The organism is Mesorhizobium montanum (assembly GCF_033977145.1).
Lineage (GTDB): Bacteria > Pseudomonadota > Alphaproteobacteria > Rhizobiales > Rhizobiaceae > Mesorhizobium > Mesorhizobium montanum.
Genome location: NZ_JAVIJF010000019.1, coordinates 1 through 112,050, shown reverse-complemented (window position 1 = coordinate 112,050; position 112,050 = coordinate 1). Strand labels below are relative to the sequence as shown.

Here is a 112,050-nt window from a genome sequence, read left to right as displayed (position 1 = left end):
CAGGAGATGAGGAAGAGCCATGGCAGCACGATCGCGAGCACGATGACGACGCCGCGCACCAGCTTCATCTTGAGCAGCCAGCGCCAGTCGCGATCGAAGGCAACCAGCGCCGTCGCCGTAAGCAGCGACAGCAGCGGCGAGACCGGCCCCTTGATGAGGATGCCCAGGCCCTGCGCGATCCAGAAGATCCAGGGCAGATGCCCGGGAACCGGTTCGTTGCGTTTTGCCGCCATATAGACCTGCGCCAGCGCGCCTTGCGCCGCCACGCAGCACGCCAGAAGCATGGCATCGGTCTTGGCGTCGCGCCCCTCGAAGGCGGTTGCGAAGATCGCCGCCATCATCAGGCCGGCGGCCAGCCCGGCATTGGCGCCGAAGAGTTTCGCGCCGGTCCAGCCGATGCCGACGACGGCGATCGCGATGCCCAGCATGGAGACCAGGCGATAGACCCAGATCGGCGCCGCGGCCCCCTCGCCGCTCAGCGCCACGGCCGCGGACTGCAGCCAATAGATGCCGATCGGCTTCTTGTAACGCGTGACATCCTGCAGGCGGATGTCGACATAGTCGCCCGTCTCGACCATCTGCTTGGTCGCCTGGACGAAGCGGGCTTCGTCGCGATCGACCGGCGGCAGGCTGGCCAGCCCGCTGACGGTCATGACGATGCTGAACAGAAAGAGGAAAAAATAGTTCCTGTTCATCGCGGGAGCTCGTCCGATCTGAAACTGCGGGATGGCCCCGTCGCGGCGCATGGACGCCTGTCTTTGCGCGGCGCCTCATTACGCCAGCAAAAAGGGCGAAGCAAGGACGCGTGGGTTTCGAGTGACCGGTCGCAAACCGGAAGCGTGATCGAACGCAAAACCGGATTCCACTTTTGCTGATCGCCGGTCTTCACCTTGCCGGGCGATCGAACGCAAAACCGGATTCCACTTTTGCTGATCGCCCGCTGATGCTAAACGCGCGCCTTCACGTCACGCTCGGCTGACAGCCCGGCGATCTCCAGGAAGAAAAAATGTCCGCCTACAAATCCGATTTCCTGCGCATCATGAGCGAGCGCGGCTTCATCCACCAGATTTCCGATGAATCGGCCCTCGACCAGCTTTTCGCCAAGGAAACGGTAAGCGCGTATATCGGCTTCGACGCCACCGCCAAAAGCCTGCATGCCGGATCGCTGATCCAGATCATGATGCTGCACTGGCTGCAGCAGACCGGCCACCGGCCGATCGCGCTGATGGGCGGCGGCACCTCGATGATCGGCGACCCTTCCTTCAAGGACGAGGCGCGCAAGCTGCTGACCCCGCAGGACATCGAGGCCAACCTCGTCGGCATCCGCCGCAATTTCACGCCTTACCTGAAGTTCGGCAACGGCCTGGGCGACGCGCTCATGATCAACAACGCCGACTGGCTGATGGGCATCAATTACGTCAATTTCCTGCGCGATGTCGGCCGGCATTTCTCGGTCAACCGCATGCTTGCCTTCGATTCCGTGAAACTCAGGCTCGACCGCGAGCAGTCGCTGTCGTTCCTCGAATTCAACTACATGATCCTGCAAGCCTACGACTTCGTCGAGCTCTACAAGCGCGTCGGCTGCCGGCTGCAGATGGGCGGCTCGGACCAGTGGGGCAACATCGTCAACGGCATCGACCTCGGCCACCGCATGGAGGGCGTGCAGCTCTTCGCCATGACCACGCCGCTGCTCACCACCTCGTCCGGCGCCAAGATGGGCAAGTCGGCTTCGGGCGCGGTCTGGCTCGATGGCGAAATGCTCTCACCTTACGAGTTCTGGCAATACTGGCGCAACACCGAGGACGCCGATGTCGGCCGCTTCCTGAAGCTTTACACGACCCTGCCCTTGGACGAAGTCGCGCGCCTCCAAAAGCTCGGCGGCGCGGAGATCAATGAAGCCAAGAAGATCCTCGCTACCGAGATCACCGCCATGCTGCACGGCCGCGAAGCCGCAGAGACGGCAAGCGAAACGGCACGCAAGACCTTCGAGGAAGGCGCGATCGCCGACACGCTGCCGAGCGTCGAGGTGGCCCGGTCCGACCTGGAGGCCGGCATCGGCATCCTGGCGCTGTTCGTGAGCGCCGGGCTGGCCGGCTCGAACGGCGAAGCGCGCCGCCACATCCAGGGCGGCGCCGTGCGCATCAACGACCAGCCCCTAACCGACGACCGGCGCGTCGTCACGCTTCAGGACCTCGGTCCGGAAGGTGTCGTGAAGCTCTCGCTTGGCAAGAAGAAACACGTGCTGGTGCGGGCGAACTGATCGGGATCTTCCCGAAAACCGGAAGCCGCTTTTCGGGATCGCGGTCACCTGTACTCGAAGATCGAGCGGAATATCCCGGGCGCCACGACGGACAACGGATTGATGTTGAGTGTCGGCTTGTTGGCATTGCCCTTGAGCCGGTAGGTGACGCCGATCAGGCCGCGGTCGCGGCCGTTGCCGAGCAGCGGCCCGAACAGCGGCAGTTCGCCGAAGATGCGGTTGAGACCATAGACCGGCATGAAGGTGCCGGTCATGTCCATGTTGTTGTTCGGGTCGTAGAGCATGCCCTGGAACGTCGTGCCGATGCGCGGGCCACGCAGCAGGCCGTTCGCCAGTTTCAGATAGCCGGACCCCTTGTCGATCTCGGCGAAGCCGCGCTCGAACTGCACCCTGGACGTATCGATCTTGCCTTTGACGGCCTCGTTCAGGCTGCGTGTGTCGCCGGCCGGCGTCGTCGACACGATCGAGGCCAGCTTGGGCTCATTGACCACGTAGAAGTTTCTGGCATCCACTTGTCCCTTCATCGGCCCGTCGGCGGCGCCGGAGAGCGACAGCGTGATCGCACCGCCTTCCATATGCTCGTAAACGTTGAGGAAACGCAGGATGGCGCCGGCATCGGCCGACTTCACGCTGAGCACGCGGCCGCCTTCGCCGGTGGTGTTGTTGATCGCAATCGCTGCACCCGAGCTCGCCGCGGCGGTGACGTTGAGCCCGTTCACACGCGACCCGGCAGCGCTGTACTCGAGCTTGAGATTGGAAAGCACCTCGTCATGGAAACCGGTCAACGATGCCACATCGGCGCTCACCGAGATCGCATCGCTGCCGGCGCCCTTCGTTGCGGTGTCGACATCGGAGGTGAACTGCTTGATCAGCGAGCGGGCGTCGAGCGATGCGCCGCTGACGTCGACAGCATAGCTCTTGCCGGAGCGTTTGACCGAAACGGCGACGTCGTCGCCTCTATTCAGCGCGACTTTGCTGAAGCGTGCCGTGGACAATGCGCCGTTGACCAGCGTCACGCTGCCGTCGATCGAAAAGCTTTTTCCGCTGAGATCGAAATCCGTCAAAGTGGTGGTGCTGCCGGACTTGACCATGTCGAAAGTGACCTTGGCCGGAATGCCGGCGCCCTTGCTCCATCCTGCCCACGGAATGTCGAGCTTGGCGTTGGTCAGGTCCGCCGAGACCTGCTGGGCGCTCTCGCCGCTTTTGTCGATCGCCACCTTGATGGTTCCCGAAAGCAGGTCCGACAGGCCGGGCATGCTGGCGTTGCGCGTCTTGTCGTCGAGAACCAGCTCGACCTTGCGGCTGCGCGCCGGGCCGTCGTCGGCGAGCGGCTCGACCAGATCGAGCTCGGCCGGAATGCCGTTGAGCTTGGCTGCGGCGGAAATCACCGCCTGCTTTGGCCCGATCGCGATCGAGCCATTGGCCTCGGTCACCGTCTGGTCCTCGAATGGCTTGGCCAGCGACAGGTCCTGATAGTCGAGCGAGACCAGCCAATCGAGCGTCGAGGTGTCGACACCCCGCGTCAGCGGAATGTCCGCCTTGACGTGGCCGATGACCGTGCCGGACAGATCCTCCGGCGCCAGCCCGACATGGCGCATGGCATTGATCGGCTCGTAGGAGGCGAGCTCTGCGATAGCCGGCGCCTCGCCGGCGACATCGATATCGAGCCCGCCGATCACCGGTGAGCGGTTCGCGTTCTTCACCGTCAGCGTGCCGCCGCTCGCCGCCACGGTGCGGCCACTCGGCATGTAGACGCTGCCCGAGGAAAGGCTGATGTCGACATCGTTGCCGTGGAAGGCAACGACGCCGACGGCGTCGCGGATCGGCGGGATGCGCCCGGCGGTATCGAAGCGCGATCCTTCGATCTGGAAACGGCCGAACACTTCGTCGCCGGAAAGCGGCACGCCGTTGCCGAGGCGCCCCGGCGCGACCTGGAACTGCAGATTGGCATCGGTCACCGTGCCGCCAAACAGATTGCGCAGCACCCAAAGCCGCGCATTGCGGGCCGCGAACCATGGCCACAATTGCTTGACATGCGAGGCCGGCATGTCGTGGACGTTGAGCGACAGCGATATGCCTGGGGGTCCGTTGTCGATGAAGGCGACCGTGGCCGCGCCCAGCACCTCGCCCGACCCGCCTGACCGCACGCCGATCTGCTCGGCGACAAGCTTGCGGCTCTTCGGCTGGTAGACCCCGGCGAGACGGGCCAGGAACTGAAGCGCCGGTTCCGGCGATTCCGAAGGTGCCAGCGTCGAGCCGTCGCTGGTGAGGTCATAGCGATAGGCAGGCTCCTCCCCCGCGGTTGTCGGCTTCGGCCCGATCGATCCGGCAAAGTCGAAGCTGGAGCGGTCGCACTTGATCAACAGCCGGTCGACCGAGATCTTGTTTGAGCCGGCCACCAGCGTGGCGTCGGCATCGATATCGGCCGGCAGGAGGCCGCGTTCGTCCAGGTCCAGCACCGAACCGGCCAGTGACAGCGAGGCCGCCAGGCGCGACGGGTTATCCCCGGACGCTTCCGAGCCCGAAAGCTTCAGCGCTATCGAACCCAGCTTCGCGCCCTCGGCCGCCGGGGCTGCCTCGGTCGAACGGCCCTCGCCGGAACCAGCAGCGCCGGCTATCTCGAGGTTGGCATCCAGCGACGCGATCCGCCTTGCCGTCGCATCGCGGGTCGCGGAGGCGGTCAAAGTGGCGTGCCGGCCGTCGACGTCGGCATCGTAGGAGAACTGCATGCTTCCGGTGCCGGTCTGCGCGACGGTTGCCGAGGCGACCGTCACCCGCTTGACCAGCCCGGTGTCCGGCAGTTCGAACTCGACGTTGCGCAGATCGATCTGGCGCATTGAGTCCTCGCGCACGGCATCCAGCGCGTCGTTGACGCCAGAGAACACCGCCGCCGACACTTTCTCCGGGTCGACAAGACCGTCTTCATTGCGCAGCGCCGCCGTCCAGTCGCCTCCGCCGGAGGGCATGGCAGCCACCACGATGTGGGCGTCGGAAAATCTGGCGCTGGTCAGCCGGACATCGCCTGAAAGCAGCGGCAGCAGGCGCATGCCGAAACGGACGCGCCCGATATCGGCCATCGGCTTTCCGTCGGCCGTCTTCAGGCTGACATCGCTGACCTGCAGGGCGATGAAGCTCGATCCGTCGAGCGTCAGCCGCGCCGCGCCGACCGCGACGTCGACATCGATGCCGGCCAGCTTCTCGATGGCCGTTTCTGCCTCGGCCCGGAGCCGTTCCGTGCCGATGCCCGAGGCGCCAAGGACATAGACGCCCGCCGCCGCCAGAAATACCAGCGCGCAAAGCCCGGCAAACACGCGACCGAGGAAGCGGAAGCGGCGGCGCACCGCTGCCCGGCCGAGCGGCGGCACGCCGCACGCGGACGGAAGCCTCGCCAGGTCGGTGATCTCGTCACGCCTGAACCTGATCTTCTCGTGCTGCGGTTCTTCCTGATCCAAGCAATATTCCGTTGTGACGAACTCGTCGTGGACGAATCCCCGCTTCACGTTATATCGATGATTTCCCGCGCGTAACTGCGAACAAGGGCATCGATATGGCTGATCTCGACGTGGGCGACATTGCGCCGCAATTCGATCTTCCGCGTGACGGCGGCGGCTCTCTCAGCCTCGCCGCGTTCCGGGGCAAGCCGGTTGTACTCTACTTCTACCCGCAGGACGACACCACAAGTTGCACCAACGAGGCGATCGGCTTCTCGCAGTTGAAGCCGGAGTTCGAGAAGGCCGGCGCCGTGGTGGTCGGGCTTTCGCCCGATAGCGTGAATAAACACGACAAATTCAAGGCAAAGTACGATCTCACCGTCGATCTCGTCGCCGACGAGGAGCGCCAAGTGATCGAGGCGTATCATTTGTGGGTCGAGAAGACGATGTACGGGCGCAAATATATGGGTGTCGAGCGCGCCACCTTCCTGATCGGCAAGGACGGCCGCATCGCCCGCGCCTGGCGCCAGGTTCGCGTCAAAGGCCATGCCGAAGAGGTGCTTGAGGCGGTGCGCGCGCTCTGAGGCGGCAAACGCTTGGCCGTTCGCGCCGCCAGCTTTTGCCGGCCCGCATTTGTTGCAACTCGCCACCCGCGACGCGCGAATTGGTTATGCGACATTGCGGCCAGCAAAACTTTGTTAACCCTAATAATGTGTAATTCCGAGCTGTCGTTGGTCTCGTAACGAAAGCTCGGTCCCGTGAAATCAACCGGTCAGTCAGCGGTCTTCGGCAGGCGCAAGGAGCCCCACACGGTCATTATCGCCCGGGGCAATGAAATAAGGCACTTCACGATCCGACCCTGGCTTGCCGCCTTTATCGGATCCGCTTTGGCAGCGATCGCCATCGGTTACCTGCTCGCCACCTCTTACCTTGTGCTGCGCGACGACCTGATCGGCGCCACCACGGCCAGGCAGGCGCGCATGCAGCAGGCCTATGAGGACCGCATCTCGGCCCTTCGTGCCCAGGTCGACCGCATCACCAGCCGTCAGCTTCTCGACCAGCAATTGATGGAGACCAAGGTCAGCGAGCTGCTGGCGAGGCAAACCCAGCTCAGCGAGCGGCACGGGCGGCTCGGCCCGATCCTCGAGCGCGCCGAGAACGAGGTCGGCGACGCACCCACGACAAGCGCGGCGACGCCAAAGCCCGACGAACACGCCGAGGTCACCGGCAGTCTTTCGAAGGCGCCCACCTATTCCGTCGCCAGCCTGAGCGCCGGCGACACCAGGCCCTTCTCGCTCTGGTCGACAAGGTCCGATCCGCTTGACGGCGAAACGGCCGCCGATCGCGCCGACAAGCTGTTCGTCTCCATCAACGCATCGCTGAAGGCCATCGAGAACCAGCAGCTTTCGCGCATCACCACACTTGCCGACAGCGCCTACAAGAATGCCGATGCCATCGCGCAGGCGCTGGAAGCGGCAGGCCTGCCGGTCGACAGCGAACTCAACAAGAGCGATGTCGGCGGCCCGCTGGTTCCGCTTGATCCCTCGCTGGCCTTCGACGGCAAGGTCAAGGAGTTGGACGAAGCGCTCGACGCGCTCGACGGGGTCAAGAAAGAGGCGCGCAAGCTGCCGCTCACCAATCCCGCCCCCGGCCATACGGTGACCAGCCCGTTCGGTGTGCGCACCGACCCGATCCTTGGCACCGCCGCCTTGCATACGGGAATGGATTTCAGAGCGCCGATCGGCATGCCGGCCAAGGTCACGGCCGCCGGTGTCGTCACCCGGGCCGGCTGGGCCGGCGGCTACGGCCGCATGGTCGAGGTCGACCATGGCAACGGCTTTGCGACACGCTACGGGCATTTGAGCGAGATCGACGTGGCCGTCGGCCAGAAGCTTGCCGCCGGCGACGTCATCGGCAAGACCGGCAGCAGCGGCCGCTCGACAGGTCCGCACCTTCACTATGAGGTCCGCCACGACGGCGAGGCGGTCGACCCGCTGCGCTTCCTGACCGTCGGCAAGAAGGTCGCGCAGTATCTTTAGCCACTCGCCGATCCAGAGTTTTCACTCACAACGTTTGTGAAGCGACTTTCCGGCGATTCACTGTGCACCGGAATTTTCCCATTGCCCCGCCAGGAACATCGTTGCCGCCGAAACCAAAGTAAGCGCGCCATTTTTGAGGGCAGCCTCGTCGACGCGAAACCTGGCGTGGTGAAGCGGATAGACCGACCCAACCTCTTCATTGCGAATGCCGAGCCGGAAATAGACCGACGGACGTCTCTCGCTGTAATAGCCGGTTTCGATGTCGGGCGCTGCGTCATTTGCCGAGGAGGGCCGGTCAGGATTTGACATGGATATCCCGCGGGAACTTCGTCAGCGTCTCGTTGCCGGCGTGGGTCACCAAAATGGTTTCGCTGATCTCGATACCCCAACCGTCCATCCACATGCCCAGAATGGAATGAACGACATTGCCGGGTTGAAGCACCGTCTTGTCGCCGGGTCTCAGGCTGATCGTGTGCTCGCCCCAATCGGGCGGATAGGCAACGCCGATGGAATAGCCGATGCGCGATTCCTTTTTCAGACCGTGGCGCGCGATGACCTTGCGCCAGGCGGCTTCGACCGCTTCGGCGGTCGTGCCGGGCTTCACCGCATCGAGCACCGCATCCATGCCCTCGACCACGGCCTTTGCCGTATCCGAGACGCGGGTCGGCGTCTTGCCGAGTTGCATGGTCCTGGCGAGCCCGGCGGCGTAGCGGCGGCAGACGCCGGCAAGCTCGAGAGCGATCGTTTCGTCCTTTCCGAACCGCCTGTCGCTCCACATGATGTGTGGCGCCGAGGCATTTTCGCCGCCTAGGATCGTCGGCGGCAACGCCGTGATGTCGCCGGCGAAATCGGGACTGCCGGCGATCTGCGCCGCCTGGATGGCAGCAATCGCATCGCATTCGCGCACGCCCGGCGCGATAACTTCGAACGCCCGCGCGACCGCTGCCTCGGCCAGCCTCGATGCCTTGCGCAAATAGGCGATTTCGGGCGCCGACTTGACCGCGCGGATCCAGTTCACAAGGAGATCGGCATCGTGCCATTTCGCATTGGGCAATCCGGCGACGAGATGCGCATGCGCCTTCGGCGAAAAATAATAGGCTTCGAGCTCGATACCGATCTGGCGGCGGCCCCAGCCCTTGGCGACGATCCAGGCCGCGATCCAGTCCATGGGATGCCGATCCGCGCGCTGAACATGGTCCTCCGGGAAGCCGACCACATTTTCCGGCTTCATCCAGGCTGTGAGAAGACCGCCGGCCGCATCCATGGCGCGGCCGATCCAGACCGGCTCGGTATCCTCGATTGGAACAAGCACCACCTGAGGCGTGTAGAACGACCAGCCGTCATAACCGGTGATATAGTGCTGATTGGCGACGTCGTTGACGATCAGGAGCTCTAAACCGCGCTTGGCCATCTCGGCTCGGATTTTTCCGAGCCGCTGCTGATACTCTTCGCGGGCAAAAGGCAGTTCGACCATTTCTGCTCCGTTCTTGTTGGATCGACGATTGACGCCGCCATGATTCGCCGCGGTTTCGGCGACGGCACTTCCTTCGACGGCGCTTACTTCGCAAGGTGGGCCAGCGACGGTCGCGATTGCAACAACTGGCTCATTCATCGCCTATTCAACCGGGCTGCTGTAGGATGCGGCCTGAATCGCATGGAGGACAAATCGTGTCAAAAACCCCAACTGCCTTGATCCGAATGGCGTTTGCAGTCATTTGCCTCGTTGGCTTGGCTGCGACCGCCACCACCCTTTTCCCCGCCACCGCATCGGCGCAGCAGCTGCGCCGATGCGCGAATGAAGGCGGTATCTGTCGCTTGCCCTACCCTGCGGAAGTGGCCTACGGCGCCCGGGGCCGAATGACCTCCCGGTTCTTCGACCGTCGGGCCGTGCCTTGCTCAAATCGCGTTTTTGGCGACCCCGCGCCCGGCCGCGATAAGGCTTGCTATTTCGTGGCGCGCGGTCGCGGCGACTATGGCGGTGACGACAACTACGGCGACGACGATTCCGGCTCGCGCCCGGACCGCGGCGAATGGGTCGCCTGCGCCAGGGAGGGTGAGTTCTGCGATTTCCGAGGCCGCGCGATGGTCAGATACGGCGCACGTGGCCAATACGCACAGGATGTTTTCAGGAACGGTGTGAGATGCGGCAACGACGCTTTCGGCGATGATCCCGCTCCGGGCGCTCACAAACGCTGCTACGTCAGGCAGTAGCAGCCTGGACCGGCGCCTCGACAAGGTGGTGGCCCGGCAAGGGCCGCTGCCTCATTTCGTGTCAGCTTGTCTGGCAGGCTGGTGGGCGATGACGGGCTCGAACCGCCGACATCTTCGGTGTAAACGAAGCGCTCTACCAACTGAGCTAATCGCCCGCTTGAGCGCGGACCTTTAAGCAGTTAGAGCCGCGTTCGCAAGGCCAAATGAACAGACGGCGCGCCCATCGCCGGGAGGATTTCCCCAGCCTCGGCGCCGCTGTCAAAAAACCTTCTCCTGTTTGCTGTTATGCTTGAATGCCGCGCTTGACACCCGCAGGCGAACCCCTTATCCACCGCCCCAACGACGAACACGCCTGACACGTGCTCGTCAAGTGCGCGGGTGTAGCTCAGTCGGTTAGAGTGCCGGCCTGTCACGCCGGAGGTCGCGGGTTCGAGCCCCGTCACTCGCGCCATTTAAGTTCCTGAAGTCCCTACCAAATTGATTCCCTGCCCTAACGGCGGGGGAGAATGGTTTTGGGCTGCGTAAGCACCATGTAAGCAAAGATCCGGAAGCCGAACCCACCGGGACACAAATGAAACGCAGGGCCATGTCGGGACGACAATAGTGAACGCGTTGACGCTCGGTTGACGTTGCGTTAACTTCTTATTAGCTGACGCTAAAGAAGGTGACCCTAATGAAAATGGTTATCGTTTGCGTGGCTTTTGTCCTAGCCGCGTCCAGTACCGCTGTGGCTCACGAAAAGAAGAAAACGGTCGCTGCCAACGCATGTGCCGGTCTGTCGATAAAGGCGGCCGTGGCAGCAAAATTGGACTGCAATGCAGCCGGTACCGCCGTATCGCCACAAGCTGACGCAAAGCCGCGCCTTGGATACGATACGAGCCCATGGTTTATTTCCTCGTTTGGGCTTTGACGTACTGCTGCATTTCTCCTGCTAAAGAAAAGCCCGGCCACCTGAGCAGCCGGGATAAACCTGCAAATTTGCAAGTTTGATCAGACGCGCCAGAGTGCGGAGCGCTCGGCCTCAAGGACCTCGCAGGCCGCGACATGCACCGCGAAGCAACGATCGCATTCGGTCTTCTTGAGTGGCTTAACCCGCAAGCTCGCGCTGTACGCATTGGCTGCCGCGAGGGATGCTAGGTAAGCTTCCTGCCACGCCTTCGTCCTGTCGACCACTCCAGTCGGATCTGCCTGGGGCATGTCGACGACGGCAGGCAGAGCTGCCGTTGCCAGGAAGTCCAGCGGGAACGTGCGCAGAAGCTTTCGTCTGGAGAGCGCGCTCATGGATGATCCACTTCTCGCTCGTGGTCGCCGCGCGCACCGTCGGCCCAATGGGCTTGTGAAACAACAATGCTCCGGCGCTCCCAGAGATGGCTCCTCGGTGCCGTTGTCCTCGTCGTCGCTGTTGCTCCCGATCATCATTGGTGCCTGACCATCCCGCCAGACGAGCTCGCCTTCCAGGAATTGCCGCGGGTTGGCGAAAGCGTGTCGATACCGGTCGAAGGATCGAGCAAAGACCTTCGCGTTTTGCGCGTCGTGCATATACCGGGCAGCGAGCAAGGCGCAACGACGATGCTGGAGCTGACCAGCAAGATCCTTTAGCGGCAGCCCCTCTTTTTGGTTCACTCGCCCAATATGACGCCCGAGGCGACAATCTGGGCGGTTCGCTCGGTGAGCTTCTGGCGCTTCACAAGCGTGGGCTTTTCATAAGGCTTTTTCATCTCACCGTTCCGGAATCGGCACAGCACAGTGAACGCGTTCGCTCCGGTTTGCGTTCCGAATGGTGAGTTACGGCCGGTTGCGCAGCCTTGCGTGCGCGAAAATCTACAATCTCGGAGGCTGAGACTTCCTGATGCCTGGAAGCAGCGGGTGCTGCCGGAGCTTTCCCAGGTCCCCTGGAATCGGTGGGGCATTTGCGGATGCCAAGCCTGTCCCGGCGCCTTTCGATCCCTGTCGGTAGATCAAGCAGACGATCAAACCGGCGTATCCAGCCTGAAGAATGATCAGTGCCAGAATGGCCCAGCCAAGCGCTAGCCAGCCAGAACCAGTCTGAAAATCAGCCCAGATCGCCATGATGAATGAGGTCGCGAACATGCCAACCAAATACTGCGGAAAATACATGGCTCTATCCAGCGTCGAACGCTTTGGCGGTTGGGCGGCTTTCCGATCAGTCGTTAAAGACCCGCCGCTCCATTTGCGGAGCGGCGGAGCCCCCGAATTTGCCCCCCGACGGCCGGGCAAATGCTTGACCCCGGCATCGCAGACAATGCAATTGCAGTGCCACATACGGTGACCCATTACGGGACATCTCTGCCCATAGCGCAAGACCGGATAAGTGAATAAGATTATGCGTTGCTAATATACAACGCTGGGTCGGAAGCGCAGAGAAGTGTCTCTCAAGCCCTCGCCAACAGCGCCTCGACCTCCTGCGATGTAGGCATCGATGGCGCGGTGCCGGGGCGGGTCACCGAAATGCCGGCGACCGCGCAGGCAAAGCGCACGGCCTCCAGCGGCTCGACGTCTTTTGCGAGGGCCGCGGCGAGACCGCCATTGAACGCATCGCCCGCCCCCGTCGTCTCGACCACCGAGCCCGCATTGACCGCGCCGATATGGTCGGAGCGATCCTTCGTATGCAGCAGCGCTCCTTTTTCACCGAGCGTCACGATGACGGCGCCGACGCCCTTGGCCAGCAGGCTGTCTGCGGCATGCCGGGCGTCGTCGATCGACGATACCTTGATGCCGGTGAGCCCTTCGGCTTCGGTCTCGTTGGGCGTGACATAGTCGCAAAGCGTGTAGATGCGGTCGGGCAGGCTTGCCGCCGGCGCCGGGTTCAGGATGGTCGTCACCCCTGCCCCGCGCGCGATCTCAAGCGCCTTCAATGCCGCGTCGATCGGCTGCTCGAGCTGGGTGACGAAGACGCCGGCAGACCGGATCAGGCCGGCATGCGCCTCGATATCTTCGGGCGAGATCAGCATCGCGGCACCCGGACTGACGATAATGGCGTTGTTGCCGCTGCCTTCCTCGATGAAGATGTAGGCAGCACCCGTATAGCTGTCCGGCGTGTCGATCACCGCACATTTCACGCCTGCGTCCTTCCAGGTCTGCTTTGCCATGTCGGCGAAGGCATCGACGCCGAGCCTGGTCAGGAAAGTGATGTCGGCGCCGAGCTTGCCGGCGGCCACGGACTGGTTCGAGCCCTTGCCGCCCGGGCCGAGCTTGAAGGAATTGCCGAGGATCGTCTCGCCCATGCGCGGCTGGCGATCGGCGCGGTAGGCGGTGTCGGCGACAAACACGCCCAAAATCACAACAGGCTTGCCGGTGGCCATTGTCTCACTCCGCATCCGGCGGCACGACGCCCTTGCGGAAAGCAAAGCAGCCATAGAACCGGCGCTCGCCGGTCTGGATCACGCAATAGGCTTTCCTGGAGCGCTCGTAGAAGGCGTAGCGCTCGATCGAGATCATTGGCCAGGGCTTGCCCTCGGCCGCGTTGACCTCCTTCTGAACCTCTTTCTGCACCGGAGGGATTTCGTTCGGCTTGCCGACGATCTCCATGCGGGCGGCCGCGTCGTTGACGAAAGTATCCAGCGGATAGAGCGACAACACCGCCTTCACCACGTCCGCCGCCGTCGCATCGATGCGTAAAAGCTTGCCGAGAACGGTCTGCCGCGCCACGGAATCGGACGGGAAATTGGTATCGGCGATGATCAGGTCGTCGCCATGGCCCATCGCCCGCAGCGCCTGGAGCACATCGGCATTGAGCAGCGGATTGATCCCTTTGAGCATGGTTTCCTCTTGAAGACTTGTGTGCGGTCAGAGACGCTTGCCGGTGCCGGCGTCGAAGAGGTGGACCTGGTCGAGACGCGGCTTGAGCTTCAGCGTGTCGCCCGGCTTGAAGTCGTGGCGTTCGCGAAACAGCGCCACCATCTCGCCCTCGCCGAAGCGCACGAACACCAGGGTCTCGGAGCCTGTCGGCTCGACCACCGAGACCTTGGATTCGACACCGTCCGGATGGATCTCCAGGTGTTCCGGCCGCACGCCATAGACAACGGCCTGGCCATTCTCGACAGCGGCCCCCGACGGCAGCGGGAACGCCGTGCCGGCGATCTCCACGACCGCCTTCTCAGCCTTGTTCACTGTGCCCTTCAGAAGGTTCATCGAAGGCGAGCCGATGAAACCGGCGACGAAAAGGTTCGCCGGCCGGTCGAACAATTCCAGCGGCGCGCCGACCTGCTCGATGCGGCCGTCGCGCATCACGACGATCTTGTCGGCCATGGTCATGGCCTCGATCTGGTCGTGGGTAACGTAGATGGTGGTGGTCTTCAGCCGCTGGTGCAATTCCTTGATCTCTGTGCGCATCTGCACGCGCAGCTTGGCATCGAGGTTGGAAAGCGGCTCGTCGAACAGGAACACTTGCGGATTGCGCACGATGGCGCGGCCCATGGCGACGCGCTGACGCTGGCCGCCGGAAAGCTGGCGCGGGTAGCGCTTGAGATAGGGAGCGAGGTCGAGGATGTCGGCGGCGCGCTTGACCCGCTCGGCGACGATGGCCGGATCGGTGCCGCGCAGCTTCAGCGCGAAAGCCATGTTCTGCTCCACCGTCTTGTGCGGGTAGAGCGCGTAGTTCTGGAACACCATGGCGATGTCGCGCTTCGCCGGTGGCAGATTGTTGACGACGCGCTCGCCGATCGAGATCGTGCCGCCGGAAACCGTCTCCAGCCCGGCCACCATCCTCAAAAGCGTGGACTTGCCGCACCCCGACGGGCCGACCAGCACGACGAACTGGCCGTCGGCAATATCGACGCTGACCTCGTGCAGGACCTTGACGGTTCCGAACGCCTTGGCCACACTGCTGATCGCGACTTGAGCCATCGTCTCCCCTTTATCGTTTGCGGTGAAGCTAGCCATTGCCAACGCCAACGGCAAGTCGGCATCTTATAGTTAAAAAGCCAATGTTGTTGACAAGGTAATCGATTACGCGAATAGTGGCGAGTGCCAATCCGACAGCTGGTATTATACTGGGATATCGGACTCCGGCGACGCAGGGTGGGGTCCCACGTCCCCGTATGATCGAGGAGAACCGTGAGACGTTTCGACGTCCGAGAGATTGGCACTTCAATTCAATCGCTGTTGTTCTGGGAGGAACCTGTAGATGAGAGTCGACCTGTATGAGAAACTGATGCGCGCCGGCGCGAGCCGTCGCGATCTGTTGAAAGGCGCGGCCAGCATGGCCGCAATCGCCGCCGCGTCCGGCGCCGGGCTCGGCGCGCTGACGAGGCCTGCCATGGCCGATGACAGCCTGCGGGCGAAAATCCTGCAGATCCCCGGCGTCGGCAAGGGCCAGCCGACCGATGCCGACTTCCAGAAAGTCGGCGAGCTCTGCCTCGACGCGACCAAGGCCAATGTCAAGGAAGGCGAGTTCGCCGGCGTCGAGCTCACCTTCATGGGTCTAAACAACCAGAATCTGCACAACGTGCTGTTCCGTGGCTTCCTGAAGCCGTGGGAGGCCTATACCGGCGCCAAGATCAACTGGATTGACCTTGCGCAGGCCGATTACAACCCACGCCTGCAACAGGCGATCGCCACCAATACGATCGACTTTGATATCGTCGAGATGGGCGCGCCCTTCGAGGGCGATGTCTGCGGCAAGGGGTTGACCTCCGAAATGCCAGACTGGGTCAGGAAGCAGATCGATATGGACGACTTGGTGGCCTATCTGAAGCCTCCGGTCGGCACATGGAACGGCAAGCAGTATCGCGTGACCATCGACGGCGACACGCACAACTTCAACTACCGCACCGACGTGTTCGCCGATGCCGACCTCGCCAAGCAATGGAAGGACAGCGGCGCGACCACCGAATGGGGCGTGCCGAAGACCTGGCAGGAAGTGCAGGCCGTCACCAAGTTCCTCAAGGGCAAGAAATTCAAGGGCCAGGACGTCTATGGCTATCTAGACGCGCCCAAGCCCTGGGGCGGTTTCGGCTTTTACTTCCTCGGCAGCCGCGCCTCCGCCTATGCCAAGCATCCCGATGACAAGGCCTGGCTGTTCGATGCCGACACGATGAAGCCGCGCATCAACAATCCGGCCTGGGTGCGCGCCATCCAGGACGTGATCGATGCGCTGCCTTCCGAGCCGAAAGATCAAATCAACGCCGATCCGAACACGACTGCCTTCCAGCAGTTCCTGGCAGGCACCGGCTCGATGATCCCCTGGTGGGGCGACGTCGGCTCGAACGTCAAGACCAATGACTCCTCGGTCATCGGCGACGTCACCGGATTCTCGATCCTGCCGGGCTCCGACGACGTCTACAATTCAAAGACCGGCAAGTGGGAAAAGCTCGCCAGCGGCCCGAACTATGCGCCGAACTGCGCCTATCTCGGCTGGGGCGTCTATGTCATGGCCCGCGTCGATAAGGACGAAAAAAAGAAGAAGGCGGCATGGTCCGCCGCCGCCCATCTCGGCGGCAAGGACCTGTCGATCTGGACGGCGATGTATCCGTCGGGCTTCCAGCCTTACCGGAACTCCCATTTCAACATTCCGGAATGGGTGGCGGCCGGCTATGACGAGGCCTTCATCACCTCCTACCTCAAGTCGGAAGGCGATAGCTACAACCATCCGAACGCGGCGATCGAGCCGCGCATCCCCGGCATCTTCCAGTACTATTCCGCCGCCGAGGACATCCTGGCCAACACCTTCGCCGGCAAGATGAAGGCACAGGAAGGCGCCGACGCCATCGCCGCCGCCTGGGAAAAGCTGACCGACCAGATCGGCCGCGACAAGCAGGTCAAGCTCTACAAAGCCTCGCTCGGCATGTAAGCTGTCTTAAGGAAGTCGCGGCCCGGCGACGCCAGTCGCCGGGCCGCATCTTTGACCGGCGGTAGCCGGTCGTTGCTCAAAGAGGCGAGAAGCGTGGCTGAACAGACTTCGACCGCGAATGCCTGGCCGGCAAATACCGCCGACCTGATCCCGGCCGGCCGCAAACGCCTCGGCTGGGGCCTTCTGGCCGTCGCAACGCTTGCGCTGTTGGCGATCATCGTCGTGCAGATCCTCTACAAGACCGAGATGTCCACGGTCGGCTTCGACACCTGGCGCCCGGTCGTCTATGCCTATGTCCTGTGGGGTATTGCGCTCGGCGCCTGGCAGGTGTTGACGCGTGGCGAGGACGGGCAGCGCGCGCTGTTCCTCTTGCCGGCGCTGCTCTTCACCATCGCCATGGTGATCTTCCCGACGCTGTTCGGCTTCTACATCGCGCTGACCGACTGGAACCTCAGCTCCTTCGCCGGGCGCAGGTTCAACGGCCTCGACAATTTCTGGCAGATGCTGGCCGATCCATACTACCGCAACGCGCTGTTCAACATGGTGTTCTATGTGCTTGCGGTGCTGGTCGAATATGTCATCGCCTTCGGCCTGGCGCTGCTGCTCAACGCGCAGATCCAGGCCCGCAAATTCTTCCGCGTCGTCTTCCTGCTGCCGCTGATGCTGTCACCGGTCGCCGTATCCTGGATGGTCGGCAAATCGCTGATGGAGTACCGGTTCGGACCGGCGGCAACGTTGGCGCGTCACCTCGGCTGGGACAACCCTGCCTTCTTCTCCGATCCGATCACCGCACGCATCTCGATCATGATGCTCGACGCCTGGACCTTTATCCCGTTCATGATGATCATGCTGCTTGCCGGCCTGCAGGCGATGTCGCGCGAGGTGCTGGAAGCCGCCCGCGTCGATGGCGCGACCGCATGGCAGACATTCTGGCAGGTGACCTTTCCGCTGATGCTGCCGGTGTCGGTGACGGCGGTCATCCTGCGCATCATCTTCAAGCTGAAGCTTGCCGACATCATCATCACCTTGACCTCCGGCGGCCCCGGCGGCGCCACCGATTCCGTGTCGAGCTTCATCTATCGCGAATATCGCGACCGCTCGAATGTCGGCTACGGCACCATGCTGGCAATGGCCTATCTGGTCATCATCGTCGTGTTCGTGACCTGGCTCTTGAAGTTCGCCAGTCGCTTCGTGCGCAACGTCAACTGAGCGGCCATCATGAGCGTCCAAACCACCGACTACACCGTTTCCGAAATCCGCTCCCCGGCGGCGTTCATCGCCAGCCGCGTCTTCATCTATGGCGCGCTGGTGTTCTGGGCCTTCGTCTGCCTGTTCCCGATCTACTGGACGATCACCACCTCGTTCAAATCGGCGGTCGACGTCACGCAAGGCCATCTCATTCCCTTCGTCGACTTCCAGCCGGACTGGAAGGGCTGGCGCTCGCTTGGCTTGTCGCCGGATTCGATCTTCCAGACATCGACCGTGCGCGACGAGTTCCTCAAGCGCTTCATGAACTCGGTCATCACCTCGGTCAGCGCATCGGGCCTCGCCATCATCATCGGCAGCCTCGCCGCCTACGGCCTCGTTCGCTATCGCTATAAATTCGCCTGGTTCAAGAACGAGGACATCTCCTTCTTTTTCCTGTCGCAGCTGATCCTGCCGCCGGTCGTGCTGGCGCTTCCCTTCCTGGTGCTCTACCGGGAAGTCGCACTTCTCGACACCCGTATCGGGCTCGTGCTCCTCTACACGCTGATGGTTCTGCCGATCGTCATCTGGATCATGCGCGACCAGTTCAATTCGATCCCGGTCGAGCTCGAGGAGGCGGCCCTTGTCGACGGGCTCTCGATTTGGGGCGCCTTTTTCCGCATCGTCATGCCGATCGCGCTGCCCGGCATGGTCGCTGCTTTCATCCTGGCGATGGTGCTGTGCTGGAACGAGTACTTCTTCGCCGCCCTTCTGACATCGACGGATGCCAAGACCATCCCCGTGATGGTGGCGAGCCAGACCGGCTCGCAAGGCATCAACTGGTGGTCGATGGCGGCCCTTGCCACCGCCGCCATCGCGCCGCTGGCGATCATCGGCATCGCGCTCGAGCGCTATCTGATCATGGGCATGACGGCCGGCTCGGTGAAATAGCGGTGGCACTTCTTCTTCTCCCCATGTGGAGAAGAAGAACCGCGCCCTATCGCACCAATATCGCCCTGAGATGGTCGAGGATCATGGCGACGCCGATCTTGCCGAGACCCGCCGACGCTTCCGCGGCGGTTTTCGTGTACCAGCCGGTGTTGTCGGCGAAACGCTTCTCGTCGACAGCCTCGGGGCATAGCGCCAGCATCAGCGAGGTTTCGCCGATGCCGGCATGGTCGAACGGATATTTGCCGTTCATCGTCGCCGGCATCAGCGGATGCACCTGCACCCAGTTGAAGACGTTTTCGCCCTGGGCATGGCCGGCATAGTAATCGGCCATTGCGTTCGATCCCCACCAACCCTCGCCGCGCTCCTTTTCGAGGAAGCGGAAGATCGCCTGCCGCCCAGCGGTCTTGAAGGCGAGATCGGTCGGCATGCCCGCCGCGAAATTCTCGGTCTGGTGATGGATGATGGCGTGGATATTGCGGAAGCCGATGCGCAGCAGGCCGTGGAACAGCTCCTCCGCGAAAGGCGAAAGCACCGGGCCGCCGACCTGCACCGAGCCGCTGCCTTCGGGCGCCGCCACCGCATAGCTTGCCGCGCCGTAGTAGAAGGGCGGCAGGATGACGAGGTCCCTCTCCTTCTCGATCAGCTCCACCGTCTTGATGACGGCCAGCGTGTCCATGCCGACCGCCATGTGCTCGCCATGGTATTCGAGCACGCCGAGCGGCAGCACGACCGGCCAGTTCTCCTCGATCGCCTTGCGTATCTGGTGCGGCAGCATGAGCTCGTAGCGCATCCCCTACTCCATATTGGTGTGCCTGGCGCGCATCGCTTCCGGCGCGGCGTTGGTCAGGCGTTTAAGCTTCAGCACCATGATTTCGAACAAAAGGAACAGCGCGCCCTCGAACAGCGAGCCCATCGGCAGCATCGAGGTTCGGGCGGCGCCCTGGTCGCTGGCCATGGTCTGCGCCGGAATGAGCAGCGTGAAGTCGGCGAGCTTCGCGGCGCTGCTTGCCGCTTCGGCCGTCAAAAGCAGCACCTTGGCGCCGGCCTCGCGGGCAACCCGCATCAAGGTAAGCACCGTGGTGGTTTCGCCTGGCCCTGAACTCACCAGGAAGACATCACCCTGTCCGAGCGGCGGCGTGGTCATGTCGCCGACGACGGCGACCGGAAGGCCGAGATGGTAGAGCCGCATGGCGAAGCCATTGACCTGCAGCGCCTCGCGGCCGCAGCCATAGACGGCGATCTGGCCCGCGCCGGCAAGCATTTCGGCGGCGGCTTCGATCCGGGCTTGATCCACACGCGCCAGGACCGCGCCGAGTTCGTCCAGCGCGGTCGCGAACATCCCGGATCCGGCTTTGGTCATGACGGCTCACCCTGTCTGCCGAGGTGTCGCTAGGCGCTACGAATCCGCGGTTCGCCCCCGGCGAAAGGCTCGTTTTTGTTCATGCTATCATCGCGAAAATCGCTGTCCAACGAGCCTCGGCACTTTTGCTGGGCCACGAGCGTGATAGTGTCATGTCAGACAAATCACTCCGGGACATCGTCAGACATGAAGACACGGCATTTCGACCGCATCGGCAATGGCGGCATCACCTTCAGCGAGCTCGGCTTCGGCACCGCGCCGCTCGGCAATCTGTACCGCGCCATCTCCGACGAGGACGCCAATGCCACCCTGGAGGCGGCGTGGAAGGCGGGCTGCCGCTACTATGACACGGCGCCGCTTTATGGCCTCGGCCTGTCGGAAACCCGCCTCAATCCTTTCCTGCGCGGCAGGAAGCGCGACGACTATGTGCTGTCGAGCAAGGTCGGCCGCATCATGCGCGTCGTCCCGCCGGACCAGCGCACCGGCATCGGCAAGTTCTTCGAGACGCCCTCGCGCCGGGAAGTCTACGACTACAGCTATGATGGCGTCATGCGCTCCTTCGAGGCCTCGCTGGAGCGCCTCGGCGTCGACCGCATCGACATCCTCTTCGTCCACGACGTCGACATCTTCACCCATGGCAGCAAGGAAGCCTCGGATGCCCGCATCGAGGAGTTCATGTCGTCCGGCTATTACGGGCTGCTGGCGCTGCGCGACCAGGGCGTGATCAAGGCCTTCGGCGGCGGCATCAACGAGTGGCAGGTCGCCCAGACGCTCGCCGAGCGCGGCGACTTCGACCTGTTCCTGCTCGCCGGACGCTACACGCTGCTCGAGCAGGAAGCGCTCCAATCGTTCCTGCCGCTTTGCCAGAAGCGCGGCATCGGCATCGTGCTGGGCGGCCCCTACAATTCCGGCGTGCTTGCGACCGGGCCGAAGCCAGGCGCCTTCTACAACTACAGCGAGGCGCCGAAGGAGATCCTGGATCGCGTGGCCCGTATCGAGGCCGTCTGCAAGCGCCACAACGTGCGGCTGATCGAGGCGGCGCTGCAGTTCCCGCTGCAGCATCCTTCGGTGATGTCGGTGATCCCCGGCGGCCAGCGGCCGGCCGAAGTCGAAAGCAACCGGGCGCTGCTCGACACCACGATACCGGCGCCGCTGTGGGCGGATTTGAAACAGGAAGGCCTGATGCGCGCCGACGCGCCGACCGCCTGAGCTGCGGGAGCAATTCCAGGAAAAGTGTGAGCGGTTTTCCGCCCGGAATTGCGTCAAACAAACAGATAGAGCGGTTCGCCGTTTCCGTGAAACGGTGAACCGGTCTAGCGATTAGCCGAAAAAAGAAAAGCCGGGCAAGCCCGGCTTTTCTGCTCTTAAGGAAAAAGGTCTCAGTTGACCGCGTCCTTGAGGCCCTTGCCGGCTGAGAACTTCGGCACGGTGCGGGCCGGAATCTTCACTTCCGCGCCGGTCTGCGGATTGCGGCCGGTCGAAGCAGCGCGTTTTGACACGGTGAAATTTCCGAAGCCGACAAGCCGGACATCGCCGCCCTTCTTCAGTTCGCCGGATATCACGGAGAACACCGCATCGACGGCGGACTGCGCATCAGCCTTCGAAAGGCTTGCGGAGTCGGCGACAGCGGAGACCAGTTCGTTCTTGTTCATAAAAATTCCCTTCCATGAGAAAACCGGAACCTACGACTCATCCGGCAGGAAACGGACTTTAGAAAGAAGCGTTGCGGAACCCAAGCCGAAAACCGCGGAATTCCGGGCTTTCTTGCACTTTTTTGTGGCTTTTTCACACGAAAAAGCCGGGCTTGAGGCCCGGCTCTCTCTTTGTGCACTGCATCTTTAACATTTGTTAGTGCGCGAGCGACTTTCCGGCATCGTCGCCACTGTCCACTGGGGCCGGCGCGTTGACCGGCTCGACCCACTCGATCGGCTCCGGCATCCTGGTGAGCGCGTGCGCGAGCACCTCGCCGACCCGCGAGACCGGGACGATCTCCATGCCGTTCTTCACATTGTCCGGAATTTCCGCCAGATCCTTGACGTTCTCTTCCGGGATCAGCACCTTCTTGATGCCGCCGCGAAGGGCCGCGAGCAGCTTCTCCTTCAGGCCGCCGATCGGCAAGATGCGGCCGCGAAGCGTTATCTCGCCGGTCATCGCCACATCGGCCCGGACCGGAATACCCGTCAGCACCGACACGATGGCAGTGGCCATGGCCGCACCCGCGGACGGGCCGTCCTTCGGGGTCGCGCCTTCCGGCAAGTGGACGTGGATATCACGCTTGTCGAACAGCGGCGGCTCGATGCCGAAATCGATCGCCCGCGAGCGGACATAGGAGGCCGCCGCCGAGATCGATTCCTTCATCACGTCGCGCAAATTGCCGGTCACCGTCATGCGGCCCTTGCCGGGCATCATGACGCCTTCGACCGTCAGCAACTCGCCGCCGACTTCCGTCCAGGCAAGACCCGTGACCACGCCGACCTGATCGTCGGCCTCGACCTGGCCGAAGCGGAAGCGCGGGACACCAAGATAGTCGGCGAGGTTGTCCGCCGTGATGTCGACCGCCTTCTTCTTCGTCTTCAGGATCTCGGTCACCGCCTTACGGCCGAGCTTCATCAGCTCGCGCTCCAGGCTGCGCACGCCGGCTTCCCTCGTATAGGTCTGGATGATACCGCGGATCGCGTCCTCGCCGACGGAGAACTCCTTCGGCTGCAGTGCGTGATCGCGGATGACCTTGGGCATCAGGTGACGCTTGGCGATCTCGATCTTCTCGTCCTCGGTGTAGCCGGCGATACGGATGATCTCCATGCGGTCCATCAGGGGCGCGGGAATGTTCAGCGTGTTCGCCGTCGTCACGAACATCACGCTCGACAGGTCGTATTCGACCTCGAGATAATGGTCCATGAACGTCGAGTTCTGCTCCGGATCGAGCACCTCGAGCAGGGCCGATGACGGATCGCCGCGGAAGTCCTGGCCCATCTTGTCGATCTCGTCGAGCAGGAACAGCGGGTTGGACTTCTTGGCCTTCTTCATCGACTGGATGACCTTGCCGGGCATCGAGCCGATATAGGTCCGCCGGTGACCGCGAATCTCGGCCTCGTCACGCACGCCGCCGAGCGCCATGCGGATGAACTCGCGGCCGGTCGCCTTGGCGATCGACTTGCCGAGCGAGGTCTTGCCGACGCCGGGCGGGCCGACGAGGCACAGGATCGGTCCCTTGAGCTTCTTCTGGCGGCTTTGCACGGCGAGATACTCGACGATGCGCTCCTTGACCTTGTCGAGGCCGAAGTGATCGGCATCGAGCACGTCCTGCGCAAAGGCGAGGTCCTGCTTGACCTTGGAGTTCTTGCCCCACGGGATCGACAGCAGCCAGTCGAGATAGTTGCGCACGACCGTCGATTCAGCCGACATCGGCGACATCGAGCGCAGCTTCTTCAATTCGGCTTCCGCCTTCTCGCGGGCTTCCTTGGAAAGCTTGGTCTTCTTGATGCGCGCCTCGATTTCGGCGGCCTCGTCGCGGCCGTCCTCGCCCTCGCCGAGCTCCTTCTGGATCGCCTTCATCTGCTCGTTAAGGTAGTACTCGCGCTGCGTCTTCTCCATCTGGCGCTTGACGCGCGAACGGATGCGCTTTTCCACCTGGAGCACGGAGATTTCGGCTTCCATGAAGCCCATCGCCTTCTCCAGACGCTCCTTGACGGAAAGCGTGGCGAGCATCTCCTGCTTCTCGGGGATCTTGATGGCGAGATGCGAGGCAACCGTATCGGCGAGCTTGGAATAGTCGTCGATCTGGCTGGCGGCACCTACCACTTCGGGCGAGATCTTCTTGTTCAGCTTGACGTAATTCTCGAAGTCGGTGACGACCGAACGGGCAAGCGCCTCGATCTCGACCTCTTCCTCTTCCGGCTCGGCCAGCGCGGTGGCGCGGGCCTCATGGAAATCGGCGCGGTCCGTGAACGAGACGATCTTGGCGCGCGAGGCGCCCTCGACCAGCACTTTCACGGTGCCGTCGGGAAGCTTCAAAAGCTGCAGCACATTGGCGAGCGTGCCGATGTCGAAAATCGCATCGGGCTCAGGATCGTCGTCGGCTGCATTCATCTGGGTGGCTAGCAGGATTTGCTTTTCCTGACCCATCACCTCTTCCAGCGCCTTGATCGACTTTTCACGGCCCACGAAGAGCGGAACGATCATATGCGGGAACACGACGATATCGCGCAGTGGGAGGACTGCGAAAACGCCGTCGCCGGAAGCCTTGGATATCTTGGCCATTGTCCAACCTTTCATGTCGCGGCTGCTTATTTAGCCAACCGCGAATCTCATATTAACGACCGAGTGTCGTTCCGCCTACCACCGTTTGTGACGGGAGTTTTACAGCACAGAATTCGGCGCCTCGGCCTTCTGTTGTTAGGTGGATGTAGCCGAGGCAAAGATCAAGGGTTAACACGGTTGCTCGATCCCTTCCATTGCGCGACCTTACCCCTCTCACAGCAAAACGGCGCCACGCGGGCGCCGTTCCATGAAAATTGCAAGGTCCCAGATGCCATTTCAGGCGCTGACGTTGCCCTTCTTTTCCTTCTGTTCGGAATAGATGTAGAGCGGCCGGGCGCTGCCGGTCACCACCTCTTCCGAAATCACCACTTCGCGCACGCCTTCCAGCGCCGGAAGCTCGAACATGGTGTCGAGCAGGATCGCTTCCATGATGGAGCGCAGGCCGCGCGCGCCGGTCTTGCGCTCGATGGCGCGCTTGGCGATCGCCGACAGCGCGTTTTCGTGGAAGGTCAGGTCGACATTTTCCATCTCGAACAGCCGCTGATACTGCTTGACCAGCGCGTTCTTCGGCTCGGTCAGGATCTGGATCAGCGCCGGTTCGTCGAGGTCTTCCAGCGTCGCCAGAACCGGCAGACGGCCGACGAATTCCGGGATCAGGCCGAATTTCAAGAGATCCTCGGGCTCGACCTGGCGGAACAGATCGCCGGTGCGCCGATCCTCGGGCGAAGCCACGGTCGCGCCGAAGCCGATCGAGGTCTTGCGGCCGCGATCCGAGATGATCTTGTCGAGACCCGCGAAGGCGCCGCCGCAGATGAACAGGATGTTGGCGGTGTCGACCTGCAGGAATTCCTGCTGCGGATGCTTGCGCCCGCCCTGCGGCGGCACGGAAGCGACCGTGCCTTCCATGATCTTGAGCAGCGCCTGCTGCACACCCTCGCCAGACACGTCGCGGGTAATCGAGGGATTGTCCGACTTGCGCGAGATCTTGTCGATTTCGTCGATATAGACGATGCCGCGCTGGGCGCGCTCGACATTGTAGTCGGCCGACTGCAGCAGCTTCAGGATGATGTTCTCGACGTCCTCGCCGACGTAACCGGCCTCGGTCAACGTCGTGGCGTCGGCCATGGTGAAGGGCACGTCGATGATGCGGGCGAGGGTCTGCGCCAGCAGCGTCTTGCCGCAGCCGGTCGGGCCGATCAAAAGGATGTTCGACTTGGCCAGCTCGACGTCGTTATTCTTGCCGGCATGCGCCAGGCGCTTGTAGTGGTTGTGGACCGCCACCGACAGCACGCGCTTGGCGTAGGGTTGGCCGATGACATAGTCGTCGAGGACCTTGAGGATCTCCTGCGGGGTCGGCACGCCCTCGCGCGACTTCACCATCGAGGTCTTGTTCTCCTCGCGGATGATGTCCATGCAGAGTTCGACGCATTCGTCGCAGATGAAGACGGTCGGGCCGGCGATCAGCTTGCGGACTTCGTGCTGGCTCTTGCCGCAAAACGAGCAGTAAAGCGTGTTCTTTGAATCCCCGCTATTATTGCCGACCTTGCTCATTTTTCTGTCCTTTCACCAACGCCGGCCGGTGGTCTGGCTCGAGTGACGTCTCACCAATCTATCGCGGGAATCCGCCACCGCCAGTGTCCCGGCTCACACAGCGCATTCCGTACGAAACACGAAATCAGAAAACGCGGCAATGATTCGCAGCAACCCCATGCAAAGCTAAGCCGTCGAAAATCAACATAGCCTTAACGTAGGCAATCCCAACGCCTGAGGGAACAGCCAAATGTGGCCGAAATGCCGCAAGAGGCGCCAAAAGCGCGTTATGCTGCCATTTGGCTGCTGATAGCCAGGCTCAGGCGGTGGCTGCCTCGACGGGCTCGCGGCTTGAGATGACCTTGTCGATCAGACCGAAATCCTTGGCCTCGTCCGCGGTCATGAAATGGTCGCGGTCGAGCGTCTTCTCGATCTCGTCATAGCTCTTGCCGGTGTGCTTGACATAGACCTCGTTCAGGCGGCGCTTCAGCTTGATGATGTCCTGCGCATGACGTTCGATGTCCGAAGCCTGGCCCTGGAAGCCGCCGGAGGGCTGATGGACCATGATGCGGGCGTTCGGCGTGGCAAAACGCATGTCCTTGTGGCCGGCGGTCAAAAGCAGCGAGCCCATCGAGGCGGCCTGGCCGATGCAGAGCGTCGACACGGCCGGCTTGATGAACTGCATGGTATCGTAGATCGCCATGCCCGAGGTGACGACGCCGCCCGGCGAATTGATATAGAGGTTGATTTCCTTCTTGGGGTTCTCCGCCTCGAGGAACAAAAGCTGTGCACAAACCAGCGTCGCCATCCCGTCCTCGACCGGACCGGTGATGAAGATGATGCGTTCCTTCAAGAGGCGCGAGAAAATGTCATAGGCACGCTCGCCGCGATTGGTCTGTTCGACCACCATCGGGACGAGGTTCATGTAGGTTTCAACGGGGTTTTTCATGGACTACCCTTGTTGGAGATGAATTCCGGCACCGTGATATATCAGCAATCGCGCGGAATCGTTCTGGATCGGTTACGATCTAAATAGGATGCCGGCTCACCCTAGCGCAAGGCCGCCTCTCCTAGCCATCTGGTTAAGTCGAATCAAGCGTTGCTGTCCGCCGAGCCGGGAACGATTTAATCCTGCGGGACGGACCCGGTACCGGTTGGCCCACCCGAAGCCACCGGCAAGGTAGCAATTCCTTAACCGCGCCGCTTAACGAAAAGCCTTGAAATCGCTGCCCACCCTTGGACCTTCCGCTACAGTCCTGCGTTGTGAAGGCGTCCTTTTTCAACGGGGGAATATCATGATCCGCAAAAGCTCCGCATCGCTGGCAGCAGTCGCGATGCTTGCCACTGTCTCCGAAACCGCCGCCGGGAGCCGCGCGCTCGAATGTTATGAGCCGATCCACCGACCGGCGCTTTACGACACCGTCTATGAGGACGTGATGGTCAGCCCCGGCGGACAGGTGGTCGATTACGACGCGCCGATTTACGGCACCTACCAGGGCGTGGAGCAGATCGCGCCGCCGCGCGTCACCTATGAAACCGTCCCGGCGGTCACACGCACGGTCTACCACACCGTCAAGGTCGACGAAGGCGGCTATGCCTGGGAATGGCGCATCATCCATGGCCGCAAGGTGCTGTGCAAGGTGTGGCGCAAGGCCCGCTATGCGCGCCTCGCCGAAACCCTCGTGGTGCAACCGGAGCGCGTCCGGCGGATGGTTCTGCCGGCGGAATACGAAGGCGTTGCCCATGAGGTGCTGGTGCGGCCGGAGCAGGTACGCATCCGGGACATCCCGCCCTCATACGGGACAGTGGCGCGTCGGGTTGTGGTGCGGGAAGGTTCGACAAGCTGGCGGCGGGTGCATATCCCGCGGCATTGCCAGAACTAGGTCGCAATCGGCCGGGAGGCGGTGCCGCACGCCCCGGCCGAAGCTGGCTTAGGCCAGATCGATGTCGAGAATGGCCATCGAGAAATTATAGTCGCCGTCGTCCTCGTCCTTGAAGACGATGCCGAGGAACTCGTCGCCGACATAGACCTCGGCCGAATCTTCCTTGCGCGGACGCGCCTTGACCTGCAGCTTGGGATTCTGGAACGCGCGTTTGAAATAAGCGTCCAGCTTTCTGATTTCGTCAGGCTTCAAAAGTCTTCTCCGAAATGTCGGCCTTGTTCGTTGGAACGCGCTTCTGACACGCCAACAATGGCCATGTAAAGGCAAGACGGCACAATTGCATAGGACAAGCGGGTCGGAACCGGGCGGCCGGATTTCAGCAGTCCCGACGGCGGCTTACGTCAGATGTCGAAGCTGACCACGTGGTCCATGCTCTGCGACGGCAGGAGCTGATCCATCTGCCGCGAGGGCTGGTCGCAGCCGGTTTCGCCCACGACGCGCGCCGGCACGCCGGCGACAGTCTTGTTGTGCGGCACAGGCGACAGCACCACCGAGCCGGCGGCGATCTTCGAGCAGTGACCGACCTCGATATTGCCGAGGATCTTGGCGCCGGCGCCGATCAGCACGCCGCGACGGATCTTCGGGTGACGGTCGCCATTGGCCTTGCCGGTGCCGCCCAGCGTCACGCCGTGCAGGATCGACACGTCATCCTCGATGACCGCCGTCTCGCCGACGACCAGGCCGGTGGCGTGATCGATGAAGATGCCCTTGCCGATGCGCGCGGCCGGGTTGATGTCGGTCTGGAACACCGACGACGACCGGCTTTGCAGGTAGAGCGCGAAGTCCCGGCGGCCCTGCTTCCACAGCCAGTGCGCCAGGCGGTGCGTCTGGATGGCGTGAAAACCCTTGAAGTAGAGCACGGGCATGATGAAGCGATCGCAGGCCGGATCGCGGTCGTAATAGGCTTGGATGTCGACGCGAACCGTGCTGCTCCACTCCGGATCGTCGGCCAGCATGGCCTTGAAGGTCTGGCGGATGAGGTCGGAGCCGATGTCCTGATGATCGAGGCGCTCGGCCAGCCGGTGAATGACCGTCTCCTCCAGGCTCTCCTGGTTGAGGACGGTCGAATAGAGGAAGGCCGCCAGCAGCGGATCGCGGTTGACTGCTTCCATCGCCTCGTCGCGGATCGACCGCCAGATCGGATCGACCGGCTGCACCATGCTGGGGCGGGCAATCGTAACGCTGTTCATCGACGCTCTCCGGGCCTTGCTCATTCTCCGGCGGCACATATAAGCCAGATCATAGCACGGTTGAACTCAATTTTCCTTAGTGCTTTGTCAAATGGATGTGGTTCACGCAAATTCAAGCGACGATGGAAAACGAACCCTTGATCGACGACGCGCTGAAAAGCGAGCTGGCCGCGCTCTATCAGGCCGAAGATCGCCACTATCACGGCCTGGCTCACATCGAGGCCATGCTGGCGCAGGCGACCGAATACCGGCACCTTTTGCATGACCCCGAGGCCATCGAAGCGGCGATCTGGTTCCACGACGCCGTCTATGACAGCCGCGCCAAGGACAATGAGGCAAAGAGCGCGGCGTTGGCCGAAAGCAAACTCGCCGGCCGCACCCGCCCTGAGCGCCTTGCCCGAATCCTGGCCATGATCAACGCCACGGCCACGCACCAGTTGCCACCGTTCGAGGACAAGAATGCCGCCAGCGACGCGGCCCTTTTCCTAGACATGGACCTGTCGATCCTCGGCGCCGGGCCGGATATCTTCGACGCTTACGAGAAGGCGGTCCGGCTGGAATATGGCTGGGTGGAGGAGCCGATGTGGCGCGCCGGCCGCGCGGCGGTCCTGAAAAGCTTCCTCGCCCGCCCGCATATCTTCCACACATCCGAGTTCCGGCAGCGTTTCGAGACCAGGGCAAGGACGAACCTTGAGCGCTCGCGCGCGGCGCTGGAGGGCTGAAAAGCCTAATCCGGAAAGGTCTCCATCCGTTGCGCATAGGGCTTGAATCCCGCGCGTCTGTAGACTGACTGCGCCGCCGGATGATCATGGGTGTCGGTGTGAAGCCAAAGCCTTTCCGGCTGATGCGACCACGCCGCGCGCAACGCCCGGTCGAGCAGGAACGGCCCCAGTCGCTTCCCCTGGAAAGCCGGAACCAGTCCGAAATGAACGAGCTCGACAGCCGCCTGCCCGATATCGTTGAACTCGCAGAAGCCCGCGGCCTCGCCGTCGACGCGCAGCACATGGATATGCGTCGAGGTGGTGGCAAGCACCGTTCCGAGTTCCGCCTCCGGCATGCGCAGGCGCTGATCCCATTGCACCGGTCCGCCGACCGCGCGGTAGAGATCGAGATAGCTGGAAGGGTCAAGTCTTTCGCGGGCCACGATGGCGCCGGGCAAAGGTGAGGCGCGCGCCGCGCCCCGCGGCGCCGCCAGCATCTCCATATAAGTGACGAGAAGATCGACCATGGTCGGCCCCCGAGAAGCGCCACGCGCTCAGAGCGGGTTTTCGGCGTAGAACTCGAGCACGCGCTGTTTGAAGCTCTTATCGCCAACGGCGAGCATGTGGTCGCGACCCTCGATGTGGAAAGCCCTGGCGTTGGGCATCAGGGCGGCGAGCTCCTCCGGCGAGCCGCCGATGTCGTCCGTAGTGCCGACGGCAATCAGCGTCGGCTGGGCAATGCGCGCCATATCGTCCTCGCTGAGCAGCTCGCGCGAGGTTGCAATGCAGGCCGCGAGCGCGCGCCGGTCGCTCCGTGTCTGGTCGGCGAAGGCGCGGAAGGAGCGGCCCCGCGGATGCGTGGTTTGAGAGGGATCGTCCACCAGAAGTGCGGCCGCGATCGGATCCCAGTCGCCGACGCCGTCGACCATGCCGATGCCTAACCCGCCGAATACCAGTGTCGCGACCTTTTCCGGATCCGAGAGCGCCAGGAAAGCCGAGACGCGCGCGCCCATCGAATAGCCCATGACGTGCGCACGCTCGATGCTCAGATGATCGAGCAGCGCGGCCGCATCGGAAGCCATCTTGGCCGGCGTGTAATCGGCCTCGTCATAGCTCTTCGACGACGAGCCATGGCCGCGATGGTCGAAGGCGATCGCCCGGTAGCCGGCGTCGTTCAGTGTCTTGAACCAGCCCGGCGAGACCCAGTTGACATAGTGACTGGAGGCAAAGCCGTGGATCATCAGCACGGGATCGCCATGCCCCGACGCCGGCTGGCGATCGAGATAGGCGAGTTCGAAACCGTCATGCGACAAAAATTGCATCGGCAGAAATGGCTTTTCAGTTGGAACCAGCGCCGATGGCCGGATGACGCAAGAGATCGCCTTCCTTGATGCCATCTTTGGCGGCCGTGCCTGCCTTCAGTTCAAGCACGAAGCGCACGGGCTGTCCTGGTGAGATGATGGCTTCGGATTCCGGCTCGCCACGTTTGATGGCTTTGATCCTGCCGTCCTGGCCGATGAAGATGAGGTCGAGCGCCATCGGTGTGTTCTTCATCCAGAAATCCACCTCGCCCAGCCTTTCGAAGACGAACAACATGCCGTGATCGTCGGCCATGGTCCGCCGAAACATCAGTCCCGCCTCGCGTTCGGCGGAGGTATCGGCGATCTCGATAAAGAAAGAGCGCTCGCCCGAACCGGTCGACACCACAAGCGGTGTCCGATCGATGGGCAGCATCATCGCATCCGCCATGCCTGGCTTCAGGCCGGTGAAATAGGCAGCGAAAACGATCGCGGCGCAGAGCGCGCCTGCAGTCAGCCAATTGCGATGAGCCATATGGGGTACCTCGTCCGGGCCTGTCCTAAAGCGCGTCGCGATGAAACGGATTCAGGCGACGCGCTTTAAGTCTTTGTTTTGATGCATGTCGTTGTCCCAAAACCGCTGCGCACTTTTGGGCGACATGCATTAAACCATGATCCGGACAAGTGGAACCGGTTTTCGGACAAGACGGTCCTGCCGCAGCAAAGGGACAGCTCGACTGCGTCGAGAGGTCCTTAATGCGAGACCGACAAGGTGCCCATATCGGGGTGGATTTCGGCGGCCATAAGGCCTTTGTCGCCGCGTCCGAAGCGGACGAGCACAACCTGGCCGGGCCTAAGCTCTGTTATGCCGTAGCGCCGCAGGGTCTCCATGTGGACGAAGATATCTTCGGTCCCCTCGCCCCGCGTCAGGAAGCCAAAACCCTTGGTGCGGTTGAACCACTTGACCAGCGCCCGCTCGAGGCCGCTCTCCGGGGTTACGGTAACGTGGGTGCGCTGTTCCTGCTCAGCCGGGTGGACTGCCGTCGAGGCATCCATCGAAAGGACCCGGAAAGCCTGCAGCCCGCGCTCGCCCTGTTTCACCAGGCAAACGACCCGCGCGCCTTCGAGCGCCGTCTGGAAGCCGTCCTTTCGAAGACAAGTCACATGGAGGAGGATATCACCCGAGACGCCGTCGTCCGGAAGAATGAAGCCGTAGCCTTTTGCCACGTCGAACCATTTGATAGCGCCGGCGATTTCGACAAGCTCGGCGGAGTCGCCGCCATCGTCTCGCTGCAAGGCGTCGTCAAGGCTTCCGTCCCGCCTCGTGAAAGAGGCTTTTTCCCCCATAAGAATGCCCCCTTTTTTCAACTGAACCGCAACTGATTCTTGGCAAGAGATTAACACTGCGGCTTCCGGGGTGTGCAAGGGCTGACGTGCCTTTTTTCACCGTTGAGCACCGGAAAGGCTCAAATGTTGTTTGCCGGCGCTTCCGGAAGCCGAAATGGCAAGGCCCGAAATCGATCCCGCCGCCTCAATTGTCGGACGATTGCCCTTTCGCCGGGGGGCTCCTATGGTGCCCGCAACCCCAACACTGCGAGGAAGCCGCCATGCGCTATCTGCACACAATGATCCGCGTCGCCGATATCGACCAGTCGCTCGATTTCTACTGCAACAAGCTCGGCCTGAAGGAGGTGCGCCGTTACGAAAACGAGCAGGGCCGCTACACGCTGATCTTCCTCGCCGCGCCGGAAGACGAGCAGAGCGGCATCGATGAAAAGGCGCCGCTGGTCGAGCTGACCTACAATTGGGACCCGGAAGATTATAAGGGCGGCCGCAATTTCGGCCACCTCGCCTATGAGGTCGACGACATCTACGCCACCTGCCGGAAGCTGATGGACAGTGGCGTGACCATCAATCGTCCGCCGCGCGACGGCAACATGGCCTTTATCCGCTCGCCCGACGGCATTTCGATCGAGCTCCTGCAGAAGGGTCCCGCCAAGGCGAAGGCCGAACCATGGGCCTCGATGCCCAACACGGGTGTTTGGTAAGGCCGGCGATCCCACGCCGATTTGACCGGCGGCCGCTGGCGTTTCGCCAAGTCTTGCCTATCTATCTGCATTGGCGCCAGCCTCGTCCAGGCTGGCGTTTTCTTCATCCGCCAGGAGAATTTCATGCTGACCAGCCGCGCCGATGTCGCCACCGAACATGCCAGCCGCTATCTGCAGCAGCTCTGCAAGCATTGGTCACACAAGTTTCCGGTCGAGTTCGATCCGCGGCACGGCGCCATCCAGCTCTCGATCGGCCGCACCGTGATGGACGCCGACGACACGGCGCTGCACATCGCTTTAGCCGCCGACGATCAAGCTTCGCTGGAGCGGTTGGAGGCAGTGGTCGCAGACCATGTCAAGCGCTTCGCTTTCCGCGAGGAATTGAGCTTCGACTGGCAAAAGGCCGCTTAAGTCCCGAAGCAATTCCAGGAAAAGTGCCTGGCGGCTAGGCTCGGCGTCTTCGCCGGAATTGCGTACAATGATGATCAGTCAGCCGCCTGCCTTGCCGGCCATTTCGAGCAAGGCGAGCACGCTACGCCAGTTGCGCGCGGTGCCCGGCACCTTCAACGTGCGTGGGATGAGATTGGCGAACACCGATTTGCCGAGCCCGTCCGGCGCGTGCAGGTAAAGCACGTCGCCCTTGATCTCGAACCGCTCCGGACCGGTGCATTTGTCCGCGAGCCGCTTCGTCTCCCCGGCGGTCGGCTCGCGCTCCAGCGCGTAGGCGTGCAGCTTGGTCGGTTCGCCGGCAACCTCCGGATAGGGATTGTCCTTCACCAACCGCTCGAACCAGCCGGCATCGCGCACCATGATGCGCGAGTTGAAACCCCACTTCTTCTCGAAGGCTGCCTCGAGTTCCTCGGTCAGCGCCGCTGCGTCCCCCTTCTTCGCCCTGAATACGACATTGCCGCTCTGCACATAGGTCGCGACGTCGGTGAAGCCGAGGCTCTCGAAAAAGGCTTTGAGCTCGGCCATTTTGACGACGCGGTTGCCGCCGACATTGATGCCGGAAAACAGCGCCACGAAGATCGTCCCTTTCGCGCTCATATGATGAACCCCGCCAGCGTCTCGTTGTCGGTAATGTCCTGATATTGCACGCCCTCGGCGTCGAAATTGGCCTTCAGCAGGTCGAAATTGCGCCGGTCCTTGGTCTCGATGCCGATCAGCACCGAGCCGAAATTACGCGCCGACTTTTTCAGATACTCGAAGCGGGCGATGTCGTCGTCGGGACCGAGCATGTCGAGGAAATCGCGCAACGCGCCCGGCCGCTGCGGGAAGCGGATGATGAAATATTTTTTCAGCCCCTCGAAACGCAGCGCCCGCTCCTTCACGTCCGGCAGCCGCTCGAAGTCGAAATTGCCGCCGGAGACGACCGCGACGATGGTCTTGCCCCTGATCTCCTTGCGCGAAAAATCCTTGAGCGCGTCGATCGCCAGCGCGCCGGCCGGTTCCAAGACGACGCCCTCGACATTGAGCATCTCGATCATTGTGGCGCAGAGCCGGTTCTCCGGAACCAGCCGGACCGCATCGGCGGTGAAGTCCTTGAGATGGCGCAGCGGTTCGCGGCCGATCTCGGCCACCGCGGCGCCGTCGACGAAATTGTCGACCTTGGCGAGCTTGACCCGCTTGCCGCCGGCAAGGCTCTCGCGAAGGCTCGGCGCGCCTGCCGGCTCGCAGAACACGAAGCGCGTATCGCGATGCTGGTCGGCGAAATAGTGGGTCACACCGGCCGCAAGGCCTCCGCCTCCCACGGGCAGCATGACGATGTCCGGCACGCGCCCGCCCGGCATCTGGGCAGCGATCTCATAAGCAACCGTCGCCTGACCCTCGATAATGTCCTTGTGGTCGAAGGGCGGCACCATATGCGCGCCGGCGCTCTCGGTGAACTCGAAGGCGGCGCGGTAGCAATCGTCGAAGAAGTCGCCGACCAGCCTGATCTCGACGAAATCGCCGCCGAACAGCCGCGTCTTGTCGATCTTCTGCTGCGGCGTCGTCACCGGCATGAAGACGACGCCCTTCTTGCTGAAATGGCGGCAGACGAACGCGAAGCCCTGCGCGTGATTGCCGGCCGAGGCGCACACAAAAAGCTCGGCATTGTTGCCGGCGGCGAGCGCCTTGCGGAAGAAATTGAAGGCGCCCCTGATCTTGTAGGAGCGCACCGGCGTCAGGTCTTCGCGCTTCAGCAACACACGGGCGCCGGTCTTCTTCGACAGATAGTCGTTCTCCTGAAGCGGCGTTTCCGGGAATATCCCCTGGATCGCCTCGGCGGCTACGGCAACGCGGGCGGAAAAGCTGTTCACGACAAGTCCCTCATTTCGTTTTTGCCAACCCGCAATGGCACGTGCCGGAAAGGCTCATCATACGCCGCTGCCTCAGCGACTAACTTCCTGCCGCCGTTTTGGATTTTGCGCAACACTGCGATGGCCGCCGCCGGAGGGTGAGCGAATTTCCGCTGGACACGACTTACTTCCGCCTCACTTCCCCTGTCGGGGAGATTTCCGCGGAGGTGGATGGCCAATCATGGCCAGAGTGGACATGCCGGTGAAAGTGTCGACGTGCATTTGAAGACGATCCTGATCATTGCCCTTGCCTTGCTGATGGCGGGCTGCGCGGGCCACCAGACTCAGGAAATCCTGGGCAGCGTCGTCGTGCCGACGCAGGCGACCGAGATCGCCGGCAACCACTCGATCTTCATCACCACCACGCGCAAGCGCTCTGACGACCCGAACAAGGTCTTCGACGGCGAACGCTCGGCGACGCTCAACTATGCCCGCGTCAACGTCACCGTGCCGCCAGTTCATCAGACCGGCCAGATAGAGCGCCGTTCGCGCGGCAAGTCGAACGACCCGACCAAATATTTCATGGCCTCGGAAGTCGTCGGTTACGACACGCAGCCGAAATTCGCCAGCGCCCTCAATGCCGACATCGATGCCCGCGGCGGCCGCGTCATGGTCTTCGTCCACGGCTACAACACCGGCTTCGACGATGCCGTCTACCGGCTGACCCAGATCGTCCACGATTCCGGCTATCCGGGCACGCCGGTGCTGTTCTCCTGGGCTTCCGGCGCCAAGACCACCGACTATGTCTACGACAAGGAAAGTGCCGCCGCCGCCCGCGATCAGCTGGAAGTGACGCTGAGGATGCTGGCGCAGAGCGGCGCCCGGCGCATCGACATCGTCGCCCATTCGATGGGAACCTGGGTGACCATGGAGACGCTGCGCCAGCTCGCCATCACCGGCGACCGCGATCTCAGCGGCAAGCTCGGCGACGTGGTGCTCGCCTCGCCCGACATCGATGTCGACGTCTTCAAGAGCCAGATGCGCCGCTACGGCAAGCCGGACAAGCCCTTCATCCTGCTCCTGTCGGACGACGACCGGGCGCTGAGGCTCTCCGGCCTGATCGCCGGCTCACGGCCGCGCGTCGGCGATTACAGGGATGCCGCGGACCTCGCCTCCTACGGCGTCACGGTGGTCGACCTTTCCAAGGTCAAGGGTAGCGACAGCTTCAACCACACCAAGTTCGCCGACAATCCCGAGCTGGTGAAGATGATCGGCCAGCGTCTGCGCGAGGACGATGGCTTTGCCAGCGATCGAGACGTGACCGACCGCATCGGCCAAGCCACGCAGTAACCGTATCCGCGCGGTTTCCCGCATCGCATCGACTTTGAACTGGACCTGGCTGCCCTCTGGCTCTATCGGAATAACTGGAGAGGTTTGCCGCCCTTGGGGGATCCCGGGTGATCGTGCGTGTTGAGATCGTGCTAGGTCTTGCGTTTGCGCTCGCCGTTACCGGCTGCGCCGGCCAGGGCGCGCATGACCTTCTCAACCGCAAGCCGGTTACGGCGACGGTCTCCGACATCGCCGCCAGGCACGAGATCTTCGTCGCCACGACCCGCCAGCAGGCGACCAAGGATCCGCGCCAGGTGTTCGACGGCGACCGTTCGCTGACCACCCTCTATGCCCGCGTCGACGTCACCGTGCCGAAAATCCACCAGGTCGGCGCGATCGAGCGCGCCAAGGGCTCGGCCGACGCCAACCCGGCCAAGCAGTTCACGGCCACCGATGTCGTCCACTATGGCGACGCGCAGCAATTCGCCAAGGCGGTCGGCGCCGACATTTCCATGCGCGGCGACCGCGCCCTGGTGTTCGTGCACGGCTTCAACAACGGTTTTGACGACGGCATCTACCGGCTGACGCAGATCGCGCATGACACCAAATATCCGGGCACGCCGGTGCTGTTCTCATGGGCATCGAGCGCCAAGGCGACGGGCTACATCTACGACAAGGACAGCTCGACCGCCGCGCGCGACGACCTCGAGGCGACGCTGAGGATGCTTGCCAAGACACACGTCAAGAGCATCGACATCATCGCCCATTCGATGGGCACCTGGCTGACGATGGAGGCGCTGCGCCAGCTCGCCATCACCGGCGACCGCGATCTCAATGGCAAGCTCGGTTATGTCATCCTCGCCTCGCCCGACATCGACGTCGATGTCTTCAAGAAGCAGATGATCCGCTACGGCAAGCCGGACAAACCATTCGCCATCCTGCTTTCGGGCGACGACCGGGCGCTGAAACTGTCGAGCTTCATTTCCGGCGACAAGCCGCGCGTCGGCGACTACGGCAACGCGGCCGATCTCGCCAATTACGGCGTGACGGTTGTCGACCTGACCCAGGCCAAGGGCGGTGACGGCGGCCTGAACCACGCCAAATTCGCCGACAACCCGATCCTGGTGCAGTTGCTGGGCAACCGGCTGCGCACGCCGGCCGGCCTTGCTTCGGACGAGCCCGATCCGACGCAGCTCAACAATATCGGCCAGGGCCTCGGCAAAGCGGTCGGTTCGGTCGCCGAGGTCGTCATCACCACGCCGTTCAGGGTGCTGACCATCGCTACCGGCGGATAGCTGGCGCTCAGATAAAAAGATCGACCTTCTGGAACGTCGTCACGTCGACCAGGCCGACATCCGAGATTCTGAGCTCCGGAATGACCACCAACGCCAGCAGCGAGTGCTGCATATAGGCGTTGTTGAGCGAGCAGCCGACCTTGCGCATCGCCTCGGTCAGTCGCTCGGCCTTGGCCGCGACGATCTCGGCGCGTTCGTCGGACATCAGGCCGGCGATCGGCATCTCGACCAGCGCCAGTTCCTTGCCCCTGGAATAAAGCACGACGCCGCCACCCACCTCGCCCAATCGGTTGACCGCTAGTGCCATGTCGTCCTTGTTGGTGCCGACGACGATGATGTGGTGCGCGTCATGCGCCACGCTCGATGCCATCGCGCAATCTTCCACGTAGCCGAAGCCGGAGACGAAGGCGTTGGTGACGCCACCCGTGCCGCGATGGCGCTCGACCAGCGCGATCTGGCAGACATCATTGCGGCGATCCATCGCGACCAGCCCGTCCTCGACCGGCAGGTCGGCCTCCAGCGCCCGCGTCGGCGCCTGGTTCTCGATCACGCCGATCACCCGCGCCCGCACCTCGTTGGCGCCCTGCGGCGCCGAAATGTCGAAATCCCCAGCCGCAAGCTTCTTGCCGAGCTTGACGGTGTTCTTGGCCGATTGCGGATAGTCATAAGCCGCAATGTCGATCTCTAGCTTGCCGGCTTTCGCCAGCCTGACGCCGTGGCCATAGACCTCGTCGATAGTCATCCGGGCGAGATCGGAAACGATCAGCAGATCGGCCAGTCGTCCGGGCGCGATCGAGCCGATCTCGCGCTCCAGCCTGAAATGCTGCGCGGTGTTGAGCGTCGCCATCTGGATCGCCGTCACCGGCTTCAGGCCCTGGCTGATGGCGTGCCGCACCACCCGGTCCATATGGCCTTCATGCACGAGCGTGCCGGAATGGCTGTCATCGGTGCACAGGATGAAATTGCGCGGGTCGATGCCGCCTTCGGTCACCGCCTTCACCTGTGCCGCGACGTCGTACCAGGCCGAACCCAGCCGCAGCATGGCCTTCATGCCCTGGCGCACGCGCGCGATCGCGTCCTCGGCGCGCGTGCCTTCGTGGTCGTCCTCCGCGCCGCCCGCGACATAGCCGTGGAACGGCAGGCCGAGATCGGGCGATGCATAATGCCCGCCCACCGTCTTGCCGGCCTTGACCGTCTCGGCGATCTCGCCCGACATTACCGGATTGTTGGCGGCGACGCCCGGAAAATTCATCACCTCGCCAAGCCCGATGATGTTTTCCCATGTCATCGCCTCGGCTACGTCGGCAACCGTAAGCTCAGCGCCGGCATGCTCGAGCCCCGGTGCCGACGGCACGCAGGACGGCATCTGCACATGCACGTTGACCGGCATCGCGACCGCCTCGTCATGCATCAGCCGCACACCCGGCAGCCCCAGCACATTGGCGATCTCGTGCGGGTCGATGAACATCGAGGTCGTACCATGCGGGATCACGGCGCGGCAGAACTCCGTCACCGTCACCATGCCGCTCTCGACATGCATGTGCGCGTCGCAAAGGCCGGGCACCAGATAGCGCCCGCCGGCATCGACGACCTTCGTCCCCTGCCCGATGGCGTGGCCGGCGTTCGGCCCGCAATAGGCGAAACGGCCGGCGGCGATCGCGATATCGGTGCCGGGGACGATTTCGCCCGAATGGACATTCACCCAGCGCCCGTTGCGGATGACAAGGTCCGCCGGCTTTCGGCCCATCGCGACATCGACCAGATGCGTCGCCACCTCCGTCCAGGGTTTTGGCTTTACGGCGCTTCTCGGTTTGGCATTCGTCATGAGCGGGTCCTCTTCTAAAGGCCAGTCTGGCAAATGTCGGCGCCCGGAGCCAGAGCCGTTCGCCCAGCGTCCGCGCTTGTTGACTATTCCAGGTAAAAGCCGATGCTGATTGTCGAACCGAACCGTCGGAGGGCAAGATGACCCGTTTCTGGAAAGCGTTCGCCGTCACCATCCTCTTGATCGCATCGACCACCATCGCCGCCGCCGAGGAGCGCTGGCTGACCCTGCCGGAACCGGCGGCGATGCCCAAACCAGAAGAAAGCGGCTATGCGCCGGTCAACGGCATCCAGATGCACTATGCCGTCTTCGGCAAGGGCGACCCAGTGCTGCTGATCCATGGCGGCCTCGGCCATGCCGACATCTGGGCGAGCCAGGTGGCGACGCTTTCCAAGACCCACAAGGTAGTCGTCGCCGACAGCCGCGGCCATGGCCGCTCGACCCGCACGGACGAGCCCTATGGCTACGACCTGATGGCGTCCGATTATCTGGCGCTGCTCGATTTCCTGAAGATAGACAAGACCGCCCTTGTCGGCTGGAGCGATGGCGGCATCATCGGCATCGACATTGCGCTTCATCATCCGGAACGGCTGACGAGGCTGTTCGCGCAGGCCGCCAATGTCACCACCGACGGCGTCGACCCGGGCGTCCTGACCAACAAGACCTTCGCCGCCTATATCGACCGTTCCGGCCGCGACTACAAGAAACTGTCGAAGACGCCCGACCAGTACGACGCCTTCGTCGCGCAGATCAGCCACATGTGGGAATCACAGCCGGCCTGGACCAAGGAAGAACTCGGCAAGATCACCACCCCGACAGCCATCGTCGCCGGCGACCATGACGAGGCCATCAAGCGCGCCCACACCGAATACATGGCCTCCGTCATTCCCGGCGCCAAGTTGATCATCCTGCCCAACGCCAGCCACTTCGCCATGCTGCAGGCGCCGGACGAGTACAGCCAGGCGGTGGTGGATTTCATCGACGCCAAGTAGCAGCGTCGGAGCCCGCAACGCCGCATGATCGCTTCCCGGCCGTTCGAGACGGCGGGCGTCAGGTCGTAAACCACTGTTGCAGAGATGCAATTCCGTTTCACGCCGAATAAGACTAGTCTGCGCCAAGGAGTCTTTCGGAACCGCCATTTCGGAGCACTCGATGCGTGGACTGACGCTCGCCAGTGCCGGCTTTCTTGCCCTGCTGTCCGGGTCCGCCTGGTCAGCGGACATGGGTAACGATCTGCCGATGACCGCGCCTGGCTTCGACTGGACCGGCTATTATGCAGGCATGCAGGCCGGCTATGGCTGGGGCCGGTCCGACATCTCGGGCAACGACGGCGGTCCGTTTTCGGTCAAGCCCGACATCGACGGCGGTTTCGTCGGCGGGCACGTCGCAGGGCTCTGGCAGTTCGATCAGGCTGTGCTCGGGGCCGAGGCCGATCTCAACTACGCCTCGATCGACGGCACCGCCGACGCCGGTCCGGCAAACACGTTCGGTACCGACATTAAGTGGTTCGGATCGATCAACGCCAAGGCCGGCTACGCCATGGATCGCGTGCTGCTTTATGGCATTGGCGGCGTCGCTTTCGCTGGCATCGAGACCTCGCAGGCGGCAGGCACGGCCTTTGCCCGGACCCGCGCCAGCACCGGCTGGACGCTCGGCGCCGGCGTCGACTATGCGTTGAGCAACGATGTCGTCGTCGGCGCGCAATACCGCTACTATGATTTCGGCAAGGAGCATTTCGATGCTCAAGACAATTTCACCGATCGCGACCAGGACGTGAAGCTGCAGACGCTCGGCGTGAATTTCAGCTATAAATTCTGAAAACCGCGCTGAAGCCAAGACAGGCATCGATAGTGGGTGCTTACGACGAATAAAGCGCTGATGCCCAGCGAGAGAAGGCCTGCGCGTCCAGCCTCCTGCTGCCGCCCTCGGGCTGAACCAGATAGTGGGCGCCGTTCATCGGCAGCCGGTAGCTGAATGGCGCGACAAGCTGACCCGATTCCAGGAACGACCTGGCAAAGCTTTCCAGAAGGATCATTGCCCCACCGCCTGAAATCATCGCCAGAACAGCGAGCAGCGAGGAATCATATCTGGCTGTCGTCAGTCGGGCCGGCAGCGCTTGATTGAAATGCTCCGACAGGCGCTGCCATTCGCTTTCGAAACCGACAACTTGATGAACGCATGTTTCCGAGAAGTCGGGGGCGCTTTGTCCGCAACCCAGCCTCAAGGCGTCCGTTGGGTGGCACACCAGGATCGCGTGCTCGTGGACGAGCCGTTCGGCCACTCCATCCGCCCAGTCGCCGTACCCCCAGCGAATGTCCACATCGCTGTTGTCCATTTCAAAACGGTCGGCCCAGACAAAGGTGGAAAGCCGCAGGTCGATCTCGGGATGCAGTTCGCGAAACTCAGCCAGCCTTGGCGCAAGCACCAGCGCGGCCCAGGAGATCGAGGCACGTACGCGCACGACACGCCTTTGCGGCCGCGCGAACAGGCCTTCGGTCGCTTGCTGCAGATCGGCAAAGGATTTCCGGACCGGCAGCGCATAAGCCTGCCCGATATCGGTCAAGGCAACGCCGCGAGGCAATCGATCGAAAAGCCGAACCCCGAGTTGCTTCTCCAGCAGCCTGATCTGCTGGCTGACGGCAGCCGCCGTCAGATTCAGCTCCTCCGCTGCGGCGCTGAAGCTATTGTGCCGCGCCGAGGCTTCAAAAGCCCTGAGCCATGTTACGTGAGGCGCTTTCACAGGCCAACCTGTAATGGAAATTCAGCCTATACAGAAAAAGGCATTGTTTGTGTTGTCAATAGACTCGCGCAATCGTGGCAGCCGGTAGCCGTGTCAGTCGTTGCCACGGCAGGAAAGGCTACACGATGTCGGACAGGAAAGAGTGGAACCATGTTCCGGACAAATTGCCCATTGAGGTCGCCCCGATCTGGCGGTGGCCGCTTGATCTGATCGAGATTTTTCGCTGGTACGTCGGAAGCTGGCTGCCAGTTTCGATCAATCTCTGCCTCGTTGCCTTGGCATACGCCGCCTACTACTGGGCAAGTCCGACTTTAGCCGGGGCAACAACCCCGGGGCTGTGGATTGCTGTGATTTGGCTGCGCAATCTGCTCCTGACGGTTTTGTTGGCACATGGGCTGCATTTGGTTTTTCACCGCTACCAATTGCAGACCACCGACAAGAAATACGATCCACGTCCCTACCCACGGAAAGGCCGAGCCTTCGACTTCGGCGATCAGCTTGCCGACAACGTGTTCTGGACGCTGGCTTCGGGAGTGACTGTCTGGTCGGCCTACGAGGCGTTGCTGTGGTGGGCGATGGCCAACGGCTATGCGCCAACGATCACCTGGTCCTCCAATCCGGTCTGGTTCGTCGCGACCTTCCTGCTCATCCCGATCTGGCAGAGCTTCTACTTCTATTGGATTCACCGTCTCCTGCACACGAAACTATTTTACCCAATGCATGCACTGCACCATCGCAATGCCGACGTGGGCCCGTGGTCAGGCCTCTCCATGCACCCGATCGAACATACGCTGTACTTTGGCTCCGTGCTCATCCATTTCATCGTCCCGGCTCATCCGGTGCACGTGATCTGCCATCTGATGTTCTACGGGCTATATGCCATAACCACGCATACTGGCTTCGAGGGCCTATGGGTCGGAGGCCGCAAGCGCGTTGACCTGGGCACATTCCACCACCAGATCCACCATCGCTATTTCGAAGTGAACTACGGAACGCTCGACGTGCCGTGGGACAAATGGTTCGGGACCTTCCATGACGGAACCGCCGCAGCAAAGGAACGGATGAAGAAGCGTCTGGCCGACCGACGCAGGGTCTAGCCATCACATTAACCGTTACAGATGAACAATTGGGTGGCCGGCGCCCGCAGGGGGCGGGGGAATGGGTAGGGGCCTGGTAGACGCCGGCCTCGGCGGATCGTCCGCCGCGGAGCGAACCTAGCGATCCCGCAGCGGACCGTAATTCCGCGATCACGCCATTTTTCCCGCCGGAACCGGATATGGCGGAGACGCCTCACCGATCGGCCGGTCGGCCCGAAACTGTCTTTCCCGGCGGCATCGCGGAGAGGCACTCCTCCAGCCGTTGGAGCCGTGCTTTTTGCCAACGCAGCGTGTGCGCGACCTCGTGCAGGTTCCATTTGGCCTTCGAGTTCGCGGCCCTGATCAGATCGAGCTCAAGCCGATCGATCTCGCTGCGCAGCTGCCGTGCTTCCTCCTCCCGCAGCCCCTTGATCCAGCCTGGCCCACGCATGGTTCCACCGTCAAAACCGGCCCGATGCTAACAGACAAACGCTAATGAGACGGGTCAGGGGAGTCTAGAATTTTAAATATCACTAATATTTAATTCACACCTCAGAGCGCGCGATGGCGGCTCGCGCAAAAATGCGCCGATCCGAAACATCGCTTGACGGCTCATATCAGGCATTTGAAAAGGGCACGCCTGCGGACGTGGCGGAATTGGTAGACGCAAGGGACTTAAAATCCCTCGATCTCTGATCGTACGGGTTCGATTCCCGTCGTCCGCACCACTCTTCGCTCTTCGACGAGTCCTCCGAAGCCTTGGCGAAGGAGGAGCTTCGGGTGGCAGCCACCCGAGGCTCGTTGGACGAAGTGATGTCCTTAGAAGCCTCGGCGGAGGACTGCCATCGCGATCGAAAACAGGCTCAAGCCTCGATCGGAATGAGCTTCAGATGCTGGATCAGGATGATCGTCTTGGCGTCGACGATCCGCCCGTCGCCAATGGCGGCCAGCGCCTCGTCCAATGGCATTTCCAGAACCTCGATGTCCTCGCCCTCCTCCGGCGCGCCGCCTCCGGCCGAGATGCGGTCGGCGGGTGAATAGCGGGCCACGAAGAACCAGAGCCGTTCGGTCACGCTGCCGGGGCTCATATAGGGCGAAAACAGCCGCTCCACGTCCTTCAGCCGGTAGCCGAGCTCCTCTTCCGCTTCCTTGCGAATGGCGGTTTCGGGGTCGTTTTCGTCAAGCAGGCCGGCGCAGGCCTCGATCAGAGGCTCGCGATGGCCGGTGACATAGGCCGGGAAGCGGAACTGCCGCACAAGAAGCACGGTCTGGCGTTGCGGATCGAACGGCAGGATTACAGCGCCGTCGCCGCGATCGTAGGTCTGGCGCGTCTGCGTCTCCCATCGGCCGTCACGGCGGCGGTAGTCGAGCACTGTCTTCTTCAGCACCGCCCAGTCGTCCGAAAGAACCTCCTCCGAGCGGATGCGAATGCGATCTTCCATGACGATCTCCGTATTTGGCGGCAAAGGGGTAACGGCGAACGGTGCCCTGCGCAATCCTGGAAACCGACTGGTCCAGCGGCAGTTTCACCGGCTCGTGTCTGGCACGACGCGCCGCGGCTGACTAGATAGCGGTATCTCTCCCAGGAGCCCGTTTCATGACGTCATCGCTTTTCCAGCCGATCACCCTCGGCGGCCTCACCTTCCCCAACCGCATCGCGGTAGCGCCCATGTGCCAGTATTCTGCCGAGGACGGATCGGCCAGCGACTGGCATCTCCATCACTGGATGAACCTCGCAATGTCCGGCGCCGGCATGGTTACCGTCGAGATGACCGATGTCGAGCGGCGCGGACGTATCTCGCATGGCTGCCTCGGCCTCTATTCCGACGACAACGAGGCGGCCGCCAAGCGCACGCTGGACGCCGCCAGGCGCGTCGCCGCACCCGCCACGAAATTCGGCGTCCAGCTTGCCCATGCCGGCCGCAAGGCCTCCAACAGACTGCCTTGGGAAGGCGGCGGTCCGCTGCAGCCGGGCGAAGATCCCTGGCAGACGGTTTCGGCCTCGGCCATCGCCTACGACACGGGCTGGAATGTGCCGCATGCGTTGGAGGAGGACGAGATCCTGCAGCTGGTTGCACGTTTTGCGACGGCGGCCGCCCGCGCCGAGCGCGCCGGCTTCGACTTTGCCGAGCTGCATGCCGCGCATGGCTACCTGATCTTCCAGTTCCTTTCGCCGCTCTCCAACCACCGCACCGACCGCTGGGGCGGGTCGCTGGAAAACCGCATGCGTTTCGCGCTCGAAATCGCAAGAGCGGTGAGGAAGGCCGCTCCGACCATGATGCTGGGCGCGCGCCTTTCGGTGAAGGAATGGGTCGACGGCGGTTTCGACGTGGAGGACGCCGTCGAGGTGGCCAAGGCGCTGAAGGCCGAGGGCGTTGCCTATCTGTGCTGCTCCAGCGGCGGCAATTCGCCCCTGCAGCAGGTGCCGCCCGGCCCCGGCTACCAGGTGCATCTGGCGGAAGCCGTGCGCAAAGGCGCCGGCATTCCAACGCGCGCCGTAGGGCTGATCGACGACCCCAGCCAGGCCGAGGCGATCGTCGCCGAGGGTCGTGCCGATATGGTGGCGCTGGCGCGCGCATTCCTCGCCGACCCGCGCTGGGGCTGGCGCGCGGCGGCGACCTTCGGCGAGGAAATCCATCCGGCGCCGCAGCTGGCGCGTTCGGTGACGACGATGCGACATTGGATGAAGGCCGCCGGCTAGAGCAATTCCAGGAAAAAGTGTGAACGGTTAGGCTCGGCGACTTCGCCGTAGCCTTCCGTCCGGAATTGCGTCTCAAAACAAAACGGAATTCGGCGGGGTCCTGAGGCGTTTGGGCGCAGGATCCTCGCCACAACTGCAACCAATTTGGCCGCTTTACGTTTGCGGCCATGATAGACAACAAACCATTTGAAAAACCGGTGGTGGTCGAGCTCGGCCATGTCGGCAAATATCGCCAGATAAGCAGCACCCGCGAGGCCGCCGAGTGCCTGATGACCGTTTGGCCCCTCAATCGCGGCGAGCGCCATCGTGATGCTCTCGACACTTGCCTCAAAGCGCTGGAAGGTTATCGTTCGACAGCGGACGCGCGTCGCGCCCTTGTCGAGGCAGCCAGGGAATCGGAAGTGCTGGTTCCCGAAGACAGGCTGCCCGACGGCAAGCTGCACTGACCAGGCTTCTTAACCGGAGGATTTCATGGCGAAGCTGACTTACAAGATCGTCGAGCATGATGGCGGCTGGGCCTACCAGGTCGGCTCGACGTTTTCGGAGACTTTCCGCACGCACCAGGAGGCGTTGCGCGCCGCCGAAATCGCGTCGGCCGAGCAGCAGGTTGCCGGCGCCACGGACGGCATCCAGTATGAGGATGCAGAGGGCAAGTGGCACGACGAACTGGCCGATGGCCGCGACCGCCCGCAGACCGAAGTATCCGACTGAGGATTGGAACCGCCCCGCGACCGGCAAAGCCCTGAGGCTTCATGCCGGCCGCCGGCGGCTATGCGTCACTATTTACCGCAGTAATGGTCGTTGACGTTCTGTTGCGAATTGGCATCCGGCCCGGGTGTGATGTCGGCGCACGGCCCGATGGCCCCGGTGCTGTTGCCCGAGGTACTCAAGCCAGAGCCTCCCGAGATGCTGCCTGTCGTGTAGGGATCTACTTGGTCGCTCGCCACGGGACGATGGTTTCTATGCCACCACCACCAGTCATCGGATGACTGCGCCATAGCCGCGCCACCCATGGCCAGCACCAGCGCCGAAGCTGCAATAAGTCTTGTAAGCATTGGATTCTCCATTCTCTTGATCGCCAGAATAGGTCGGGCGCCGAAGGCCCCTGGCGATGCCAACGAAACCCTGGGTTGGGTGCGAAGGTTCCACCGGAAATTCCAGGTGGGACAGAATGTCCGACACTTTTGTGTGACGCGGCGTGAAAAGCCGCGAGGCAAGGCGGTCGCGACCATCAGGGCGATCACGACGAAGGCCCAAGCCGGCGAACAGCCACAAGACAATCGATATCAGCATGTTTTCATCCAGATGCCTGACCGACCGCACCATATCGGCAACGAGCGCCGCCACAAGCGCGCATCCGGCTTTCGCATTGCGGCCGGCCGCGGGCCGCGTTATCTCAGGCGACCTTTCATGCCGGAGCCCGCCATGCCTGAAATCGTCACCGCCGCCATGCTCGTCATCGGCGATGAAATCCTCTCCGGCCGCACCAAGGACAAGAACATCGGCCACCTCGCCGACATCATGACGGCGATCGGCATCGACCTGAAGGAAGTGCGCATCGTCCCCGATGAGGAGGACGAGATCGTTGCCGCGGTCAATGCCGTGCGCGCCCGTTATACCTACGTCTTTACGACCGGCGGCATCGGCCCCACGCATGACGACATCACCGCCGATTCCATCGCCAAGGCGCTCGGCGTGCCCTGCGAATACGACGCCAAGGCCTATGCGCTGCTGGAAGCAAGCTATGCCGGGCGCGGTATCGAGTTCACCGAAGCGCGCAAGCGCATGGCGCGCATGCCGCGCGGCGCCGACCATATCGACAACCCCGTCTCCGTCGCGCCGGGCTTTCGTATCGGTAATGTCCATGTCATGGCCGGTGTGCCGTCGATCTTCCAGGCCATGCTCGACAGTGTCGTGCCGACGCTCAAGGCCGGCACGAAGATGCTGTCGGCAACGGTGCACTGCCCCGTCGGCGAAGGCCTGATCGGCGGCCCGCTGGCCGACATCCAGAAGGCGCATCCCGACACCATCATCGGTTCCTATCCCAAATATGGCGACGGCAAATTCTGGACCGAGCTCGTCGTCCGCGCCCGCAGCGAGGAAGCCCTCGAGGCCGCGCGCAGGGATGTCGAGACGATGGTGGCGGGCATCGCCAAGGCAGGCTGAAAAGGCAGGCTGATCCGCGGTTTCGGCTGGAACCAGTCAATGCGCTAAGGCGTTCCCCTTGCCGCGCGAGTGCGCAGGGCAACAATTGAGGGATCGGTCATGCGCTTCAAGACAATCGTCGCCATTTTGCAGAACGAACAGGATGCCGAGCGCGTTCTCGACTGCGCCCTTCCGCTTGCCGACAGGTTCCAGAGCCACCTTGTCGGCATCCATGCCGAGGCGCTTCCTGTCCCCTACACATCGGCCACCGGCTTCCCCGACACCGAATTCCTGCAGGTCTCGGCCGAGATGAACAAGGAGCGCGCCGACAAGTTGCAGGCGTATTTTCTGAAGCGCATCGAGGACTCCGGCCTGTCCTTCGAATGGCGAAGCCTGGAAAGCTTCTCGGGCGACAGCGCGTTGACCGGCATATCGAGCGTGCGCGCCGCCGATCTGATCATCGCAGCGCAGCGTGACGCCGGTGGCGACCCGAGCGCCGATGTCGACACCCTGGTTTACGATGCCGGCCGGCCGGTGCTGGTCGTGCCTCATGCCGGGCCGCTGGTCACGACCTTCAGGCGCGTGCTGCTCGCCTGGAACGGCAGCAAGGAAGCGGCGCGCGCCGCGTTCGACGCCCTGCCCTTCATTGCCGAGGCCGACAAAACGGACATTCTCGTCATCGACCCGCCGGAGACGCTGGATGAATCGCCGGAAACGGCTGGCGCCGAAATCGCCGCGGCGCTGTCGCGGCACGGCGCCAATGTCAGCGTCTGCGTGCAGAAATCGGACGGATCCTCGGTCGACGATATCATCCAGGCCCGGATAACGGAGTCCGGCGCCGATCTTCTGGTGCTCGGCGCCTACAGTCATTCCTGGCTGCGCCAGCTTCTGTTCGGCGGCGTCACCCGCACGGTGCTGCGCACGACGAACGTGGCGGCTTTCCTGTCGCGTTGAGCATGTCTTCCGAAAGTGGAACCCCGGTTTCTGGGCAAAGACCTGCGCAAATCAGAACTTAAAGTGCGTCGCCTGTATTCGTTTCAGCGCAGCACGCTTTAAGTCCACAGCCATCGCCAGCCCCTGCCCTTGCCAAGCCTGGCGCTTTCCGGCTAATTCCGCCTGCATTCCACCGATTTTGCGCGCCGCGGCGCGCGCTTGCGGAGTGCGCGAACATGTCCCTTCCCGAAAAAGCCTTTCCCGTCTCCTGGGACCAGTTCCACCGCGACGCCCGCGCGCTTTCCTGGCGGCTTTCTGGTGCCAACAAGGGACAGTGGAAAGCGATCGTCTGCATCACCCGCGGCGGCCTGGTGCCAGCCGCCATTATCGCGCGCGAACTCGGCATCCGGGTCATCGAGACGGTGTGCGTGGCTTCCTACCACGACTATACCAGCCAGGGACAGTTGGAGGTTCTGAAGGAGATTTCGCCGCCCCTGCTTGCCGATGACGGGGCCGGCGTGCTGATCATCGACGACCTGACCGATACCGGCAAGACGGCCGGCATCGTGCGCGCCATGATGCCGAAGGCGCATTTCGCGACCGTCTATGCCAAGCCGAAGGGCCGGCCGCTGGTCGATACTTTCGTCACCGAGGTCAGCCAGGACACCTGGATCTACTTTCCCTGGGACATGGGCTTCACTTACCAGAAGCCGATCGCTGACGATCACGCCGGCTGAGCGATCTTCATATTTTCCTGAGGATCGGGTTCAAAAGCGTGTCGTGTAATCGCGCCGATGAGCGCAACTACTTTGTGAGATCGACTTTTTCTGGTGGGATTTTCCGACAGAGTGATTTTTTTTACTTTTAAAGCCCACAATTCGCCGTAAGATTTGTAAGGTGGCAAACGATTCTTGAGGCTGGGGCAGCTTCTTCGATGTTGACGAGGCCGACAACACACGACCAGGTGGCTGAAAGGGTCCGGCGGCTCTTCGGCAAGGCGCCCTGTCGCCTGCAGGTTGCCGCCTTGCCTTGGCGTGAAGGCAAAAACGGCATCGAGATCATGCTGATCACCAGCCGCGACACCGGGCGCTGGGTGCTGCCCAAGGGTTGGCCGGAGGCCAGGGAGGCGCTTTGCGAAGCCGCCGCCCGTGAAGCAGGCGAAGAAGCGGGATTGCGCGGCACCGTCTCGCATCTCGAAGCTGGCCGCTATTTCTATGCCAAAGTCCTCGCCTCGGGCGAGGAAGTGCCTTGCGAAGTACTGGTCTTTCCGCTGCATGTCGACCGTGTCGCGGATCGCTGGAAAGAAAAGCGCGCACGAACGCGCAAATGGGTTGGCCCGACCGAAGCCGTTCAAATGGTCAACGAGCCGGACCTTTGCCAGATCATCGCCGGCTTTTGCGCCGCGCCGCGCAAGTTCGCCTGATTCAACGCAATTCCAGGAAAATGTTAAACGGTTGGGTTCAGCGCTTCGCCGTAGCACTCCGTCCGGAATTGCGTCCTATCAAAAGATAGATCGGCTTGGCGAATCCGGCCTTGCGTCACTCTTGCCGCATGACGAGAGTGCGGTTGCAATCGCGGACTTTGCAGACGGATTTGCTCGACCGTCATACTCTGAGCGGCAAGGATTTCGGACGTCACGCCCCGACGCTGCCCGCAGGACCGCGTCGGCGTCCGGCTCATCGGTAGCTTTGAAGCCAAAGCTGCAAAACGGCCGACGGCGCCCGGCCGAAACCGCGTGCCGTCCTTCCTCAGCCGACAAGCCCCTTGGTCAATTCGAGCGCCTGGCGTTCGAACAGCCGCCGGTAGATACCGCCCTTGAGCCGGATCAGTTCGTCATGCGAACCTTCCTCGGCGATACGGCCGCGATCGAAGACCAGCAGCCGGTCGAGCGCCCGCACCGTCGAGAGCCGGTGGGCGATAACCAGGGTCGTGCGCCCCACCATCAGCCGCTCCATCGCCTTCTGGATGAGCACTTCCGATTCCGAATCGAGGCTCGATGTCGCCTCGTCCAGGATCAGGATGCGCGCATCGGCCAGGAAGGCTCGCGCGATCGCCACGCGCTGACGCTCGCCGCCCGACAATTTTACACCGCGCTCGCCCACCAGGGTTCCATAGCCCTTGGGCAGATTGACGATGAAATCATGGGCGCTGGCAAGTTTCGCCGCATGCTCGATCTCCGCCTGCGTGGCGCCCGGCCGGGCATAAGCGATGTTCTCGGCCAGCGAGCGGTGGAACAGGATCGGCTCCTGCTGGACGATGGCGATCTGGCCGCGCAGCGACGCCTGCCCGACGTGCGAGATGTCCTGCCCGTCGATCAGGATCCGCCCCGCGTTCACGTCGTAGAGCCGCTGGATCAGCTTGACGAAGGTGGTCTTGCCCGAGCCTGAATGCCCGACCAGTCCGATGCGCTCGCCCGCGACGATATCGACCGAGAAGTCGCGGTAGAGCGGCAGCCGGTGATTGCCGTAATGGAACGTCACCTTGTCGAAAGCGATATGCCCATCGCTGATCCGGATCGACCGAGCGCCGGACCGGTCTTCGATGCCGAGCGGCTCGGACTGGAAATCGACCAGTTCCTCCATGTCGTTGATCGAGCGCTGCAGGTTGCGGATATGCGTGCCGATGTCGCGCAGATAGCCCTGCAGCACGAAGAACGAGGTCAGCACGAAGGCGACATCGCCGGCGCTGGCCTGGCCCCAGGCCCACAACATCAGGGCAAGACCGATCACCGCCGCGCGCATCAGGAGCAGCAGCGCCCCTTGCGTGGTGCCGTTGGCGGTGCCGCGCATCCAGGTGCGGCCGGTGCGCAGACGCCATTTGGCAACGACGCGCGCCAGCCGCGCTTCCTCGCGAGCCTCCGCGCCGAAGCCCTTGACGACGGCATTGCAGCTCACCGCGTCGGCCAGCGAGCCGCCCAGCCGCGTGTCCCAGCTGTTGGCGAGCCGGGCCGCCGGCGCGACATAGCCGAGCGACAGCGTCGCCGTGATGGTGATGAACAGCACCGAGCCGGCGGCCACGACAGCCCCCATCAGCGGCCAGAACCAGCCGAGCAGCAGCGTCGAACCGACAAGCATGACGATCGACGGCAGAAGCGCGATCAGGATCGTGTCGTTGAGCAGATCCAGTGCCCACATGCCGCGCGTAATCTTGCGCACCGTCGATCCGGCGAAGCTGTTGGCGTGCCAGTCCGTCGAGAAGCGCTGCACCCGATGGAAGGCATCGGCGGCAATGTCCGACATCATCTTCAGCGTCAGCTCGACGATCCACAGGAAAGCGACATTGCGCAGCACGACACCGGCCAGCGCCAACGCCATCAGGGTCGAGAATGCCGTGACCGCGGCATTCCAGGCGACTGCGTCGGTTCCGGCGCCGCTGGCGACCGCATCGACCAGGCGGCCGGAATAGAAGGGTGTCAGCACGTCGGCGAGCGTCGAAAGCAGGAAGGCGCCCATGATGAGCGAAAGCCGTCGCGGCTGGCGGCGCCAGTGGCGGAGCGTAAAGCCAAGCACGCTGCGAAAGGCGCTGGCGCGCAGGTCGATCTTGAAACGAGCCATAATGTCATCCGGGCGCAAACAAGCCCGGTCCCGATAAAGTCAAATTGGAAAACCCGCGTCTGCGCCTTGTGGCGCCTCTGAAAGCGGGAGGTTCAGTATGGCAGGCCGCCCGCTCGGAGGCGGCGGCCGGCGGCAGATGCCTGTTCTGCGTCTGGCTCGCCGAAAAAACTTCGGAAAGCCCGAGCAGACCTAGGCTTCGCGGCCTCGCATAACGATGTCAAATCCTGCCATACGGTCCTCCCGGAAGGGAATCGCGGAGAGGCTCTTATAGGGAGGCATCAGCCGATCGCCAAGTCGGCCAAACGCCAAAACGATATCTGGTCCAAGCACTGAGACGAATTTGCAACAACGGCGCGTTGCGCGCCGCGCTGGCGCAATCTTAGGGTCGCGGACTAACCGCGGTCCCGAAACCGGTTCGTGATCGGATAACGGCGGTCGCGGCCGAAGTTCTTCCTCGTGATCTTCACGCCAGGTGCCGCCTGCCTGCGCTTGTATTCGGCGATGTAGAGCAGGTGCTCGACACGGTTCACCGTGGCGCGGTCATGGCCGCGCGCGACGATGTCGTCGACGCTCATCTCGTTCTCGACCAGGCATTCGAGGATATCGTCCAGCACCGGATAGGGCGGCAGCGAATCCTGGTCGGTCTGGTTTTCGCGCAGCTCCGCCGACGGCGCCTTGTCGATGATGTTTTTCGGGATCACCTCGCCGGACGGTCCGAGCGCACCTGGCGGCACATGCGAATTGCGCCAGCGCGACAGGCCATAGACCTGCATCTTGTAGAGATCCTTGATCGGGTTGAAGCCGCCATTCATGTCGCCGTAAAGCGTTGCGTAGCCGACCGACATCTCGCTCTTGTTGCCGGTGGTGACCACCATCGAGCCGAACTTGTTCGAAATCGCCATCAGGATGGTGCCGCGCGCGCGGCTTTGCAGGTTTTCCTCGGTGATGCCTTCCTGGGTGCCCTCGAAGAGCTGCGTCAGCGCATGCTTGAAGCCTTCGACCGGCTCGGAGATCGGCACGATGTCGTAGCGACAGCCAAGAGCGCGGGCGCAGTCCTCGGCATCCTTCAGCGAGTCCTTCGACGTATAGCGGTAAGGCATCATCACCGTGCGCAGCCGCTCCTCGCCGAGCGCATCGACAGCCAGGGCCGCGCAGATCGCCGAGTCGATGCCGCCGGAAAGGCCAAGCACCACGTTCTTGAACCCGTTCTTGTTGACGTAGTCGCGCAAGCCCAGCATGCAGGCGCGGTAATCGGCCTCTTCGCGCTCCGGGATCTCCGACATCGGGCCTTCTGAGCAGACCCAGGTCTCTCCTCTTCTTTTCCAGGTGGTGACGTCGACCGCGTCCTCGAACTGGCTCATCTGGAAGGCAAGCGTCTTGTCAGCGCCGATAGCGAACGAAGCCCCGTCGAAGATCAACTCGTCCTGGCCGCCCAGCTGGTTGGCATAGATCATCGGCAGGCCGGTTTCGATGACCTGCTTGATGACGACCTGATGGCGGACATCGATCTTGGCGCGGTAGTAGGGCGAGCCGTTCGGCACCAAAAGAATCTCGGCCCCGCTTTCAGCCAGGGTCTCGCACACGGCGACCTCGCCCCAGATGTCCTCGCAGATCGGAATGCCGATGCGCACACTGCGGAAATTGACCGGACCCTGAAGTTCCGGCCCGGCCTGGAAGACGCGCTTCTCGTCGAACTCGCCATAGTTCGGCAGGTCGAGCTTGTAGCGCTCGGCGATGATCTTGCCGCCATCGGCGAAGACGATGGAATTATGCGTGCCGCTCTTGCGCTTCAGCGGCGTGCCGATGATGACGCCGGGCCCGCCGTCGGCCGTGTCCTTGGCGAAATCCTCGGCCGCCTTCTCGCAAGCCTTCAGGAAGGAAGGCTTCAGCACCAGGTCTTCCGGCGGATAACCGGCGAGGAACAGCTCGGTGTAGAGCACCAGATCGGCGCCCTGGCGCGCCGCGTCCGCCCTTGCCTCGCGCGCTTTTGCCAGGTTGCCGGCGACGTCGCCGACGGTCGGGTTGAGCTGGGCGACGGCGATGCGCAAGATATCGGGAACGGTCTTGGTCATGGAACGGGTTTAGCGTGGCCGAAATCGTCGGGCAATGGCGATTGCTTGTGCCAATCCGAGGTGCGCACGAAATGCGTTCAGGCCTAGTCGCCCATATACTCGCGCAACGCCTCGACCGAGCGATTCTCGCCGATCGACATCGCCAGGATGCGCGAGATATGGCGGCGCGGCAGGCCGGTCTCGGCCGACCACTGGTTGATCTGCGCCTGGATCTTGTCGAGGTCGCGCTTCGACGTCGGGCTTTCGGCGATATCGAGGCCGGCATCGCGCAAGGCTGACGCCATGTCGATGGAGACGACAAACGTGTCCCATTCCAGCCAGCGCAGGAAATATTGGCCGGTGTTGCCGCCGAGCCGGCTGCCATGCTTGGCAAGATAGGCGGTCAGCCCGACCTGGTCGTCGGCCGGCCATCCTGCAATGAATTTACCGAAGCTGCCATGCTCCTTCGAGACGCGATCGACGAAAGCGGCATTGTCGCGCACCGACTTGATCTTCTGCGGGTTGCGCACGATTCGGCTGTCGGAGGCCAGCTCGTGCCAGAAGTCGTCCGGCTGGAACAAAAGCCGCTTCGGCTCGAAGCCGAGGAACGCTTCCTCGAAACCCGGCCATTTCTGCTCGATGACCCGCCACACGAAGCCGGCGGCGAAAATGCGCTCGGCCATGGTGGAGAGAATGCGATCATCGGGAATCTTCGCCGCCGCCATATTGTCGGGCATGGGCCCGAGCAGCGAGACAAGCGTGCCATCTCCTCCCTTGCGCTTGGCCGCCCGGTCACGAATTTTCTTGAAATCGGGCATCCCGCTCCTCGCCAGTTCACATCAATCTATCACTTCCCGTGCGGCCCGGTAGCCTCTACCTCTATCGGAACCCAGACGATGGAGAAGGCTATGAACAAGACGGTCGAGGATCTGGCGAACCGCTGGCTGAGGCGAAAGTCGGATGGTCTGAGCCCACTCGAGAGCCGGGTGCTGCAGTCGACGCTCGAGCGCACGACCATCACCAGGGACACCAACAAGGCCGTCGCTTTTCACTCGACCTATGGAGACCGCGTCGCCGACACCATTGCCCGGATCGGCGGCTCCTGGTCCTTCATCCTCGCCTTCCTGGCCTTTCTCGCCCTTTGGACTGCCGGCAATGCCTGGCTGCTGACGCGCGACGCCTTCGACCCCTATCCCTTCATATTCCTCAACTTGGTGCTCTCCATGGTCGCCGCCCTTCAAGCGCCTGTGATCATGATGTCGCAGAACCGACAAACCGAGCGCGACCGTATCGACGCCGCCCATGACTATGAGGTCAATCTGAAGGCCGAGATCGAGATCATGGCCCTGCATGAAAAGCTCGACGAGTTGCGCCATAGCGAGATCATCGGCATGCGTGACGAAATCCTGCGCATGGCCGAGCAGATCAGGCGCATCGACGAAAAATTGTCGGCGCGGCCGGCAACAGAATGAGCGAGACCATCCACCGCCTCATCGAGCAGTACGGGCTGATCGCGGTCTTCCTCGGCTGTGTGGCGGAAGGCGAGAGTGCGGCGATCCTTGGCGGTTTCTTCGCCCATCAACATATTTTCGTGCTGTGGCAGGCTTTCCTCGCCGCCTTTTTCGGCGCCTTCGCCGGCGACACCTTCTTCTTCACCCTCGGCCGCAGCTTCGCCGATCACGGCTACGTGAGAAGACTGCGCAGGCGGCCCGGCTTCAGCCGCGCCTATCACCTGCTCAACACCCATCCCAACATTTACGTGCTGACCAACCGCTATATTTACGGCATGCGCCTTGTCGGCGGCATCGCCGCCGGCCTGTCGACGGTGCCCGTGGCGCGCTTCGTCATCCTGAATGCCATCTCTTCCGCGGTCTGGGCGACCCTGTTCAGCGGCATCGGCTATGTCTTCGGCCTGGGCGCGGAGCACATTGTCGGTCAGGCGTTTGCCCGGCATGAGCGCCTGCTCATCGCCCTTGGCGTCGGCGTCGTCGTTGCAATCGTTGCCTGGCTGGTCGGCCATCACTTTGCCGTCCGCGAACGCGCCCGGGAAGATCGGGCGGGACCCTGATCGCCCGCGAGGATCAGATCGGCGCGCCGGTAAGGCGCTCGATGATGGCGATGGCCCAGACGCCGCCAGCGATGGCGATCGAAATCAACACCGCAAGCGAACCACAGTCCTTGGCAAGCTGGATGTCGATGTGGAATTCGCGCGAGATCGCGTCGCAGGCTGCCTCGATGCCGGTGTTGAGCACTTCGACCATGATCAAGAGCAGCACCGCGCCGATCAGCAGGGCATAGCCGCTCCAGGAGACCGAAATGAACCAGCCGGCCGGCAGGGCAAGAGCGAGCAACAGCAGTTCCTGCTGGAATGCCTTTTCGTGAGCGGCCAATTTGCGGAAGGCCCGAACTGAATTGATGAAGGCATCGATCAGTCGCTGCATGCCCCTGCCCCTATGCGAGTCACCGGCAGGGGATATCGCAATGGCGGGACCAAGGGAATAAGGCAGCCGCTGCAAAATTCATCCGTCCGCGACCTTTATCGACGGTATCGATTTTTCGAACTGCGGCAGCCCGTCCTCGATCGAATAGTAATCGCCCTTGTCGCCGACGAAGATGTGGCTTTCCGCGGACAGACCACTCGGCCTCTCGAATGAGCCGGCCATGATGGAGATCGTGTCCAATTCATTGTGCTTCCAAAAGAGCAGCGAACCGCAGGTGCGGCAGAAGCCGCGTTTCGCCACGTCGGAGGCACCATACCAACTGAGCGCGCCGGCCCCCTCCATGACGATATCGGCATCCCTGGAGGCGGTTGCCGCGACGAAATGGCCGGTTTGCCGACGGCACTGCGAGCAATGGCAGTAGACGACGCCGCGCAACGGGCCGCTCGTCCTGAAACGCACAGCTCCGCACAGGCACGATCCGCTATGCTTGTCGTCCATTCCAGCCTCCTTCGACATCTTCCGCCCGAACGTTGCCGGATAGAATTTCAGTTTTGTGGTGGCCGGGCATAGGCAAATGCGACACCGAAGCGGCGCGTTTCAAAAGCCGTGCCTGCACGGCCTTACATCCTGGGGTAGCAAACATATTGAGGAAATGCAGGCTATTAAGGAAACTTTAGCGGGAGCGCATTTATGATTTCCACAAGCGATGGTCGTGATAGGGGACGCACCTTCGCAATCGCAATTCCGATTCGAATCCCCCGCGTGAGCGACTCCCGGCGGTGGCGGGTCTCCGGTCGCACTGAAGGGGCAGTGAACACAACATGCAACCGGCAGCCATTCCGACCGATAGAAATACCGACATTGCCAGTCAGGTCGTGGCGACGATGCGCCAGCTCGGCGTGCTTGGCCTGCCGCGCAACTACGAGATCTTTTACGAGGCGCTCAGCGGCAGCAATCATGAACTCAGCGTTGCCGTCGTCTCGTTGAGCAACCGGCCGACTCAAGACGACCTCGACCGCATCGGCCGCACCTTTTTCCCGCAGCACCACGGTCCCTCCATAGTCGAGCACGCTCGGGACATGATCGCCAAGGAATTAGAGGACGTAGCCGCGCTGTTGCGCAACGAGCGCACGCATATCGAGAAATACGGCCGTATTCTCGACGAAACCTCGAGCGGCTTGAGCAATCGCAGCCTGCTTTCGCAGGAACTGCTCCACAAGATCGCCGGCGCCATGTCGGCCGCCACCAACTCGACGATCGACCACAGCCGCCAGATCGCCAGCACGCTTAGCGAAAAGACGGCCGAGCTTGAAAGCGTCAAGTCGAAGCTCGAGGAATACAAGCGGCTCGCCGACACGGACCCGCTTACGCAACTTTGGAACCGCCGCGCCTTCGACAAGGAGATCACCCGGATCTACAACAGCAATCGCGGCATCCTGTTCAACGCCTTGATCCTTGCCGATATCGATCATTTCAAGGACATAAACGATCGCTATGGTCACCCGGTCGGCGACAGGATCCTGCAGATCATCGCCGAAATCTTCCAGTCGAGCGTGCGTCCCGACATCTTCGTCGCGCGCACCGGTGGCGAGGAATTTGCGCTGATCGTCGAAGGCGCCAGCGAGGACGCCACCTACGAAATCGCCGAGCGCATCCGCGCGCTGATCGAGCAGACCCCGTTCACCAGCAGTCAGACCGGCATGAACTACGGCACCGTTACCGTGTCGCTCGGCGTCTGCATGGCCTCGGAGGCGGAAAGCCCCGAAGATCTCTACACCAAGGCAGACCGGGCGCTTTATCGCTCCAAGGTCGGTGGCCGCAACCGGGTCACCAAGCATTCGACGATGGCAGGCCGGCCCGCCAAAAGCTGGCTGCTTTACAAGAAAGACTGACAACCGCCGAAATTCCCCCAACTGCCCTTTCCAGACGAATTTTTGTGGACTATATTTTCCACAGAAATAAAAGGGTGCGCTTATGCAACGTCCAGTCGCGGCCGCGACGGCGGCCGAGAACGCTGTCATCACCAAGGCCACGCTGCGCGCGGCCGACCTGCTTGACATCACCGCCAGGACGCTCGCCCTGGTCATCGGCGTGTCGGAAGCAACGGTCTCGCGCATGCGCAAGCAGGAATTCCTGCTTGAACGCGGCACCAAGCCGTTCGAACTGGCGGTGCTGTTCGTCCGCTTGTTCCGCTCGCTCGACGCCATCGTCGGCGGCGACGAGACCGTTGCCCGGGCGTGGCTGAAGAACCCCAACACCACGCTCGATGGCACGCCGCTCGAAAAAATCCTGACGATTGCCGGACTTGTCGATGTCATTGCCTACCTGGACTCCCGCCGCGCTCTCGTCTGAGGCCGTACGGCTCGAAGGCAGATACTGGCGGATGGTCGAGGCGCAGCACCGCGTTTCGACCCTCAAGCTCGTCGACACGCTCGACGAGCAGGCGCTGCTGGAGGACCTCATCGAGGACACCAAGCCGCAGATTCCGCTGGAATGCCGCCATCTCCACTATCTGCTGGCGACGCCCTTTCGCTACGGTTCTGTCTATCCGTATGGCTCGCGCTTCCGCCGCGCCGGCAAGACGAAAGGCGTCTACTATGCCGCCGAGACGGTGCTGACGGCGGTGGCGGAAATGGCCTTCTACCGCCTGCTGTTCTTCGCGGAATCGCCGGCGACGCAATGGCCGAACGACGCGGCGGAATACACCGCCTTTGCCGCGGCGATCAAATGCGACAGCGCGGTCGACCTGACGCGGCCGCCGCTCGATCGCGACGAGAAGGCCTGGACGCACGCCACCGACTACGCCGCCTGCCAGGCGATCGCCGACGTCGCGCGCGAGGCCGAGTTGCAGGCGATCCGCTATCGCTCGGTGCGCGATCCGAAGGGCGCCAACATCGCGCTGTTGACGTGCAAGGGTTTTGCCAGAGCAAAGCCGCTGGAGCCGCAAACCTGGCGCATCCGCATCGGCTCGTTCGGCATTCAGGCGATCTGCGAATTTCCGGACAAGCGGCTCGAATTCTCGCGCACTGCCTTTGCCGATCCGAGGCTGGCCGGCATGCGCTGGGAGCGAGGCCATTGAACTCGGAAGCCGCGTTGTGAATTCAAGCCGGGCCGGCAGACAGCTAGGCCAGAATGTTCACGGCCCGCGCGGCCACCAGCGCGATTGTCAGCAGCGAGATCATCGCTTCGGCCATCATCAGGAGCTTCGCGCGCTGCGTGAGCGGCAAGGTGTCGGTCGGCGAGAACGCCGTGGCATTGGTGAAGGCCAGGAAGACATAGTCGACGAAGCCCGGCAGCCAGCCCTGTATCTCGCGATCGGGCAACGTCATTTGCGGGAAAAGGAAGTCCGCCTGCGCGCGCTTGACCAGGCCACAGGTAGGCGGGCCGCCGCGGTCGGTGCTCCAGAACCAAAGCGCGAAGACGATCACGTTGGTGACCCAGATGTTGAGCGCGTCGACGAGTAGCGTCGTGCCGGCCCCCGCATGCCCTTCGAGCAGCGCCCGCACCAGCAGGACCAGCGATCCGCAATTCATGATGCTGATGACGCCGGTCATCACCAGCGCTGTGCGGCGGATCAGAACGCGAAACCGGCCGATCGTATACCAGTGCTCGTGGTCGACCGCCTTGCGTGTCGCCATTTGCGTCCAGGCCGTCGCGACCGACAAGGGTACCAGCAGCGCCGCCTCGACCGTCGGAGCCAGCCAGCGCGGCCCGAAGGACAGGTTGTTGATGACCAGAAGCTGCAGGCAGATGATGACGAGAACCGCCGCGCGTGCCGACCAGAAGTCGAGTGCGCGGTGGTGGATGATGGCATGCTCGTGACGCGTGGCGGGACCTGGATGGATGACAGGGTCCGGACGGTCGGCCGGGCCGACAAGGGCGAGCCGGTGACGACCATCGCCCGGACGGTTGAGCGCACACGGCGGCAATTCCATCGCAATCTTGGTTTTACAATGTTGCGCAAGCATACATTTTCGTAAGCTTTTGCTATCGGACTGTTCAGAAATCCACCGGTGTGATTTTAGGCCCGTATGTCGAGAACCAGCGAATCCGTTCATCTTTGGCCGGCGGCGGCCACGGCGGACGGCAATCTGTCTTCCATCTGGAACGGCCTGGTCCTGCACCCATGGCGGTTGCTGGCGCTTTTGTGCCTGACCCAGATCATCTGCTGGACCGTCATGCCGGCGCTCGTCAACGTGGGGCCGCCGCACGATGTTCTCGAGGGCTTCATGTGGGGTCGCGAATGGGTCCTGTTGACCTACAAGCATCCGCAACTTCCATGCTGGCTGCTCGAGATCAGCCATCTTCTGACCGGCTCGTTCCGATGGCCGCAATATCTGCTGTCGCAACTGACGGTCTCGACCACCTTCGTCCTGGTTTATCTGCTTGCCCGCGACATGATGGGGCCGACCCGGGCCATAGCTGCCGTCTTGCTGATGCCGTCGATCTACTTCTTCGGCTGGCCGACCCCGCAATTCAACCACGACTACGCGCAGATGCCTTTCTGGGCAGGGATATGCTGGCTGTTGTGGCGCTCGGCGCGCGACGGAAGGCCAGGGTGGTGGCTTGCCCTGGGGCTTGTCTGCGGCGTCGGGCTCTACGCCAAATTCTCCACCGCCTTGCTGCTGTCGTTCGGCGGCGTTTGGATCTTGTACGATGCCCGCGCGCGAAGCCGGCTCGCCACGCCCTGGCCTTGGCTCGGCCTTGCGGTCTTTCTCGCCGTTGTCACGCCATTGGCCCTGGCGCTTTACCGCATGGACTTCCTGCCCCTCACCTATGCCGCGAATCGAGACGAATGGGTGCTGGCCCATCGCGCCCGCCTCTATTACATCGGCGTCCAGCTTGCCGGTTTGTCCGGCTTGCTCATCGTTCTTGGCTTGTCCGGACTTTTGCGACGCCGATCCTCGCCCGAAAAATTGGCCTCGCCGCAGCATCCGGCGCCCGAGCCGGGCGCGGTCATCTATCTCATGTGGATGGGCCTCGGTCCGGCGCTGCTGATCATGGCCGCTTCGCTGTTTACAGGCACGGGCGAGGCCTGGGGCGCGACAATGTACAATCTCGTCGGCGCCGTAGCCGTTGCTCTGCTTGGCCGGCGGATCGGAACCGCGGAGCTTCGCAAGCTGGCGATCCTCGCGCTGATATGCATTGTCGGCGTATCCAGCGCCTATGCGGCCGTCCGCTGGACAGGCTGCAACGTCCGTGGCCGCCTGCAGCCCTTCTGCTGGCCGGCGCGATCGATTTCGGACACGGCCGAGGCCATCTGGCACGAGCAGGTGCCCGGGCGGCTGGCCATCGTCGGCGGCGAGGACGGGGTGGCCATGCTCGCCGGACTGAATGCCCAGGACCAGCCGTCGGTCTTTACGAACCTCGACAGGCGGCTCGCCCCCTGGATCACGGACCGGCGCCTGCGCGAACAGGGCATGCTGCTGGTCTGGCTACGTGGCATGCCGCCCCCCTCGCAGTTGCGTGCCTGGGCCGGTGACCTGCCGGTCAAGACCGTGCTTTTCAACTGGTCGCTCAATGCGCGGCCGATGGCGGTGAATTTTGTCGTCATCCCGCCCGGGAGAAAAGACGTGCCAGGCGATCCGCCCGGCCCTCCTAACCCTGAATGACGGGGGCGAGACCCGCCCGATCGACCCAAAAAAGGCGCCGGATTTTCCGGCGCCCTGATCGCGGCGATTGGCTGCCGGAAGTCCTCAGGCGTTGGCGGCCTGTTTGTGCTGGACAGGATGGCTCTTCTTGAGCAGATCCGAGACCAGGAAGGCGAGCTCGATCGCCTGGTCGGCGTTGAGGCGCGGATCGCAATGGGTATGATAGCGGTCCTGCAAATCTTCCGCGGTAATCGCGCGGGCGCCGCCGGTGCATTCGGTGACGTTCTTGCCGGTCATCTCGACATGGATGCCGCCCGGATGCGTGCCTTCGGCACGATGCACCTCGAAGAAGGTCTGCACTTCCTTGAGGATACGGTCGAACGGCCGCGTCTTGTAGCCGGCCGCCTCGATCGTGTTGCCATGCATCGGGTCGGACGACCAGACAACACTGCGGCCTTCCTTCTTCACCGCCCGCACCAGCTTCGGCAGGTGGTCGGCAACCTTGTCGGAGCCGAAGCGGGCGATCAGCGTCAGCCGGCCCGGCTCGTTCTCGGGATTGAGCAGGTCGATTAGCTCCAAGAGGCCGTCCGGCGTCAGCGACGGCCCGCATTTCAGGCCGAGCGGATTCTTGATGCCGCGGCAATATTCGATATGCGCATGGTCCGGCTGGCGGGTGCGGTCGCCGATCCAGATCATATGGCCCGAGGTCGCGTACCAGTCGCCCGAGGTCGAGTCGACGCGGGTCAGCGCCTCTTCATAGCCGAGCAGCAGGGCTTCGTGGCTGGTGTAGAAATCCGTCTCGCGCAGGGCGAAATTGGTTTCCGACGTGATGCCCACCGCGCGCATGAAATCCATCGTCTCGGTGATGCGGTTGGCGAGCGCACCGTATTTCTCGCCCTGCGGACTGTCGGCAACGAAGCCCAGCATCCAGCGGTGCACGTTCTCGAGGCTGGCATAGCCGCCCTGGGCGAAGGCGCGCAGAAGATTGAGCGTCGCGGCCGACTGGCGGTAGGCCATCTCCTGGCGGGCGGGATCCGGAATGCGCGACTTGGCATCGAACTCGATGCCGTTGATGATGTCGCCGCGATAGCTCGGCAACGTCACGCCGGCCTTGGTCTCGTTATCGGACGAGCGCGGCTTGGCGAACTGGCCGGCGACGCGGCCGACCTTCACCACCGGCTGGGCGCCGGCGAAGGTGAGCACCACCGACATCTGCAGGAAGACGCGGAAGAAGTCGCGGATGTTGTCGGCGCCGTGCTCGGCAAAGCTCTCGGCGCAGTCACCGCCCTGGAGCAGGAAGGCCTCGCCGGCGGCGACCGCGGCCAGCTGCTTTTTCAGCTTGCGCGCCTCGCCGGCAAAAACCAGCGGCGGAAAGGTGGCAAGTTGGGCTTCCGTGACCTTGAGCGCCACAGGATCCGGATAGGCCGGGACCTGCTTGATCGGCTTTGCTCTCCACGAATTCGGCGACCATTTCGTCATCGCTGCACCCAAACGCCCTTTCGGAGCAACTCCTGGGAAAACTGTCGAATTTCCATCGGAATTGCGTCAAACAAACCAGCGAACGTCCTTGTCCGCCATTCCTGCCTCGATACGAGGTCGCGGCTCCTTACACGAAGCCGATTACCTATTCTAGCCGGGTTTTTCAGCGGTGGCGAATGGTCCTATCGGCTCGCTATGCCCGCGTCCGCCATCGCCAGACAAAATAGGCCCAGTCCCAGCAACAGACAGGAAGGGCTGTAGAGCAAGCTGTCATATCTGCCGAAACGGGTGTTCCTGACGCGTTTGAACAGCCCGAAATATCTCGACCAGCTCAATGCCCGTAGGGTGAATATGAGCGCCCACAAGATGAGACCGATCTTCAGCAGCCTGCGCGGTATCGGCAATTGGATCAGGCCGGCGAAACCAAGAAGGAGCAGCAGAACCAGCACCAGAACCACCCCAACTGCCAAGGCGCCGGCGGCCGTCTCCTTCACCGCCGGACTGCCGTCCTCGCGTTGAGGCAGCGAAACGCCGGCGCCGGTGCGGCCGCCCAAACCCCAATAGACGTGAAACCCGGCCCCAAGCAGCAGCACGGCCGAGCAGGCAGCGACAATAGCCGTTTCCATGCCTATCTGCCCGCCTCGTTCAGGCGCCTCAGTTGGCGCCCGAGACCGCCCGTCAAGTCGAGCGCAAGCATGCGAAGCAGGGCAATGGCACTCCACAAAGGCCGTTCCGCGTAAGGTTTGTTGCTGTTGTGCTCAAGCAAAGGATGCGTGAACAGCGCGGCAAGGTAGAAGACGGGGATGATGACCAGAAAGGCCCACCAGACCACAAGGAAGGATGTCGCGACGCCGACGATCGGCGCAAAGAAAAGGCCGAGGTAATGGATAAAGCGAGTAGAAAGCTTTGAATGGCCGGCAAGGTAGCCGAGCCAGTATTCATCGAAGGTTTGCGGGTTCACGGATTTTCCCTACAGCGATGACTTCCAGAGGCAATTGAACCCATTGCACAAAAATACTGCAATAGCCCCAATCGTCGCAGGTCTTGCAACGCCTCAGATCTTTGCGGGCAGGTTACTATTTCCTTGCAAGGGCGCCGGCTGCTGCAACCGGCGCCCAACGCAGTTCGTGCACTTACGCGGCCTTGTCGACCAGCCGGGCCAGTTGCGTCATCACCACGGCCGATCCTGCCAGGCGCTTTTCGGCATTCGGCCAATCGCGCATGAAGACCACGCTGTGGTCGGCCCTGATCTTGGCCTGCGAGCCCTGCTCGCCGATGAATTTGACCAGCCCGACCGGATTGGGGAACTCGCGCTTGCGGAAGTGGACGACGACGCCCTTGGGACCGGCGTCGAGCTTCTCGACATTGGCCTTGCGGCAGAGCGCCTTGATGAAGACGATCTTCAACAGATGTGTCACTTCCTCGGGCAGCGGCCCGAAGCGGTCGATCAGTTCGGCGCCGAAGCCGTCGATCTCCTCGGTGTTTTCGAGGTCCCCAAGCCGGCGGTAAAGCGCCATGCGGAGTTGCAGGTCAGGCACATAGCTTTCGGGGATCATCACGGCTGTGCCGACGGCGATCTGCGGCGACCAGCCGCCATCCTGCGCCTCGCCCGTATCCTTCACTTCGGCCACCGCCTCCTCCAGCATCTGCTGGTAGAGCTCGAAGCCGACCTCCTTGATGTGGCCCGACTGCTCTTCGCCCAGAAGATTGCCGGCGCCGCGGATATCGAGATCGTGGCTGGCAAGCTGGAAGCCGGCGCCCAGCGTGTCGAGCGACTGCAGCACCTTCAGCCGGCGCTCGGCCGTATCGGTCAGCTTGCGGTTGGCCGGCAGCGTGAACAGCGCATAGGCACGCACCTTCGAGCGGCCGACGCGGCCGCGCAGCTGGTAGAGCTGGGCCAGGCCGAACATGTCGGCGCGATGGATGATCAACGTGTTTGCAGTCGGAATGTCGAGGCCGGATTCGACGATGGTGGTCGATAAAAGCACATCGTACTGGCCGTCGTAGAAGGCGTTCATGATGTCGTCGAGCTCACCCGGCGGCATCTGGCCATGCGCCACCGCGACCTTCAGCTCCGGCACGGATTCCCGAAGGAAATCATGGATTTCGGCCAGGTCACTGATGCGCGGCACGACATAGAAGGAATGGCCGCCGCGATAGCGCTCGCGCAGCAGCGTCTCGCGGATGACCAGCGGATCGAAGGGCGAGATGAACGTGCGCACCGCCATGCGGTCGACCGGCGGCGTGGCGATCAGCGACAGTTCCCGCACGCCGGTGAGCGCCAGCTGCAGCGTGCGTGGGATCGGTGTCGCCGACAGCGTCAGCACATGCACGTCGGACTTGAGATCCTTCAGGCGCTCCTTGTGCTTGACGCCGAAATGCTGCTCCTCGTCGATGATCAGCAGGCCGAGACGCTTGAACGTGATGGAGCTGCCGAGCAGCGCGTGCGTGCCGACGACGATGTCGACAGTGCCCTCCGCAATGCCCTTCTTGGTCTCGGCTAGCTCCTTGGCGCCAACCAGGCGCGAGGCCTGCGCGATGCGGATCGGCAGACCGGAAAAGCGCTGCGAGAAGGTCTTGAAATGCTGGCGCGACAGCAAGGTGGTCGGCACGACGATCGCGACCTGAAAGCCTTCCATCGCCGCGATGAAGGCGGCGCGCAATGCCACTTCCGTCTTGCCGAAGCCGACATCGCCGCACACCAGCCGGTCCATCGGCTTGCCGGCGCCGAGATCGTCCATGACGGAATCGATCGCCGTCTGCTGGTCGTCCGTCTCCTCGTAAGGAAACCGCGCGGCAAACTCGCCATAGATTCCTTCGGCGGGAATCATGGTTGGCGCAGAACGCATCTGTCGCTCGGCGGCGATGCGGATCAACTGCCCGGCCATGTCGAGCAGGCGCCGCTTCAGCCTCGCCTTGCGCGCTTGCCAGGCGCCGCCGCCGAGCTTGTCGAGCGTCGCTTCGGCGGAATCCGACCCGTAGCGCGACAGAAGCTCGATGTTCTCCACCGGCAGGAACAGCCGGTCGTCGCCGGCATAGTGGATTTCGAGACAATCATGCGGCGCACCCACGGCTTCAATGGTGCGTAGGCCGATGAAACGGCCGATGCCGTGATCGGCATGGACGACGATGTCGCCGGAAGACAGCGATGAAGCCTCGGCGATGAAATCGGAAGCCTTCTTCTTGCGCTTCGAACGCCGGATCAGCCTGTCGCCGAGAATATCCTGTTCGGCGACCACGACCATGTTGTCGGTCTCGAAACCGGATTCGAGCGGCAGCACGGCAAGACCCGCCTGCCCCGGCTCGAGCTTTTCGACCTCGGCAAGTGTCGCGACCGGCTTCAGATTGCCAAGATGATGCTCGGCCAGAATCTGGCCGAGGCGGTCGAGCGAGCCTTCCGTCCAGCCGGCGACGATCACCCGGCGACGCGCGGCGCGCTCGTCGGCAATGTGCCTTACGACGACATCGAAGACATTGATGTTCGGGTCGGCGCGTTCCTCGGCGAAGCTGCGGCCGGGCCGCGAGCCGGCGTGAAAAACCTTCTTGGCCCCGACATCGGGCGCATCGAAGACCGTGAAATCGATGTCTTCGCGCGGTCCGAGCGAGGATTTGAGATTCTCCGGTGAGAGATAAAGCAGGTCAGGCGCCACGGGCTTGTAAGGCACGGCGTCCTTGAGCGCGCTGTCGGCCTGCTTGCGGCGCGCCTCGTAGTGGTCGAGGATCAACGTGTGGCGCTCTGCCAGGGCTTCATGCGCCAGATGGTCGAAGACGACGGGCGCATCCGGCAGATAGTCGAAGACTGTCTCCAGCCGTTCGTAGAAGAACGGCAGCCAATGCTCCATGCCGGCGAAGCGCCGTCCCTCGCTGACCGCCGCATAGAGCGCATCGTCGCGCGACGGCGCGCCGAAGGCCTCGATGTAGGAGCGGCGGAAGCGGCTGATTGTCTCCGGCGTCAGCGCCACCTCGCTCATCGCCTGCAGCGACATCGACTTGCGCTGCCCGGTGGTGCGCTGGGTCGCCACGTCGAAGACGCGGATCGATTCCAGCGTGTCGCCGAAGAAGTCGAGACGCAGCGCCTCGCTCCATCCCGGTGCGAACAGATCGAGGATGCCACCGCGCACCGCGAACTCGCCGAGGCCGCGCACCGTCGGCACCCGCTCGAAGCCGGAAATCTCCAGCCGCGCGATCAGCGCGTTCATATCGATCTGGTTGCCAGGTCTGGCGTGAAAAGTCTGCGCCTCGATCAGCTCGGCCGGCGGAATGCGCTGCAACAGCGCATTGGCGGTGGTGAGGACTACGGCGCGATGCGGCTTCCTGGCCAGCGCGATCATGGCGGAAAGCGCGTCGAGCCGCCGCGCCGCGGCATCGGCGCCAGGTGAAACGCGGTCGTAAGGCAGGCAGTCCCACGCCGGCAGCTCCAGCACCGGCAGGCCGGGCGCCGCAAAGGCAAGCGCTTCGATGATCGCCGGCAAGCGCTGGCCGTCGCGCGCCACGAACAGCACCGGCTTGTCCGGCGCGATCTCGTGGGCCGTCCGCACCAGCGCGAAGGCTTCGTAGCCGTCGGCGACGCCGTCGACGATGAACTGGCCGGCGCGGCCCTTGGGCAGGCCGATGGAAGGAATGAGGCTCATGGATATGCTTGCTTCAAAATGTCATGGTTCGCCGCGACGCCAGGATCTTCTGCAGCACCGCGCAATCGACATCGGGCGGAACCGGGCGCTCGCCGGTGACCATCAAGAAAAATTCGGTGTCGGGAATTTCGAGAAGTCTTTCATATTGGTCGATTTCGTCGCCGGTCAAGGCGCCGATCTCGGCATCGGCGAAGGAACCCAGGATCAGGTCCATCTCGCGCATGCCGCGATGCCAGGAGCGAAACAGAAGCTTGCGGCGGCGGGCGTCGAGCCCCTCGCTTGATCGCTGTGTTCCGGTCATGGCGCCGCATCCCTGTTCAAAGCGGCGCATATAGCGTGGATAGAGGCCGGTGTCAGCCTTGCGCTGCCGCCGTCGCGACATAAGCTGACACGATGCGCCCTTCCATCCTCGATCCTTTGTTCATCCCGATTACCTCGCTTGCCGGCGTCGGCCCGAAAGTTGGCTTGCTGATCGAGCGGATCGTGCCGGTCGATCTTGGCGATCGCGCCGCGCGCGCCGCCGACCTACTGTTCGTGCTGCCCAACACCGTGATCGATCGCCGCAATCGGCCCGGCATCGCGCTGTCGGCCGAGGGCCAGATCGTCACCCTGGAAGTGCGGGTCGACCGCCATCAGCCGCCACCGCGTGGCAACAGGTCGGTGCCATATCGGGTTTACGCCCATGACGACACCGGCGAGGTCGCGCTGACCTTCTTCCATGCCCACGCCGCCTATCTGCAGAAGATGCTGCCGGAAGACGAGCATGTGGTGATTTCTGGCCGCATGGAATGGTTCAACGGCCGCCCCACCATGGTCCATCCGGACCACATCGCGCCCATCGACGAGGCCGAGGGGCTGCCGCTGGTCGAACCGGTCTATCCGCTGACCGCCGGCCTGTCGGCCAAGGTGCTGCGCCGCGCCATCGGACAGGCGCTGGCCCGCCTGCCGGAACTGCCTGAGTGGCAGGACGACGCCTTCATGCGCCGCCATACCTTCCCGCCCTTCGGCGACGCGCTTGCCCGCATCCACCATCCGCAGGACCCGATCGACATTGCCGTCGATGGATCGGCCTGGCGACGCCTTGCCTATGACGAATTGCTGGCCGGTCAGGTGTCGCTGGCGCTGGTGCGGGCAAAAATTCGCCGGCTGTCGGGGCGGCCCCTGGTCGGCGATGGCAGCATCGTCGAGAAGCTGCGCGCCGCTCTGCACTACAAGCTCACGCCCTCACAAGAATTCGCGCTTGGCGAAATCAACGCCGATCTCGCCGATCCCGAACGCATGCTGCGCCTGCTGCAGGGCGATGTCGGCTCCGGCAAGACGGTGGTGGCGCTGCTGGCCATGGCGCGCGCGGTCGAGGCCGGCGGCCAGGCGGCGCTGATGGCGCCGACCGAAATCCTGGCGCGCCAGCATCTGGCGACCATCGCGCCGCTGGCGGAGAAAATCGGCCTGCGCCTCGCCATTCTGACAGGGCGCGAAAAGGGGCGCGAGCGCGCCGAAACGCTGGAAGGTCTCGCCAGCGGCGCGATCGACATCGTCGTCGGCACGCATGCGCTGTTCCAGGAAACGGTGACATTCCATGACCTTGTGCTCGCCGTCGTCGACGAGCAGCACCGCTTCGGCGTCCACCAGCGGCTCGCCATCACCGCCAAGGGCGACGCGCCCGACATGCTGGTGATGACGGCCACCCCGATCCCACGCACGCTGGTGCTGACCGCCTTCGGCGACATGGACGTCTCGAAACTGACCGAGAAACCGGCCGGCCGGCAGCCGATCCGCACCGTGACCTTGCCGATGGAACGGCTGGACGAACTGGTCGGGCGCATGCGCGATGCGGTTGCCGAAGGCCAGAAAATCTATTGGATCTGCCCGCTGGTCGAGGAATCCGAAGAGATCAAGCTGATGTCGGCGGAGGACCGTTTCGCCTCGCTGAAACCGCTCTTCGGTGACCGGATCGGGCTTGTGCACGGGCGCATGAAAGGCCCCGAGAAAGACGAGGCGATGCGCGCCTTCAAGCAGGGCGAGACGCGTATCCTGATCGCCACCACAGTCATCGAGGTGGGCGTCGACGTGCCGGATGCGACCATCATGGTCATCGAGCATGCCGAACGTTTCGGCCTTGCCCAACTGCACCAGCTGCGCGGCCGCGTCGGTCGCGGCGACAAGCCGTCATCCTGCGTGCTGCTCTACAAGGACCCGCTCGGCGAGACCGCAAAGCGCCGACTTTCGGTGATGCGCGAGACCGAGGACGGCTTCCGCATCGCCGAGGAGGACCTGAAGCTGCGCGGCGAAGGCGAGTTGCTGGGCACCCGCCAGTCCGGCACGCCCGGCTTTCAGGTGGCGCGCCTCGAGTTTCATGCCGACCTGCTCGAAGCCGCGCGCGACGACGCGCGGCTGATCCTGTCGCGCGATCCGGAGCTGCAGTCCGAGCGCGGCGAGGCGCTGCGTCTGCTGCTTTACCTGTTCGGCCGCGACGAAGCGGTGCGGCTGCTCCGCGCAGGCTGAGCGGCGCCCAGGGCCGGATTGGCGAGCGGTCCTTCAAGGTGCTCGCCATTCAGCGTCACCAGCTTGGCTTTGATCTCCGGCGCCACCATGCCGGCGGAGACAATCAGCTTGGCGCCGTCCTCGATCGACATGTCGAGCGGCACGATCTCGGATTTGTGCACATACATCAGAAAGCCCGTGGTCGGGTTCGGCGTGCAGGGCATGAACACCGCGATCAGCGGATCGTCTTCCTGGTCGAGCTTCTGGTTGATCTCGGTCTCCTTCTCGCTGGCGACGAAGACCAGCGACCAGACGCCCTTGCGCGGATATTCGACCAGCCCGACCTGGCGGAACATGTCGCCCTTGTTCGACAGCACCGTCTCGAAAATCTGCTTCAGCGAGCCGTAGATGCCGCGCACCAGCGGCATGCGGCCAAGCAGCCGCTCGCCGAAATTGACGATGGCGCGGCCGACGATGTTGGCCGTCATGAAGCCGATGAAGGTGATGAGCACCAGAGCGACGATCAACCCGAAGCCGGGAACCGGAAACGGCAGATAGGTGTCGGGGTTGTACCGGGCCGGAATGTATGGCTTCACCCAGGAATCGACCCAGCCGATGAAGGACCAGCCGATATAGGCGGTGATCGCCAGTGGTGCGCAGACGATAAAGCCAGTCAGGAAATAGTTCCTGAGCCGGGTCATGCCTGAAGTCTTCGGGGCGTCGGACATGGGGTCACCGCGGCGCAGATTGCGACGCAACATTAGTGAACCGCGAGCCGGTTTGGAACTGCGAAGTTTTTAAAGAACGATCGTCATGCGGCTGCGTCCAGCGGTACGATCTTCTCGAGTTCCGCCGCTATTTTCCTCGCTTCGATCTCCAACTCGTAGGTCTTCTGGAAGTTCATCCAGAACTCGGGCGTGGTGTTGAAGAACCTGGCGAGACGAAGCGCCGTATCGGGAGTGAGACCAACCTCCTCCTTCACGATGCGCTCGATCCGAGTGCGAGGAAGATTGAGTTTCTTTGCAAGCGCCCCGGCACTCATGCCGAGCGGCACAAGATACTCCTCGCGCAGGAATTCTCCGGGGTGTATGGGGCGTGCGAACTTGAGCATAGCTCAGTATCCTCAAAAGGTTGGGGCGACTGCCCACTCAATGATAATCGACGATCTCCACGTCTTCAGCGCCAGCAGCGGTCCATCTGAAGCAGATGCGCCACTGATCGTTGATGCGTATCGAATGCTGCCCGGCACGATCTGCTTTCAACGTCTCAAGGTGATTTCCTGGCGGTGACCGAAGGTCGTTCAATTGGACGGCATTGTCGATTGCCCGAAGCCGGCGCTCGGCACGGCCGACCAAATCGGATGGAAATCCTTTTGGCGCCCTCCCCGCGGCCACCGCTTCCACCGTCTTGCCTTTGAACGAGACGATCAACGGCTTTCCCCCACGTTTTGTATCATACCTTGATACAAAATCAGGGGCAAGAGGCCTGTATCACTGATTGATACGGTCCGGCGTGGCGCCAGATGTCGCCTTACTCGACCGTCACCGATTTCGCCAGGTTGCGCGGCTGGTCGACGTCGGTGCCCATGAACACGGCGGTGAAATAGGCGAGCATCTGGATCGGCAACGCGTAGATGATCGGCGAGATGATCTCCGGCACATCGGGCAGGATGATCGTCTCCATCGTCTTGACGCCCGCCTGGGCCGCTCCTTTTGCGTCCGTGATCAGGATGATCTTGCCGCCGCGCGCCGCCACCTCCTGCATGTTGGACACGGTCTTTTCGAAGATGCGGTCATGCGGCGCGATCACGATCACCGGCATTTTTTCGTCGATCAGCGCGATCGGTCCGTGCTTCAGCTCGCCGCCGGCATAGCCCTCGGCATGGATGTAGGAGATTTCCTTGAGCTTCAGCGCGCCTTCCATGGCCAAAGGGAAATTGGTGTCGCGGCCGAGATAGAGCACGTCCTTGTAGCGGGAGAGCTCACGCGAGATGCGCTCGATCTGCTCGTCGAGCTTCAGCACCTGCGTCGCATAGCGCGGCGCTTCGGAAAGCTCGCGCACCAGCCGCCGTTCCTCGTCGCGCGAGATGGTGCCGCGCGCCACGCCGGCGCGCACAGCGAGCGAGGCCAGCACCGACAGCTGGCAAGTGAAAGCCTTGGTCGAGGCGACGCCGATCTCGGGCCCGGCAAGCGTCGGCAGCACGACGTCGGACTCGCGCGCCATGGTCGATTCGCGCACATTGACGACCGCGCCGATCTTCATGCCGGCCTTGCGGCAGTAGCGCAGCGAGGCGAGCGTGTCGGCGGTCTCTCCCGACTGCGAGATGAACAAAGCCGCATCGTTGGCAGACAGCGGCATCTCGCGGTAGCGGAATTCCGAAGCGACATCGATATCGACCGGCAGCCGCGCATAGCGCTCGAACCAGTATTTGCTGATCAGCCCGGCGAGATAGGCGGTGCCGCAGGCCGAGAGCGCCAGCCGGCCGATCTTGGCGAACTCGAACGGCAGGTCGAGCGGCTTCGACACACCGGAGACGAAATCCACGTAGCGGGCCAGCGTGTGCGAGATCACCTCCGGCTGCTCATGGATTTCCTTTTCCATGAAATGCCGGCGGTTGCCCTTGTCGACCATGAAGCTGGTCGAGAGCGACTGCTGGCGCTTGCGGCTGACTTTCTTGCCATCGATGTCGTAGATCGCGACGCCATTGCGGCGCACGACCGCCCAGTCGCCATCCTCGAGATAGGTGATTGAATTCGTGAAGGGCGCCAGCGCAATCGCATCGGAACCCAGGAACATTTCGCCCTCGCCGTGGCCGACGGCCAAAGGCGGACCGTTGCGGGCGCCGACGATCAGGTCCTCGTCGCCGTTGAACATGATTGCCAGCGCAAAGGCACCCGAGAGCCGCTTCAGCGCCGCATGCGCGGCTTCCACCGGCTTCAACCCCTTGGCCAGTTCGCGCGCCACCAGATGCGCGACGACCTCGGTGTCGGTCTGCGAGGAGAAGGTGTAGCCGTCGCGGGTGAGTTCGTCGCGCAGTTCGGCGAAATTCTCGATGATGCCATTGTGGACGATGGCGACGCCGTTGGAAAAATGCGGATGCGCGTTGGTTTCGTTGGGCACGCCATGCGTCGCCCAGCGCGTATGGCCGATGCCGATCGTGCCGTCGAGCGGCTCCTCCTTCAGCCGGCGTTCGAGGTTGACCAGCTTGCCTTCGGCGCGGCGGCGCCCAAGCTCGCCCTTCTCGATGGTCGCGACACCGGCAGAGTCATAGCCGCGGTATTCCAGCCGCTTCAGTGCATCGACAATGAGCGGCGCGACTTGGCTCCGGCCGACAATTCCGACGATACCGCACATGGCCGTTTGCCCCGATTTTTGTCACGGAAACCCAGCGCTATCTAAGGATTGCCGGGCCGCCGCGGAAGTCACTTTGCGTTTCGTTCCGTATCACCGGAAACAGTCGATGGTGCATGCACCATGCCATACCGTTCTTGCAATCCGATTATTGCAATTGCTCGGTTTTTCGCTTCTGAGTTTCGGATTATCGGATCGGGTCAGGATCGAAGGATGAACAATAGCCAAGTCACCGTGACGCTGTGGCGGCCAGTCGGGCCGCGGGAGCTGAAGCTGATCGAGGCAGCGGGGATGCGGGAGTTTCCGCCCCGACTGCCCGAGCAGCCGATCTTCTATCCGGTTCTTTCCGAAGCCTATGCAGTCCAGATCGCCCGCGACTGGAACGTGCCGGCGAGCGGCTCCGGCTTCGTAACGCGGTTCGAGGTTCAAAAGAGCTTTCTCGACCGCTATCGGGTCGAGCATGCCGGCAGCAGGGCGCATCTCGAATACTGGATACCCGCCGAGGATTTGCCCGCCTTCAATAAGGCGATCGTCGGCAGGATCGAGGTAACGGCTTCGTTCGGCAACACCGTCGAAGACACCGTTTGAGGATTATTCCGCCGCTTTCTTCCTCGCCGCGGCGGCCGAGGCAAAGCGCTCGCGCAGCTCCTTGCCCTTGCCGGGGATCGTCTTCTGGCGGGCGCGGCCGAAGGCGAGCGCGTCGTCGGGCACGCTTTCGGTGATCACGCTGCCGGAAGCGATATACCCGCCCTTGCCGATCGTGACCGGCGCCACCAGCGAGGAATTCGAGCCGACGAAGACGCCCTCGCCGATATCGGTGAAGAATTTCGAGTAACCGTCGTAATTGCAGGTGATGGTGCCGGCGCCGATGTTGGCACCGGCGCCGACACGCGCGTCGCCGATATAGGTCAGGTGATTGACCTTGGCGCCTTCCTCGATCGTCGCCTGCTTGACCTCGCAGAAATTGCCGACCTTGGCCTTTTGTTTCAGATCGGCGCCCGGACGCAGCCGCGCGAACGGCCCGACATCGCAATTCGAGGCGATCGTCGCGCCCTCGATATGGCTGAAAGCGTGGATCTTGGCGCCCGCCGCGATCCTGACGCCCGGCCCGAACCAGACATTCGGCTCGACGACCGTATCGGCGCCGATTTCGGTGTCGTGCGAGAAATAGACGGTCTCGGGCGCGATCAGCGTCACGCCTGCAAGCATCGCCTCGCGCCGCCGGCGCGTTTGCCAGATCGCTTCCGCCTCGGCGAGCTCGGCCCGGTTGTTGATGCCGAGCGCGTTCTCGAAGCTTGCTTCCGTCGCCACCACATCGAGGCCTTCCGCGTCGGCGATCTCGACGATGTCGGTGAGATAAAACTCGCCCTTGGCGTTCTTGTTGCCGACCTTGTCGAGCAGTTGCAGCGCGTGCTTGCCAGCCACCGCCATCATGCCGGCGTTACAGAAGCCGATCTTCTTTTCGTCTTCGGAGCAGTCCTTCTCCTCGCGGATGGCGACGAGACGGCCGTCCTTTTCGATCAAACGGCCATAGCCGACCGGGCTCGGCGGGCGGAAACCAATGACCGCGACGGCGGCACCCTCCGCCAGTTTCTGTCGCGCGCTGGCCAGCGCTTGCGCGTCGATCAGCGGCGTGTCGCCGAACATCACCAGGACATCGTCATAACCCTTTGATATCGCTTGGCGAGCGGCGAGCACGGCATGCGCGGTGCCGAGCCGCTTCTCCTGCACGAAAGTCTGAGCCTTCGGCGCGAATTTCTGTGCCGCCTTGCGCATTTCCTCAGTGCCATGCCCGATCACCAGCGCCAGACCCGTGGCCCCAGCCGCTTCGGCGGCCTTCACGACGTGAGCGACCATCGGCAGGCCGGCAATGGCGTGCAGCACCTTGGGCATCGCGCTTTTCATGCGCGTGCCCTCCCCGGCGGCGAGGATGACGGACAGGCAGGATCTCTGGCTCATGGATGGGCAACCGTATGAAATGGTTTGAATCAACGCATGTTAGCAGCGCAGGCCATGCTGCACCAATGCGGTTAAATTCCGGTGAGATGGTTCCGGTGAGATGGTGGAGCAGCTGACTCTTGATCAGCGGGTCTATGAGGAGAATCGCCTCTACAACAGCCCGTGCTTCTTGAACACCGCCTGCTCGTCGCCGGTGATCCAGCCAAACACTTTCAGGCTGCCGTCGCGCCGTTCGACGAGATAATCGACCTCGAAATCGATGGTCACATTTTCATTGTTCTTGCGCTCATACTCGCCCGACCATTGCACCTTGGCCACGCAATGGTCCTGGTCGATAGCCGTCACCGAGACATCCTTGCAGGTCATCGTCTTGCTGCCCATCGCCCGATAGGCTTCAAAACCCTTCCTCATCATATCTTGAAATTGCTTGCCGTTCTCGCCGGCCATAACGCCGGCCGGCGTGACCGAGACAAATCCGGTCGAATACATCGCTCCAAAATTGTCCATGTCGACATTGCCGTCGACAGCGTCGTTGTAGACCTTCCCATAGGCCTTGAAGAACTTCTGAACATCGGCTTTGTCTATCACGATCGCCTCGCCGCCTTTTGCCATCGATCGCCGCGCTTGCGCACGGATAACGCCGGCCTTCAAGCGTCGTTCCGGATTGAAGCTTCAGCCCAGCCGTCCCAGCACCGGGAAATTCTCCAGCAGCCAGTAGGACGCACTCTGCACCCCGCCGGTCAGGAAGAACACACCTGCCACCACCAGCAGCGCGCCGATCGCCTTCTCGACGCGGCCGAGATGAACGCGGAATTTTCCCAGGAAACGCATGAAGGCGCCGGAAAACAGCGCCGCGATCAGGAACGGAATGCCGAGGCCGAGCGAATAGGCGGCAAGCAGCAGTGCGCCCTCGCCCACTGTCTCGCGCCCGCCGGCCAAAGTCAGGATCGGCCCCAGGACCGGACCGATGCAGGGCGTCCAGCCGAAGGCGAAAGCCAGCCCCATCACATAGGCGGCAACCATGCTGGCCGGCTTGCCCTGCGACTGGAAGCGCGCCTCGCGCGACAACAGCGGAATGCGCAGGATGCCGAGGAAGTTCAGGCCCATGATGATGATCAGAACGCCCGCCGCCATCGCCAGCGGCTCTTGCCAGATGCGCAGAAGCCTTCCAATCGTCGATGCCCCCGCGCCGAGCGCGACGAAGACGGTGGAAAAGCCGAGCACGAAGGCCAAAGAGGCATAGAGCAGCGCGCCGCGCGCGCCTTCCTTTGCCGTCACGCTTTGATTGCCGCGGAAATCGTCGACCGAAACGCCGGCCATATAGCAGAGATAGGGCGGCACCAGCGGCAGAACGCAAGGCGACAGGAACGAAATCGCCCCTGCCCCGACCGCGCTGACATAGCCGATGTCCAATGCCATTTGTTGAGCCCCGATTGTGCTGGCGCCGATATAGCGATGCGAAAGCCTCCCTGCCAATCACCATTGTGTGGCACGTCGCCGCTTGGCCCAAGGAAGAAACGGCCATCCCGATGCGTTGTCAGGATAAGCGCGCGATTGCCGCGTGCTTGTTCTCAGGGAGATTCATCATGAAAGCGATTGCGCTCGGGCTTGCCGCGTTTTTGCTCGGCACCGCCGCGTCCCATGCCGCGGAAGCATGGAAGGAAGCCGAAGTGGGCGGCACCAAGATCTACACCGATGCCAAAGGCATGACGCTTTACACCTTCGACAAGGACGAGAAGGGCAAATCCAACTGCTACGACAAATGCCCCGCCAACTGGCCGCCGCTGAAGGCCGAGGCCGGCGCCAAGGCCGATGACGAGTGGACAGTCGTCGACCGCACCGACGGCACCAAGATGTGGGCCCATGACGGCAAGCCCGTCTATACCTTCGTCAAGGACAAGAAGGCCGGCGACATGACCGGCGAAGGCGTCGCCGGCGCCTGGCACGTCGTCAAGGCTGATTGAGTTCCTCCCACCGCTGACATGCGGAAAACTGCCTGGCTGCCGGATTTGTTTTAATTTGGCAGCCGGCGATCTTTCCGGGCGCGGGCCAGCACCTCGGCACTACCTCGACTCGGCCGGCCGGCGCAGGTCGTCAGGCGCGATACGGGACGTGGACGCCTCGACCCCCAAAAAATGTGATCTTTGCCATACACTCTAAGAGTGTATCGACGATTGGCGCTTCGCAAATTGGCCGCCTCCCCTTGACCGATTGCAAAAGCGCGGCCATGTGAGCGACGAAAAGAGTGGGATTTCGTCGTGCACCGCGGAGTTCTTCCGCCACCTCCTAATTGATAAGAGACCTCATGGACGTCGTCGTCGTCGAATCGCCGGCCAAGGCGAAGACAATCAACAAATATCTCGGCAAGAACTATAAGGTCCTGGCCTCGTTCGGCCATGTCCGCGATCTGCCGGCCAAGGACGGCTCGGTGCGCCCGGACGAGGACTTCGCCATGTCCTGGTCGGTCGACACCGCGTCCGGCAAGCGCCTTGCCGACATCGCCAAGGCGGTCAAGGATGCCGACGGGCTGATCCTCGCCACCGACCCGGATCGCGAGGGCGAGGCGATTTCCTGGCATGTGCTGGAAGTCCTGAAGCAGAAGCGCGCGCTGAAGGACAAGCCGGTCAGCCGCGTCGTGTTCAACGCCATCACCAAGGCGTCGGTGCTGGATGCGATGGCCAATCCGCGCCAGATCGATGCGCCGCTCGTCGACGCCTATCTCGCCCGCCGCGCGCTCGACTATCTGGTCGGCTTCACGCTGTCGCCGGTGTTGTGGCGCAAGCTGCCGGGCGCCCGTTCGGCCGGTCGGGTGCAGTCGGTGGCGCTGCGCCTGGTCTGCGACCGCGAATCCGAGATCGAGCGCTTCATCCGCGAGGAATACTGGCAGATCGCCGCCATCCTCAACACGCCGCGCAACGACAATTTCGAGGCGCGGCTGACCGCCTTCGCCGGCAAGAAGCTGCAGAAGCTCGACATCGCCAACAAGGCGCAGGCCGACGACATCAAGGCGATGCTGGAAGGCGCTGTATTCAAGGCGCTTTCGGTCGAGGCCAAGCCGACCAAGCGCAATCCCGGACCGCCCTTCACCACCTCGACGCTGCAGCAGGCCGCCTCCTCCGGACTCGGCTTCTCGGCCACCCGCACCATGCAGGTGGCGCAAAAACTCTATGAAGGCATGGATGTCGGCGGCGAGACCGCCGGCCTTATCACCTATATGCGAACCGACGGCGTGCAGATGGCGCCGGAGGCGATCGACGCCGCCCGCGACGCGATCACCAAGGAATTCGGCCCGAAATACCTGCCGGAAAAGCCGCGTTTTTATACCACCAAGGCCAAGAATGCCCAGGAAGCGCATGAGGCGATCCGCCCGACGGATTTCATGCGCACGCCGGCTTCGGTGCGGCAATATCTCGATGCCGACCAGGCGCGGCTTTATGAACTGATCTGGAAGCGCGCCATCGCCAGCCAGATGCAGCCGGCCGAGATAGAGCGCACCACGGTCGAGATCGAGGCGGTCAATGGCGCCCGCACCGCCGAGCTGCGCGCGATCGGCTCGGTCGTCCGCTTCGACGGCTTTATCGCCGCCTATACCGACCAGAAGGACGAGGACGCGGAAGACGAGGAAAACCGCCGCCTGCCAGAGATACGCTCCGGCGAGCAGCTTGCCCGCCAGGCGATCAACGCCACCCAGCACACCACCGAGCCGCCGCCGCGCTACTCCGAGGCGTCGCTGATCAAGAAGCTGGAAGAGCTCGGCATCGGCCGACCGTCGACCTACACGGCAATCCTGAAGACGCTCGAGGATCGCGATTACGTCACCATCGACCGGCGCCGGCTGGTGCCGCAGGCCAAGGGCCGGCTGCTCTCGGCCTTCCTCGAAAGCTTCTTCGAGCGCTATGTCGAATATGACTTCACCGCATCGCTCGAGGAAAAGCTCGACGAGATTTCCGACGGCAAGCTCGCCTGGAAGGATGTGCTGCGCGACTTCTGGAAGGATTTCTCCGGCGCTGTCGACGACATCAAGGAACTGCGTGTCACCGACGTGCTCGACGCGCTCAACGAAGAACTCGCGCCGCTGGTGTTCCCGGAGCGCGAGGACGGTTCCAATCCGCGCATCTGCCCGAAATGCGGTTCAGGAAATCTCTCGCTGAAGCTCGGCAAATTCGGCGCCTTCGTCGGTTGCTCGAACTATCCGGAATGCTCCTACACCCGCCAACTCGGCGACGCCGCCAATCCCAACGGGGAGAACGGCAATGGCGAGGACGGCGTCAAGCTGCTCGGCAAGGATCCTTACACGGCCGAGGAAATCACGCTGCGCAGCGGCCGTTTCGGCCCCTATATCCAGCGCGGCGAAGGCAAGGAGGCCAAGCGCTCGAGCCTGCCCAAGGGTTGGACGCCCGACTCGATCGACCACGAGAAGGCGCTGGCGCTGCTGGCCTTGCCGCGCGATGTCGGCAAGCATCCGGAATCCGGCAAGATGATCTCGGCCGGCCTCGGACGCTACGGCCCGTTCGTGCTGCACGACGGCACCTATGCCAATCTGGAAAGCATCGAGGACGTGTTCTCGATCGGCTTGAACCGCGCCGTCTCGGTGATTGCCGAGAAGCACCAGAAGGGCAAGGGCGGCCGCAATGGCGCCACGCCGGCGGCGCTGAAGGAACTCGGCGACCATCCCGACGGCGGCGGCAAGATCGTCGTGCGCGACGGCAAATACGGGCCCTATGTCAACTACGGCAAGGTCAATGCGACTCTGCCCAAGGGCAAGGACCCGCAATCGGTGACGATGGAAGATGCGCTCGCCCTGATTGCCGAGAAGGAAGCCAAGGGCGGTGGCGGTAAAAAACCCTTCCGCCGGGCCGCAAAGAAGGGATAGCAGGACGTGGCGCGCAGGATCTCCGGAAGAAGCCACGGCGATCCGCGCAACGCCGACACGAGGGCCAAGGTCAAGGACGACTACCGGCCTTCGCGCGACGAAATCCTGCGCTACATCGCCGAAAATCCCGACCGCTCCGGCAAGCGCGAGATCGCCAAGGCCTTCGCGCTGCGCGGCGAGGACCGCATCTGGCTGAAGGACCTGTTGCGCGACCTGCAGGACGAAGGCCTGCTTAACAAGGAGCGGAAGCGCCTCACCCGCGCGGGAGCCGTGCCTCACGTCGCCGTGCTCGATATTTTCGGCCGCGACGACGATGGCATGCTTCTGGCGCATCCGAACGAATATACCGGCGCCGGTTCGCCGCCCGTCATCGCGATCCGCATCTCGCGCGGCGCCGGCGGCCCGGTGCCCGGCATCGGCGACCGCGTGCTCGCCAAGACCTTCCCGACCGACGATCCGTCAGGCCCTGCCTATACCGGGCGGGTGATGAAGATCTTCGAGAAGCGCAGCGAGGCGGTGCTCGGCATCTTCCGCGTGCTGAAGGATGGTACGTTCCGCATCGAGCCTGTCGAACGGCGCCAGCCCGAACTGATCGTCGACAAGGAATTCCAGAACGGCGCCAGGAACGGCGACCTCGTGGAGGTCGAGCCGGCACGCGCCTCGCGCTTCGGCCTGCCGCGCGCCAAGGTGCTGGCGGTGCTGGGATCCTTGAGCAGCGAGAAGGCGGTCTCGATGATCGCAATCCATGCCCACGACATTCCCCATGTGTTTCCTGCGGACGTGATTGCCGAGGCCGACGCGGTGAAGCCGGCAACGCTTGATCACCGCGAGGACTGGCGCGATCTGCCGCTGGTGACCATCGATCCGGCCGACGCCAAGGACCATGACGACGCGGTTTTCGCCATGCCGGATCCAGACGAGAAGAATCCCGGCGGCGTCATCGCCACCGTGGCGATCGCCGATGTCGCAGCTTACGTCCATTATGGCACCGCACTCGACCGCGAGGCGCTGAAGCGTGGCAATTCGGTCTATTTCCCCGATCGTGTCGTGCCGATGCTGCCCGAGCGCATCTCCAACGACCTCTGCTCGCTGCGCGAAGGCGAGGACCGGCCGGCCATCGCGGTCCGCATGACCTTTTCGGCCGAGGGTCGCAAGCTGCGCCATTCCTTCCATCGCGTCATGATGAAGTCGGCGGCCAAGCTCGCCTACCCGCAGGCGCAGGCCGCGATCGACGGCGTTCCCGACGACAAGACGCGGCCGATCCTGGATAACGTGCTGAAGCCGTTATGGGATGCTTATGCCGTGCTGAAGCGCGGCCGCAACGCCCGTCAGCCGCTGGAACTCGACCTACCCGAGCGCAAGATCCTGCTGAAATCCGACGGCACGGTCGATCGTGTCATCGTGCCGGCGCGCCTCGACGCGCATAAGCTGATCGAGGAGTTCATGATCCAGGCCAATGTCGCGGCCGCCGAGACATTGGAGGGCAAGAAGGGGGCCCTCGTCTACCGCATCCATGACGCGCCCTCGCTCGCCAAGCAGGAATCGCTGCGCGAGTTCCTGCAAACGCTCAGCCTGTCCCTGGCGCGCGGTGCGCAGATGCGGCCGAGCCAGTTCAACGGCATCCTGGAACGCGTGCGCGGCGCGGACAATGAGGCTTTGGTCAATGAGGTGGTGCTGCGCTCGCAGAGCCAGGCCGAATACTCGCCGAAGAACATCGGCCATTTCGGCCTCAATCTCAGGCGCTATGCGCATTTCACCTCGCCGATCCGCCGCTATGCCGATCTGATCGTGCACCGCGGGCTGATCGCGACACTTGGTCTCGGGCCTGGCGGTCTGACGCAACAGGAGGCGGACCGGCTGGAAGAGGTCGCCGCGCTGATCTCGGCCACGGAGCGCCGCGCCATGGCGGCCGAACGCGATACCGTCGACCGCCTGATCGCCGCCTATCTCGCCGAGCGCGTCAACGACGCATTCGACGCGCGCATCTCCGGCGTCACTAAGGCAGGACTCTTTGTCCAATTGCCGCAGTATGGAGCGGACGGCTTTATTCCGGTGTCAAGTTTGGGCGGCGATTACTATATCTACGACGAAACCGCCCGATCGCTGTTCGGGGAACGCACCGGCAAGGGCTATCAGCTTGCCGATCGCGTCGAGGTCAGACTGATTGAGGTCGCGCCGATGGCTGGCGCGATGCGTTTCGAGATGCTGACCGACCCGAAGCCCCTGCCCGGGTCGAAGCGGTCGTTCCACAAGGCCAAGGGCCGCGCCCGCGCCTCGCAATCGCGTTCGGGACCGCGCGGCAGGAGAAGATGATGCCAGGCGACTTGCAGATGGAAGAACAGGTTTTCGGTGGCGAGCATCACTCCGGCCGCGTCGCCCGTCCGCTGTGGACGGCGATGAAGCGCGGTCTGCTCGGCCGCTGCCCGCATTGCGGCAAGGGAAAGCTGTTCGGCGCCTTCGTGAAGCCCGTGGACAAGTGCGAGGTCTGCGGCGAAGAGCTTCATCACCATCGCGCGGACGACCTGCCTGCCTATCTGGTCATCGTCATTGTCGGCCACATCGTGGTTGGCGGCTTCATGGCCGTCGAGGCTACCTCGACGCTCTCGACTTGGCAGCACGCGCTGATCTGGGTGCCGCTGACCATCATTCTCGCGCTCGTGCTGTTGCAGCCGGTCAAGGGCGCCGTCATCGGCCTGCAATGGGCGCTGTATATGCACGGCTTCGGCGACGCGAAGGACGAGTTCGAGAGCCATTGATAAGCTTGGCGGCACCGCTGTCGGCCCTGGTGCAAAGGCCGCGACGCGCAAGCCACTTTCGCAGCCGAGAAGTTTCCGCTAGGTCGAGCGCATGGAAGGAATGACCAAGGCGGATGTCGACAAGCTCGATAAAGGCCTGGCCGTGCGCAGCGGCCGGGCATTGCGTCCGCGTGATGCCGCGACCCTCATTCTGCTCGATCGCAGGGACAAGGATGTTCTGGTGCTGATGGGCCGCCGTCACGCCGGTCACGCCTTCATGCCCGGAAAATTCGTTTTTCCCGGCGGCCGCACCGACCCGGCGGATAGTCGCATTTCCGTAGCCGCCCCGCTGCATCGCGAGGAAGAGACCAAGCTGGCCACTGGCCCTGGTCGTACGAACGCTACACGGGCACGCGCCATCGCTTTGTCGGCGATTCGCGAAACCTATGAGGAAGCCGGTCTGCTGATCGGACGCAAAGGCGCCTTCTCGACCTCAAAGCGCGACTGGCAGGGTTTCGTCGAACATGGCGTCATGCCATCGCTGGACGTGCTCCGCCTCATCGCCCGTGCCATCACCCCGCCCAATCGTGTGCGCCGCTTCGACACGCGTTTCTTCAGCGCCTGGCGCCACGACGTTGCCGTGGAATTGCCCGACGGCGGCCCGACCAACGAATTGGAAGAGCTCGTCTGGCTGCCGCTTGCCGAGGCGCGCAAGGCCGATATTCCCGACATTACCCGCATGATCCTGGAAGAACTGGAGACGCGGCTCGCCGACGATCCCTTGCTGCGACCGGGGCGCGCAGTGCCGTTCTTCCGGCTCATCCGAAACCGCTTCGTCCGCGAAGTCCTTTAGAAGCAGAGCATCCATATCCATGACGGTCGATACCCAAGAACAGGGCGACGAACGCGTACACTGGCTGCCGATGATCGCGGCGATCTCCTCGATCAGCGTCGTCGGCATCGCCATCGGCCTCGGCATGCCGCTGCTTAGCGTCATTCTGGAAAGCCGCGGCCATTCCGCGTCGATGATCGGCCTCAACACGGCCGTCGCCGGCCTCGCCTCGATTGCCGGCGCGCCTTTAGCCACGCCGCTTGCCATGCGGCTCGGCGTCGCCTGGACCATGCTTTTGATGATTGCCATCGGCGCGCTCGCCTTCGTCGGCTTCCATTTCGCGCCGGACTTCTGGATGTGGTTTCCGCTCCGCGTCGCCCTGCATATCTCGCTGACGGTGCTGTTCATCCTGTCGGAATTCTGGATCAGCACCTCTGCCCCGCCGAGCCGGCGCGGCCTTGTGCTTGGCATCTACGCCACCGTGCTGTCGCTCGGCTTCGCGGCCGGACCGTGGCTGTTCGCCCATCTCGGCAGCACGGGCTTTCTGCCATTCGGCGTCGCCATAGCGCTGGTGACGCTTGCCGCCATTCCAGTGCTGGCGGCCCGCAACGAGAGCCCGACCATCGTCGCCGACAGCGAAACCAGTCATTTCCTGCGCTACATCTGGCTGGTGCCGACCGCGACCTTCGCCGTTCTTGTTTTCGGCGCCGTCGAGACAGGCGGCTTCTCGCTGTTCCCCGTCTATGGCAGCCGCATCGGCTATTCGGAGGCCGACGCGGCGCTCCTGCTGACGATGATCGGGCTCGGCAATGTGCTTCTGCAGATCCCGATCGGCATGATCAGCGACCGTGTCTCGGACCGGCGCCATCTGCTTCTGGCCTGCGCCACCGTCGGCCTCGTCGGCACCATTTTCATGCCATACTTCGCGCAGAACTGGCATCTGATGGCCGCCCTCCTGTTCGTCTGGGGCGGCGTCGTCGCCGCCATGTACACGATCGGCCTTGCCCATCTCGGCTCCCAGCTTTCCGGCCATGAACTGGCGTCCGCCAATGCGGCCTTCGTGCTTTGCTATGGCGTCGGCATGGTGCTGGGTCCGCAGGCGATCGGCATCGGCATGGATGCCTTCGGTCCATCCGGTTTCGGCTGGTCGCTGGCCTTGTTCTTCGCCGCTTATATGGTTCTGATCCTGGTCAGGCTGGTGCGCAGGATCATCTAGCACCCGAACGTCGCCGGTACTGGCTCTGCTGACATCACCGTGTCAGTAGCACCCCTGCTATACCCTGCCTCCAAAACGCAGGCAGGAGAATTGCGATGATCGACAGTGGCTTTGAAACCAAATCCCTCAGGATGGAATTGCTTCTGCTCGTTACATTCCAGGCGCCGGCCGCCGATGTCGAGCGCATTATGGAGGCTGTAGTGGCCATCACGCCGCTGCGCATGGGCAAGTATGACTCCAACGCCTATCAGTCGGCGCAAGGCATCGAGCGTTACCGGCCGCTCGAAGGCGCTGCCGCCGGCGCCGAGACCGACTTGCGGCGGCGGCCCGGCACCGTCGAAGTGTCGTTCGAGATCGCCGACGACCAGGCCCTCGCCGCCCATGTCGTTGAGGCGATATTCCAGGCCCATTCCTACCAGGAGCCCGTCATCCGCATCCAGCCGCTGCTCGCCAGCCGTTCCAAGGGCCTTGACGATCGCGCCAATCCGAACCGCTGGTGGAACACGACGGGCGACTGGAAAAAGGCGGGTCGGCTGATCGGCGAGAACGCTTGAAGCGGTAAAATCGGCCGCGCCGGACGAGGCAAGGAGGGCACCCGGGCTTGACTTTCCGGGCGCGTTCTTTATGTGTCGCGCCAAGTTTCCCGCGTCCGGGTGTTTTCCCCGTGCTCCAGCGGCCAAAACTCCACGAACATTAACGGACGAACATCATGGCCAAAGCCGCAAACATCAAGATCAAGCTTCTGTCGACCGCCGACACCGGGTTCTTCTACGTGACCAGCAAGAACAGCCGTACCAAGACGGACAAGCTCTCGTTCCGCAAGTACGATCCGATCGCCAAGAAGCACGTCGAGTTCAAGGAAACCAAGATCAAGTAATCTGGTTATCCCGAGAAATCAAATCGCCGCCCTTTAGGGCGGCGTTTTTGTTTTGCGGAGAGACCGGGCGACAAGGGAACCGCGCCGCTGTTCAGCGCAGGTTCCGATGTCGGTTTTTCAAAAAGGGGGCCGGTCGGCGTTTGGCAGCGGTACGAGGAGGCCACTATGTGCCAGCGCCGGCCGGCCGACCCCACGGACCCAGGAGATGCGGCGGACCTGAGCATCATGGGGTATTTTTAGATCGGGCCGGTTAGTCTACCCTCGTGCCGGCCTCGTCTTCTGTCTATGCCCAGCAGATTTGCGCAAGACCTTATAAAAATCAACCATTTCTTAACCACCGCTCGCGAATCGCTTGGGTTAAGGTAAATTCGTAACCCTGTCGGGACGACCGAGAGTCAGCGCCTTTATCAAAGTATGTCTCACGAAAGCGGGAACTGGTTTCGGGACAAAGACATGCGCAAAATCAAAATCTAAAGTGCATGGAACGAGCCTGAAGGATCGCGACGCGCTTTAATGCATGTCGCCCAAAAGTGCGCAGCGGTTTTGGGACAACGACATGGATCAAAACAAGGACTTAAGCGCGTCGCCTGAATCCGTTTCATCGCGACGCGCTTCAGGCAGCCTTGGCGACCACCCGGTTGCGGCCGCCGCTTTTGGCTTCATAGAGCGCAAGGTCGGCACGCTTCATCAGCGCGGCGACGCTGTCGGTCCCTTTCAGCAGCGAGGACACGCCGACGCTGACCGTGACCTCGATCGCCTTGCCGTCGTTTCCGATGGCAAACGGCGCCTGCGCGATCTCGGCACGGATGCGCTCGGCAACCTTCTCGGCGACGGCGCCGTCGGTGTCGGGCATCACCACGACGAACTCCTCGCCGCCGAAGCGGCAGGCGAGATCGATGCCGCGCACATTCTTGCGCAGCCGCCTGGCGAACTCGCGCAGAACATCGTCGCCGCCGTCATGGCCGTGGGTATCGTTGATCGACTTGAAGCGATCGAGGTCGGTGATCATCACCGACAGCGGTCGCCGCCGCGCCACGGCGCGGTCGAACAGCGTCTGCAGATGGCTGTCGAGGTAGCGCCGGTTGTGAAGCCCGGTCAGCCCGTCGATCACCGCCATCTCGATGGTCTGGGCCACGCTGGCGCGCAATTGGTCGTTATAGCGCTTGCGCCGCACCTGCGTACGCAGGCGCGCCGTCAGCTCGTGCTGGTCGATCGGCCGGATCAGGTAGTCGTTGATGCCGAGTTCCAGGCCGCGCAGGATGCGGCCTTCCTCGCCCTCGTCGGCGAGCAGCATGATCGGCAGGAAGCGGGTGCGGTCGAGCGAACGCAGCTGCGAGCAGAGTCTCAGCGCATCGAAGTCGGCGAAGGCGGTCGAGATCAGCACGCATTCGTATGCCGTCTCGGCGGCCTGGAAGAACCCGGCATTCGGATCGGTCGCGACATCGAGTTCGGCGCTATGGCGCAGCATCTTCCGGATGCGTTCGACCGAAGACCTGCGCTCGTCGATAAGGAGCACCTTCGGCTTGACGTCCTCGGTCGCGAAATCGCGGCTTAAGAGTTCTTCGATGCCGATATTGCGCGTGGTCGAGGAGCGCAGCCGCAACTCGTCGGTCAGCGACTTCAGCCGGACCAGGCTTTTCACGCGCGTCATCAGCTGCAGGTCGTTGACCGGCTTGGTCAGGAAATCGTCGGCGCCGGCTTCGAGGCCGCGCACCCGGTCCGAGACCTGGTCGAGCGCGGTGATCATCACGACCGGGATATGCGAGGTCGCCGGATCGCTCTTAAGGCGCTTGCAGACCTCGAACCCGTCCATGTCCGGCATCATCACGTCGAGCAGCACGACGTCGACCTTGCCGTTCTCGCAGGTCTCGATCGCATCCTGGCCGTTGTTGGCCGTCAGGACCTCGAAATACTCGGCAAGCAGCCGAACCTCCAGCAGCCGCACATTGGCCGGGATATCGTCGACGACGAGGATCCGCGCGGTCATCTCAAAAGGCTCCGGTTCTGCTGGTGTCAGGCATCAGGCATCGCCCAGATAGGATTTGATCGTCTCGATGAAGCGCGGCACCGAGATCGGCTTGGAGATATAGGCCTCGCACCCACCCTGGCGAATGCGCTCCTCATCGCCCTTCATGGCGAAGGCGGTGACGGCGATAACGGGGATCGAATGCAATTCGTCGTCTTCCTTCAGCCATTTCGTCACTTCCAGGCCGGAGACTTCGGGCAACTGGATGTCCATCAGGATGAGGTCCGGCCGGTGCTGGCGCGCCAGATCCAGCGCCTCCAGCCCATTGCGCGTGCGAACCGTGTCGTAACCGCTGGCTTCGATGAGGTCACGAAAGAGCTTCATGTTGAGCTCGTTGTCCTCGACGATCATGACCTTCTTAGCCATCAATTTCCCGTTCCGATCGCCCTCGGAACCGAAGACCATCGCAATGCGTCTCTTCGGACCGCACCCAACCCTTTTCCACTCTAGCCCAATATGATTGACGAAACGGAAACCGGAGGTTGGAAAGCTGCATCAATTCCACCTTCGGACGTTGTACGGGCGGGAGCGGAGGCTTGCCGCAAGCGACGCTTGCCGTTACTGCGGAGAGAGACTCAAAAAATCCACCATTCCAAAGGTAATGATGGCGAACGCAGCGTCAATGCGCGAGGAAGCGGAAACCATTGCCGTCAAGGCGCTGGGCTTCGTCGCCGCCGATCCGGAGCTTCTGCCCCGCTTCCTGGCGATCACCGGCATCGACGCTCAGTCGATCCGCAAGGCCGCCGCGGAGCCCGGCTTCCTTGCCGGCGTTCTGCAATTTGTCCTCGCTCACGAGCCGACGCTTCTGCGCTTCGCCGAGGAGACCGGCACGCCGCCGGCCGCCGTCGGCAAGGCACTGCGCGCGCTTCCGCTCGGCAACGACGATCACGAGCGCTCGACATGAGCGACGATCCCGAGACGGCGCGGCAGATCGAAGAGCTTGCCGCCGACGACCGGCCGCTGCTGGTGCTCGACGTCGACGATGTCGTGCTGGAATTCGTGCGTCCCTTCCCGCATTTCTTGAAAACGCGCGGCTTCCAGCTGACGCTCGCCTCCTTCCGTCTCACCGGCAACATCGCCGAGACGGCAACCGGCCGGCTGATAGAGCAGCCGGAGGTGACGGCCCTGCTCGGCGATTTCTTCGATGCCCAGGCCGATTGGCAGAGCATCGCGGAAGGCGCCGCCGAGGCCCTGGCGACACTGGGCGGGCACGCCGAGATCGTCATGCTGACGGCGATGCCGCACAAGCATCGCGCCGCGCGCCGGGCGCATCTCGATGCGCTTGGCCTGAACTATCCGTTGCTGACGACGGAAATGGCGAAAGGTCCGGCGATCGCCAAACTGCGCGGCGCCAAGGGGCGGCCGGTCGCTTTCGTCGACGACCAACCCTCCAATCTGGTCTCGGCGCGCAACTCCGTGGCGGATGCCCACCTCTTCCATTTGATGGCCGACAACGCGCTGCGCGCCTTCCTGCCGCCGATGCCCGGCGACATCGTCTCGGTCGAGGACTGGCGAGAGGCAGCGCCCAGGATTGCGGGCGCTCTCGGGCTTTAGTGCGAGCGCTCAGGGCTGCAGTTTCGCCCCTGCCCCGCCATTGTCATTCTCGCCCGAGTCATTGTCCGGGACGGTAGCATCGCTTGGGTCGATAATGGGGTTGTCCTGAACGGCATTGGCCGGCTTCAACATGGCGCCGTTGACAATGATCGAGCCGTCAGCCTTGACGTTGATCACCCACTCCAGTCGGCCGTCCGGCAGTGTTTTGGCAAATCCTTTGATAGCGAGTGTAGCCGGGAAAATCTGCGCGGCCTGCTGGTCGCTCTTGGCGGCCGTCTGGAAGGTCTCCACGATCCTTTCGTAACCTGCAACGTCCACCGTCATCATTGTATCGGGTTTCTTGCCGGGGAACGTCATATCGCCTTCCATGGCGACCTCGATGTCGCCGTTCTTCACTGTGCTGTGTCGGAGCACAATCTTCGGGCTTTTGGCCATGAAATCGGCGACCAAGGCCTTGCCGAATTCGTCCGACAGCGGCGGGTTCTTGTTGAGATCAAAGGCTTCGATCGCCTTGTTCGCCATGCTGTCGAGATCGAGATTGACACCGCCGAAAATCAATTCGACCTCGGTGGGAAATAATGCGGCGCTCCAGCTTGGCAGAAGATGCCGGGGAACAGTCAAGCCGGCTGCCTTGATCCGGTAGTCGATCTTCCCATTGGTGGAGATGCCGTCGATGCCGGTCGTAGCGCTCAATTCCGCGAGCCCGAAATTACCCATTGAACTTGCAAAGCTTAGACCCTCAAAGCGATAGCTCTCTTCCAAGCGCTCCCACAGGGGCAATGCGCTCGTCAGTAATGATTTGAGCTGAGCCTGATTGGCCTTCAGCGAAGCTTCGTCCTGATTGGCAATGGCAAAGCCGAGAAGATCGAGGAACGCCTTCGTACGCACGCCCTTTCCAGTCATCTCCACCGATACCTTCGGCGACTTCATCGTGACCGGCACTTTCGGCCCGGTCCCACCTTCGGCGACAACGGCGGTTTCTACGAAGCCGGCTATCGTCTGCGTCATGGCCAGATCGACGCCGCCGCCCGCGGCTTTGCTGGCGTTCAAAGTTGATGCGCCGCCACCGATACTCAGATCCATCGGTTCCTTGGGATCTCTTGATATCACCTTCATGCCGGCCATCGAACCAGCACCGCTGGTGAACACCGCCAATCCCGGATCGTAGATGCCGCCGAATGCGGAGCCGGAGACTGAGAAACGCACGCCGTACGGCCCCTCGACATCGAGGAAGGCATCAGGCGTGATATCCGACGACAGGCTCCAGGTTCCGTCACTGCGCGGCTTCGTCAACAGAGCAAAAGGCGCAAGATTGAACGTCAGCGGATCCTTGCTGTGGTTTTTCCTTAGCAGAGCACCGAAGTCAAAGCCGATCCTGTAGACCTCGCCATCGACGGAGACCTTCAGGATGCCTTCCTCGATCGCCGCTTGGCCGACATAACGCGCCAGATTGTCTGAAAGCTGCTTTGCTCCCGGACCATCGACAGTTTGGCCGAAGGCCGGCGCGCTCAATGTAAGCAGCAAGGCAAGTGACAACGCGCGGCTCACAATAATTCTCCTCTTGAATTGAGATCGGGCACCCGGGCTGGGGACCTAACCACGCTGCTCAGGGCTGCAGCTTCGCGCCCGCCCCGCCGTTGTCGCCGCCGTCCGAATCGTCGCCGCCGGTGGAATCGTCCGTCCCGTTCGAGCTGTCATCACCCGAGTTGTCATCCTGGCCCGCGCTGTCGTCCTGGGCGGCATCCGGCCCCTTCAGCATGGCGCCGTTGACCGTGACGGACCCGTCGGCCTTGGTGTTGATCATCCACTCCAGCCGGCCATCCGGCAGCGCCTTGCCAAAACCTTTGACGGCCAACGCAAACGGGAAGGCCTGCGCCATTTGCTCATCGCTCTTGGCCCCTTCCTTCAGGGCATCGACGATCTTGTCATAGCCGGCGACGTCGACGGTCACGGTCGCATCGGGTTTCTCGCCAGGGAACGTCATCTCGCCTTCCATCGCGACCTCGATATTGCCGTTCTTCACCGTGCTGTGCCCGATCACGACCTTCGGATTCTTGGCCTTGAAATCGGCGACCAAAGACTTGCCGAACTCATCCGACAGCGGCGGATTCTTATTCAGATCAAAGGCTTCGATCGCCTTTTTCGCCATCGTATCGAGATCGATATTGGCGCCGCCGAAGTTCAGGTCGATGTCGGTCGGCAGCAACGGAACAGTCCATTCGGGCAAGGTCTGATGCGGAATTGTCAGGCCGGTAGCCTTGATCGTGTAGTCGACTTTGCCGTTCTGGGAGATGCCGTCCATGCCGAACCCGGTGTTCAACTGTGTGGCACCAAATTTGCCGACCGGGCTCTCCACTTCGAAATCCTTGAAGCCGTAATTGCCGTCGACCCTTTCCCAGATGGGCAGCGCAGCCAGCATGAGCGATTTGAGCTCGGCCTGGTTCGCCTTGAGTTTGGCTTCGTCCTCATTGGCCACGGCAAAGGCAAGCAGGTCGAGCAGCGGCTTCGTCCGCACGCCTTTGCCGTTTGCGTCCACCGAAAGTTCAGGCGTTTTGAAGGCGAGTGGAAAATTCATTCCGCTGTTGGGATCATCAACCTTGATCCGTTCGACGAAGTTCGAGACTTTTTGGGTGGCCGTGAAGTCTACGCCGCCATTGGCGGATTTGGTTGCGGCAACGGTGGCAGTGCCGGCACCGGTCGAGACATCGGCCTGCTGCTTGGCTTCCCGGGACGTCATGGTCATTCCGGCCACCGAGCTGGTTCCGCTGGTGAAGGCGGCAAGAGCCGGATCGTAGACGCTCGTCACTTTGCCGTCCTTGATGGTGAACTCCATGCTCTGACGGCCTTCCGGCCCATCGAACTCGAAGGATGCGCCCTGCGAGAAATTCGACGAGACATCCCATGACCCGTCGCTGCGCGGCTTCACCATCAGCGCGTATGGCGCCATGTCGAATTTCAGGAGTTTCTGCTCCGGCAGCGCAGTGACGAGCGCTTTGACGTCAAGCGCGATCTTATAGGCATCGCCCTCGACCGAAACCTTGAGCACGCCCTTGTCGAACGCCTGCTTGCCGAAATAGCGCGCCAGATTGTCGGAAAGCTGCTTGGCGCCTTGATTGTCGACGGTCTGGGCAAAAGCGGGCGCGCTGAGCGCAAGGGCAAAGGCAAGTGGCAAAATACGCTTCACGTCGGTTCTCCGTGGTCGGAAGACGAAATATCTGCGCTTCTGGTAGGCAAGAAGCGTTACAGCCGCAAGACGCCGACTGTAGGCCAAAAGCGCATCCGGCTAAAGCACCAGCCGCATCAGCGGTCGGCCGGGCTTGCGCTCCACAAGTCTCTCGAAGCCAGCCTTCTCGAACACCCGCGACGAGCCGACGAAAAGCCCGATCGAACGCGAATCGCGCGACAGGTCGATCGGGCACGCTTCCAGCAGCCTCGCGCCGTTCTCGCGGGCGAAGCTGATGCCGCCCTCGACCAGCCGATGCGTAACGCCCCGACCTCGTGCCTTGACGCGGATGAAGAAGCAGGAGATCGCCCACACATCCGGGTCGCCGGCATCGGCCGGGTCGACCGGCGCCGAGCCTCTGCCGTGATTGTTCCACTCCGGCACGTCGGCGCGCGGCCCGACCTGCATCCAGCCGACGGCCTTGCCGTCCTCGAGCGCCAAGAGCCCTGGCGGCGGGCCTGTTTCGATTCGCGCCTTGATAAGATCCTTGTTGCGCTCCTTGTCGCTGGCGCGCCGCTCCGCCGGCGCCAGCCGGAAATGCGTGCACCAGCAGCCGTAGCAGGCGCCTTGCTTGCCAAAGAGATCCTCGAAGTCGGGCCAGAGCTCAGGGGTCAGCGGTGCTATGGTCGTGCTCATGCGTTCTCCCCAGGCCAAGCTTGTTGCTAGCCTTGCGCTGTCGTACCATTGCATCTGTTCTCTTTATGTTCGCAGCGATGGCGGCTCCTGTCAACAATCCCGAACACGGTTTTTGCCGTGACTGCCTGGCTTTCCAGCGCTCAGAGACGCGTCGCTGCGATCGCTGCGGCAGCCCGCGCCTTGTCCGTCACGCCGAACTCTACCGTTTGCGGATCGCCCATATCGATTGCGACGCCTTCTACGCGGCGATCGAAAAGCGCGACAATCCGGCGCTGAAGGACAGGCCGGTGATCGTCGGCGGCGGCCGGCGCGGCGTCGTCTCCACCGCTTGCTACATCGCCCGCATCCAGGGCGTGCGTTCGGCCATGCCGATGTTCACGGCGCTCGAACTGTGCCCGGAAGCGGTAGTGATCCCGCCCGACATGGAAAAATACGTGAGCGTCGGCCGCCAGGTGCGTGCGCTGATGCAGGCCTTGACGCCGCAGGTCGAGCCGCTGTCGATCGACGAGGCCTTTCTCGACCTCGCCGGGACCGAGCGGCTGCACGGCATGCCGCCGGCGCTCGTGCTGGCGCGCTTTGCGCAGACCGTGGAAAACGAGCTCGGCATCACCGTTTCTACCGGTCTTTCCTACTGCAAATTTCTGGCCAAGATCGCCTCGGATTTCCGTAAGCCGCGCGGCTTTTCGGTGATCGGCGAAGCCGAGGCACCCAGCTTCCTCGCCGCGCAGCCGGTGACCATGATCTGGGGCGTCGGCAAGGCGCTGGCCGCGACGCTGGAGCGCGACGGCATCCGCATGATCGCGCAGTTGCAGCGCATGGAGCGCGGCGAGTTGATGCGCCGCTATGGGGTGATGGGCGACCGGCTCTACCGGCTGTCGCGTGGCGAGGACGACCGCCCGGTCGATCCCGGCGGCGATGCCAAGAGCGTCTCGGCCGAAACCACTTTCGACACAGACATCGCCGCTCTGGCGGAACTGGTGCCGGTGCTGCGCGGGCTATCGGAAAAGGTCTCGGCGCGGCTGAAGAAAGCCGGCATTGCCGGACGCACCGTTGTGCTGAAGCTGAAGACGCAGGATTTCAAGCTCCGCACCCGCAATCGCCAGCTTGGCGACCCAACCCGGCTGGCCGACCGCATTTTCCAGACCGGGCTCGACCTGTTGCGCCGCGAAATCGACGGCACCAGATTCCGCCTGCTCGGCATCGGCGTCAGCGACCTCTCCGACGACGAAAAGGCCGATCCGCCCGATCTGGTCGACGTGCAGTCGCGCAAGCGCGCGCTGGCCGAAGGCGCCATGGACACGTTGCGCGACAAGTTCGGCCGGAAAGCCGTCGAGACCGGCTACACGTTCGGCAAGAGCCGCAGCGCCAATCCGCCAGAGCCGATCGAGGAATAAACCGGCCGATATTCGCAAGGCTATCAGCTGCGCCGTAAGTCTATCCGGCTTGTCACCATGGTTTTGCCGCTCTTCGGATCGGTATCGGTCACCGTCAGTCGCATGCCATCGCTGCTGGTTTTCTCGACGGTCAATTGCGCCTTTCGATCGCCATTGACCGGTTTTGCCCAACGGATGCCGAGATTGAGCGCATTGCCCGAACGGCCGCCGCTCAATTGGGCCGGCCCGGTGCGTGAGCCGATATAGACGCCGCTGTAGCCTCCGCCGGTGGCCTTCAGATCGGCGCTGATTTCGCGCGTCATCAGGATAAGCCCCCGGCATTCGCCGTCCAGCGATAGCGACGTCGCCGTCGCGCCGGACTTGAAGGTGCAGGAGATATTCACCGTCGGTGAGTTTGCGCTCACCTTGAAGGTGCCGTTGCCGGCGAAGCTGCCCTGGAACGAGCGCAGGAAATCGGCATCGTCGGCATGGGCGTTCGTCGCGGCCATCAGTCCGCCGGCGAGCAAAAGCAGCATCATCGATTTCATCGGAAATCCCCCTCCAGCGTCGGAATGCCAAGGCTGCGGATATGACGACTCGAACGCTTGCGACAGCGGCAGGTTCCGCCCTGAACGTGACTGTTTTTTAACGCCGCGCCGACTGGCCCAGTCGATTGCTGCGACTACAGATTGCGGTCGAAGGCCCGGCTTGCGAAATAGCGGCCATGGCACCCGCTCCCTCTATCCCCAAGGCCGCCTTCTGGATGGCGCTGTCGATCGCCTCGTTCCTGGGGATGTCGATCGCTGGCCGCGAAACGACAGCCGAGCTCAACGTCTTCCAGGTTCTTGAGCTGCGCTCGGTGATCGGCTTCTTCATCCTCTTGCCGCTGGTGGTGATGAACGGCGGTTTTGCCGCAATGCTCACGCAGCGCCCTTTCGCCCATATCGCCCGCAATGTCATCCACTACACCGGCCAGGCTGCCTGGCTCTACGCACTGACGCTCATTCCGCTGGCCGTGCTGATCTCGATCGAGTTCACGACGCCGATCTGGACCGCGATCCTGGCGGTCAGCTTTTTGGCGGAAAGACTGTCGCGGTCGAAGCTGGCGGCGATCGTGCTTGGCTTGATCGGCGTGGTCGTCATCGTGCGCCCCAGTGCGGGCTCGATGGATCCGGGCCACCTCGTCGTTCTCGGCGCCGCGGTCTGCTTCGGCATCTCGATGGTGCTGGTTAAGTCGATGACCAAGACCGAGAGCGTGGTGCGCATCATCTTCTGGATGCTGATCATCCAGTCGGCGGTGGGCCTGATCCCGGCGTTCTATGACTGGCACAATCCTTCGCCCGGGCTTTGGCCGTGGATCTTCCTGATTGCCTTCACCGGCATGTCGTCGCATTTCTGCCTGGCGCGCGCGCTGGTTTACGCCGATGCCACCATCATCTCGCCGATGGATTTCCTGCGCGTGCCGCTGTCGGCGCTGGTCGGCTGGCTGCTCTATCACGAGCAGATCGACGTCTTCACCGCAGGCGGCGCTGCCCTGATTCTCGCCGGCAACCTGCTCAACCTGCAGCGCAGGACACCGCGAGTGGCGGAGGCGGAGGCGGCAACGCCCTGAGCTAAACCAGCTCCACCTCGACTACGCCCGGCACCGCACGCATCGCGGAAGCGATTTGAGGTGAGACACGAAATCCGCCCTGCAGGGCAATCTCTACCTCGCCCTGAGCTTCGCCCTTGAGGACAATGATGCTGACCTGACTTTCACCGCGCTGCTTCAGCTGCGATTGGATAATCGAAGATGGTCCGTCATCTCTGACAAAAATACGCAGCGCCTTCTGGATGCGGCTGGCTTCGTCCTCCAGCGACTGCACCGTCTGGATGCGCAGATTGACGCCTTCCGGCCGGTCTTCCGCCGAAACCGTGATCACCACCGAGCGGCCGGGCTCCAGCATGTCGCGATACTGCGCCAGCCCCTCGGAGAACAGCACCGCCTCGTACTGGCCGGTCGTATCGGAAAACTGCACGACGCCCATCTTGTTGCCGGTGCGGGTCTTGCGCTCCTGCTTGGTTGTGACGGTGCCGGCGAGTCGGCCGGCGGCGGCACCCCGTTTCACCGCGGCCGAAAATTCGCCCCAGTTCTGCACCCGCATCTTCTCAAGCGCTGCCTTGTATTCATCGAGCGGATGAGCCGAGAGGTAGAAGCCGACCACCTGGAACTCGCGATGCAGGCGGTCGGCGGCAAGCCATGGATCGGTTGCCGGCAGGTTGAGCGCCTGCGACTGGCTCCCAAGCGAAGCGCCGAAAATGTCAGCCTGGCCGGAGATGGCGTTCTGCTGCGCCAGCGAGGCCAAGCCCATCATGCGCTCGACGCCGGCCATCATCTGGGCGCGATCATGCCCAAAACAGTCGAGCGCGCCCGCCATGATCAGGCTTTCGAAGACGCGCTTGCCGACGATCTTCGGATCGACCCGCTCGCAGAAATCGGCAAGGTTCTTGAACGGCTTCTCGCCGCGCTTCTCGACGATGTGCTCGACCGCCGCGTCGCCGACGCCTTTGAGCGCCGCCAGCGAATAGAAGATCTTGTTCTCGCCGACCTCGAAGGGGCGGAAACTCGACATCACCGACGGCGCCACCACCTCGATGCCGAGCCGTATCGCATCCTGACGGAAATCGGCCAATTTGTCGGTGTTGCTCATGTCGAGCGTCATCGATGCCGCCAGGAACTCGACCGGATAATGCGCCTTGAGATAGGCGGTCTGGTAGGAAACGACCGCGTAGGCAGCCGCGTGCGACTTGTTGAAGCCGTAGTCGGCGAACTTCGCCAAGAGGTCGAAGATGAAATCGGCCTGCGGCTTGCTCACGCCGCGCTCGACCGCGCCCGTGACGAAGCGCTCGCGCTGCTTGTCCATCTCGGCACGGATCTTCTTGCCCATGGCGCGGCGCAAAAGGTCCGCTTCGCCGAGCGAATAGCCGGACAGCTCCTGCGCGATCTGCATCACCTGTTCCTGGTAGACGATGACGCCTTGGGTCTCTTTCACCAGGTGGTCGATCTTGGGATGGATCGAGGCCATCTCCTCCTCGCCGTGCTTTCTGGCGTTGTAGGTCGGGATATTCTCCATCGGGCCGGGGCGATAGAGCGCCACCAGCGCGATGATGTCCTCGATGCAGTCCGGCCGCATGCCGATCAGCGCCTTGCGCATGCCGGCACTTTCAACCTGGAACACGCCGACCACCTCGCCGCGCGACAGCATGGCGTAAGTGTCCGAATCATCAAGCGGTATCGTTGCGAGATCGATATCGACTCCGCGTCGGCGGATCAGCTTCACCGCCGTTTCGAGCACCGTCAGCGTCTTCAGGCCGAGGAAATCGAATTTCACCAGCCCGGCCTGCTCGACATACTTCATGTTGAACTGGGTGACCGGCATGTCGGAGCGCGGATCGCGGTACATCGGCACCAGTTCGGACAAAGGTCTGTCGCCGATGACGATGCCGGCGGCATGCGTCGAGGCATGGCGGTAGAGACCTTCGAGCTTCTGTGCCGTGTCGAGCAGCGTCTGGACGATTGGCTCCTTCTCCGCCTCCTCGGCGAAGCGCGGCTCGTTGGCGATGGCATCCGCCAGCTTGACCGGATTGGCCGGATTCTGCGGCACCATCTTGGACAGCTTGTCGACCTGGCCGTAAGGCATTTGCAGCACGCGGCCGACGTCGCGCAGCACCGCGCGCGCCTGCAGCGTGCCGAAGGTGATGATCTGGCCCACCTGGTCGCGGCCGTATTTCTGCTGGACGTAGCGGATGACCTCTTCGCGCCGGTCCTGGCAGAAGTCGATATCGAAGTCAGGCATAGAGACGCGATCGGGATTGAGGAAGCGCTCAAACAGCAGCGAGAAACGCAGCGGATCGATGTCGGTGATGGTCGTCGAATAGGCGACCAGCGAACCGGCGCCCGAACCGCGCCCCGGCCCGACCGGAATGCCTTGCGCCTTCGCCCATTTGATGAAGTCGGCGACGATGAGGAAATAGCCCGGAAACTTCATCTTCTCGATGATGCCGAGCTCAAATTCGAGCCGCTCGCGATATTGCTCGACCGTATATCCCGGCGTCGGCCCATGCGCGGCGAGCCGTGCATCCAGACCTTCGCGAGCCTGACGGGCAAGCTCGGCGGCCTCGGCCTTCTCCGCCGCGTCCTTGTCCGTGGCGTCGGCTCCGGTGAAGCGCGGCAGGATCGGGCTGCGGTTCTTCGGATAATAGGCACAGCGCATCGCGATCTCGACCGTGTTGTCGATCGCTTCCGGCAGGTCCGAGAAGAGCCGCGCCATGTCGGCCTGGCTGCGCAGGAAATTGTCCGCTGCAAGCCGCCGGCGGTTGTCGGCGGCAACGACCGAGCCTTCGGCGATGGCGATCAATGCGTCATGCGCCTCGTAATCATCGCGCTTGGAGAAGAAAGCCTCGTTGGTCGCGACCAACGGTAGCTGATGCGTATAGGCAAGGTCGACCGTCGATTTTTCAACCATGCGGTCATAACCGGCGACCCTTTCCAGTTCGACATAGAGCCTGTCGCCGAACAGGCCTTTGAGGAACAGCAGCCGCTGTTCGGCCAGGTCGCGCCGGTCGGCTTTCAGGGCGCTGCCGATAGGACCCCGTGGCCCCCCGGTCAGACAGATCAACCCATCGCACTGGCCTTCCAGCGTCGCGCTGGTCAGATGCACCGGCTCGCCGGGCGAGGTCTCCAGATAGACCTTGCTGATCAGCCGCACGAGATTGCTGTAGCCGTCCTCGCTGGCGGCGATCAGCACGACCGGCGACATTTCCGGCCCATGGCGGCGGCGGTCGCGCTGGCCGTCGCTCGCCTCACCGGAAAAGGCCAGATCGACCTGGCAGCCGATGATCGGCTGGATGCCGTCCTTGACCGCTTTCTGGGCGAATTCGAGCGCGCCGAACAGGTTGTTGGTGTCGGTGACCGCGATCGCCGGCGCCTCGTCCTTGACCGCATGGCCGACGATCGCGCCAAGTTGCAAGGCGCCCTCCAGCAGCGAATAGGCCGAATGCACGCGCAGATGAATGAAGGTCCGCGCCGGCGTTTCGGGCCGCGCGGCCCTCAAGGCTGCTTCGCGCTGCAACGGGTCGCGTGGGAGTTCATCCGCCATGGGCTTCGTGTCGCTCGAAAGGACTCAACATCGGTGCAGATGTATTGTCCGGGAGCGCGTGATGCGAGTCCAGCGGTCACCTGTGCACAGCAAAGCCCCTCAGGCGAATTCCATGATCACGGCATCCACCGCCAGGCTGTCGCCAGGCTTGGCGTTGAGCTTCGCAATCGTCAGGTCGCGTTCGGCGCGCAGCACGTTTTCCATCTTCATCGCCTCGACCACGGCCAGCGTCTCGCCGGCCTTGACCTCTTGGCCCTCGGCGACGGCGATCGAGACGACGAGGCCGGGCATCGGACAGAGCAGCATCTTCGAGGTGTCCGGCGGCAGCTTTTCCGGCATCAGCCTTTCGAGCTCCGCGGTGCGCGGCAGCATGGCTTGAGCTATCACCGACATGCCTTTCCAGGCGATGCGAAGACTATTCGACATTGGCCGGATCTGGGCAGCGATCCGGGTCCCGCCAACCGTGCCATGCCAGATCGCGTCGCCGGGCCGCCAATCGGAGGCGACCGTCAGCGGCTTGCCGCCGTCGATCGACAGATCGACCTCCATCGGGATCGAGATCATGCCATCGACAATCCCGGCCGAAAGATAGTCCGTGCCGATCTTCACCGCCCAGTCGCGCTTGAGATGGCCGGAATGCGGCGCCAGCCGGCCGCTTAGCCGGTCGAGCCGGTCGCGGCGCAGCAGTTCGATCGTCGTTGCAACAGCGGCAAACACCGCCCTCTCCTCGCCATCCGGCTCGACCGGCGCGAAGCCGTCCGGATATTCCTCGGCGATAAAGCCAGTCGACAGCCGCCCTTCCCGCCAGCGCGGATGCTGCATCAGCGCCGCCAGGAACGGGATGTTGTGCTCGATGCCGTCGACGATGAAACAGTCCAGCGCCTCCGACATGGCGTCGATCGCCTCCAGCCTTGTCGGGGCCCAGGTGCAGAGTTTTGCGACCATCGGGTCGTAGAACATCGAAATCTCGGACCCTTCGGCGACGCCTGTGTCGTTGCGGACCACGACATCGCCGAACGTGCCTTCTTCCGGCGGCCGGTAGCGCGTCAGCCGGCCGATCGACGGCAGGAAATTGCGAAAAGGATCCTCAGCGTAAAGGCGGCTCTCCACCGCCCAGCCGTTGAGCTTCACGTCGCTCTGCCTGATGCCGAGTTTTTCGCCGGCCGCAACACGGATCATCTGCTCGACCAGGTCGATGCCGGTGACGAGTTCCGTCACCGGATGCTCGACCTGCAATCGCGTATTCATTTCAAGGAAATAGAAGTTCTTGTCCTTGTCGACGATGAACTCGACCGTGCCGGCGCTCTGGTAGTCTACGGCCTTCGCCAGGGCCACCGCCTGCTCGCCCATCGCCTTCCTGGTCTTGGCGTCGAGGAACGGCGACGGCGCCTCTTCCACCACTTTCTGATTGCGGCGCTGGATCGAGCATTCGCGCTCGCCGAGATAGAGCGCGGTGCCATGGGCGTCGGCCAGCACCTGGATCTCGATATGGCGGGGATCGACGACGAACTTTTCGATGAAGACGCGATCGTCGCCGAAGGAGCTTTTCGCTTCCGAGCGCGCCCGATCGAAACCGTCGCGCACCTCCGATTTGCTCCAGGCGATGCGCATGCCCTTGCCGCCGCCGCCGGCCGAGGCCTTGATCATGACCGGATAGCCGATCTCGCCGGCGATCATTTCGGCATGATCGGCATTTTCGATGATGCCCAGCCAACCGGGAACCGTCGAGACTTTTGCGGCGTTGGCGAACTTCTTCGATTCGATCTTGTCGCCCATCGCTCGGATCGCCTTTGGCTTCGGCCCGATGAAGACGATGCCTTCCTTCTCCAGCGCCTCGCAGAAAGAGGCACGCTCCGACAGGAAGCCGTAGCCCGGATGCACCGCTTCGGCCCCGGTCTCCTTGCAGGCGGCGATGATCTTCTCGGCGACCAGATAGCTCTGTGCCGCCGGCGAAGGCCCGATACGCACCCCTTCGTCGGCCATTTCGACATGCACCGCATCGCGATCGGCATCCGAATAGACCGCTACGGTGGCAATCCCCATCTTGCGCGCCGTCTTGATCACGCGGCAGGCGATCTCGCCGCGATTGGCGATCAGGATCTTCTTGAACATTCGGATGTCGTTCCTCCGGCGAAGCGGTCCAGTTCTATGGATAATTCCGGCGCGCCTCAAGTGTCCGCAGGTTGGCTTCCCGGCCGGTGCCGATTGCAGAAACCGCGCCGAAAAAGGTCGCAAGAGACATTGGCCGTCGGCGCGGAACTCGCTAAGCTTACCCACAACACCAAAGGGATGGCAGGCTGGCATTCGCCACGGGCAGCTTGCCGTTAGCTAAAACTTACAGATCGCTTGGGAGGAAGTACCTCATGAAAACGCGTGCCGCCGTTGCCGTCGCCGCCGGAAAGCCGCTGGAGATCATGGAGGTGGACCTCGAAGAGCCGCGCGATGGCGAGGTGCTGGTCGAGGTCAAGGCGACCGGCATCTGCCACACCGACGAGTTCACCCTGTCCGGCGCCGATCCGGAAGGCCTGTTTCCGGCGATCCTCGGCCATGAGGGCGCCGGCATCGTCGTCGATGTCGGCAAGGGCGTGACTTCGGTCAGGAAGGGCGACCACGTCATCCCGCTCTACACGCCCGAATGCCGGCAGTGCCCGTCCTGCCTGTCGCGCAAGACCAATTTGTGCACCGCCATCCGCGCCACGCAGGGCCAAGGCCTGATGCCGGACGGCACGTCGCGCTTCTCGGTCGGGGGAGAAAAACTCTTTCACTATATGGGTTGCTCGACCTTCTCGAACTTCACCGTGCTGCCGGAGATCGCGCTGGCCAAGGTCAATCCCGACGCGCCTTTCGACAAGATCTGCTACATCGGCTGCGGCGTGACCACCGGCATCGGCGCCGTCATCAACACGGCCAAGGTCGAGCAGGGCGCGACGGCGGTCGTCTTCGGCCTCGGCGGCATCGGCTTGAACGTCATCCAGGGCCTGAAGCTGGCCGGTGCCGACATGATCATCGGCGTCGATGTCAACGACGACAAGAAGGCCTGGGGCGAAAAGTTCGGCATGACGCATTTCGTCAACCCGAAGCAGATCGACGGCGACATCGTGCCTTACCTGGTCAACATGACCAAGCGCGGCGCCGACCAGATCGGCGGCGCCGACTACACCTTCGACTGCACCGGCAACACCAAGGTGATGCGCCAGGCGCTGGAGGCTTCGCATCGCGGCTGGGGCAAGTCGGTCGTCATCGGCGTCGCCGGCGCCGGCCAGGAGATTGCGACGCGCCCCTTCCAGCTGGTCACCGGCCGCTCCTGGATGGGCACCGCCTTCGGCGGCGCGCGCGGGCGCACCGACGTGCCGAGGATCGTCGACTGGTACATGGACAAGAAGATCCAGATCGATCCGATGATCACCCACACGTTGAAGCTCGAAGACATCAACAAGGGATTCGACCTGATGCATGAGGGCAAGTCGATCCGGAGTGTCGTGGTTTACTGAGTGATCGTCCGTGTCCGCATCCGCTTCACCGACTGGGAGCAGTCGACAGTCCATCGGATACGCAATTTTGGCGAAGATCTCTGGCGCAGTTTTCGGGAGGACAAGCACGTTGAGGTCGATCTGGAGGAGATCGATCGTGCGTTGGACGAAATCGTCTATTCCGTGCGCCGCAGATTTTTGAAGAGAAGCCTGAGCGAGGTGCATCGCCTGCTGACAGTGCACTTCATGGAAAATGAGATGGTCATCGACACCGAGTTCGCATGACCGAAACAGGGAGGAAGTAGGAATGGCCGAAAAACTGCATCCGAAGATCGACAGCGGGCTGCCGAAGGAAAGCGCAAGCTTCTCGGGCGGAACGCTGGTCTGCGCCTGCACCAGCAATCCGGTGAAGGTGAGGGTCAAGGGCCAGATCGCCCACAACCATGCCTGCGGCTGCACCAAGTGCTGGAAGCCGGAAGGTGCTATCTTCTCGGTGGTGGCGGTTGCCGGCACCGGTGACGTCACCGTCACCGAGAACGGCGACAAGCTGAAAGTGGTCGACCCGGCAGCGCTGATCCAGCGCCATGCCTGCACCGGCTGCGGCGTCCACATGCATGGCCCGGTCTTGCGCGACCATGCCTTCAAGGGCCTGTCCTTCATCCATCCCGAGCGTTTCGAGGAGGACGGCTGGTCGCCGCCGGGCTTCACCGCTTTCGTCTCCTCGATCATCGAATCCGGCGTCGATCCAAGTCGCATGGCCGGCATCCGCGGCCAGCTGAAGTCGATCGGGCTCGAACCCTACGACTGCCTCAACCCCGGCCTGATGGATTACATCGCCACCTGGACCGCCAAGAAGTCCGGCGCGCTTCCGGCCTAACGCCGGCGGAGCCAGCCGGCCCCGTCCTGCGTGAAATACCTCATGGAGCATGCCGACGGGCGATCGCATGATCGCCCGTTCTTTCCTGGGACGGGCAATCGGGAGGGGTACATGCAAGCGCTCTTGATCGCGGCGGCGGTGCTCGTCATCGGGCTCGCATTGGCTTATGGCATCAAGCGGTTTTCACTGGGAGACAGCGTGACGCTGATCGCCCTAATGATCATTCCGTTGCTCGCCTATGGCGTGGTCTCCGGCGATATTAGTGAGTTCACCGCGCCCGGCGGCTGGGGCGCGAAATTCCGCGAAGAGGCCAAGAGGACGATCGACCCAGTTCCGATCAGTTCTTCCATCGTAGAAGGCGAATTCGTCGCCAAGGGCGATTTTGTCCAACTCGAAAATGTCGACCGCAATTTGGCGCCGGGAGAGCCGGTGAGCATGACCTTGCAGCTTGGCCGCGGCGACTACTACCAGGCGCCGGTCATTGCCGAGTACATCAGGACCCTGTCGCAGCATGATCCCGACATGTCAGTGGTGGTGATAGACTCAGCCGGCAAATATGTCGCCTCGGCCAAGGGCAGCGTCGTTCTGGCGCAATTGACCGATCCCAAGAACCCCGACCAGACCAACCAGCTGATGGGCGCGCTGCGTGGATCAGATCCCGCGGCGATCCTGAAGACCGGCGGTTTCTCCGACAAATCCATCGCCGACACGGCCAGCAATGTCGAAGCCTTGCGGAAAATGCAAAGCGAGAATACAGCCCGGTTGGTGGCGGTTACGCCAGCCAGGATGCCCGAAGGCGTCGTGCTGCGCGACCTGATCGTCACCCGGTTGCTGGTCGAACTGGCGCCGGAAGACAAATAGCCGCCAGGAGCCGCCGATCGCCCAGGATATCATCATCTACGTCGATGCCGACGCCTGCCCGGTGAAAGCCGAGGTCGAGAAGGTCGCGGAACGCCACGGCGTCGTCGTCACCTATGTCTCCAATGGCGGCCTGCGGCCGTCGCGCGATCCGATGATCCGTAATGTCGTCGTCTCCAAAGGCGCGGATGCCGCGGACGACTGGATCGTCGACAACGCCAGGGTCAACGATATCGTGGTGACGGCCGACATCCCGCTTGCCGCGCGCACGGTGGCGCTCGGCGCGCATGTGTTGGGGCCTACCGGCCGCCCCTTTACGACCGAAACGATCGGCATGGCGGTCGCCATGCGCGATTTGAAGCAGCATCTGCGCGAGACCGGCGAAAGCCGGGGCTTCAACGCCAGCTTCACGCCAAAGGACAAGTCGCAGTTTCTCGGCGAGCTCGACCGCATCTTGCGGCGCGCCTTGAAATCCGTCACACCGGGATAGAAACGGCACCCGGGGCCGGGCCATGATGACAGATATCCCCGTCACGAACCCATTGCACCGACACAAGCAATTCCTGGTGTCGGCCTGCGTCGGCATCCCGGCGCTGGCGATCGCGCTGATCTCGGGCGTGCAGCTTGCCTACTCGATTTCGATCGGCGCCAACGCGTTCTTCGTCGTCTTCATCGCGCTCGTCATCGCCAAGATGCCGCTGCTGTCCGGTCGCTATCTCAGCAAGAATGCCCGCGAGGTCGACCTGCCCGTGCTGGGCATCTTTGCCATCACGCTCGGTGTCGTCGGCATCGCCATCGTCTTGCTGTTCCTGCTGATCAATCACAAAAACCGCGACCCTATCGAGCTCGGCTTCGCCATGCTGTCGATCCCGCTCGGCTGGTTCACCATCCATGCCATGGCGGCACTTCACTATGCGCATGTCTACTGGATGAATGGCGACGCGATCGATACCGAAACCAGGAAGAAAATGCCGGTTGGCGGCCTCGATTTTCCCGGCAGCAAACGGCCCGAAGGCTGGGATTTCCTGTATTTCGCGACAGTGATCGGGATGACCGCGCAGACCGCCGACACGGCGATCACGACCTCGCATATGCGCCGCGTCGTGCTTGTCCACTCGATCCTGTCATTCTTCTTCAACACTGTCATCGTCGCTGCCGTCGTCAATCTCGCCGTCAGCCTCGGCAACTGAATATCCGTGCCCGTGATAAAAACGTGCCCGTAATAAAAACGTGATCGGGTGAAACATCGTCTTCGACAGCGACGTATTGGGAGAAGAACGACAAGCGCCGTCATGTCGGGATCGCACAGCCGGGAGACCAGGAAACCATGGAAACCATTGCCAGGAGCCAGCCCGACGCAGGCGCCGACGCGCCTGCGCCGAAAGACAGGCCACTGATCTATCGGCAGTCGCGCTGGACGCGGTTGACGCACTGGCTGTGGGCCATCTCGCTGTTCTTCATGCTGCTTTCAGGCCTGCAGATATTCAACGCGCGGCCGCAGCTTTATATCGGCAAACAGTCCGGTTTCGAGTTCCACAACACCATCCTCGAAGTCGGAGCCGAAAACACCGCGAACGGCCCGCGCGGCTTCACCGAAATCTTCGGCCATCGCTTCGACACCACCGGCGTGCTCGGCTGGTCGGGTCCGCCGGGACAGGAAACGGCGCGCGCCTTTCCAGCCTGGGCGACAATTCCCTCCTATTACGATCTCGGCACCGCCCGCGTCGTGCATTTCTTCTTCGCCTGGGTGCTCAGCACGACGCTGCTGATTTGGCTGATCTCAAGCATCATCAACGGCCATATCCGCCGCGATCTCGCGCCTCGCCTCTCTGATCTGCGCAAGCTGCCGCGCGACATCGTCGACCATGCGAAGCTCAAGTTCCATCATACGCGCGAATACAACACGCTGCAGAAGATGGCTTATGGCGGCGTGCTGTTCGTGCTTCTGCCGCTGATGATCGTCACCGGCCTTGCCATGTCGCCGAGCATGAATTCGGTGCTGCCCTGGCTCAATGAAATACTGGGCGGCCGGCAGACGGCGCGCACCATCCACTTCACCGTAATGGTGCTGCTCGTCCTCTTCTTCCTCATCCACATCCTAATGATCCTCGCCGCCGGCCCGGTCAACGAACTGCGTTCGATCATCACCGGATGGTACCGCACCGACCCACCCCAAAAGCACGACCAGCCAACCGAGAGGAGCGTCTGACATGGCAAAATTCCAGATCAGTCGCCGTAAATTCTTGACCGCCAGCGGCCTCGGCCTGTCCGGCATCGCGCTATCGGGCTGCGATGCCTTCGACAGCGGCCTCGGCATCGGTGGCAGCTTGCGCAGTTTCCTCGAAAACGCCAACGGCCTGACCTGGCGCGCGCAGCGCCTGATCGCCGGCCGCGACGCGCTGGCGCCGGAATTCACCGAGGCCGACATTCGCCAGCCGCAGCGGCCGAACGGCTCGACCGCGCCCGATGACGACACCTATAAGGGCTTGCTCGCCAACAATTTCGCCGACTGGCGCCTGGAGGTTTCAGGCCTTGTCGAAAAGCCGCTGTCGCTGACCCGCGAGCAGCTCCAGAACATGCCGAGCCGCACCCAGATCACCCGCCACGACTGCGTCGAAGGCTGGAGCTGCATCGCCAAATGGACCGGCACGCCGTTGTCGCTGGTGCTCGACCAGGCGGTTGTGAAGCCGCAGGCCCGCTACGTCATGTTCCACTGCCTCGACACGATCGAGCAGAGCCTGTCCGGCGACATCAAATATTACGGCACCATCGACCTGATCGATGCCCGCCACCCGCAGACGATCCTGGCCTATGGGCTGAACGGCAAGCCGTTGCCGGTCGAGAACGGCGCGCCGCTGCGCGTCCGCGTCGAACGCCAGCTTGGCTATAAGATGCCCAAATACATCTCCAAGATCGATCTGGTCGACAGTTTTGCCAATGTCGGCGGCGGCCGCGGCGGCTATTGGGAAGACAATGGCTACGACTGGTACGGCGGGATTTGATGGTCCCTCGCCTGCTGGCCGAGCATGATCTTGCCTCAGCCGAGCTCGACGCCCTTCAGGAAAAGCTCAACGGCGACAATCGGCGCCTGACAGGCCGCGCTGACGACCGGGGCCTCGTCGTCACGCTGCGGGACGAAGCAGGGCGTGCGGTCGGCATCGCCGCCGGTTATTCCTGGGCCGGCATCGCCGAACTCAAGCTGATGTGGGTCGACGAGGCCTATCGAGGTCGCGGCCACGGCAGAAAGCTGCTCGATGCCTTTGTCGCGGAGGCAGCCGCGCGCGGCTCGCGACGAATATGGGTTTCGACCCACGACTTCCAGGCGCGCCCGACCTTTATGAGAAGGCTGGTTTCGAGCGAATGGCCGAACTCGCGGGATGGCCCGAAGGCCATTCGAATATTGTTCTTTGCAAGACGATGACTACAAACGACAGCGCGACCTTTTGATTGGCAATCGAGAGGGCCAGGTCACGCGACAGCCGCCGTGGAGACGATGACCACGGCTGGTGGCATCTGGCACACAATAGGGAATGCGGATAAAATCGGGGCAATTGCCGGCAACCAGCAGGATCGGCCTTGAATTCCGCCCTCACGAAGATTCAACAGATACTGTCGGCAATATTTTTTGGAATCGCCGTTTCCTGCGTTGTCGTTGCCATATTCGCCGGCAGGCTTTTCGAGAGTTTTGACAGACCTCAATCGCCGAGTAGCGAAAAGGGTTTTACATCTCTGGTTCACAACAAGATGGGTAGCTTTTACGGCACGCCTTTCGAAGGCTTTGCCGCCAATCACGGCATGCTCGTCGCCATGGGACTGGTATTGGTCGGAGGACTCTTGTCTCCGGAGATACGCCGCGGGGAAAAACCCGTCAACGCCATCTCGGCACGCTTTTTCGGCAGCGCAGCAATCTTGTCATTCGTTGCTTTGCTTGCACTTTGGTGGAGCGGCCTTTAGGCGGTCGCCCGATAGTCACCGCCGGCTTGTCACGCCACCTTGTCGAGCAGCGGCTTCAGCGCCGGGTGGATTTCCGGCGAGGCGTGATTGATCAGCGTCAGCAATGCGCGCTCGTTGTCGCGCAGCGGCCGCCGGCCACCACCGACGCGCTCGGCCAGCCATTTGGCTTCGTCGGCGTCGATCGTCTCGGCGCGGCGGGCAAGCGCCTCCGCGGCCCGGTTCCTGGCTTCCCATTCGGCCTCGATGTCGCCGGGCGAATGATAGGCTTCGAGGATTGCGGCGAACCCGCCCGAGGCCATCCGGCTGAAGAAGCCGCCGAGCGTCGGGCCTGCGTCATCGAGGAAGTTCTCGTGGCGCAGCGCGACATCCCGCGTCGGCGGCTCGTAGCCGGCCGAGCACATGACGTAATTGGCGATCGCCTTGACGAACAGGTCGTTCCAGGAGGGATCGTTGCCGGCAGACGCGGTCCGGTCGTTGATCCTGAACAGTATCTCGGCCTCTGCCTTGGTGACGGCGATGTTGCCGTCGCCGCCATAGGCATAGAGGATGCGGCGCAGCAGATCGACCTCGGCCCTGGCGATCAGCCCTGGCACCAGGTCGCCGCCGCGCATCAGCGGCCCCTTGCCGTCGACCACCGCTTGAGCGACCTGCTCCAGCGCGTAGGCCGACAGTTGGCTGGGCGACGATTTCGCCTCCTCCAGCACATGGACCAGCAGCTCGAGCTCGGTCCGGCTGTCGACCATGCCGTCGCGCGAGACGGTGCGCACCAGCCAGTCGGCATTCTCCCGCGAGATATAGCCTTCCGGCTTTTCCTGATGGACGATGTAATCGGTCACCGCCTCGACGAAGAACGGCGCCCATTCAGCACACTTGTCGCGCGCCGTCTGGTCGAGCGCGAACAGCGCCTCGGCCTCGCCGCGGCTCACCACACCATCCGCGAAAACCTCGCGCCGCAGCATCGTCACGTCCTCGGCCGTGATCTTGTTTTTCGAGGTCAGCCCCGCCACCGGAGCGCTCATGATCAATTCGCCCATCTGCCGTCCCTGCCCGTCGCCTGTTGCCGGCGAACTCAGTGCACTACCCAACCGAGCTTTATCAGCATTGTCTTGAGAAACCGGCAAACGGCGTGGTTAGCGAAGCCTTGTCGGTTGGACGCTTAAGGTGTGTCGAGATTCAGGTCAGGCCGAGCCGAGAATGGTGGTTTCCGAGAACCGGAGCGGAGCGTACTTAAGTACGTGTTGGGGTGGACGGCCCCCGACGGCATCGCAATGTGCCAGAATGAGGTCGTTGCAGATCTCAACAAGGGAGACCGTCCGTGGATAAACTTATTCG

111 protein-coding genes and 3 tRNA genes (1 of these 114 only partly in view) are annotated in these 112,050 nt (G+C 62.8%); 58 read left to right on the top strand and 56 right to left on the bottom strand.

Annotated elements, in window-relative coordinates; translation table 11 throughout:
• A protein-coding gene (locus tag RFM68_RS24480) for an ArnT family glycosyltransferase (protein ID WP_320235594.1) crosses the window boundary here: on the bottom strand, positions 1–695 show its 5' end (the start). It extends 949 nt beyond the left edge of the window; the window shows 695 of its 1,644 coding nt (coding positions 1–695); its start codon is at positions 693–695; its stop codon lies off the left edge, out of view.
• A 311-nt stretch (positions 696–1,006) separates the two neighbouring features.
• On the opposite strand from RFM68_RS24480, the gene tyrS reads away from it, so the two are divergent.
• Entirely contained in the window at positions 1,007–2,260 is a 1,254-nt protein-coding gene (gene tyrS / locus RFM68_RS24475; protein ID WP_320235593.1) for a tyrosine--tRNA ligase, read from the top strand.
• Between the two features lie 44 nt (positions 2,261–2,304).
• On the opposite strand, the gene RFM68_RS24470 is transcribed toward tyrS, so the two are convergent.
• Complete coding sequence (locus tag RFM68_RS24470; protein WP_320235592.1) at positions 2,305–5,712, bottom strand: YhdP family protein; 3,408 nt, start codon at positions 5,710–5,712, stop codon at positions 2,305–2,307.
• A 95-nt stretch (positions 5,713–5,807) separates the two neighbouring features.
• Between RFM68_RS24470 and RFM68_RS24465 the strand changes: the two genes are divergently transcribed.
• Both RFM68_RS24465 and RFM68_RS24460 read left to right on the top strand, forming a co-directional pair.
• Positions 5,808–6,275 (top strand): peroxiredoxin, encoded by a 468-nt coding sequence (locus RFM68_RS24465; RefSeq protein WP_320235591.1) that lies wholly within the window; start codon positions 5,808–5,810, stop codon positions 6,273–6,275.
• Between the two features lie 174 nt (positions 6,276–6,449).
• Positions 6,450–7,730, top strand: a complete 1,281-nt coding sequence (locus RFM68_RS24460) for a M23 family metallopeptidase (RefSeq protein ID WP_320235590.1) — start codon at positions 6,450–6,452, stop codon at positions 7,728–7,730.
• Between the two features lie 57 nt (positions 7,731–7,787).
• Here RFM68_RS24460 and RFM68_RS24455 read toward each other — a convergent pair whose 3' ends face one another.
• Both RFM68_RS24455 and RFM68_RS24450 read right to left on the bottom strand, forming a co-directional pair.
• Complete coding sequence (locus RFM68_RS24455; protein WP_320235589.1) at positions 7,788–8,039, bottom strand: hypothetical protein; 252 nt, start codon at positions 8,037–8,039, stop codon at positions 7,788–7,790.
• Positions 8,026–9,204 (bottom strand): M24 family metallopeptidase, encoded by a 1,179-nt coding sequence (locus tag RFM68_RS24450; protein ID WP_320235588.1) that lies wholly within the window; start codon positions 9,202–9,204, stop codon positions 8,026–8,028. The genes RFM68_RS24455 and RFM68_RS24450 overlap by 14 nt, the downstream gene beginning before the upstream one ends.
• 194 nt (positions 9,205–9,398) lie before the next feature.
• On the opposite strand from RFM68_RS24450, the gene RFM68_RS24445 reads away from it, so the two are divergent.
• On the top strand, positions 9,399–9,941 hold the full coding sequence (locus RFM68_RS24445; RefSeq protein WP_320235587.1) for a hypothetical protein: 543 nt from the start codon (positions 9,399–9,401) through the stop codon (positions 9,939–9,941).
• A gap of 79 nt (positions 9,942–10,020) precedes the next feature.
• Here RFM68_RS24445 and RFM68_RS24440 read toward each other — a convergent pair.
• Positions 10,021–10,096, bottom strand: a tRNA-Val gene (locus RFM68_RS24440).
• A 219-nt stretch (positions 10,097–10,315) separates the two neighbouring features.
• On the opposite strand from RFM68_RS24440, the gene RFM68_RS24435 reads away from it, so the two are divergent.
• Positions 10,316–10,392 (top strand) — tRNA-Asp (locus RFM68_RS24435).
• A gap of 222 nt (positions 10,393–10,614) precedes the next feature.
• Positions 10,615–10,851, top strand: a complete 237-nt coding sequence (locus RFM68_RS24430; RefSeq protein WP_320235586.1) for a hypothetical protein — start codon at positions 10,615–10,617, stop codon at positions 10,849–10,851.
• 80 nt (positions 10,852–10,931) lie between these two features.
• Here the strand turns inward: RFM68_RS24430 and RFM68_RS24425 are convergent, their stop codons facing one another.
• Positions 10,932–11,222, bottom strand: coding sequence for a hypothetical protein (locus RFM68_RS24425; RefSeq protein ID WP_320235585.1), 291 nt, complete (start codon positions 11,220–11,222; stop codon positions 10,932–10,934).
• Between the two features lie 66 nt (positions 11,223–11,288).
• Here RFM68_RS24425 and RFM68_RS24420 point away from each other — a divergent pair, with 66 nt between their 5' ends.
• Entirely contained in the window at positions 11,289–11,540 is a 252-nt protein-coding gene (locus tag RFM68_RS24420; RefSeq protein WP_320235584.1) for a hypothetical protein, read from the top strand.
• 20 nt (positions 11,541–11,560) lie between these two features.
• Here the strand turns inward: RFM68_RS24420 and RFM68_RS24415 are convergent, their stop codons facing one another.
• The 4 genes from RFM68_RS24415 to RFM68_RS24400 all read right to left on the bottom strand — a co-directional run bounded on the left by RFM68_RS24415 (position 11,561) and on the right by RFM68_RS24400 (position 14,807).
• Positions 11,561–11,659 carry a putative RiPP precursor gene (locus RFM68_RS24415; protein WP_320235583.1) on the bottom strand — a complete coding sequence of 33 codons (99 nt, stop codon included), beginning with the start codon at positions 11,657–11,659 and terminating at the stop codon, positions 11,561–11,563.
• Between the two features lie 675 nt (positions 11,660–12,334).
• The gene (gene rbsK, locus RFM68_RS24410; protein ID WP_320235582.1) at positions 12,335–13,264 is read right to left on the bottom strand and encodes a ribokinase; all 930 of its coding nucleotides are present in this window, start codon (positions 13,262–13,264) and stop codon (positions 12,335–12,337) included.
• Positions 13,265–13,268: 4 nt separating this feature from the next.
• Positions 13,269–13,721: an RbsD/FucU family protein gene (locus tag RFM68_RS24405; protein ID WP_320235581.1), complete on the bottom strand. Its 453-nt coding sequence runs from the start codon at positions 13,719–13,721 to the stop codon at positions 13,269–13,271.
• A 27-nt stretch (positions 13,722–13,748) separates the two neighbouring features.
• The gene (locus tag RFM68_RS24400) at positions 13,749–14,807 is read right to left on the bottom strand and encodes an ABC transporter ATP-binding protein (RefSeq protein ID WP_320235580.1); all 1,059 of its coding nucleotides are present in this window, start codon (positions 14,805–14,807) and stop codon (positions 13,749–13,751) included.
• Positions 14,808–15,087: 280 nt separating this feature from the next.
• Here RFM68_RS24400 and RFM68_RS24395 point away from each other — a divergent pair, with 280 nt between their 5' ends.
• The 3 genes from RFM68_RS24395 (at position 15,088) to RFM68_RS24385 (ending at position 18,888) form a co-directional block, all read left to right on the top strand.
• Positions 15,088–16,752 (top strand): ABC transporter substrate-binding protein, encoded by a 1,665-nt coding sequence (locus RFM68_RS24395; protein ID WP_320235579.1) that lies wholly within the window; start codon positions 15,088–15,090, stop codon positions 16,750–16,752.
• A 93-nt stretch (positions 16,753–16,845) separates the two neighbouring features.
• A complete protein-coding gene (locus RFM68_RS24390; RefSeq protein WP_320235578.1) occupies positions 16,846–17,961 on the top strand; it encodes a carbohydrate ABC transporter permease in 1,116 nt (371 codons plus the stop codon).
• Positions 17,962–17,970: 9 nt separating this feature from the next.
• Positions 17,971–18,888: a carbohydrate ABC transporter permease gene (locus tag RFM68_RS24385; RefSeq protein ID WP_320235577.1), complete on the top strand. Its 918-nt coding sequence runs from the start codon at positions 17,971–17,973 to the stop codon at positions 18,886–18,888.
• 46 nt (positions 18,889–18,934) lie between these two features.
• Here RFM68_RS24385 and RFM68_RS24380 read toward each other — a convergent pair whose 3' ends face one another.
• Together RFM68_RS24380 and hxlB are read right to left on the bottom strand one after the other, a co-directional pair.
• The gene (locus tag RFM68_RS24380) at positions 18,935–19,678 is read right to left on the bottom strand and encodes a creatininase family protein (protein WP_320235576.1); all 744 of its coding nucleotides are present in this window, start codon (positions 19,676–19,678) and stop codon (positions 18,935–18,937) included.
• A 3-nt stretch (positions 19,679–19,681) separates the two neighbouring features.
• Positions 19,682–20,248, bottom strand: a complete 567-nt coding sequence (gene hxlB, locus RFM68_RS24375; RefSeq protein WP_320235575.1) for a 6-phospho-3-hexuloisomerase — start codon at positions 20,246–20,248, stop codon at positions 19,682–19,684.
• Between the two features lie 186 nt (positions 20,249–20,434).
• Here hxlB and RFM68_RS24370 point away from each other — a divergent pair, with 186 nt between their 5' ends.
• On the top strand, positions 20,435–21,457 hold the full coding sequence (locus RFM68_RS24370) for an aldo/keto reductase (RefSeq protein ID WP_320235574.1): 1,023 nt from the start codon (positions 20,435–20,437) through the stop codon (positions 21,455–21,457).
• A gap of 170 nt (positions 21,458–21,627) precedes the next feature.
• On the opposite strand, the gene hupB is transcribed toward RFM68_RS24370, so the two are convergent.
• From hupB to clpP, 4 genes are all read right to left on the bottom strand, one after another.
• On the bottom strand, positions 21,628–21,900 hold the full coding sequence (gene hupB, locus RFM68_RS24365; protein ID WP_320235573.1) for a DNA-binding protein HupB: 273 nt from the start codon (positions 21,898–21,900) through the stop codon (positions 21,628–21,630).
• 196 nt (positions 21,901–22,096) lie between these two features.
• The gene (gene lon / locus RFM68_RS24360) at positions 22,097–24,508 is read right to left on the bottom strand and encodes an endopeptidase La (protein WP_320235646.1); all 2,412 of its coding nucleotides are present in this window, start codon (positions 24,506–24,508) and stop codon (positions 22,097–22,099) included.
• Positions 24,509–24,784: 276 nt separating this feature from the next.
• Positions 24,785–26,059 (bottom strand): ATP-dependent Clp protease ATP-binding subunit ClpX, encoded by a 1,275-nt coding sequence (gene clpX / locus RFM68_RS24355; RefSeq protein WP_112098599.1) that lies wholly within the window; start codon positions 26,057–26,059, stop codon positions 24,785–24,787.
• 298 nt (positions 26,060–26,357) lie between these two features.
• Positions 26,358–26,987 (bottom strand): ATP-dependent Clp endopeptidase proteolytic subunit ClpP, encoded by a 630-nt coding sequence (gene clpP / locus RFM68_RS24350; RefSeq protein ID WP_320235572.1) that lies wholly within the window; start codon positions 26,985–26,987, stop codon positions 26,358–26,360.
• A gap of 346 nt (positions 26,988–27,333) precedes the next feature.
• Between clpP and RFM68_RS24345 the strand changes: the two genes are divergently transcribed.
• A complete protein-coding gene (locus RFM68_RS24345) occupies positions 27,334–27,921 on the top strand; it encodes a hypothetical protein (protein WP_320235571.1) in 588 nt (195 codons plus the stop codon).
• A 48-nt stretch (positions 27,922–27,969) separates the two neighbouring features.
• Here RFM68_RS24345 and RFM68_RS24340 read toward each other — a convergent pair whose 3' ends face one another.
• A complete protein-coding gene (locus RFM68_RS24340) occupies positions 27,970–28,173 on the bottom strand; it encodes a DUF3126 family protein (protein WP_320235570.1) in 204 nt (67 codons plus the stop codon).
• A 149-nt stretch (positions 28,174–28,322) separates the two neighbouring features.
• A complete protein-coding gene (gene cysE, locus RFM68_RS24335) occupies positions 28,323–29,171 on the bottom strand; it encodes a serine O-acetyltransferase (protein WP_320235569.1) in 849 nt (282 codons plus the stop codon).
• Between the two features lie 122 nt (positions 29,172–29,293).
• On the opposite strand from cysE, the gene RFM68_RS24330 reads away from it, so the two are divergent.
• Positions 29,294–29,893 carry an HD domain-containing protein gene (locus RFM68_RS24330; protein WP_320235568.1) on the top strand — a complete coding sequence of 200 codons (600 nt, stop codon included), beginning with the start codon at positions 29,294–29,296 and terminating at the stop codon, positions 29,891–29,893.
• Between the two features lie 5 nt (positions 29,894–29,898).
• Here the strand turns inward: RFM68_RS24330 and RFM68_RS24325 are convergent, their stop codons facing one another.
• From RFM68_RS24325 to RFM68_RS24310, 4 genes are all read right to left on the bottom strand, one after another.
• Positions 29,899–30,399, bottom strand: coding sequence for a GNAT family N-acetyltransferase (locus tag RFM68_RS24325; RefSeq protein WP_320235567.1), 501 nt, complete (start codon positions 30,397–30,399; stop codon positions 29,899–29,901).
• Positions 30,400–30,426: 27 nt separating this feature from the next.
• Positions 30,427–31,194, bottom strand: a complete 768-nt coding sequence (locus RFM68_RS24320; protein ID WP_320235566.1) for an alpha/beta fold hydrolase — start codon at positions 31,192–31,194, stop codon at positions 30,427–30,429.
• A gap of 16 nt (positions 31,195–31,210) precedes the next feature.
• Positions 31,211–31,705, bottom strand: coding sequence for a DUF192 domain-containing protein (locus RFM68_RS24315; RefSeq protein ID WP_320235565.1), 495 nt, complete (start codon positions 31,703–31,705; stop codon positions 31,211–31,213).
• 218 nt (positions 31,706–31,923) lie between these two features.
• Complete coding sequence (locus tag RFM68_RS24310; protein WP_320235645.1) at positions 31,924–32,517, bottom strand: cold-shock protein; 594 nt, start codon at positions 32,515–32,517, stop codon at positions 31,924–31,926.
• 260 nt (positions 32,518–32,777) lie between these two features.
• On the opposite strand from RFM68_RS24310, the gene gloA reads away from it, so the two are divergent.
• Positions 32,778–33,218 carry a lactoylglutathione lyase gene (gloA, locus tag RFM68_RS24305; protein WP_320235564.1) on the top strand — a complete coding sequence of 147 codons (441 nt, stop codon included), beginning with the start codon at positions 32,778–32,780 and terminating at the stop codon, positions 33,216–33,218.
• Between the two features lie 123 nt (positions 33,219–33,341).
• Positions 33,342–33,629: a DUF2218 domain-containing protein gene (locus RFM68_RS24300; RefSeq protein WP_320235563.1), complete on the top strand. Its 288-nt coding sequence runs from the start codon at positions 33,342–33,344 to the stop codon at positions 33,627–33,629.
• Positions 33,630–33,707: 78 nt separating this feature from the next.
• Here RFM68_RS24300 and RFM68_RS24295 read toward each other — a convergent pair whose 3' ends face one another.
• Both RFM68_RS24295 and ilvA read right to left on the bottom strand, forming a co-directional pair.
• On the bottom strand, positions 33,708–34,265 hold the full coding sequence (locus RFM68_RS24295; protein ID WP_320235562.1) for a DUF1697 domain-containing protein: 558 nt from the start codon (positions 34,263–34,265) through the stop codon (positions 33,708–33,710).
• On the bottom strand, positions 34,262–35,518 hold the full coding sequence (gene ilvA, locus RFM68_RS24290) for a threonine ammonia-lyase IlvA (protein WP_320235561.1): 1,257 nt from the start codon (positions 35,516–35,518) through the stop codon (positions 34,262–34,264). The genes RFM68_RS24295 and ilvA overlap by 4 nt, the downstream gene beginning before the upstream one ends.
• 297 nt (positions 35,519–35,815) lie before the next feature.
• Between ilvA and RFM68_RS24285 the strand changes: the two genes are divergently transcribed.
• Complete coding sequence (locus RFM68_RS24285) at positions 35,816–36,847, top strand: alpha/beta hydrolase (RefSeq protein WP_430694922.1); 1,032 nt, start codon at positions 35,816–35,818, stop codon at positions 36,845–36,847.
• 107 nt (positions 36,848–36,954) lie between these two features.
• Positions 36,955–38,121, top strand: a complete 1,167-nt coding sequence (locus tag RFM68_RS24280; protein ID WP_320235559.1) for an alpha/beta hydrolase — start codon at positions 36,955–36,957, stop codon at positions 38,119–38,121.
• 7 nt (positions 38,122–38,128) lie between these two features.
• On the opposite strand, the gene ade is transcribed toward RFM68_RS24280, so the two are convergent.
• Positions 38,129–39,946 carry an adenine deaminase gene (ade, locus tag RFM68_RS24275; protein WP_320235558.1) on the bottom strand — a complete coding sequence of 606 codons (1,818 nt, stop codon included), beginning with the start codon at positions 39,944–39,946 and terminating at the stop codon, positions 38,129–38,131.
• Between the two features lie 137 nt (positions 39,947–40,083).
• On the opposite strand from ade, the gene RFM68_RS24270 reads away from it, so the two are divergent.
• Both RFM68_RS24270 and RFM68_RS24265 read left to right on the top strand, forming a co-directional pair.
• Positions 40,084–40,935 (top strand): alpha/beta fold hydrolase, encoded by an 852-nt coding sequence (locus RFM68_RS24270; protein WP_320235557.1) that lies wholly within the window; start codon positions 40,084–40,086, stop codon positions 40,933–40,935.
• A 160-nt stretch (positions 40,936–41,095) separates the two neighbouring features.
• Positions 41,096–41,761 carry an outer membrane protein gene (locus tag RFM68_RS24265; protein WP_320235556.1) on the top strand — a complete coding sequence of 222 codons (666 nt, stop codon included), beginning with the start codon at positions 41,096–41,098 and terminating at the stop codon, positions 41,759–41,761.
• 40 nt (positions 41,762–41,801) lie between these two features.
• On the opposite strand, the gene RFM68_RS24260 is transcribed toward RFM68_RS24265, so the two are convergent.
• Positions 41,802–42,683 carry a LysR family transcriptional regulator gene (locus RFM68_RS24260; RefSeq protein ID WP_320235555.1) on the bottom strand — a complete coding sequence of 294 codons (882 nt, stop codon included), beginning with the start codon at positions 42,681–42,683 and terminating at the stop codon, positions 41,802–41,804.
• A 125-nt stretch (positions 42,684–42,808) separates the two neighbouring features.
• On the opposite strand from RFM68_RS24260, the gene RFM68_RS24255 reads away from it, so the two are divergent.
• Entirely contained in the window at positions 42,809–43,780 is a 972-nt protein-coding gene (locus RFM68_RS24255; RefSeq protein WP_320235554.1) for a sterol desaturase family protein, read from the top strand.
• Positions 43,781–43,973: 193 nt separating this feature from the next.
• Here RFM68_RS24255 and RFM68_RS24250 read toward each other — a convergent pair whose 3' ends face one another.
• A complete protein-coding gene (locus RFM68_RS24250; RefSeq protein ID WP_320235553.1) occupies positions 43,974–44,210 on the bottom strand; it encodes a hypothetical protein in 237 nt (78 codons plus the stop codon).
• Between the two features lie 191 nt (positions 44,211–44,401).
• Between RFM68_RS24250 and RFM68_RS24245 the strand changes: the two genes are divergently transcribed.
• Positions 44,402–44,487, top strand: a tRNA-Leu gene (locus RFM68_RS24245).
• Between the two features lie 135 nt (positions 44,488–44,622).
• Here RFM68_RS24245 and RFM68_RS24240 read toward each other — a convergent pair.
• Positions 44,623–45,201 carry an NUDIX domain-containing protein gene (locus RFM68_RS24240; protein WP_320235552.1) on the bottom strand — a complete coding sequence of 193 codons (579 nt, stop codon included), beginning with the start codon at positions 45,199–45,201 and terminating at the stop codon, positions 44,623–44,625.
• Between the two features lie 155 nt (positions 45,202–45,356).
• Here RFM68_RS24240 and RFM68_RS24235 point away from each other — a divergent pair, with 155 nt between their 5' ends.
• From RFM68_RS24235 to RFM68_RS24225, 3 genes are all read left to right on the top strand, one after another.
• The gene (locus RFM68_RS24235) at positions 45,357–46,460 is read left to right on the top strand and encodes an NADH:flavin oxidoreductase/NADH oxidase (protein ID WP_320235551.1); all 1,104 of its coding nucleotides are present in this window, start codon (positions 45,357–45,359) and stop codon (positions 46,458–46,460) included.
• A gap of 167 nt (positions 46,461–46,627) precedes the next feature.
• A complete protein-coding gene (locus RFM68_RS24230) occupies positions 46,628–46,906 on the top strand; it encodes a DUF982 domain-containing protein (protein ID WP_320235550.1) in 279 nt (92 codons plus the stop codon).
• Positions 46,907–46,931: 25 nt separating this feature from the next.
• Positions 46,932–47,171, top strand: a complete 240-nt coding sequence (locus tag RFM68_RS24225; protein ID WP_320235548.1) for a hypothetical protein — start codon at positions 46,932–46,934, stop codon at positions 47,169–47,171.
• Positions 47,172–47,438: 267 nt separating this feature from the next.
• Here RFM68_RS24225 and RFM68_RS24220 read toward each other — a convergent pair whose 3' ends face one another.
• Positions 47,439–47,807 (bottom strand): hypothetical protein, encoded by a 369-nt coding sequence (locus RFM68_RS24220; RefSeq protein ID WP_320235547.1) that lies wholly within the window; start codon positions 47,805–47,807, stop codon positions 47,439–47,441.
• A gap of 78 nt (positions 47,808–47,885) precedes the next feature.
• Here RFM68_RS24220 and RFM68_RS24215 point away from each other — a divergent pair, with 78 nt between their 5' ends.
• From RFM68_RS24215 to RFM68_RS24200, 4 genes are all read left to right on the top strand, one after another.
• Positions 47,886–48,626 (top strand): competence/damage-inducible protein A, encoded by a 741-nt coding sequence (locus tag RFM68_RS24215; RefSeq protein WP_320235546.1) that lies wholly within the window; start codon positions 47,886–47,888, stop codon positions 48,624–48,626.
• A 99-nt stretch (positions 48,627–48,725) separates the two neighbouring features.
• The gene (locus RFM68_RS24210) at positions 48,726–49,559 is read left to right on the top strand and encodes a universal stress protein (protein WP_320235545.1); all 834 of its coding nucleotides are present in this window, start codon (positions 48,726–48,728) and stop codon (positions 49,557–49,559) included.
• A 215-nt stretch (positions 49,560–49,774) separates the two neighbouring features.
• Positions 49,775–50,275, top strand: a complete 501-nt coding sequence (gene gpt / locus RFM68_RS24205) for a xanthine phosphoribosyltransferase (protein ID WP_320235544.1) — start codon at positions 49,775–49,777, stop codon at positions 50,273–50,275.
• A 197-nt stretch (positions 50,276–50,472) separates the two neighbouring features.
• Positions 50,473–50,961 (top strand): NUDIX hydrolase, encoded by a 489-nt coding sequence (locus RFM68_RS24200; protein WP_320235543.1) that lies wholly within the window; start codon positions 50,473–50,475, stop codon positions 50,959–50,961.
• 325 nt (positions 50,962–51,286) lie between these two features.
• On the opposite strand, the gene RFM68_RS24195 is transcribed toward RFM68_RS24200, so the two are convergent.
• The 3 genes from RFM68_RS24195 to RFM68_RS24185 all read right to left on the bottom strand — a co-directional run bounded on the left by RFM68_RS24195 (position 51,287) and on the right by RFM68_RS24185 (position 55,961).
• Positions 51,287–53,092 carry an ABC transporter ATP-binding protein gene (locus RFM68_RS24195; RefSeq protein WP_320235542.1) on the bottom strand — a complete coding sequence of 602 codons (1,806 nt, stop codon included), beginning with the start codon at positions 53,090–53,092 and terminating at the stop codon, positions 51,287–51,289.
• A 392-nt stretch (positions 53,093–53,484) separates the two neighbouring features.
• Positions 53,485–55,164 carry an NAD+ synthase gene (locus tag RFM68_RS24190; RefSeq protein ID WP_320235541.1) on the bottom strand — a complete coding sequence of 560 codons (1,680 nt, stop codon included), beginning with the start codon at positions 55,162–55,164 and terminating at the stop codon, positions 53,485–53,487.
• 83 nt (positions 55,165–55,247) lie between these two features.
• A complete protein-coding gene (locus RFM68_RS24185) occupies positions 55,248–55,961 on the bottom strand; it encodes a DNA-3-methyladenine glycosylase I (RefSeq protein ID WP_320235540.1) in 714 nt (237 codons plus the stop codon).
• A gap of 90 nt (positions 55,962–56,051) precedes the next feature.
• Here RFM68_RS24185 and RFM68_RS24180 point away from each other — a divergent pair, with 90 nt between their 5' ends.
• Both RFM68_RS24180 and RFM68_RS24175 read left to right on the top strand, forming a co-directional pair.
• On the top strand, positions 56,052–56,615 hold the full coding sequence (locus tag RFM68_RS24180) for a DUF1003 domain-containing protein (RefSeq protein WP_320235539.1): 564 nt from the start codon (positions 56,052–56,054) through the stop codon (positions 56,613–56,615).
• Positions 56,612–57,211: a DedA family protein gene (locus tag RFM68_RS24175; RefSeq protein ID WP_320235538.1), complete on the top strand. Its 600-nt coding sequence runs from the start codon at positions 56,612–56,614 to the stop codon at positions 57,209–57,211. Before RFM68_RS24180 ends, RFM68_RS24175 begins: the two co-directional genes overlap by 4 nt.
• A gap of 13 nt (positions 57,212–57,224) precedes the next feature.
• On the opposite strand, the gene RFM68_RS24170 is transcribed toward RFM68_RS24175, so the two are convergent.
• The gene (locus RFM68_RS24170; protein ID WP_320235537.1) at positions 57,225–57,584 is read right to left on the bottom strand and encodes a diacylglycerol kinase; all 360 of its coding nucleotides are present in this window, start codon (positions 57,582–57,584) and stop codon (positions 57,225–57,227) included.
• 78 nt (positions 57,585–57,662) lie between these two features.
• Entirely contained in the window at positions 57,663–58,082 is a 420-nt protein-coding gene (locus RFM68_RS24165; RefSeq protein ID WP_320235536.1) for a GFA family protein, read from the bottom strand.
• Positions 58,083–58,405: 323 nt separating this feature from the next.
• Here RFM68_RS24165 and RFM68_RS24160 point away from each other — a divergent pair, with 323 nt between their 5' ends.
• The 3 genes from RFM68_RS24160 (at position 58,406) to RFM68_RS24150 (ending at position 60,663) form a co-directional block, all read left to right on the top strand.
• Positions 58,406–59,476 (top strand): GGDEF domain-containing protein, encoded by a 1,071-nt coding sequence (locus RFM68_RS24160; protein ID WP_320235535.1) that lies wholly within the window; start codon positions 58,406–58,408, stop codon positions 59,474–59,476.
• 82 nt (positions 59,477–59,558) lie between these two features.
• On the top strand, positions 59,559–59,936 hold the full coding sequence (locus tag RFM68_RS24155) for an antitoxin Xre/MbcA/ParS toxin-binding domain-containing protein (RefSeq protein WP_320235534.1): 378 nt from the start codon (positions 59,559–59,561) through the stop codon (positions 59,934–59,936).
• Positions 59,896–60,663: an RES family NAD+ phosphorylase gene (locus RFM68_RS24150; RefSeq protein WP_320235533.1), complete on the top strand. Its 768-nt coding sequence runs from the start codon at positions 59,896–59,898 to the stop codon at positions 60,661–60,663. Before RFM68_RS24155 ends, RFM68_RS24150 begins: the two co-directional genes overlap by 41 nt.
• Positions 60,664–60,706: 43 nt before the next feature.
• Here the strand turns inward: RFM68_RS24150 and RFM68_RS24145 are convergent, their stop codons facing one another.
• Positions 60,707–61,519 carry a hypothetical protein gene (locus RFM68_RS24145; RefSeq protein ID WP_320235532.1) on the bottom strand — a complete coding sequence of 271 codons (813 nt, stop codon included), beginning with the start codon at positions 61,517–61,519 and terminating at the stop codon, positions 60,707–60,709.
• A 96-nt stretch (positions 61,520–61,615) separates the two neighbouring features.
• Here RFM68_RS24145 and RFM68_RS24140 point away from each other — a divergent pair, with 96 nt between their 5' ends.
• Positions 61,616–63,196: a glycosyltransferase family 39 protein gene (locus RFM68_RS24140; protein WP_320235531.1), complete on the top strand. Its 1,581-nt coding sequence runs from the start codon at positions 61,616–61,618 to the stop codon at positions 63,194–63,196.
• Between the two features lie 84 nt (positions 63,197–63,280).
• On the opposite strand, the gene RFM68_RS24135 is transcribed toward RFM68_RS24140, so the two are convergent.
• The 5 genes from RFM68_RS24135 to RFM68_RS24115 all read right to left on the bottom strand — a co-directional run bounded on the left by RFM68_RS24135 (position 63,281) and on the right by RFM68_RS24115 (position 69,586).
• Entirely contained in the window at positions 63,281–64,654 is a 1,374-nt protein-coding gene (locus RFM68_RS24135) for a class II 3-deoxy-7-phosphoheptulonate synthase (protein WP_320235530.1), read from the bottom strand.
• 182 nt (positions 64,655–64,836) lie between these two features.
• Entirely contained in the window at positions 64,837–65,280 is a 444-nt protein-coding gene (locus RFM68_RS24130; protein WP_320235529.1) for a DUF3995 domain-containing protein, read from the bottom strand.
• A 2-nt stretch (positions 65,281–65,282) separates the two neighbouring features.
• Entirely contained in the window at positions 65,283–65,615 is a 333-nt protein-coding gene (locus RFM68_RS24125) for an Mpo1-like protein (protein WP_320235528.1), read from the bottom strand.
• A gap of 172 nt (positions 65,616–65,787) precedes the next feature.
• On the bottom strand, positions 65,788–69,285 hold the full coding sequence (gene mfd / locus RFM68_RS24120) for a transcription-repair coupling factor (protein WP_320235527.1): 3,498 nt from the start codon (positions 69,283–69,285) through the stop codon (positions 65,788–65,790).
• A 13-nt stretch (positions 69,286–69,298) separates the two neighbouring features.
• Positions 69,299–69,586 carry an FAD assembly factor SdhE gene (locus RFM68_RS24115; RefSeq protein ID WP_320235526.1) on the bottom strand — a complete coding sequence of 96 codons (288 nt, stop codon included), beginning with the start codon at positions 69,584–69,586 and terminating at the stop codon, positions 69,299–69,301.
• A gap of 92 nt (positions 69,587–69,678) precedes the next feature.
• On the opposite strand from RFM68_RS24115, the gene recG reads away from it, so the two are divergent.
• On the top strand, positions 69,679–71,787 hold the full coding sequence (gene recG / locus RFM68_RS24110) for an ATP-dependent DNA helicase RecG (RefSeq protein ID WP_320235525.1): 2,109 nt from the start codon (positions 69,679–69,681) through the stop codon (positions 71,785–71,787).
• Here recG and RFM68_RS24105 read toward each other — a convergent pair.
• The 4 genes from RFM68_RS24105 to glmS all read right to left on the bottom strand — a co-directional run bounded on the left by RFM68_RS24105 (position 71,739) and on the right by glmS (position 75,120).
• Entirely contained in the window at positions 71,739–72,494 is a 756-nt protein-coding gene (locus RFM68_RS24105; RefSeq protein WP_320235524.1) for a DUF502 domain-containing protein, read from the bottom strand. The two genes, recG and RFM68_RS24105, sit on opposite strands and share 49 nt — an antisense overlap.
• An 83-nt stretch (positions 72,495–72,577) precedes the next feature.
• Positions 72,578–72,877 (bottom strand): HigA family addiction module antitoxin, encoded by a 300-nt coding sequence (locus RFM68_RS24100; protein ID WP_320235523.1) that lies wholly within the window; start codon positions 72,875–72,877, stop codon positions 72,578–72,580.
• A gap of 37 nt (positions 72,878–72,914) precedes the next feature.
• Positions 72,915–73,196, bottom strand: a complete 282-nt coding sequence (locus tag RFM68_RS24095; RefSeq protein ID WP_320235522.1) for a type II toxin-antitoxin system RelE/ParE family toxin — start codon at positions 73,194–73,196, stop codon at positions 72,915–72,917.
• Between the two features lie 100 nt (positions 73,197–73,296).
• The gene (gene glmS, locus RFM68_RS24090) at positions 73,297–75,120 is read right to left on the bottom strand and encodes a glutamine--fructose-6-phosphate transaminase (isomerizing) (RefSeq protein ID WP_320235521.1); all 1,824 of its coding nucleotides are present in this window, start codon (positions 75,118–75,120) and stop codon (positions 73,297–73,299) included.
• A 210-nt stretch (positions 75,121–75,330) separates the two neighbouring features.
• On the opposite strand from glmS, the gene RFM68_RS24085 reads away from it, so the two are divergent.
• Positions 75,331–75,705 (top strand): ADP-ribosylation/crystallin J1, encoded by a 375-nt coding sequence (locus tag RFM68_RS24085; RefSeq protein WP_320235520.1) that lies wholly within the window; start codon positions 75,331–75,333, stop codon positions 75,703–75,705.
• 3 nt (positions 75,706–75,708) lie between these two features.
• Here RFM68_RS24085 and glmU read toward each other — a convergent pair whose 3' ends face one another.
• From glmU to RFM68_RS24070, 3 genes are all read right to left on the bottom strand, one after another.
• On the bottom strand, positions 75,709–77,076 hold the full coding sequence (glmU, locus tag RFM68_RS24080) for a bifunctional UDP-N-acetylglucosamine diphosphorylase/glucosamine-1-phosphate N-acetyltransferase GlmU (RefSeq protein WP_320235519.1): 1,368 nt from the start codon (positions 77,074–77,076) through the stop codon (positions 75,709–75,711).
• A gap of 150 nt (positions 77,077–77,226) precedes the next feature.
• Positions 77,227–77,664 carry a DUF6841 family protein gene (locus tag RFM68_RS24075; RefSeq protein WP_320235518.1) on the bottom strand — a complete coding sequence of 146 codons (438 nt, stop codon included), beginning with the start codon at positions 77,662–77,664 and terminating at the stop codon, positions 77,227–77,229.
• 84 nt (positions 77,665–77,748) lie between these two features.
• Positions 77,749–78,495, bottom strand: coding sequence for a cytochrome c biogenesis CcdA family protein (locus RFM68_RS24070; protein ID WP_320235517.1), 747 nt, complete (start codon positions 78,493–78,495; stop codon positions 77,749–77,751).
• 167 nt (positions 78,496–78,662) lie between these two features.
• On the opposite strand from RFM68_RS24070, the gene RFM68_RS24065 reads away from it, so the two are divergent.
• The 8 genes from RFM68_RS24065 (at position 78,663) to rpmG (ending at position 87,609) form a co-directional block, all read left to right on the top strand.
• A complete protein-coding gene (locus tag RFM68_RS24065; RefSeq protein WP_320235516.1) occupies positions 78,663–79,040 on the top strand; it encodes a COG4315 family predicted lipoprotein in 378 nt (125 codons plus the stop codon).
• Between the two features lie 341 nt (positions 79,041–79,381).
• Positions 79,382–81,949 carry a type I DNA topoisomerase gene (gene topA, locus RFM68_RS24060; protein WP_320235515.1) on the top strand — a complete coding sequence of 856 codons (2,568 nt, stop codon included), beginning with the start codon at positions 79,382–79,384 and terminating at the stop codon, positions 81,947–81,949.
• A gap of 6 nt (positions 81,950–81,955) precedes the next feature.
• Positions 81,956–84,262, top strand: coding sequence for a ribonuclease R (gene rnr / locus RFM68_RS24055; RefSeq protein WP_320235514.1), 2,307 nt, complete (start codon positions 81,956–81,958; stop codon positions 84,260–84,262).
• Positions 84,262–84,705, top strand: coding sequence for a DUF983 domain-containing protein (locus tag RFM68_RS24050; RefSeq protein WP_430694919.1), 444 nt, complete (start codon positions 84,262–84,264; stop codon positions 84,703–84,705). The genes rnr and RFM68_RS24050 overlap by 1 nt, the downstream gene beginning before the upstream one ends.
• 91 nt (positions 84,706–84,796) lie before the next feature.
• Positions 84,797–85,537: an NUDIX hydrolase gene (locus tag RFM68_RS24045; RefSeq protein WP_320235512.1), complete on the top strand. Its 741-nt coding sequence runs from the start codon at positions 84,797–84,799 to the stop codon at positions 85,535–85,537.
• Positions 85,538–85,556: 19 nt separating this feature from the next.
• Positions 85,557–86,732 carry an MFS transporter gene (locus RFM68_RS24040; protein WP_320235511.1) on the top strand — a complete coding sequence of 392 codons (1,176 nt, stop codon included), beginning with the start codon at positions 85,557–85,559 and terminating at the stop codon, positions 86,730–86,732.
• Positions 86,733–86,827: 95 nt separating this feature from the next.
• A complete protein-coding gene (locus RFM68_RS24035; protein WP_320235510.1) occupies positions 86,828–87,286 on the top strand; it encodes a YqfO family protein in 459 nt (152 codons plus the stop codon).
• Between the two features lie 155 nt (positions 87,287–87,441).
• A complete protein-coding gene (rpmG, locus tag RFM68_RS24030; RefSeq protein ID WP_040995604.1) occupies positions 87,442–87,609 on the top strand; it encodes a 50S ribosomal protein L33 in 168 nt (55 codons plus the stop codon).
• A 613-nt stretch (positions 87,610–88,222) separates the two neighbouring features.
• On the opposite strand, the gene RFM68_RS24025 is transcribed toward rpmG, so the two are convergent.
• Both RFM68_RS24025 and RFM68_RS24020 read right to left on the bottom strand, forming a co-directional pair.
• On the bottom strand, positions 88,223–89,596 hold the full coding sequence (locus RFM68_RS24025) for a PleD family two-component system response regulator (protein WP_320235509.1): 1,374 nt from the start codon (positions 89,594–89,596) through the stop codon (positions 88,223–88,225).
• A gap of 33 nt (positions 89,597–89,629) precedes the next feature.
• Positions 89,630–90,001 carry a response regulator gene (locus RFM68_RS24020; RefSeq protein WP_040995610.1) on the bottom strand — a complete coding sequence of 124 codons (372 nt, stop codon included), beginning with the start codon at positions 89,999–90,001 and terminating at the stop codon, positions 89,630–89,632.
• Positions 90,002–90,239: 238 nt separating this feature from the next.
• Here RFM68_RS24020 and RFM68_RS24015 point away from each other — a divergent pair, with 238 nt between their 5' ends.
• Positions 90,240–90,539 carry a DUF3572 domain-containing protein gene (locus RFM68_RS24015; protein WP_320235644.1) on the top strand — a complete coding sequence of 100 codons (300 nt, stop codon included), beginning with the start codon at positions 90,240–90,242 and terminating at the stop codon, positions 90,537–90,539.
• A complete protein-coding gene (locus RFM68_RS24010) occupies positions 90,536–91,189 on the top strand; it encodes a hypothetical protein (RefSeq protein WP_320235508.1) in 654 nt (217 codons plus the stop codon). The genes RFM68_RS24015 and RFM68_RS24010 overlap by 4 nt, the downstream gene beginning before the upstream one ends.
• Positions 91,190–91,198: 9 nt before the next feature.
• Here RFM68_RS24010 and RFM68_RS24005 read toward each other — a convergent pair whose 3' ends face one another.
• The 3 genes from RFM68_RS24005 to RFM68_RS23995 form a co-directional block, all read right to left on the bottom strand.
• On the bottom strand, positions 91,199–92,737 hold the full coding sequence (locus tag RFM68_RS24005) for a hypothetical protein (RefSeq protein ID WP_320235507.1): 1,539 nt from the start codon (positions 92,735–92,737) through the stop codon (positions 91,199–91,201).
• Between the two features lie 58 nt (positions 92,738–92,795).
• Complete coding sequence (locus RFM68_RS24000; RefSeq protein WP_320235506.1) at positions 92,796–94,373, bottom strand: hypothetical protein; 1,578 nt, start codon at positions 94,371–94,373, stop codon at positions 92,796–92,798.
• Positions 94,374–94,472: 99 nt separating this feature from the next.
• Positions 94,473–95,048, bottom strand: coding sequence for a GNAT family N-acetyltransferase (locus RFM68_RS23995; protein ID WP_320235505.1), 576 nt, complete (start codon positions 95,046–95,048; stop codon positions 94,473–94,475).
• A 65-nt stretch (positions 95,049–95,113) separates the two neighbouring features.
• On the opposite strand from RFM68_RS23995, the gene RFM68_RS23990 reads away from it, so the two are divergent.
• Positions 95,114–96,442: a DNA polymerase IV gene (locus RFM68_RS23990; protein WP_320235504.1), complete on the top strand. Its 1,329-nt coding sequence runs from the start codon at positions 95,114–95,116 to the stop codon at positions 96,440–96,442.
• A gap of 23 nt (positions 96,443–96,465) precedes the next feature.
• Here the strand turns inward: RFM68_RS23990 and RFM68_RS23985 are convergent, their stop codons facing one another.
• Positions 96,466–96,969, bottom strand: coding sequence for a hypothetical protein (locus tag RFM68_RS23985; protein ID WP_320235503.1), 504 nt, complete (start codon positions 96,967–96,969; stop codon positions 96,466–96,468).
• 176 nt (positions 96,970–97,145) lie between these two features.
• Here RFM68_RS23985 and RFM68_RS23980 point away from each other — a divergent pair, with 176 nt between their 5' ends.
• Entirely contained in the window at positions 97,146–98,033 is an 888-nt protein-coding gene (locus RFM68_RS23980; protein ID WP_320235502.1) for a DMT family transporter, read from the top strand.
• A 1-nt stretch (position 98,034) separates the two neighbouring features.
• On the opposite strand, the gene dnaE is transcribed toward RFM68_RS23980, so the two are convergent.
• Positions 98,035–101,559 (bottom strand): DNA polymerase III subunit alpha, encoded by a 3,525-nt coding sequence (gene dnaE / locus RFM68_RS23975; RefSeq protein WP_320235501.1) that lies wholly within the window; start codon positions 101,557–101,559, stop codon positions 98,035–98,037.
• 99 nt (positions 101,560–101,658) lie between these two features.
• On the bottom strand, positions 101,659–103,671 hold the full coding sequence (locus RFM68_RS23970) for an acetyl-CoA carboxylase biotin carboxylase subunit (protein WP_320235500.1): 2,013 nt from the start codon (positions 103,669–103,671) through the stop codon (positions 101,659–101,661).
• Between the two features lie 251 nt (positions 103,672–103,922).
• Here RFM68_RS23970 and RFM68_RS23965 point away from each other — a divergent pair, with 251 nt between their 5' ends.
• The 10 genes from RFM68_RS23965 to RFM68_RS23920 all read left to right on the top strand — a co-directional run bounded on the left by RFM68_RS23965 (position 103,923) and on the right by RFM68_RS23920 (position 110,718).
• Positions 103,923–105,050 (top strand): S-(hydroxymethyl)glutathione dehydrogenase/class III alcohol dehydrogenase, encoded by a 1,128-nt coding sequence (locus tag RFM68_RS23965; protein ID WP_320235499.1) that lies wholly within the window; start codon positions 103,923–103,925, stop codon positions 105,048–105,050.
• The gene (locus tag RFM68_RS23960; RefSeq protein WP_320235498.1) at positions 105,051–105,314 is read left to right on the top strand and encodes a hypothetical protein; all 264 of its coding nucleotides are present in this window, start codon (positions 105,051–105,053) and stop codon (positions 105,312–105,314) included.
• Positions 105,315–105,336: 22 nt separating this feature from the next.
• Positions 105,337–105,906 carry an S-(hydroxymethyl)glutathione synthase gene (gene gfa / locus RFM68_RS23955; protein WP_320235497.1) on the top strand — a complete coding sequence of 190 codons (570 nt, stop codon included), beginning with the start codon at positions 105,337–105,339 and terminating at the stop codon, positions 105,904–105,906.
• 111 nt (positions 105,907–106,017) lie between these two features.
• A complete protein-coding gene (locus RFM68_RS23950; protein ID WP_320235496.1) occupies positions 106,018–106,767 on the top strand; it encodes a hypothetical protein in 750 nt (249 codons plus the stop codon).
• 28 nt (positions 106,768–106,795) lie between these two features.
• The gene (locus tag RFM68_RS23945; protein ID WP_430694921.1) at positions 106,796–107,254 is read left to right on the top strand and encodes a YaiI/YqxD family protein; all 459 of its coding nucleotides are present in this window, start codon (positions 106,796–106,798) and stop codon (positions 107,252–107,254) included.
• Between the two features lie 22 nt (positions 107,255–107,276).
• Positions 107,277–107,954, top strand: a complete 678-nt coding sequence (locus tag RFM68_RS23940; protein ID WP_320235495.1) for a DUF1345 domain-containing protein — start codon at positions 107,277–107,279, stop codon at positions 107,952–107,954.
• A gap of 137 nt (positions 107,955–108,091) precedes the next feature.
• Complete coding sequence (locus tag RFM68_RS23935) at positions 108,092–108,973, top strand: cytochrome b/b6 domain-containing protein (RefSeq protein ID WP_320235494.1); 882 nt, start codon at positions 108,092–108,094, stop codon at positions 108,971–108,973.
• Between the two features lies 1 nt (position 108,974).
• Positions 108,975–109,766: a molybdopterin-binding protein gene (locus RFM68_RS23930; RefSeq protein ID WP_320235493.1), complete on the top strand. Its 792-nt coding sequence runs from the start codon at positions 108,975–108,977 to the stop codon at positions 109,764–109,766.
• Complete coding sequence (locus RFM68_RS23925; RefSeq protein WP_320235492.1) at positions 109,766–110,185, top strand: GNAT family N-acetyltransferase; 420 nt, start codon at positions 109,766–109,768, stop codon at positions 110,183–110,185. The genes RFM68_RS23930 and RFM68_RS23925 overlap by 1 nt, the downstream gene beginning before the upstream one ends.
• Positions 110,186–110,340: 155 nt before the next feature.
• Positions 110,341–110,718: a hypothetical protein gene (locus tag RFM68_RS23920; protein WP_320235491.1), complete on the top strand. Its 378-nt coding sequence runs from the start codon at positions 110,341–110,343 to the stop codon at positions 110,716–110,718.
• A gap of 29 nt (positions 110,719–110,747) precedes the next feature.
• Here the strand turns inward: RFM68_RS23920 and RFM68_RS23915 are convergent, their stop codons facing one another.
• Positions 110,748–111,752 carry a hypothetical protein gene (locus RFM68_RS23915; protein ID WP_320235490.1) on the bottom strand — a complete coding sequence of 335 codons (1,005 nt, stop codon included), beginning with the start codon at positions 111,750–111,752 and terminating at the stop codon, positions 110,748–110,750.
• Positions 111,753–112,050 lie beyond the last annotated feature (298 nt).

Excerpts from the sequence above, each read along its gene's own strand:
- tyrS (WP_320235593.1), top strand. The coding sequence starts at position 1,007 with ATGTCCGCCTACAAATCCGATTTCCTGCGCATCATGAGCGAGCGCGGC.
- RFM68_RS24465 (WP_320235591.1), top strand. The coding sequence starts at position 5,808 with ATGGCTGATCTCGACGTGGGCGACATTGCGCCGCAATTCGATCTTCCG.
- RFM68_RS24455 (WP_320235589.1), bottom strand. The coding sequence starts at position 8,039 with ATGTCAAATCCTGACCGGCCCTCCTCGGCAAATGACGCAGCGCCCGAC.
- RFM68_RS24450 (WP_320235588.1), bottom strand. The coding sequence starts at position 9,204 with ATGGTCGAACTGCCTTTTGCCCGCGAAGAGTATCAGCAGCGGCTCGGA.
- RFM68_RS24430 (WP_320235586.1), top strand. The coding sequence starts at position 10,615 with ATGAAAATGGTTATCGTTTGCGTGGCTTTTGTCCTAGCCGCGTCCAGT.
- RFM68_RS24425 (WP_320235585.1), bottom strand. The coding sequence starts at position 11,222 with ATGAGCGCGCTCTCCAGACGAAAGCTTCTGCGCACGTTCCCGCTGGAC.
- RFM68_RS24420 (WP_320235584.1), top strand. The coding sequence starts at position 11,289 with ATGCTCCGGCGCTCCCAGAGATGGCTCCTCGGTGCCGTTGTCCTCGTC.
- RFM68_RS24415 (WP_320235583.1), bottom strand. The coding sequence starts at position 11,659 with ATGAAAAAGCCTTATGAAAAGCCCACGCTTGTGAAGCGCCAGAAGCTC.
- rbsK (WP_320235582.1), bottom strand. The coding sequence starts at position 13,264 with ATGGCCACCGGCAAGCCTGTTGTGATTTTGGGCGTGTTTGTCGCCGAC.
- RFM68_RS24405 (WP_320235581.1), bottom strand. The coding sequence starts at position 13,721 with ATGCTCAAAGGGATCAATCCGCTGCTCAATGCCGATGTGCTCCAGGCG.
- RFM68_RS24400 (WP_320235580.1), bottom strand. The coding sequence starts at position 14,807 with ATGGCTCAAGTCGCGATCAGCAGTGTGGCCAAGGCGTTCGGAACCGTC.
- RFM68_RS24395 (WP_320235579.1), top strand. The coding sequence starts at position 15,088 with ATGAGAGTCGACCTGTATGAGAAACTGATGCGCGCCGGCGCGAGCCGT.
- RFM68_RS24385 (WP_320235577.1), top strand. The coding sequence starts at position 17,971 with ATGAGCGTCCAAACCACCGACTACACCGTTTCCGAAATCCGCTCCCCG.
- RFM68_RS24380 (WP_320235576.1), bottom strand. The coding sequence starts at position 19,678 with ATGCGCTACGAGCTCATGCTGCCGCACCAGATACGCAAGGCGATCGAG.
- hxlB (WP_320235575.1), bottom strand. The coding sequence starts at position 20,248 with ATGACCAAAGCCGGATCCGGGATGTTCGCGACCGCGCTGGACGAACTC.
- RFM68_RS24370 (WP_320235574.1), top strand. The coding sequence starts at position 20,435 with ATGAAGACACGGCATTTCGACCGCATCGGCAATGGCGGCATCACCTTC.
- hupB (WP_320235573.1), bottom strand. The coding sequence starts at position 21,900 with ATGAACAAGAACGAACTGGTCTCCGCTGTCGCCGACTCCGCAAGCCTT.
- lon (WP_320235646.1), bottom strand. The coding sequence starts at position 24,508 with ATGGCCAAGATATCCAAGGCTTCCGGCGACGGCGTTTTCGCAGTCCTC.
- clpX (WP_112098599.1), bottom strand. The coding sequence starts at position 26,059 with ATGAGCAAGGTCGGCAATAATAGCGGGGATTCAAAGAACACGCTTTAC.
- clpP (WP_320235572.1), bottom strand. The coding sequence starts at position 26,987 with ATGAAAAACCCCGTTGAAACCTACATGAACCTCGTCCCGATGGTGGTC.
- RFM68_RS24345 (WP_320235571.1), top strand. The coding sequence starts at position 27,334 with ATGATCCGCAAAAGCTCCGCATCGCTGGCAGCAGTCGCGATGCTTGCC.
- cysE (WP_320235569.1), bottom strand. The coding sequence starts at position 29,171 with ATGAACAGCGTTACGATTGCCCGCCCCAGCATGGTGCAGCCGGTCGAT.
- RFM68_RS24330 (WP_320235568.1), top strand. The coding sequence starts at position 29,294 with ATGGAAAACGAACCCTTGATCGACGACGCGCTGAAAAGCGAGCTGGCC.
- RFM68_RS24325 (WP_320235567.1), bottom strand. The coding sequence starts at position 30,399 with ATGGTCGATCTTCTCGTCACTTATATGGAGATGCTGGCGGCGCCGCGG.
- RFM68_RS24320 (WP_320235566.1), bottom strand. The coding sequence starts at position 31,194 with ATGCAATTTTTGTCGCATGACGGTTTCGAACTCGCCTATCTCGATCGC.
- RFM68_RS24315 (WP_320235565.1), bottom strand. The coding sequence starts at position 31,705 with ATGGCTCATCGCAATTGGCTGACTGCAGGCGCGCTCTGCGCCGCGATC.
- RFM68_RS24310 (WP_320235645.1), bottom strand. The coding sequence starts at position 32,517 with ATGGGGGAAAAAGCCTCTTTCACGAGGCGGGACGGAAGCCTTGACGAC.
- gloA (WP_320235564.1), top strand. The coding sequence starts at position 32,778 with ATGCGCTATCTGCACACAATGATCCGCGTCGCCGATATCGACCAGTCG.
- RFM68_RS24300 (WP_320235563.1), top strand. The coding sequence starts at position 33,342 with ATGCTGACCAGCCGCGCCGATGTCGCCACCGAACATGCCAGCCGCTAT.
- RFM68_RS24295 (WP_320235562.1), bottom strand. The coding sequence starts at position 34,265 with ATGAGCGCGAAAGGGACGATCTTCGTGGCGCTGTTTTCCGGCATCAAT.
- RFM68_RS24285 (WP_430694922.1), top strand. The coding sequence starts at position 35,816 with ATGGCGGGCTGCGCGGGCCACCAGACTCAGGAAATCCTGGGCAGCGTC.
- ade (WP_320235558.1), bottom strand. The coding sequence starts at position 39,946 with ATGACGAATGCCAAACCGAGAAGCGCCGTAAAGCCAAAACCCTGGACG.
- RFM68_RS24270 (WP_320235557.1), top strand. The coding sequence starts at position 40,084 with ATGACCCGTTTCTGGAAAGCGTTCGCCGTCACCATCCTCTTGATCGCA.
- RFM68_RS24265 (WP_320235556.1), top strand. The coding sequence starts at position 41,096 with ATGCGTGGACTGACGCTCGCCAGTGCCGGCTTTCTTGCCCTGCTGTCC.
- RFM68_RS24255 (WP_320235554.1), top strand. The coding sequence starts at position 42,809 with ATGTCGGACAGGAAAGAGTGGAACCATGTTCCGGACAAATTGCCCATT.
- RFM68_RS24250 (WP_320235553.1), bottom strand. The coding sequence starts at position 44,210 with ATGCGTGGGCCAGGCTGGATCAAGGGGCTGCGGGAGGAGGAAGCACGG.
- RFM68_RS24240 (WP_320235552.1), bottom strand. The coding sequence starts at position 45,201 with ATGGAAGATCGCATTCGCATCCGCTCGGAGGAGGTTCTTTCGGACGAC.
- RFM68_RS24235 (WP_320235551.1), top strand. The coding sequence starts at position 45,357 with ATGACGTCATCGCTTTTCCAGCCGATCACCCTCGGCGGCCTCACCTTC.
- RFM68_RS24230 (WP_320235550.1), top strand. The coding sequence starts at position 46,628 with ATGATAGACAACAAACCATTTGAAAAACCGGTGGTGGTCGAGCTCGGC.
- RFM68_RS24225 (WP_320235548.1), top strand. The coding sequence starts at position 46,932 with ATGGCGAAGCTGACTTACAAGATCGTCGAGCATGATGGCGGCTGGGCC.
- RFM68_RS24215 (WP_320235546.1), top strand. The coding sequence starts at position 47,886 with ATGCCTGAAATCGTCACCGCCGCCATGCTCGTCATCGGCGATGAAATC.
- RFM68_RS24210 (WP_320235545.1), top strand. The coding sequence starts at position 48,726 with ATGCGCTTCAAGACAATCGTCGCCATTTTGCAGAACGAACAGGATGCC.
- gpt (WP_320235544.1), top strand. The coding sequence starts at position 49,775 with ATGTCCCTTCCCGAAAAAGCCTTTCCCGTCTCCTGGGACCAGTTCCAC.
- RFM68_RS24200 (WP_320235543.1), top strand. The coding sequence starts at position 50,473 with ATGTTGACGAGGCCGACAACACACGACCAGGTGGCTGAAAGGGTCCGG.
- RFM68_RS24195 (WP_320235542.1), bottom strand. The coding sequence starts at position 53,092 with ATGGCTCGTTTCAAGATCGACCTGCGCGCCAGCGCCTTTCGCAGCGTG.
- RFM68_RS24190 (WP_320235541.1), bottom strand. The coding sequence starts at position 55,164 with ATGACCAAGACCGTTCCCGATATCTTGCGCATCGCCGTCGCCCAGCTC.
- RFM68_RS24185 (WP_320235540.1), bottom strand. The coding sequence starts at position 55,961 with ATGCCCGATTTCAAGAAAATTCGTGACCGGGCGGCCAAGCGCAAGGGA.
- RFM68_RS24180 (WP_320235539.1), top strand. The coding sequence starts at position 56,052 with ATGAACAAGACGGTCGAGGATCTGGCGAACCGCTGGCTGAGGCGAAAG.
- RFM68_RS24175 (WP_320235538.1), top strand. The coding sequence starts at position 56,612 with ATGAGCGAGACCATCCACCGCCTCATCGAGCAGTACGGGCTGATCGCG.
- RFM68_RS24170 (WP_320235537.1), bottom strand. The coding sequence starts at position 57,584 with ATGCAGCGACTGATCGATGCCTTCATCAATTCAGTTCGGGCCTTCCGC.
- RFM68_RS24165 (WP_320235536.1), bottom strand. The coding sequence starts at position 58,082 with ATGGACGACAAGCATAGCGGATCGTGCCTGTGCGGAGCTGTGCGTTTC.
- RFM68_RS24160 (WP_320235535.1), top strand. The coding sequence starts at position 58,406 with ATGCAACCGGCAGCCATTCCGACCGATAGAAATACCGACATTGCCAGT.
- RFM68_RS24155 (WP_320235534.1), top strand. The coding sequence starts at position 59,559 with ATGCAACGTCCAGTCGCGGCCGCGACGGCGGCCGAGAACGCTGTCATC.
- RFM68_RS24150 (WP_320235533.1), top strand. The coding sequence starts at position 59,896 with ATGTCATTGCCTACCTGGACTCCCGCCGCGCTCTCGTCTGAGGCCGTA.
- RFM68_RS24145 (WP_320235532.1), bottom strand. The coding sequence starts at position 61,519 with ATGGAATTGCCGCCGTGTGCGCTCAACCGTCCGGGCGATGGTCGTCAC.
- RFM68_RS24140 (WP_320235531.1), top strand. The coding sequence starts at position 61,616 with ATGTCGAGAACCAGCGAATCCGTTCATCTTTGGCCGGCGGCGGCCACG.
- RFM68_RS24135 (WP_320235530.1), bottom strand. The coding sequence starts at position 64,654 with ATGACGAAATGGTCGCCGAATTCGTGGAGAGCAAAGCCGATCAAGCAG.
- RFM68_RS24130 (WP_320235529.1), bottom strand. The coding sequence starts at position 65,280 with ATGGAAACGGCTATTGTCGCTGCCTGCTCGGCCGTGCTGCTGCTTGGG.
- mfd (WP_320235527.1), bottom strand. The coding sequence starts at position 69,285 with ATGAGCCTCATTCCTTCCATCGGCCTGCCCAAGGGCCGCGCCGGCCAG.
- RFM68_RS24115 (WP_320235526.1), bottom strand. The coding sequence starts at position 69,586 with ATGACCGGAACACAGCGATCAAGCGAGGGGCTCGACGCCCGCCGCCGC.
- recG (WP_320235525.1), top strand. The coding sequence starts at position 69,679 with ATGCGCCCTTCCATCCTCGATCCTTTGTTCATCCCGATTACCTCGCTT.
- RFM68_RS24105 (WP_320235524.1), bottom strand. The coding sequence starts at position 72,494 with ATGTCCGACGCCCCGAAGACTTCAGGCATGACCCGGCTCAGGAACTAT.
- RFM68_RS24100 (WP_320235523.1), bottom strand. The coding sequence starts at position 72,877 with ATGCTCAAGTTCGCACGCCCCATACACCCCGGAGAATTCCTGCGCGAG.
- glmS (WP_320235521.1), bottom strand. The coding sequence starts at position 75,120 with ATGTGCGGTATCGTCGGAATTGTCGGCCGGAGCCAAGTCGCGCCGCTC.
- RFM68_RS24085 (WP_320235520.1), top strand. The coding sequence starts at position 75,331 with ATGAACAATAGCCAAGTCACCGTGACGCTGTGGCGGCCAGTCGGGCCG.
- glmU (WP_320235519.1), bottom strand. The coding sequence starts at position 77,076 with ATGAGCCAGAGATCCTGCCTGTCCGTCATCCTCGCCGCCGGGGAGGGC.
- RFM68_RS24070 (WP_320235517.1), bottom strand. The coding sequence starts at position 78,495 with ATGGCATTGGACATCGGCTATGTCAGCGCGGTCGGGGCAGGGGCGATT.
- RFM68_RS24065 (WP_320235516.1), top strand. The coding sequence starts at position 78,663 with ATGAAAGCGATTGCGCTCGGGCTTGCCGCGTTTTTGCTCGGCACCGCC.
- topA (WP_320235515.1), top strand. The coding sequence starts at position 79,382 with ATGGACGTCGTCGTCGTCGAATCGCCGGCCAAGGCGAAGACAATCAAC.
- RFM68_RS24050 (WP_430694919.1), top strand. The coding sequence starts at position 84,262 with ATGCCAGGCGACTTGCAGATGGAAGAACAGGTTTTCGGTGGCGAGCAT.
- RFM68_RS24045 (WP_320235512.1), top strand. The coding sequence starts at position 84,797 with ATGGAAGGAATGACCAAGGCGGATGTCGACAAGCTCGATAAAGGCCTG.
- RFM68_RS24040 (WP_320235511.1), top strand. The coding sequence starts at position 85,557 with ATGACGGTCGATACCCAAGAACAGGGCGACGAACGCGTACACTGGCTG.
- RFM68_RS24035 (WP_320235510.1), top strand. The coding sequence starts at position 86,828 with ATGATCGACAGTGGCTTTGAAACCAAATCCCTCAGGATGGAATTGCTT.
- rpmG (WP_040995604.1), top strand. The coding sequence starts at position 87,442 with ATGGCCAAAGCCGCAAACATCAAGATCAAGCTTCTGTCGACCGCCGAC.
- RFM68_RS24025 (WP_320235509.1), bottom strand. The coding sequence starts at position 89,596 with ATGACCGCGCGGATCCTCGTCGTCGACGATATCCCGGCCAATGTGCGG.
- RFM68_RS24020 (WP_040995610.1), bottom strand. The coding sequence starts at position 90,001 with ATGGCTAAGAAGGTCATGATCGTCGAGGACAACGAGCTCAACATGAAG.
- RFM68_RS24015 (WP_320235644.1), top strand. The coding sequence starts at position 90,240 with ATGGCGAACGCAGCGTCAATGCGCGAGGAAGCGGAAACCATTGCCGTC.
- RFM68_RS24010 (WP_320235508.1), top strand. The coding sequence starts at position 90,536 with ATGAGCGACGATCCCGAGACGGCGCGGCAGATCGAAGAGCTTGCCGCC.
- RFM68_RS23995 (WP_320235505.1), bottom strand. The coding sequence starts at position 95,048 with ATGAGCACGACCATAGCACCGCTGACCCCTGAGCTCTGGCCCGACTTC.
- RFM68_RS23990 (WP_320235504.1), top strand. The coding sequence starts at position 95,114 with ATGTTCGCAGCGATGGCGGCTCCTGTCAACAATCCCGAACACGGTTTT.
- RFM68_RS23985 (WP_320235503.1), bottom strand. The coding sequence starts at position 96,969 with ATGAAATCGATGATGCTGCTTTTGCTCGCCGGCGGACTGATGGCCGCG.
- RFM68_RS23980 (WP_320235502.1), top strand. The coding sequence starts at position 97,146 with ATGGCACCCGCTCCCTCTATCCCCAAGGCCGCCTTCTGGATGGCGCTG.
- dnaE (WP_320235501.1), bottom strand. The coding sequence starts at position 101,559 with ATGGCGGATGAACTCCCACGCGACCCGTTGCAGCGCGAAGCAGCCTTG.
- RFM68_RS23970 (WP_320235500.1), bottom strand. The coding sequence starts at position 103,671 with ATGTTCAAGAAGATCCTGATCGCCAATCGCGGCGAGATCGCCTGCCGC.
- RFM68_RS23965 (WP_320235499.1), top strand. The coding sequence starts at position 103,923 with ATGAAAACGCGTGCCGCCGTTGCCGTCGCCGCCGGAAAGCCGCTGGAG.
- gfa (WP_320235497.1), top strand. The coding sequence starts at position 105,337 with ATGGCCGAAAAACTGCATCCGAAGATCGACAGCGGGCTGCCGAAGGAA.
- RFM68_RS23950 (WP_320235496.1), top strand. The coding sequence starts at position 106,018 with ATGCAAGCGCTCTTGATCGCGGCGGCGGTGCTCGTCATCGGGCTCGCA.
- RFM68_RS23940 (WP_320235495.1), top strand. The coding sequence starts at position 107,277 with ATGATGACAGATATCCCCGTCACGAACCCATTGCACCGACACAAGCAA.
- RFM68_RS23935 (WP_320235494.1), top strand. The coding sequence starts at position 108,092 with ATGGAAACCATTGCCAGGAGCCAGCCCGACGCAGGCGCCGACGCGCCT.
- RFM68_RS23930 (WP_320235493.1), top strand. The coding sequence starts at position 108,975 with ATGGCAAAATTCCAGATCAGTCGCCGTAAATTCTTGACCGCCAGCGGC.
- RFM68_RS23925 (WP_320235492.1), top strand. The coding sequence starts at position 109,766 with ATGGTCCCTCGCCTGCTGGCCGAGCATGATCTTGCCTCAGCCGAGCTC.
- RFM68_RS23915 (WP_320235490.1), bottom strand. The coding sequence starts at position 111,752 with ATGGGCGAATTGATCATGAGCGCTCCGGTGGCGGGGCTGACCTCGAAA.